This is a genomic window from Mesorhizobium sp. J8 (assembly GCF_016591715.1).
Lineage (GTDB): Bacteria > Pseudomonadota > Alphaproteobacteria > Rhizobiales > Rhizobiaceae > Mesorhizobium.
The window spans coordinates 731,109-844,358 of record NZ_AP024109.1 but is presented as its reverse complement, the minus strand read 5'-3'; the positions used below and the strand labels follow the sequence as shown (position 1 = coordinate 844,358).

Annotated in this window: 103 protein-coding genes, 1 tRNA gene and 1 other RNA gene (2 of these 105 running past the window's edge); 61 read left to right on the top strand and 44 right to left on the bottom strand. The window is 64.8% G+C overall.

Annotation, left to right across the window (positions count from 1 at the left end; all coding sequences use genetic code 11):
* A protein-coding gene (locus MJ8_RS04010; protein ID WP_201413196.1) for a 4-aminobutyrate--2-oxoglutarate transaminase crosses the window boundary here: on the bottom strand, positions 1 to 1,254 show its 5' portion. It extends 24 nt beyond the left edge of the window; the window shows 1,254 of its 1,278 coding nt (coding positions 1–1,254); its start codon is at positions 1,252 to 1,254; the stop codon falls past the left edge of the window.
* A 359-nt stretch (positions 1,255 to 1,613) separates the two neighbouring features.
* Between MJ8_RS04010 and MJ8_RS04005 the strand changes: the two genes are divergently transcribed.
* The 4 genes from MJ8_RS04005 (at position 1,614) to MJ8_RS03990 (ending at position 7,852) form a co-directional block, all read left to right on the top strand.
* Positions 1,614 to 2,645 carry an efflux RND transporter periplasmic adaptor subunit gene (locus MJ8_RS04005; RefSeq protein WP_225248118.1) on the top strand — a complete coding sequence of 344 codons (1,032 nt, stop codon included), beginning with the start codon at positions 1,614 to 1,616 and terminating at the stop codon, positions 2,643 to 2,645.
* Positions 2,642 to 3,715, top strand: a complete 1,074-nt coding sequence (locus MJ8_RS04000) for an efflux RND transporter periplasmic adaptor subunit (RefSeq protein ID WP_201413194.1) — start codon at positions 2,642 to 2,644, stop codon at positions 3,713 to 3,715. Before MJ8_RS04005 ends, MJ8_RS04000 begins: the two co-directional genes overlap by 4 nt.
* The gene (locus tag MJ8_RS03995) at positions 3,715 to 6,813 is read left to right on the top strand and encodes an efflux RND transporter permease subunit (protein ID WP_318528204.1); all 3,099 of its coding nucleotides are present in this window, start codon (positions 3,715 to 3,717) and stop codon (positions 6,811 to 6,813) included. Before MJ8_RS04000 ends, MJ8_RS03995 begins: the two co-directional genes overlap by 1 nt.
* A gap of 90 nt (positions 6,814 to 6,903) precedes the next feature.
* Positions 6,904 to 7,852, top strand: a protein-coding gene (locus MJ8_RS03990) for an IS630 family transposase (RefSeq protein WP_201410559.1) whose coding sequence is annotated in 2 segments (ribosomal slippage) — positions 6,904 to 7,239 and positions 7,241 to 7,852 — 948 coding nt in all. Because the reading frame shifts where the segments join, the coding sequence is not laid out codon by codon here.
* A 6-nt stretch (positions 7,853 to 7,858) separates the two neighbouring features.
* Here MJ8_RS03990 and MJ8_RS03985 read toward each other — a convergent pair.
* From MJ8_RS03985 to ffs, 12 genes are all read right to left on the bottom strand, one after another.
* The gene (locus tag MJ8_RS03985) at positions 7,859 to 8,218 is read right to left on the bottom strand and encodes a hypothetical protein (RefSeq protein ID WP_201413193.1); all 360 of its coding nucleotides are present in this window, start codon (positions 8,216 to 8,218) and stop codon (positions 7,859 to 7,861) included.
* A gap of 39 nt (positions 8,219 to 8,257) precedes the next feature.
* Positions 8,258 to 9,007, bottom strand: coding sequence for an ABC transporter ATP-binding protein (locus MJ8_RS03980; protein WP_201413192.1), 750 nt, complete (start codon positions 9,005 to 9,007; stop codon positions 8,258 to 8,260).
* Positions 9,004 to 9,840, bottom strand: coding sequence for an ABC transporter ATP-binding protein (locus MJ8_RS03975; protein WP_201413191.1), 837 nt, complete (start codon positions 9,838 to 9,840; stop codon positions 9,004 to 9,006). The genes MJ8_RS03980 and MJ8_RS03975 overlap by 4 nt, the downstream gene beginning before the upstream one ends.
* Positions 9,837 to 10,757, bottom strand: coding sequence for a nickel transporter permease (nikC, locus tag MJ8_RS03970; RefSeq protein WP_201413190.1), 921 nt, complete (start codon positions 10,755 to 10,757; stop codon positions 9,837 to 9,839). The genes MJ8_RS03975 and nikC overlap by 4 nt, the downstream gene beginning before the upstream one ends.
* The gene (locus MJ8_RS03965) at positions 10,754 to 11,821 is read right to left on the bottom strand and encodes an ABC transporter permease (protein ID WP_201413189.1); all 1,068 of its coding nucleotides are present in this window, start codon (positions 11,819 to 11,821) and stop codon (positions 10,754 to 10,756) included. Before MJ8_RS03965 ends, nikC begins: the two co-directional genes overlap by 4 nt.
* Positions 11,822 to 11,836: 15 nt before the next feature.
* On the bottom strand, positions 11,837 to 13,474 hold the full coding sequence (locus tag MJ8_RS03960) for an ABC transporter substrate-binding protein (protein ID WP_412177090.1): 1,638 nt from the start codon (positions 13,472 to 13,474) through the stop codon (positions 11,837 to 11,839).
* Positions 13,475 to 13,740: 266 nt separating this feature from the next.
* Complete coding sequence (locus tag MJ8_RS03955) at positions 13,741 to 15,018, bottom strand: lytic murein transglycosylase (protein WP_201413188.1); 1,278 nt, start codon at positions 15,016 to 15,018, stop codon at positions 13,741 to 13,743.
* A gap of 173 nt (positions 15,019 to 15,191) precedes the next feature.
* Positions 15,192 to 15,797 (bottom strand): recombination mediator RecR, encoded by a 606-nt coding sequence (gene recR / locus MJ8_RS03950; RefSeq protein WP_040985994.1) that lies wholly within the window; start codon positions 15,795 to 15,797, stop codon positions 15,192 to 15,194.
* 198 nt (positions 15,798 to 15,995) lie between these two features.
* Positions 15,996 to 16,985 carry a cell wall hydrolase gene (locus tag MJ8_RS03945; RefSeq protein WP_201413187.1) on the bottom strand — a complete coding sequence of 330 codons (990 nt, stop codon included), beginning with the start codon at positions 16,983 to 16,985 and terminating at the stop codon, positions 15,996 to 15,998.
* 216 nt (positions 16,986 to 17,201) lie between these two features.
* Positions 17,202 to 17,525 carry a YbaB/EbfC family nucleoid-associated protein gene (locus MJ8_RS03940; RefSeq protein WP_040993963.1) on the bottom strand — a complete coding sequence of 108 codons (324 nt, stop codon included), beginning with the start codon at positions 17,523 to 17,525 and terminating at the stop codon, positions 17,202 to 17,204.
* A gap of 22 nt (positions 17,526 to 17,547) precedes the next feature.
* On the bottom strand, positions 17,548 to 19,365 hold the full coding sequence (locus tag MJ8_RS03935) for a DNA polymerase III subunit gamma/tau (RefSeq protein ID WP_201413186.1): 1,818 nt from the start codon (positions 19,363 to 19,365) through the stop codon (positions 17,548 to 17,550).
* 106 nt (positions 19,366 to 19,471) lie between these two features.
* An RNA gene (ffs, locus tag MJ8_RS03930) (signal recognition particle sRNA small type) lies at positions 19,472 to 19,568 on the bottom strand.
* A 178-nt stretch (positions 19,569 to 19,746) separates the two neighbouring features.
* Here ffs and MJ8_RS03925 point away from each other — a divergent pair.
* The 3 genes from MJ8_RS03925 to MJ8_RS03915 are packed head-to-tail and all read left to right on the top strand — an operon-like array spanning position 19,747 to position 21,476.
* Positions 19,747 to 20,166 carry an HIT domain-containing protein gene (locus tag MJ8_RS03925; protein WP_201413185.1) on the top strand — a complete coding sequence of 140 codons (420 nt, stop codon included), beginning with the start codon at positions 19,747 to 19,749 and terminating at the stop codon, positions 20,164 to 20,166.
* A gap of 55 nt (positions 20,167 to 20,221) precedes the next feature.
* Positions 20,222 to 21,163 (top strand): NAD(+) diphosphatase, encoded by a 942-nt coding sequence (nudC, locus tag MJ8_RS03920; RefSeq protein ID WP_201413184.1) that lies wholly within the window; start codon positions 20,222 to 20,224, stop codon positions 21,161 to 21,163.
* A 10-nt stretch (positions 21,164 to 21,173) separates the two neighbouring features.
* Positions 21,174 to 21,476 carry a Dabb family protein gene (locus MJ8_RS03915; RefSeq protein ID WP_201413183.1) on the top strand — a complete coding sequence of 101 codons (303 nt, stop codon included), beginning with the start codon at positions 21,174 to 21,176 and terminating at the stop codon, positions 21,474 to 21,476.
* A gap of 253 nt (positions 21,477 to 21,729) precedes the next feature.
* Here the strand turns inward: MJ8_RS03915 and MJ8_RS03910 are convergent, their stop codons facing one another.
* Both MJ8_RS03910 and MJ8_RS03905 read right to left on the bottom strand, forming a co-directional pair.
* Entirely contained in the window at positions 21,730 to 22,593 is an 864-nt protein-coding gene (locus MJ8_RS03910) for a prephenate dehydratase (RefSeq protein WP_201413182.1), read from the bottom strand.
* Positions 22,594 to 22,603: 10 nt separating this feature from the next.
* Positions 22,604 to 23,332 (bottom strand): 3-deoxy-manno-octulosonate cytidylyltransferase, encoded by a 729-nt coding sequence (locus tag MJ8_RS03905; RefSeq protein ID WP_201413181.1) that lies wholly within the window; start codon positions 23,330 to 23,332, stop codon positions 22,604 to 22,606.
* 193 nt (positions 23,333 to 23,525) lie between these two features.
* On the opposite strand from MJ8_RS03905, the gene MJ8_RS03900 reads away from it, so the two are divergent.
* The 7 genes from MJ8_RS03900 (at position 23,526) to MJ8_RS03870 (ending at position 32,969) form a co-directional block, all read left to right on the top strand.
* The gene (locus tag MJ8_RS03900; protein WP_201413180.1) at positions 23,526 to 24,185 is read left to right on the top strand and encodes a c-type cytochrome; all 660 of its coding nucleotides are present in this window, start codon (positions 23,526 to 23,528) and stop codon (positions 24,183 to 24,185) included.
* 156 nt (positions 24,186 to 24,341) lie between these two features.
* Entirely contained in the window at positions 24,342 to 26,222 is a 1,881-nt protein-coding gene (locus MJ8_RS03895) for an extracellular solute-binding protein (RefSeq protein WP_201413179.1), read from the top strand.
* Positions 26,222 to 28,099 carry an extracellular solute-binding protein gene (locus MJ8_RS03890; RefSeq protein ID WP_201413178.1) on the top strand — a complete coding sequence of 626 codons (1,878 nt, stop codon included), beginning with the start codon at positions 26,222 to 26,224 and terminating at the stop codon, positions 28,097 to 28,099. The genes MJ8_RS03895 and MJ8_RS03890 overlap by 1 nt, the downstream gene beginning before the upstream one ends.
* Before the next feature lie 30 nt (positions 28,100 to 28,129).
* Positions 28,130 to 29,224: a microcin C ABC transporter permease YejB gene (locus MJ8_RS03885; protein WP_201413177.1), complete on the top strand. Its 1,095-nt coding sequence runs from the start codon at positions 28,130 to 28,132 to the stop codon at positions 29,222 to 29,224.
* The gene (locus MJ8_RS03880) at positions 29,224 to 30,363 is read left to right on the top strand and encodes an ABC transporter permease (protein WP_201413176.1); all 1,140 of its coding nucleotides are present in this window, start codon (positions 29,224 to 29,226) and stop codon (positions 30,361 to 30,363) included. Before MJ8_RS03885 ends, MJ8_RS03880 begins: the two co-directional genes overlap by 1 nt.
* Positions 30,360 to 31,988 (top strand): ABC transporter ATP-binding protein, encoded by a 1,629-nt coding sequence (locus tag MJ8_RS03875; protein ID WP_201413175.1) that lies wholly within the window; start codon positions 30,360 to 30,362, stop codon positions 31,986 to 31,988. The genes MJ8_RS03880 and MJ8_RS03875 overlap by 4 nt, the downstream gene beginning before the upstream one ends.
* A gap of 39 nt (positions 31,989 to 32,027) precedes the next feature.
* Entirely contained in the window at positions 32,028 to 32,969 is a 942-nt protein-coding gene (locus MJ8_RS03870; RefSeq protein WP_201413174.1) for a 2-hydroxyacid dehydrogenase, read from the top strand.
* Here MJ8_RS03870 and MJ8_RS03865 read toward each other — a convergent pair.
* From MJ8_RS03865 to MJ8_RS03855, 3 genes are all read right to left on the bottom strand, one after another.
* A complete protein-coding gene (locus tag MJ8_RS03865) occupies positions 32,966 to 33,496 on the bottom strand; it encodes a GTPase (RefSeq protein WP_201413173.1) in 531 nt (176 codons plus the stop codon). The two genes, MJ8_RS03870 and MJ8_RS03865, sit on opposite strands and share 4 nt — an antisense overlap.
* 74 nt (positions 33,497 to 33,570) lie before the next feature.
* Entirely contained in the window at positions 33,571 to 33,945 is a 375-nt protein-coding gene (locus MJ8_RS03860; protein WP_201413172.1) for a hypothetical protein, read from the bottom strand.
* 74 nt (positions 33,946 to 34,019) lie between these two features.
* Positions 34,020 to 34,955: a class I SAM-dependent DNA methyltransferase gene (locus tag MJ8_RS03855; RefSeq protein WP_201413171.1), complete on the bottom strand. Its 936-nt coding sequence runs from the start codon at positions 34,953 to 34,955 to the stop codon at positions 34,020 to 34,022.
* 99 nt (positions 34,956 to 35,054) lie between these two features.
* Between MJ8_RS03855 and MJ8_RS03850 the strand changes: the two genes are divergently transcribed.
* Together MJ8_RS03850 and MJ8_RS03845 are read left to right on the top strand one after the other, a co-directional pair.
* The gene (locus MJ8_RS03850; protein WP_201413170.1) at positions 35,055 to 36,065 is read left to right on the top strand and encodes a ligase-associated DNA damage response exonuclease; all 1,011 of its coding nucleotides are present in this window, start codon (positions 35,055 to 35,057) and stop codon (positions 36,063 to 36,065) included.
* A gap of 238 nt (positions 36,066 to 36,303) precedes the next feature.
* Complete coding sequence (locus MJ8_RS03845; protein ID WP_201413169.1) at positions 36,304 to 37,905, top strand: cisplatin damage response ATP-dependent DNA ligase; 1,602 nt, start codon at positions 36,304 to 36,306, stop codon at positions 37,903 to 37,905.
* 64 nt (positions 37,906 to 37,969) lie between these two features.
* Here the strand turns inward: MJ8_RS03845 and MJ8_RS03840 are convergent, their stop codons facing one another.
* Positions 37,970 to 39,166, bottom strand: a complete 1,197-nt coding sequence (locus MJ8_RS03840; RefSeq protein WP_201413168.1) for a hypothetical protein — start codon at positions 39,164 to 39,166, stop codon at positions 37,970 to 37,972.
* Between the two features lie 337 nt (positions 39,167 to 39,503).
* On the opposite strand from MJ8_RS03840, the gene MJ8_RS03835 reads away from it, so the two are divergent.
* The 10 genes from MJ8_RS03835 (at position 39,504) to MJ8_RS03790 (ending at position 45,826) form a co-directional block, all read left to right on the top strand.
* Positions 39,504 to 39,579: transfer RNA gene (locus MJ8_RS03835), tRNA-Thr, on the top strand.
* Between the two features lie 355 nt (positions 39,580 to 39,934).
* The gene (locus MJ8_RS03830) at positions 39,935 to 40,147 is read left to right on the top strand and encodes a hypothetical protein (RefSeq protein WP_201413167.1); all 213 of its coding nucleotides are present in this window, start codon (positions 39,935 to 39,937) and stop codon (positions 40,145 to 40,147) included.
* Between the two features lie 147 nt (positions 40,148 to 40,294).
* Positions 40,295 to 40,483, top strand: a complete 189-nt coding sequence (locus MJ8_RS03825; RefSeq protein ID WP_040986255.1) for a YodC family protein — start codon at positions 40,295 to 40,297, stop codon at positions 40,481 to 40,483.
* 153 nt (positions 40,484 to 40,636) lie between these two features.
* Positions 40,637 to 41,062 carry an EF-hand domain-containing protein gene (locus MJ8_RS03820; protein WP_201413166.1) on the top strand — a complete coding sequence of 142 codons (426 nt, stop codon included), beginning with the start codon at positions 40,637 to 40,639 and terminating at the stop codon, positions 41,060 to 41,062.
* Between the two features lie 45 nt (positions 41,063 to 41,107).
* Positions 41,108 to 41,647, top strand: coding sequence for an RNA polymerase sigma factor (locus MJ8_RS03815; RefSeq protein WP_201415290.1), 540 nt, complete (start codon positions 41,108 to 41,110; stop codon positions 41,645 to 41,647).
* Positions 41,648 to 41,721: 74 nt separating this feature from the next.
* A complete protein-coding gene (locus MJ8_RS03810) occupies positions 41,722 to 42,171 on the top strand; it encodes a hypothetical protein (RefSeq protein ID WP_201413165.1) in 450 nt (149 codons plus the stop codon).
* Complete coding sequence (locus tag MJ8_RS03805) at positions 42,168 to 42,611, top strand: periplasmic heavy metal sensor (protein ID WP_201413164.1); 444 nt, start codon at positions 42,168 to 42,170, stop codon at positions 42,609 to 42,611. The genes MJ8_RS03810 and MJ8_RS03805 overlap by 4 nt, the downstream gene beginning before the upstream one ends.
* A 112-nt stretch (positions 42,612 to 42,723) precedes the next feature.
* A complete protein-coding gene (locus MJ8_RS03800; RefSeq protein ID WP_201413163.1) occupies positions 42,724 to 43,011 on the top strand; it encodes a GCG_CRPN prefix-to-repeats domain-containing protein in 288 nt (95 codons plus the stop codon).
* A 105-nt stretch (positions 43,012 to 43,116) separates the two neighbouring features.
* Positions 43,117 to 44,574 carry a DUF1800 domain-containing protein gene (locus tag MJ8_RS03795; RefSeq protein ID WP_225248117.1) on the top strand — a complete coding sequence of 486 codons (1,458 nt, stop codon included), beginning with the start codon at positions 43,117 to 43,119 and terminating at the stop codon, positions 44,572 to 44,574.
* Positions 44,575 to 44,590: 16 nt separating this feature from the next.
* On the top strand, positions 44,591 to 45,826 hold the full coding sequence (locus tag MJ8_RS03790; RefSeq protein ID WP_201413162.1) for a DUF1501 domain-containing protein: 1,236 nt from the start codon (positions 44,591 to 44,593) through the stop codon (positions 45,824 to 45,826).
* Between the two features lie 201 nt (positions 45,827 to 46,027).
* Here MJ8_RS03790 and MJ8_RS03785 read toward each other — a convergent pair whose 3' ends face one another.
* The 6 genes from MJ8_RS03785 to MJ8_RS03760 form a co-directional block, all read right to left on the bottom strand.
* The gene (locus MJ8_RS03785) at positions 46,028 to 46,294 is read right to left on the bottom strand and encodes a GCG_CRPN prefix-to-repeats domain-containing protein (protein WP_201413161.1); all 267 of its coding nucleotides are present in this window, start codon (positions 46,292 to 46,294) and stop codon (positions 46,028 to 46,030) included.
* Between the two features lie 84 nt (positions 46,295 to 46,378).
* Positions 46,379 to 47,962: an indolepyruvate oxidoreductase subunit beta family protein gene (locus MJ8_RS03780; RefSeq protein ID WP_201413160.1), complete on the bottom strand. Its 1,584-nt coding sequence runs from the start codon at positions 47,960 to 47,962 to the stop codon at positions 46,379 to 46,381.
* On the bottom strand, positions 47,955 to 50,108 hold the full coding sequence (locus tag MJ8_RS03775) for an indolepyruvate ferredoxin oxidoreductase subunit alpha (protein ID WP_201413159.1): 2,154 nt from the start codon (positions 50,106 to 50,108) through the stop codon (positions 47,955 to 47,957). The genes MJ8_RS03780 and MJ8_RS03775 overlap by 8 nt, the downstream gene beginning before the upstream one ends.
* 61 nt (positions 50,109 to 50,169) lie before the next feature.
* Positions 50,170 to 50,652 carry a MarR family winged helix-turn-helix transcriptional regulator gene (locus tag MJ8_RS03770; protein ID WP_201413158.1) on the bottom strand — a complete coding sequence of 161 codons (483 nt, stop codon included), beginning with the start codon at positions 50,650 to 50,652 and terminating at the stop codon, positions 50,170 to 50,172.
* On the bottom strand, positions 50,652 to 52,223 hold the full coding sequence (locus MJ8_RS03765; RefSeq protein ID WP_201413157.1) for a phytoene desaturase family protein: 1,572 nt from the start codon (positions 52,221 to 52,223) through the stop codon (positions 50,652 to 50,654). The genes MJ8_RS03770 and MJ8_RS03765 overlap by 1 nt, the downstream gene beginning before the upstream one ends.
* 16 nt (positions 52,224 to 52,239) lie before the next feature.
* Entirely contained in the window at positions 52,240 to 53,031 is a 792-nt protein-coding gene (locus MJ8_RS03760; RefSeq protein ID WP_201413156.1) for a cyclase family protein, read from the bottom strand.
* Between the two features lie 119 nt (positions 53,032 to 53,150).
* On the opposite strand from MJ8_RS03760, the gene MJ8_RS03755 reads away from it, so the two are divergent.
* The 18 genes from MJ8_RS03755 (at position 53,151) to MJ8_RS03670 (ending at position 72,244) form a co-directional block, all read left to right on the top strand.
* Complete coding sequence (locus MJ8_RS03755; protein ID WP_201413155.1) at positions 53,151 to 54,725, top strand: phytoene desaturase family protein; 1,575 nt, start codon at positions 53,151 to 53,153, stop codon at positions 54,723 to 54,725.
* Between the two features lie 86 nt (positions 54,726 to 54,811).
* Entirely contained in the window at positions 54,812 to 56,341 is a 1,530-nt protein-coding gene (locus MJ8_RS03750) for an ABC transporter substrate-binding protein (RefSeq protein ID WP_201413154.1), read from the top strand.
* Positions 56,342 to 56,530: 189 nt separating this feature from the next.
* Positions 56,531 to 57,538, top strand: a complete 1,008-nt coding sequence (locus MJ8_RS03745; protein WP_201413153.1) for an ABC transporter permease — start codon at positions 56,531 to 56,533, stop codon at positions 57,536 to 57,538.
* Positions 57,531 to 58,379: an ABC transporter permease gene (locus MJ8_RS03740; RefSeq protein ID WP_201413152.1), complete on the top strand. Its 849-nt coding sequence runs from the start codon at positions 57,531 to 57,533 to the stop codon at positions 58,377 to 58,379. Before MJ8_RS03745 ends, MJ8_RS03740 begins: the two co-directional genes overlap by 8 nt.
* A complete protein-coding gene (locus MJ8_RS03735; RefSeq protein WP_201413151.1) occupies positions 58,376 to 59,254 on the top strand; it encodes an ABC transporter ATP-binding protein in 879 nt (292 codons plus the stop codon). The genes MJ8_RS03740 and MJ8_RS03735 overlap by 4 nt, the downstream gene beginning before the upstream one ends.
* Positions 59,247 to 60,071, top strand: coding sequence for an ATP-binding cassette domain-containing protein (locus MJ8_RS03730; protein WP_201413150.1), 825 nt, complete (start codon positions 59,247 to 59,249; stop codon positions 60,069 to 60,071). Before MJ8_RS03735 ends, MJ8_RS03730 begins: the two co-directional genes overlap by 8 nt.
* 80 nt (positions 60,072 to 60,151) lie before the next feature.
* On the top strand, positions 60,152 to 60,751 hold the full coding sequence (locus MJ8_RS03725) for a VOC family protein (RefSeq protein WP_201413149.1): 600 nt from the start codon (positions 60,152 to 60,154) through the stop codon (positions 60,749 to 60,751).
* Between the two features lie 195 nt (positions 60,752 to 60,946).
* On the top strand, positions 60,947 to 63,241 hold the full coding sequence (locus tag MJ8_RS03720; RefSeq protein ID WP_201413148.1) for a bifunctional salicylyl-CoA 5-hydroxylase/oxidoreductase: 2,295 nt from the start codon (positions 60,947 to 60,949) through the stop codon (positions 63,239 to 63,241).
* On the top strand, positions 63,238 to 64,011 hold the full coding sequence (locus tag MJ8_RS03715; RefSeq protein WP_201413147.1) for an SDR family NAD(P)-dependent oxidoreductase: 774 nt from the start codon (positions 63,238 to 63,240) through the stop codon (positions 64,009 to 64,011). The genes MJ8_RS03720 and MJ8_RS03715 overlap by 4 nt, the downstream gene beginning before the upstream one ends.
* Positions 64,005 to 64,466, top strand: coding sequence for a MarR family winged helix-turn-helix transcriptional regulator (locus MJ8_RS03710; protein ID WP_201413146.1), 462 nt, complete (start codon positions 64,005 to 64,007; stop codon positions 64,464 to 64,466). Before MJ8_RS03715 ends, MJ8_RS03710 begins: the two co-directional genes overlap by 7 nt.
* Positions 64,466 to 65,278, top strand: coding sequence for an enoyl-CoA hydratase family protein (locus MJ8_RS03705; RefSeq protein WP_201413145.1), 813 nt, complete (start codon positions 64,466 to 64,468; stop codon positions 65,276 to 65,278). Before MJ8_RS03710 ends, MJ8_RS03705 begins: the two co-directional genes overlap by 1 nt.
* 231 nt (positions 65,279 to 65,509) lie before the next feature.
* On the top strand, positions 65,510 to 66,658 hold the full coding sequence (locus MJ8_RS03700) for an acyl-CoA dehydrogenase family protein (RefSeq protein ID WP_201413144.1): 1,149 nt from the start codon (positions 65,510 to 65,512) through the stop codon (positions 66,656 to 66,658).
* Positions 66,659 to 66,693: 35 nt separating this feature from the next.
* Positions 66,694 to 67,089, top strand: coding sequence for a RidA family protein (locus MJ8_RS03695; RefSeq protein ID WP_201413143.1), 396 nt, complete (start codon positions 66,694 to 66,696; stop codon positions 67,087 to 67,089).
* A 141-nt stretch (positions 67,090 to 67,230) separates the two neighbouring features.
* On the top strand, positions 67,231 to 67,959 hold the full coding sequence (locus MJ8_RS03690) for a GntR family transcriptional regulator (RefSeq protein WP_201413142.1): 729 nt from the start codon (positions 67,231 to 67,233) through the stop codon (positions 67,957 to 67,959).
* Positions 67,960 to 68,122: 163 nt separating this feature from the next.
* Entirely contained in the window at positions 68,123 to 69,262 is a 1,140-nt protein-coding gene (locus MJ8_RS03685) for an aminotransferase class V-fold PLP-dependent enzyme (RefSeq protein ID WP_201413141.1), read from the top strand.
* Positions 69,263 to 69,344: 82 nt separating this feature from the next.
* Entirely contained in the window at positions 69,345 to 70,130 is a 786-nt protein-coding gene (locus MJ8_RS03680) for a substrate-binding periplasmic protein (protein ID WP_201413140.1), read from the top strand.
* Between the two features lie 105 nt (positions 70,131 to 70,235).
* Positions 70,236 to 70,910 carry an amino acid ABC transporter permease gene (locus MJ8_RS03675; protein ID WP_201413139.1) on the top strand — a complete coding sequence of 225 codons (675 nt, stop codon included), beginning with the start codon at positions 70,236 to 70,238 and terminating at the stop codon, positions 70,908 to 70,910.
* Between the two features lie 38 nt (positions 70,911 to 70,948).
* Entirely contained in the window at positions 70,949 to 72,244 is a 1,296-nt protein-coding gene (locus MJ8_RS03670) for a cysteine desulfurase-like protein (protein WP_201413138.1), read from the top strand.
* 167 nt (positions 72,245 to 72,411) lie between these two features.
* Here MJ8_RS03670 and MJ8_RS03665 read toward each other — a convergent pair whose 3' ends face one another.
* From MJ8_RS03665 to MJ8_RS03645, 5 genes are read right to left on the bottom strand one after another with little or no spacing between them, the layout of a single operon-like run.
* The gene (locus MJ8_RS03665) at positions 72,412 to 73,239 is read right to left on the bottom strand and encodes a dipeptide ABC transporter ATP-binding protein (RefSeq protein WP_127866396.1); all 828 of its coding nucleotides are present in this window, start codon (positions 73,237 to 73,239) and stop codon (positions 72,412 to 72,414) included.
* Positions 73,236 to 74,087: an ABC transporter ATP-binding protein gene (locus MJ8_RS03660; protein WP_201413137.1), complete on the bottom strand. Its 852-nt coding sequence runs from the start codon at positions 74,085 to 74,087 to the stop codon at positions 73,236 to 73,238. Before MJ8_RS03660 ends, MJ8_RS03665 begins: the two co-directional genes overlap by 4 nt.
* Entirely contained in the window at positions 74,087 to 74,971 is an 885-nt protein-coding gene (locus MJ8_RS03655; RefSeq protein WP_225248282.1) for an ABC transporter permease subunit, read from the bottom strand. The genes MJ8_RS03660 and MJ8_RS03655 overlap by 1 nt, the downstream gene beginning before the upstream one ends.
* 24 nt (positions 74,972 to 74,995) lie before the next feature.
* On the bottom strand, positions 74,996 to 76,003 hold the full coding sequence (locus MJ8_RS03650) for an ABC transporter permease subunit (RefSeq protein ID WP_040986058.1): 1,008 nt from the start codon (positions 76,001 to 76,003) through the stop codon (positions 74,996 to 74,998).
* Between the two features lie 51 nt (positions 76,004 to 76,054).
* Positions 76,055 to 77,653 carry an ABC transporter substrate-binding protein gene (locus tag MJ8_RS03645; RefSeq protein WP_201413135.1) on the bottom strand — a complete coding sequence of 533 codons (1,599 nt, stop codon included), beginning with the start codon at positions 77,651 to 77,653 and terminating at the stop codon, positions 76,055 to 76,057.
* A 458-nt stretch (positions 77,654 to 78,111) separates the two neighbouring features.
* On the opposite strand from MJ8_RS03645, the gene MJ8_RS03640 reads away from it, so the two are divergent.
* Entirely contained in the window at positions 78,112 to 80,070 is a 1,959-nt protein-coding gene (locus MJ8_RS03640) for a long-chain fatty acid--CoA ligase (RefSeq protein ID WP_201413134.1), read from the top strand.
* Positions 80,067 to 80,789: a class I SAM-dependent methyltransferase gene (locus MJ8_RS03635; protein WP_412177089.1), complete on the top strand. Its 723-nt coding sequence runs from the start codon at positions 80,067 to 80,069 to the stop codon at positions 80,787 to 80,789. The genes MJ8_RS03640 and MJ8_RS03635 overlap by 4 nt, the downstream gene beginning before the upstream one ends.
* A 46-nt stretch (positions 80,790 to 80,835) precedes the next feature.
* On the opposite strand, the gene MJ8_RS03630 is transcribed toward MJ8_RS03635, so the two are convergent.
* A complete protein-coding gene (locus tag MJ8_RS03630; RefSeq protein WP_201413133.1) occupies positions 80,836 to 81,561 on the bottom strand; it encodes an HAD family hydrolase in 726 nt (241 codons plus the stop codon).
* A gap of 5 nt (positions 81,562 to 81,566) precedes the next feature.
* Entirely contained in the window at positions 81,567 to 83,174 is a 1,608-nt protein-coding gene (pgi, locus tag MJ8_RS03625; protein WP_225248281.1) for a glucose-6-phosphate isomerase, read from the bottom strand.
* Positions 83,175 to 83,607: 433 nt separating this feature from the next.
* Here pgi and MJ8_RS03620 point away from each other — a divergent pair, with 433 nt between their 5' ends.
* Both MJ8_RS03620 and MJ8_RS03615 read left to right on the top strand, forming a co-directional pair.
* Complete coding sequence (locus MJ8_RS03620) at positions 83,608 to 85,101, top strand: PLP-dependent aminotransferase family protein (RefSeq protein ID WP_040986066.1); 1,494 nt, start codon at positions 83,608 to 83,610, stop codon at positions 85,099 to 85,101.
* Between the two features lie 219 nt (positions 85,102 to 85,320).
* A complete protein-coding gene (locus tag MJ8_RS03615; protein ID WP_201413131.1) occupies positions 85,321 to 86,910 on the top strand; it encodes a trimethylamine methyltransferase family protein in 1,590 nt (529 codons plus the stop codon).
* A 156-nt stretch (positions 86,911 to 87,066) separates the two neighbouring features.
* Here MJ8_RS03615 and MJ8_RS03610 read toward each other — a convergent pair whose 3' ends face one another.
* On the bottom strand, positions 87,067 to 87,465 hold the full coding sequence (locus tag MJ8_RS03610; protein ID WP_201413130.1) for a hypothetical protein: 399 nt from the start codon (positions 87,463 to 87,465) through the stop codon (positions 87,067 to 87,069).
* 128 nt (positions 87,466 to 87,593) lie between these two features.
* On the bottom strand, positions 87,594 to 89,399 hold the full coding sequence (locus MJ8_RS03605; RefSeq protein ID WP_201413129.1) for an IlvD/Edd family dehydratase: 1,806 nt from the start codon (positions 89,397 to 89,399) through the stop codon (positions 87,594 to 87,596).
* Between the two features lie 152 nt (positions 89,400 to 89,551).
* Between MJ8_RS03605 and MJ8_RS03600 the strand changes: the two genes are divergently transcribed.
* Positions 89,552 to 90,001, top strand: coding sequence for an SRPBCC family protein (locus MJ8_RS03600; RefSeq protein WP_201413128.1), 450 nt, complete (start codon positions 89,552 to 89,554; stop codon positions 89,999 to 90,001).
* A gap of 18 nt (positions 90,002 to 90,019) precedes the next feature.
* On the opposite strand, the gene MJ8_RS03595 is transcribed toward MJ8_RS03600, so the two are convergent.
* On the bottom strand, positions 90,020 to 91,195 hold the full coding sequence (locus MJ8_RS03595; protein ID WP_201413127.1) for an Mrp/NBP35 family ATP-binding protein: 1,176 nt from the start codon (positions 91,193 to 91,195) through the stop codon (positions 90,020 to 90,022).
* A gap of 245 nt (positions 91,196 to 91,440) precedes the next feature.
* Here MJ8_RS03595 and MJ8_RS03590 point away from each other — a divergent pair, with 245 nt between their 5' ends.
* A complete protein-coding gene (locus MJ8_RS03590) occupies positions 91,441 to 91,818 on the top strand; it encodes a VOC family protein (RefSeq protein ID WP_201413126.1) in 378 nt (125 codons plus the stop codon).
* A gap of 25 nt (positions 91,819 to 91,843) precedes the next feature.
* Here MJ8_RS03590 and MJ8_RS03585 read toward each other — a convergent pair whose 3' ends face one another.
* Positions 91,844 to 92,848 carry an inorganic phosphate transporter gene (locus MJ8_RS03585; protein ID WP_201413125.1) on the bottom strand — a complete coding sequence of 335 codons (1,005 nt, stop codon included), beginning with the start codon at positions 92,846 to 92,848 and terminating at the stop codon, positions 91,844 to 91,846.
* A 3-nt stretch (positions 92,849 to 92,851) separates the two neighbouring features.
* Positions 92,852 to 93,493, bottom strand: a complete 642-nt coding sequence (locus MJ8_RS03580) for a DUF47 domain-containing protein (RefSeq protein ID WP_201413124.1) — start codon at positions 93,491 to 93,493, stop codon at positions 92,852 to 92,854.
* Positions 93,494 to 93,651: 158 nt separating this feature from the next.
* Between MJ8_RS03580 and MJ8_RS03575 the strand changes: the two genes are divergently transcribed.
* From MJ8_RS03575 to MJ8_RS03525, 11 genes are all read left to right on the top strand, one after another.
* A complete protein-coding gene (locus tag MJ8_RS03575) occupies positions 93,652 to 94,551 on the top strand; it encodes a LysR family transcriptional regulator (RefSeq protein WP_201413123.1) in 900 nt (299 codons plus the stop codon).
* A 193-nt stretch (positions 94,552 to 94,744) separates the two neighbouring features.
* Positions 94,745 to 95,224 (top strand): formate dehydrogenase subunit gamma, encoded by a 480-nt coding sequence (locus tag MJ8_RS03570; RefSeq protein WP_201413122.1) that lies wholly within the window; start codon positions 94,745 to 94,747, stop codon positions 95,222 to 95,224.
* Positions 95,221 to 96,777, top strand: a complete 1,557-nt coding sequence (locus tag MJ8_RS03565; RefSeq protein WP_201413121.1) for a formate dehydrogenase beta subunit — start codon at positions 95,221 to 95,223, stop codon at positions 96,775 to 96,777. The genes MJ8_RS03570 and MJ8_RS03565 overlap by 4 nt, the downstream gene beginning before the upstream one ends.
* Positions 96,778 to 96,787: 10 nt before the next feature.
* Entirely contained in the window at positions 96,788 to 99,700 is a 2,913-nt protein-coding gene (gene fdhF / locus MJ8_RS03560; RefSeq protein WP_201413120.1) for a formate dehydrogenase subunit alpha, read from the top strand.
* 3 nt (positions 99,701 to 99,703) lie between these two features.
* The gene (gene fdhD, locus MJ8_RS03555; protein ID WP_201413119.1) at positions 99,704 to 100,534 is read left to right on the top strand and encodes a formate dehydrogenase accessory sulfurtransferase FdhD; all 831 of its coding nucleotides are present in this window, start codon (positions 99,704 to 99,706) and stop codon (positions 100,532 to 100,534) included.
* Positions 100,524 to 100,811 carry a formate dehydrogenase subunit delta gene (locus MJ8_RS03550; RefSeq protein ID WP_201413118.1) on the top strand — a complete coding sequence of 96 codons (288 nt, stop codon included), beginning with the start codon at positions 100,524 to 100,526 and terminating at the stop codon, positions 100,809 to 100,811. Before fdhD ends, MJ8_RS03550 begins: the two co-directional genes overlap by 11 nt.
* A gap of 292 nt (positions 100,812 to 101,103) precedes the next feature.
* Positions 101,104 to 102,618 (top strand): alpha/beta fold hydrolase, encoded by a 1,515-nt coding sequence (locus tag MJ8_RS03545; protein ID WP_225248116.1) that lies wholly within the window; start codon positions 101,104 to 101,106, stop codon positions 102,616 to 102,618.
* Positions 102,619 to 102,716: 98 nt separating this feature from the next.
* Positions 102,717 to 103,190, top strand: a complete 474-nt coding sequence (locus MJ8_RS03540; protein WP_201413116.1) for a carboxymuconolactone decarboxylase family protein — start codon at positions 102,717 to 102,719, stop codon at positions 103,188 to 103,190.
* An 80-nt stretch (positions 103,191 to 103,270) separates the two neighbouring features.
* Positions 103,271 to 103,633 (top strand): nuclear transport factor 2 family protein, encoded by a 363-nt coding sequence (locus MJ8_RS03535; protein ID WP_201413115.1) that lies wholly within the window; start codon positions 103,271 to 103,273, stop codon positions 103,631 to 103,633.
* A gap of 70 nt (positions 103,634 to 103,703) precedes the next feature.
* Positions 103,704 to 104,018 carry a hypothetical protein gene (locus tag MJ8_RS03530; RefSeq protein WP_127227745.1) on the top strand — a complete coding sequence of 105 codons (315 nt, stop codon included), beginning with the start codon at positions 103,704 to 103,706 and terminating at the stop codon, positions 104,016 to 104,018.
* A 330-nt stretch (positions 104,019 to 104,348) separates the two neighbouring features.
* Positions 104,349 to 105,758 (top strand): FAD-binding oxidoreductase, encoded by a 1,410-nt coding sequence (locus tag MJ8_RS03525; RefSeq protein ID WP_201413114.1) that lies wholly within the window; start codon positions 104,349 to 104,351, stop codon positions 105,756 to 105,758.
* A gap of 87 nt (positions 105,759 to 105,845) precedes the next feature.
* Here the strand turns inward: MJ8_RS03525 and MJ8_RS03520 are convergent, their stop codons facing one another.
* The 7 genes from MJ8_RS03520 to MJ8_RS03490 all read right to left on the bottom strand — a co-directional run.
* Positions 105,846 to 107,273: a gamma-aminobutyraldehyde dehydrogenase gene (locus MJ8_RS03520; RefSeq protein ID WP_201413113.1), complete on the bottom strand. Its 1,428-nt coding sequence runs from the start codon at positions 107,271 to 107,273 to the stop codon at positions 105,846 to 105,848.
* A 102-nt stretch (positions 107,274 to 107,375) separates the two neighbouring features.
* On the bottom strand, positions 107,376 to 108,191 hold the full coding sequence (locus tag MJ8_RS03515) for an ABC transporter permease (protein ID WP_201413112.1): 816 nt from the start codon (positions 108,189 to 108,191) through the stop codon (positions 107,376 to 107,378).
* Positions 108,181 to 109,086 carry an ABC transporter permease gene (locus MJ8_RS03510; RefSeq protein WP_201415287.1) on the bottom strand — a complete coding sequence of 302 codons (906 nt, stop codon included), beginning with the start codon at positions 109,084 to 109,086 and terminating at the stop codon, positions 108,181 to 108,183. Before MJ8_RS03510 ends, MJ8_RS03515 begins: the two co-directional genes overlap by 11 nt.
* A 59-nt stretch (positions 109,087 to 109,145) precedes the next feature.
* Positions 109,146 to 110,144, bottom strand: a complete 999-nt coding sequence (locus tag MJ8_RS03505; protein ID WP_201413111.1) for an ABC transporter ATP-binding protein — start codon at positions 110,142 to 110,144, stop codon at positions 109,146 to 109,148.
* Positions 110,145 to 110,324: 180 nt separating this feature from the next.
* The gene (locus MJ8_RS03500; RefSeq protein ID WP_201413110.1) at positions 110,325 to 111,479 is read right to left on the bottom strand and encodes an ABC transporter substrate-binding protein; all 1,155 of its coding nucleotides are present in this window, start codon (positions 111,477 to 111,479) and stop codon (positions 110,325 to 110,327) included.
* Between the two features lie 188 nt (positions 111,480 to 111,667).
* A complete protein-coding gene (locus MJ8_RS03495; protein ID WP_140750815.1) occupies positions 111,668 to 112,579 on the bottom strand; it encodes a LysR substrate-binding domain-containing protein in 912 nt (303 codons plus the stop codon).
* A 54-nt stretch (positions 112,580 to 112,633) separates the two neighbouring features.
* Positions 112,634 to 113,250: the 3' portion of a DedA family protein gene (locus MJ8_RS03490; RefSeq protein ID WP_201413109.1), read on the bottom strand. 7 nt of this gene lie beyond the right edge of the window; 617 of the gene's 624 nt are visible here — the last part of the coding sequence; its start codon lies off the right edge, out of view — the gene reads right to left on this strand; the stop codon is at positions 112,634 to 112,636.

The following is a 113,250-nucleotide window of genomic DNA, read 5'->3' as shown; positions in this document are numbered from 1 at the left end:
CGAGCTTTCCAGGATGTCCAGCGCCTCGGTCATGACGCCGTCCTGGATGGTGATCGGCGACAGGAAGCGGATGACGTTGCCGTAGACGCCGCAGGTGAGCAGGATGAGGCCTTTATCTAGCGCCTTCAGCCGCACCGCGTTGGCGAACTCCGCCGACGGCAGGCCCTTCTTCACGTCGTTGAACTCGACGGCGTTCATGAAGCCCGGGCCGCGGATATCGACGATCTCCGGCACCTCTTCGCGGAACGATTCCAACCGCTGCTTCAGCCTGGCGCCCAGCGCATTGGCGCGGTCGCAAAGCTTTTCCTCGTCGATGATGTCGAGCACGGCATGCGCCGCGGCCACGCCGATCGGGCTGCCGCCATAAGTGCCGCCGAGGCCGCCGGGGCCTGGCGCGTCCATGATCTCTGCGCGGCCGGTGACGGCCGACAGCGGGAAGCCGCCGGCGAGGCTCTTGGCCATGGTGGTGAGATCGGGCGCCACGTCGTGATGATTCATGGCGAACATCTTGCCGGTGCGGGCAAAGCCGGTCTGCACCTCGTCGGCGACGAGCAGGATGCCGTGCTGGTCGCAGATCTTGCGCAGTGCTGTCATGAAATCGCGCGGCGCTTCGTAGAAGCCGCCCTCGCCCTGCACCGGCTCGACGATGATGGCGGCAACGCGGTTCGGATCGACATCGGCCTTGAACAGCTTGTCGAGCGCGGCGAGCGAATCCGCGACCGAGACGCCATGCAGCGCGACCGGAAACGGCGCGTGGAAGACATCGCCCGGCATGGCGCCGAAGCCGACCTTGTAGGGCACGACCTTGCCGGTCAGCGCCATGCCCATGAAGGTACGGCCGTGGAAGCCGCCGGAAAAGGCGATGACCGCCTGGCGGCCGGTGGCGTTGCGGGCGATCTTGATGGCGTTCTCCACTGCCTCGGCGCCGGTGGTGACGAAAATCGTCTTCTTATCGAACTTGCCGGGCAGCATGCCGTTCAGCCGCTCGGCGAGATGCACATAGCTCTCGTAAGGCACGACCTGGTGGCAGGTGTGGGTGAAGCGGTCGAGTTGCGCCTTGACCGCCTCGATGACCTTCGGATGGCGGTGGCCGGTGTTCACCACGGCGATACCGGAAGAGAAGTCGATGTAGCGGCGGCCCTCGACGTCCCAGATTTCCGAATTCTCGGCGCGATCGGCATAGATCTGCGTCGTCATGCCGACGCCGCGCGAGATCGACTGGTTCTTGCGTTCGGAAATGGCTGAATTCTTCATATCGTCCCTCATCGGGCACCCCTCTTCGGGATCGCACCCGTTCCGTTGATCGAAACCCTTCTGACCTTATTTCATGTTTTCCTCAAGTTGGCACGTTGGCCCAGTCGATTGGACCTGCCTGGAGAACAGAAGGTTCTTAACCAGCCCGGCGATGCGCGCCCCGGAGACGGTTTCCTTTTCCAGCCGATCGATTAATCTCATTCTATCCGCGACGTGCCGCCGCCAGGAGCGGCTCCCACGGGTTGAGGGGAATCATGAGCAGGAACGCGACATCGTCCGCCTTGCCGTCTTCGCCACTCCGCCTTCTTTTTCGTCCAAAAATCTTTTTGCTGCTGGCCTGCTCCGGCGCGGCGATTTCGATGTCCGGCTGCCAGAAGCAACAGGCGGCGGAAAAGAAATTGCCGGTGATGGTGACGACGCAGACGGTCGCGGTCGCCGACTACGCGCCGCGAACCTCGCTGACTGGCGTCATCGCTGCCCGCACGCTCAACAATCTGTCGTTCCGCGTCGGCGGTCGCGTCGCCGAGCGTCTGGCCGATGTCGGCCAGCATGTCGACCAGGGCGCGGTGCTCGCCCGCATCGATCCTCAGGAACAGGAATCGGATCTGCGCTCGGCCCAGGCCGATCTCGACGCCGCGCAGGCGCAGCTCACCCAAGCTGCGGCCACCTATGAGCGGCAGAAGATCCTGCTGGCCCGGGGCTTCACCACAAGGCGGGAGTTCGATACCGCCAACCAGACGCTGAAGGTGTCGCAAGGCAGCGTCGATGCTGCGCAAAGCGCTTTGGCCAACGCCAAGGAGAACCTGTCCTACACCGAGCTCAAGGCCGGCGCCGCCGGCATCATCACGGCGCGCCAGGTCGAGGCCGGGCAGGTGGTGCAGGCGGCGCAGACCGTGTTCACCATCGCCGAGGATGGCGACCGCGACGCCGTCTTCAACGTGCACGAGACGCTGGTTGCCCAGACGCCGCCCTCGCCCGCGGTGACGATCACGCTGCTGTCGGACCCGCAGGTGCGCGCGGTCGGCAAGGTGCGCGAGATCTCGCCGGCGGTCGATACCCAGTCGGGATCGATCCGGGTCAAGGTCGGCATCCCCGATACGCCGGCCGGCATGCCACTGGGCGCGGCTGTGATCGGCACGGTCAGCGCCAAATCGGTCAAAGCCATATTGCTGCCCTGGCAGGCGCTGACCGCGATCGGCGGCAAGCCCGCCGTCTGGATCGTCGACCCGTCGAGCAAGGCCGTGGCGACGGCGCCGGTCGAGGTGCTCGCCTTCGATTCCGGCATCGTCGTCGTCGATAAGGGCCTGCAGGAAGGCCAGAGCGTCGTCACCGCCGGCGGGCAGTTGCTGAGCCCTGGACAGACGATCGAAGTGGCGGGGGCAAAGCAATGAACCGGTTGCCGCGCATCGCTCCCCTGCTCGTCCTTGCGGCGCTTGCCGCCTGCTCGCGCTCGGAAGAGAAGCCGCCGGAGGTGATCCGGCCGGTCCTGTCGGTGGTGGTCGAACCGAAGACCGTCGAGACCTTCGGCTTCGCCGGCTCGATCGAGCCGCAATACAGCGCCGATCTTGCCTTCCGTCTGCTCGGCCGCGTCGTCTCGCGCGACGTGAAGGTCGGCGACCTCGTCACCAAAGGCACGACGATCGCGGCGCTCGATCCGACGGCGCTGGAGCTTGCCGTCCAGGCCTCGAAAGCGGATCTGTCGAACGCGCAGGCGCAATTCATCAACGCCGCCGCCAGCGAGGATCGCCAGCGCCAGCTGCTTGCCTCGGCCAATACCTCGCAAGCCACATTCGATGCTGCGAAACAGGCGCGGCAGGCGGCGGAAGCCGCCGTGGAGCGGGCGAATGCCGCCTTGGCCAAGTCGCAGGAACAGCTCGGCTATGCCCGGCTGTTCTCCGATTTCGACGGGGTCGTCACAGCGGTCGGCGCCGAAGTCGGCCAGACGGTTTCGGCCGGACAGACCGTCGTCACCGTGGCGCGCACCGACCCGCGCGAGGCGGTGGTCGACATCCCCGACCAGTTGACCGGCGACCTCACCGTCGGCATGCCGTTCGAGATCGTCCTGCAATCGCTGCCGACCATCAAGACCGACGCAAAGCTGCGCGAGGTCGCGCCGCAGTCGGAAGGCGCCACCCGCACCCGCCGCGTGCGGCTGACACTGGTCAATCCGCCGTCGTCGTTCCGGCTGGGCTCGACGATCACGGCGACGCGCATGACCAAGGTGAACCCGACGATCGAACTGCCGATATCGGCTTTGCTGGAAAAGGACGGCTCCGACAAAGTCTGGGTCGTCGATCCGCAATCCTCCAGCGTGAGCGCGCGCGAGATCAAGGTCGCGTCGAAGAGCGGCGGCAGCTTCACGGTGGCGGAGGGACTTGAGGCCCGCATGCGCGTCGTCACCGCCGGCGTCCACAGTCTGAGCGAAGGCCAGAAGGTCAAAGTGCCGGAGGGCGGGGTCTGATGAAGGGCTTCAACCTCTCCGACTGGGCGCTCGGCCACCGTTCGATGGTCTGGTATTTCATGCTGGTCTTCGTGGTGGCCGGCATCTTCTCCTATCTCAATCTCGGCCGCGAGGAAGATCCCGCCTTCACCATCAAGACCATGATCATCCAGGCCAACTGGCCCGGCGCGTCGGTCAAGGAGACGGTGCAGCAGGTCACCGACCGCATCGAGAAAAAGCTCGAGGAACTGGACAGCCTCGACTTCACCCGGTCCGTCACCACCGCCGGCCAGACCGTGATCTTCGTCAACCTGAAGGACACCACCAAGGCGCGCGACGTCGTGCCGAACTGGCTTCAGGTGCGCAATATGGTCAACGACATCAAGGCCCAGTTCCCGCAAGGCGTGCAGGGGCCGTTCTTCAACGACCGCTTCGGCGATGTCTATGGCAACATCTACGCCTTCACCGCCGACGGGCTGACGCCGCGCCAATTGCGCGATTATGTCGAGGATGTGCGGACCAAGATCCTGACCGTGCCGAATGCCGGCAAGGTCGATCTGGTCGGCGCGCAGGACGAGGCGATCTATCTCGAATTCTCGACGCGACAGATCGCGGCGCTCGGCCTCAACCAGCAGGCGATCGTCGCCAGCCTGCAGGCGCAGAACGCCATCACGCCGTCGGGCGTCATCCAGTCCGGTCCGGAGCGCATCAGCGTGCGCGTCGGCGGCCAGTTCACCTCCGAGGAAAGCCTGCGCGCCATCAACCTGCGCGTCAACGATCGCTTCTTCCGGCTGAGCGACGTGGCGACGATCCGGCGCGGCTATACCGATCCGCCGACGGCGCCGTTCCGCTTCAACGGCCAGGACGCGATCGGCCTGGCCATCGGCATGAAGCCCAATGCCAATCTGCTCAAATTCGGCGAGGCGCTGCATGAGGAGATGCAGAAGGTGCTGGCCGATCTGCCGGTCGGCGTCGGCGTCCATCTGGTTGCCGATCAGCCGGTCATCGTCGAGGAAGCTGTCTCGGGCTTCACGCGGGCGCTCTTCGAGGCGGTCGCGATCGTGCTCGCCGTCTCCTTCATCAGCCTCGGCCTGCGTGCCGGCTTCGTCGTGGCGCTGTCGATACCCCTGGTGCTCGCAATCACCTTCACCGTCATGGAATATCTAGGGATATCGCTGCAGCGCATTTCGCTCGGCGCGCTGATCATCGCGCTCGGGCTGCTGGTCGACGACGCGATGATCGCGGTCGAGATGATGGTGGCGCGGCTGGAGGTCGGCGACAATCTGCGCAAGGCGGCGACCTATGTTTACACCTCGACCGCCTTCCCGATGCTGACGGGAACGCTGGTGACGGTCGCCGGCTTCATCCCGATCGGCCTCAACTCGAGCGCGGCCGGCGAATACACTTTCACGCTGTTCGTCGTCATCGCGGTGTCGCTGCTGGTGTCATGGATCGTGGCGGTGCTGTTCGCGCCGCTGCTCGGGGTCACCATCCTGCCGGCGACGATGAAGGAAAAGCACCACGACCAGCCCGGACGTTTCACCTCGCTGTTCCGGCGCGTGCTCGTGTTCTCTGTGCGCCGTCATTGGCTGACCATCATCGTGACGGTGCTTCTGTTCGCCGCCTCGGTCGCCGGTTTCGGCCTCGTCCAGCAGCAATTCTTCCCGCCCTCGGACCGGCCGGAGCTCATCGTCGACTGGAACCTGCCGCAGAATTCCTCGATCACCGAGACGCGCGACCAGATGGAGCGTTTCGAGCAACGCGCGCTCGTCGGCAATCCCGACATCGACCATTTCTCCTCCTATATCGGCCAGGGCGCCGTGCGCTTCGTGCTCGCCTATGACGTGCAGCCGGCCAATCCCTATTTCGGCCAGACGGTCATCGTCACCAAGAGCATCGAGGCGCGCAACCGGGTGAAGCCGGCGCTGGAGAAGCTGCTGCGCGAGGAGTTCGTCGGCACCGACGCCTTCGTCAAATTGCTGGAGCTGGGTCCGCCGGTGGGCAGGCCGGTGCAGTACCGCGTCGGCGGTCCAGACATCCAGACGGTGCGGGAACTGGCGCAGCAATTCGCCGGCGTGATCTCGGCCAATCCGAAGCTGGCGGCACCGACCTTCGACTGGAACGAGCCGCAGCGCGTGCTGAGGGTCGACGTGCTGCAGGACAAGGCGCGCCAGCTCGGCATCACCTCGTCCGACATCGCCAGCGCCCTGAACAGCACAGTGGGCGGCTCGACGATCACCCAAGTGCGCGACGCGACCTATCTCATCAATGTCGTGGCGCGGTCGCGCGAAGCCGAGCGCGGGTCGATCGAGACGCTGCAGAACATGCAGCTGCCGACCGGAAACGGCGAGTCGATCCCGCTCGCGGCGGTTGCCAACTTCCGCTACGACCTCGAACAGCCGACGGTCTGGCGGCGCGACCGCATCCCGACCATCACCGTGCGGGCCGGCCTGGTCGGCGACGTGCTGCCTGCCACCGTCGTCAACGAGCTGAAGCCTTCGGTCGACGCCTTCATCGCCAAGCTGCCGCCCGGCTATTCGGTCGAGACGGCGGGCTCCGTCGAGGAAAGCGCCAAGAGCCAGGGCCCCATCGCGGCCGTGGTGCCGTTGATGCTGTTCATCATGGCGACCATCCTGATGGTGCAGTTGCAGAGCTTCCAGCGCCTGTTCCTCGTGGTAGCGGTGGCGCCGCTCGGCCTGATCGGCGTGGTGGCGGCGCTGGTGCCCAGCGGCGCGCCGCTCGGCTTCGTCGCCATCCTCGGCGTGCTGGCGCTGATCGGCATCCTGATCCGCAACTCGGTCATCCTGATCGTGCAGATCGAGGACCTCGTCGCCGAAGGCAAAGACCGTTGGGCGGCCGTGATCGAAGCGACCGAGCACCGCATGCGGCCGATCGCGCTGACCGCCGCCGCCGCCAGCCTGGCGCTGATCCCGATCGCCCGCGAGGTGTTCTGGGGACCGATGGCCTACGCGATGATGGGCGGCATCATCGCCGGCACGGCGATCACGCTGCTCTTCCTGCCGGCGCTTTACGTGACGTGGTTCCGGATCAAGGAGCCGAAGGCAGGACAGAAGTCCCCTGTTTTGGATGCCAGCGAACCGTTACAAAGCTCAACTTAGAGCGTTTCATAGCTTGATTGAATCGTAGGGGATTCCCGCTCGGCCTGATTTGTGATTCAAGATGCTGGCTGGATAGGAGGCCAGCATCTGATGGTTCGACCTCTTTCCGATGATTTACGCGAGCGGGTTGTTGCGGCGGTTTTGAGTGGCGAGAGCCGCCGGTCGGCCGCCAAGCGGTTCGGTATCGCAAATTCGACAGCCGTGAAATTGTTGCAGCGTCATCAGGCAACCGGCTCGGTGGCGCCGGGCAAGATGGGTGGCCACCGTAAGCGGGTTCTGGAACCGCATCGAGCCTTCATCGTGGAGCGGATCAACCAGACCTCTGATCTGTCGCTACATCGGCTGAAGGACGAGTTGGCCGCGCGCGGGGTCAAGGTCTCGCACAATGCGGTGTGGCAGTTCCTGCGCCGCGAAGGGCTAAGCTTCAAAAAAAACGCTGTTCGCCCTTGAGCAGGCACGTGCCGATATTGCCCGTCGGCGCCAGCGATGGCGATCCTGGCAGGCCGGCCTCGATCCCCAATGCCTGGTCTTCATCGATGAGACCTGGATCAAGACCAACATGGCTCCCCTGCGCGGCTGGGGGCCGAAGGGCAAGCGGCTGCGCGGCCTGGCTCCACATGGTCATTGGCGCACGCTGACTTTCCTCGGCGCGCTGCGCTGTGATCGGCTCGCGGCACCTTGCGTCTTCGACGGACCGATCAACGGTCAATGCTTCCGCGCCTATGTCGAGCAGCAGCTCATCACCGTGCTGAAGCCCGGCGACATCGTCATCATGGACAACCTGGGCAGCCATAAGTCGGCGGCCATCAGGCAGATGATCAAAGCCGCTGGCGCCAGGCTCTGGTACCTGCCGCCCTACTCACCGGACCTCAATCCGATCGAGCAGGCCTTCGCCAAGATCAAGCACTGGATGCGCCAGGCGCAGAAACGCACCGTCGAGGACACTTGGCGACACATCGGCCACCTCGTCGAAGCCATCGAGGCAGCCGAATGCAAGAACTACTTCGAAAACGCCGGATACGCTTCCGTCAAAACATGAAAGACTCTAGCCTTTTTGGGCCGGTCCATCGTTGTCATTGAAGCCAACAGGCAGCGATTTCGCCCGCTGCCACGGCGATGCCTTCGAACTGCGCCAAGCGTGCCACCCCTTTGGCAAATCGGCCAATTCGAAGATGCTTTCATCCCGTTCAACCACCTCTCGCAGGCCAACGAGCATCATATCACTTTCATCCCGATCTCGGGTGTCGCTGCTGTAGAACTGCCAGCTGCCACCTTCATCATCATCGTCGTCGTAGTCATCGTCACTTTCATGCACAACGTATGCAATCCAGTCGCCGTGTCTGAATATGCCTCTGTCCGACAACACCGCGACGTTCGGCGGGTCTTCGAAGTCCCATCGTTCCATGCGAAATACTCCTAAATTGGCTGCGCTAGGAGGACAAACTCACGCCGTTCGCACAAACCCCTCGCTCGCCCTGAGCAGGTTGCGCGTATAGTCCTCGCTGACGCGATGGCCGATCAATTGGCTCGCGGTCAGCGTTTCCACCGCCTCGCCGTTCCGCATCACCATCAGCCGCTCGCACATGTGGGTGATGATGGCGAGGTCGTGGCTGACCATCAGGAAGGTGAGCTTGCGGCGGCGGCGGACCTCTTCCAGCAGGTTCAGCACCTCCGCCTGAACCGAGGCATCGAGCGCCGAGGTCGGCTCGTCGAGCAGAAGGATCGAGGGTTCGAGGATCAGCGCGCGGGCAATCGCCACGCGCTGGCGCTGGCCGCCGGAGAGCTGGTGCGCATAGCGGAAGCGGAAGCCCTTGCCGAGGCCGACCTCGTCCAGCGCGCGTTCGATGCGCTTCTCGCCATCGGCAATGCCATGGATCGCCAGCGGCTCCTGCAGCAGGCGGTCGACGGTCTGGCGCGGATGCAGCGAACCGTACGGATCCTGGAACACCATCTGCACGTCGCGGTAGAAGGCCTTGTCGCGGGTTTTGCCGAGCCTCTTGCCGTTGACGGTGATGGTGCCCGACGCGACAGGCGCAAGGCCAGTGATGGCCCTCAGCAGCGTCGACTTGCCGGAACCGCTCTCCCCGACGAGGCCATAGGATTCCCCTTCCCGCACTTCGAGGCTGACGCCCTTCAGGGCGCGAAACCGGTCGAAGACCACCTCCAGCCCTTCGACGGTGATGGAAGCCGTCATGCCGCCCACTCCGGCTTGCGGTCGAGCACCGGCAGCGGATGGCGCTCGAAGCCGATCCTCGGCATGCAATTGAGCAGGCCGCGCGTGTAGGGGTGTTGCGCATCGCGCAGTTCGGAAGCCTTGATCTGCTCGACCACCTTGCCGGCATACATGACGACGACCCGGTCGCAGAAGGAGGACACGAGGCGCAGATCGTGCGAGATGAAGATCAGCCCCATGCCGCGCTCGGCGACGAGCTTGTCGAGGATCTTGAGCACGTCGAGCTGCACGGTGACGTCGAGCGCCGAGGTCGGCTCGTCGGCGATCATCAGTTCGGGTCCGGTGACCAGCATCATGGCGATCATGGCGCGCTGGCCCATGCCGCCCGAGACCTCGTGCGGGTAAAGGTCGAAGACGCGCGCCGGGTCGCGGAGTTGCACGGCCTGCAGCATGGCGAGAGCGCGCTCGCGCGCCTCGGCCTTGGAGACCTTCTCGTGCGTGCGCAGCGTTTCGACGATCTGGCGGCCGATGGTCATCACCGGGTCGAGCGAATATTTCGGATCCTGCAGGATCATGGCGATGCGGTTTCCCCGCAGCGCCCGGCGCTCGCGCGGCGATATGGACAAAAGATCGATGCCGTCGAAGGTAAGCTTCTTCGCCGACACCTCGGCCTGCGGCGGGGTCAGCCCCATGATGGCGCGGCCGGTCTGCGATTTGCCGGAGCCGCTCTCGCCGACGATGCCCAACCGCTCGCGGCCAAGCGAGAAGGAAACACCGCGTACGGCCTGCACGAGGCCGGTGCGGGTCGGGAAGGTGACGCGCAGGTCGTCGACTTCGAGGAGCGTGTCGCTCATTGATCGCCACTCCGGGGGTCGAGCGCGTCGCGCAGGCCGTCCCCAAGCAGGTTGAAGCCGAGGCTTACGATGAGGATGGCGGCCCCGGGGGCCGCGGCAACCCACCACTGGTCGAGGATGAAGCGGCGGCCGGACGCGATCATCGCGCCCCATTCCGGCAGCGGCGGCTGCGCGCCGAGGCCGAGGAAGCCGAGGCCGGCGGCGGTGAGGATGATGCCGGCCATGTCGAGCGTCACGCGGATGATCAGCGAGGAGATGCAAAGCGGCATGATGTGGCGCAGCACTATGCGGAAGGGCGATGCGCCCATCAGTTGCACGGCCTTGATGTAGTCGGAATTGCGCACCGTCAGTGTCTCCGCGCGGGCAATGCGCGCGTAAGGCGGCCAAGAGGTGATGGCGATCGCCAGCACTGCGTTCTCGATGCCGGGGCCGAGCGCCGCGACGAAGGCGAGCGCCAGCACCAGCTTCGGGAAGGCGAGAAAGATGTCGGTAATGCGCATCAGGACCGTGTCGGTCCAGCCGCCGGCATAACCGGCGATGGCGCCGACCAGCAGGCCGATGGGCGCGGCGATGATGGCGACGAGGATCACCACGTAAAGCGTCCAGCGCGCGCCATAGACGATGCGCGAATAGATGTCGCGGCCGAGGTCGTCGGTGCCGAACCAGTGCGCCGCACCCGGCGGCAGCAGGCGGGCGTTTTTCAGATCGCCGACGGTCGGCGAATAGGGCGCCAGCACATCGGCAAAAGCGGCAACCACCAGCAGCGCGATGATGATCAGCATGCCGATCAGCGCCAGCCGATTGGCGGAGAAGCGGCGCCAGGCGACATAGGCGCGGCCGAGCCTTGCCTGCAGGCGCGACGCCGGCCGATCGCTGAGCAGCCACGCGCGCCTGGACTGGATCGTTTCAGCGCTCATCCTGTCTTCGTCCTCGGATCGAGCAGCTTGTAAAGGAGATCGGACAGAAGGTTGATGGCGATGAAGACCGAGCCGATGGCGATGGTGCCGCCGAGCACGGCGTTCATGTCGGCGTTCTGCAACGAGTTGGTGATATAGAGGCCGATGCCCGGCCAGGAGAAGACGGTCTCGGTCAGCACCGAGCCTTCGAGCAGGTTGGCGTAGGAAAGCGCGATCACCGTCACCATCGGCACGGCGGCGTTGCGCAGCGCATGGCCCCAGATGATGCGCCTTTCCGACAGCCCCTTTGCGCGCGCCGCGACGATATATTCCTGCGCCAACTCGTTCAGCATGAAGGAGCGAGTCATGCGGCTGATATAGGCGAGCGACAGATAGCCGAGCAGCGCGGCCGGCAGCACGATGTGGCGCCAGGCATCGTAGAAAACGTCCCACTGCCCCTGGATCGCGGCGTCCAGCAGATAGAAACCGGTGATCGGCGTGAAGGTGTATTCGTAGACGACGTCGAGGCGCGCCGGGAAGGCGATCCACTGGAGTTTGGCGTAGAACAGCACCAGCCCGAGCAGCCCCAGCCAGAAGATCGGCACCGAATAGCCGATAAGGCCGACGATGCGGGCGACCTGGTCGATCAGGCTGCCGCGCTTGACGGCGGCAAGCACGCCGAGCGGCACGCCGATGACGGCGCCGATGATCGTGCCCAGCGTCGCGAGCTCGATGGTCGCCGGAAAGACACGGCGGATATCGGACATGACCGGATTGGTGGTCAGCACCGAGGTGCCGAAATCGCCTCTCAGCGCGCTTTTGACGTAGATGTAGAACTGCTCGATCCAGGGCAGATCGAGGCCCATCTCGCGGCGAGTGCGCTCGACGACGGCGGTCGGGGCGCGATCGCCGAGAACGGCCAGCACCGGATCGATCGGGATGACGCGGCCGATGAAGAAGGTCACCGCGAGAAGACCGAGATAGGTCGTCACCGCGATGACCAGGAAACGACCGAGCGACGATAGGATGGCAACGGCGCGGGCGCTGCCGCGCCCCGCCACCGCCTGATTGTCAGTTAGGCTCACCCGTCGCGCCCGGGGTTACTGCTTCGAGACCGCCCAGACGAAGTTGGTGTCGAAGCTCGGGCCGAGCTTGAAGCCCTGGAGGTTCTTGCGCAGACCCGCCACTTCCAGCTGCTGGTGGATGATGACGAAGGGGCTGGTGTCGAGGATCTTCTGCTGCAGGTCCTTGTACATGTCGGCGCGCTTGGCCGAATCCTTTTCCAGGAGTGCCGCGTCGGTCTCCTTGGTCAGGTCCGGAATATCCCAGGCATTGCGCCAGGCCAGCGTCTTGATCTTAGCGTTGTCGGAATTGTCGGGATTGGAGGCGAAGGTCTGGGCGTTGGAGTTCGGATCGAAATAGTCCTGGCCCCATTGGCCGATATAGATGTCGTGGTTGCGGGCGCGGTATTTGGTCAGCGTCTGCTTACCATCGCCGGGGATGATCTCCAGCTTGATGCCGGCCTGGCCGAGCGTCTGCTGGATCGATTCCGCCATGCCGGTGGTCGGTTGTCCCGTGCGCACGTCCATCGTCACCTTGAAGCCGTCCGGCACGCCAGCCTTGGCCAGGAGTTCCTTGGCCTTGGCGACATCGAGCTTGAAGGGATTGTCGTCGACGGCGCCGAGGTCGCCCTTGGGCAGGAAGGACTGGTGGATTTCGCCGATGCCCTTGAGGATGGTCGCGCCCAGCGCATCATAGTCGACCAGATATTTGAACGCCTGCCGCACCTCGGGCTTGGCAAGCGTCGGGTTTTTCTGGTTGAGGCTGATATAGTAGACCGTGCCCTTCGGCGCGCTGGTGCTGGTGAGATCGGCATTCTTGGCGATGGCGTCGAGGTCGTTCGGCTCGAGGTTGCGGGCAACGTCGATATCGCCGGCTTCGAGCGCCAGGCGCTGCGCCGAGCTTTCCTTCATGTTGCGGTAGATGACGCGGGCGAGCTTGGCCTTCTCGCCATTGTAATTGTCGTTGCGTTCCAGCACGACGGCCTCGTTGGCGCGCCATTCGCGCAGCTTATACGGCCCCGAGCCGGCATAGCCAGTCTTCAGCCAGGCATTGCCGAAGTCGTTGTCCCATTTGTAGTCGGCGCTCGGCGTGACGGCGGCGACATGTTCCTTGACCAGCTTCGAGTCGACGACAGAGGCGACGGTGGCCGACAGGCAGTTCAGCACGAAGCTCGGCGCATAGGCCTTGTCGACCACGAACTGGAAGGTGGTGTCGTCGACGGCCTTGGCCTTTTCGGTGACATTGTCGCCGGTGATGCCGAACTGGTTGATGATGAAGGCGGGGCTCTTGTCGAGCTTGACGGCGCGTTCGAAGGAATAGGCTACATCGGCCGCGGTGATCGGATTGCCGGATGCGAATTTCATCCCGGGCTTGAGCTTGAAAGTATAGGTCAGGCCGTCGTCGGACACGGTCCAGCTCTCGGCAAGGTCACCCTTGACCTTGGAGGTGTCGCTGAGGTCCAGGCGGACCAGCAGATCATAGGTGTTGCCGGTGACTTCGGCCGTCGACAGCTCGAACGCTTCACCCGGATCCATCGAGATGATGTCGTCGATGGCAAAGCCCTCGACCAGCGTATCGGCGGGCGTGACCGCGAAGGCGGGCGCGACGAGCAGCGCGGACAGCGCGGCGCCCGCAAGCAAGGCGCGAGAGCGGAGAGCAAACTTTTCGAGCATCATGGTGATCGTTCCCTGTCTTGTTGACCTGAGTTCCCGGCTCAGGGCTCTATTGTTCTTGGCAAGGCCGGCTGCGGCTTTGACCGCTTACCGTCGTGTTTTTTGTCCAGTTGGTCAACACCCTATTCAGCGGCTCTCGAACCGGCAACGGGCATTTTGCCGGACGCCATATCGGACCGGACGGGCCGGCGGAAGTCGACCCATAGGCCGGCTAATTGCAGCCGCCGATCGAGAAAAATCTGCCGGTGTTTGAGACCTGAAAGTCGCCGCTATTTCAGCTGCGCGACCAAACCCGCATCGGGAAAGCAGGTGGCGGGCTTGCCGTTCTTGGACTGCCAGACACCGATCGAGCGGCGGGTCTTGAAGCCGGGCAGGCCGTCGGCGCTGCCGACATCGTAGCCCTTGGCCTCGAGCGCGCGCTGCAAAGCAGCGATGTCGGAGCGGTGCAGGTCGCCGACCGCGCCCCAGGCGCCGACAAAGGTGGCATCGCCTTTGGCGATACGGTCGGCGGCATGGCCGATGAACAGGCCGTAGAGATCGCTGTTGTTGTACTGCTTGATCACATAGAAATTCGGCGTGACGATGAAGGCCGGGCCGCTGCGCCCGGCCGGCATCAGCAGAAAACCCTCCGCCTTCAATTCGCTCGCCGCAAACGCCTTGCCGTCGACGCGCCGGATGCCCATCGCCACCCAATCGGAGATCTTCCTGCCCTGATCGGGTCCCTCGAGCGAGCAGGAGACGTTGGTCGGTACCGTCACCTCGGTCCCCCAGCCGCGCCCCCGCACCCAGCCATAATGGACGAGGTAATTGGCGATCGAGGCGAGCACGTCGGGCGTCGAATTCCAGATGTCGGGGCGGCCGTCGCCGTCGAAATCGACGGCGTGCTTGAGGAACGATGTCGGCATGAATTGCGGCTGGCCGAGCGCGCCGGCCCAGGACGATTTCATCGCATTGACCGGCGCCAGCCCGCGCTCGACGATTTCGAGCGCCGCCAGCACCTCGGTGCGGAAGAAATCCTTCTTCGTCGACATGAACGCCTTGGTGCCCAGCACCTCGAAGGCATCGTAAGGCATCTTGGCCGCGCCGAAGCCGGTCTCGCGGCCCCAGATCGCAAGCACGACGTCGCCTGGAACACCGTAGCGCTTCTCGATCAGCCCGAGCACCCGGGCATTGGCGCTTTCGCGTGTGCGCCCGCCCGTGGTGACGGCGCGGATGATCTTCTCGGCGAAATAATCGGCCGGCGGGCCGAACTCGGCCTGATGCTGCTTCTGCGGCGTGGTCGGCTTTTCGCCGGGCAGGACGAGATCCGGCAGCTTGAGGTTGGGCTTCACGCCAAGGAAGGCGGCGTCGAAGGTTTTTTTCGAAATGCCCTTGGACTTGGCTTCGGGCCAGAGGTCGGTTTGCAGCCAGGCCTGGAACTGGTCGTCGATGGGGGCGGCGTGTGAGGGTGTGGAGAGAATGAGGCTGAATATTGCAAGCAGAAGAAATACGAAGCTGAACTTAGAAAAGTCGCGTTCTGTCGCGCCTCCCTCTGTCCTGCCGGACATCTCCCCCACAAGGGGGGAGATCAGATGTCGCGTCGGCTTTCGCCAATCGCCAAAGTTGCCGGAAGAGCGCCGGGAGCGAAGCTGCCAATCTCCTCCCTTGTGGGGAAGATGTCCGGCAGGACAGAGGGGGGCACGAAGGAATGCCGTCATTTCCAGGTTGCCCCCCAGTCCCCTCAAAACGCCGTCCGCGACCGCAGCGCCGCAGCCAGCGTGCCTTCGTCGAGATAGTCGAGCTCGCCGCCGACCGGAACGCCATGCGCCAGCCTCGTCACCTTGACCTCGAAGCCGGACAGCTGGTCGGTCAGGTAATGCGCCGTCGTCTGCCCTTCGACCGTGGCGTTCACGGCAAGGATCACTTCCTTCACCTCGCCGCCGGCGACGCGGTCGACCAGCGAGCGGATGTTGAGCTGGTCGGGACCGATGCCGTCGAGCGGCGACAGCGTGCCGCCGAGCACGTGATAGCGCACGTTCATGGCCGCCGCGCGCTCCAGCGCCCAGAGATCGGAGACGTCCTCGACGACGATCAGCGTGCCGGCGTCGCGGCGCGGGTCGGTGCAGATCATGCAAGGGTCGGAGGTGTCCACATTGCCGCAGGTCGAGCAGATTCGCACCTTGTCGACCGCCTCGCCCATAGCAGCGGCCAAGGGCTCGAGCAGCTGCTCCTTCTTCTTGATGAGATGAAGCGCGGCGCGCCTGGCCGAACGCGGCCCAAGCCCCGGCACCTTGGCCAGGAGCTGGATCAGGCGTTCGATTTCCGGACCGGCGATTCTCTTCGACATCGCCTTGATCTAGAGCAATTCCAGGAAAAGTGCGAAGCGGTTTTCCGTCCGGAATTGCGTGAAAATGGAAGATGGATCAGTTCGTCGCTTCGTGAAACGGCGGACTGATCCAGGATTTTTCAGCGCGGTTTGGAACAGCCCCGACAGCACAGGGCCCACCATGCTGCCATGGCGGGCCTGCGTCAGATGCAATCGGGTTCAGTTGGTTTCGAGCGGCCGGTCCTGGCTGACGATCATCGCGCCGATGGCGTCGGTGTTCTCAGGCGTCGACTGGAAACCCATCGCCGCTTCCTGCGGCGCGTTGGGCACCGAAGTGACGTAGCGGCCCTTGAGCGTGCCGCCGAAACGCGAGGCGTCCGGCTCGGCCATCGGCTCCTGCATCGCCACGACCGTCGGCTTCTGCGCGAGGCGGCCGGATTTCTGCGACGAGGCAGAAGCGGCCGTCACATAGGTCTCTTCGGCCGGAACGACTGCCGCCTTGGCCGGAAGCGTCGGTTCGGCCGCGTTCATCGCGACCTGCTTGGCCGGATCCTGCCGAACGATCGTCTTGACCACCGGCTCGGCGGAAGCCACCAGCACGGGAGCGGTCGGGTCGACCTTCTGCTGCTTGTCGGAGGCCATGGCGACCATCGGCTCGTCCGGCAGCGGCTGCCAGTTGCGGCCGCGCTTCTCATAGAAGGCGTTGCCGCCGGCCACCATCGTGTAGTGCATATTCTTGTAAGGGAAGTGCAGGCCGGCGGTGTGGAAATACATCGTGTTCTTGAGCTTGGCCTTGCGCTCGCCCTTCAGCACCGCGTCCGCGGCCTCCTCGACATCGGGCAGCGCTCTGGAGTTCATCGGCCGCGTCAGCACGCCGGGCGCGAACTGGCCCCTTTCGCCCACGACCTCGCAGATGGTGTTGCCATGCTGGCCCGAGCGCAGCCGGTTCATCACGACCGTGCCGACGGCGATCATGCCGTCGCGGCTCGACCGGTTGGACTCGAAGAACATCGCCCTTTGCAGGCACTCCTTGTCCTTCATCGAGTATTTGTAGGAGCGCGAGCTGAGGAAGCTCGGCGTAAGGGCGTCGGTCAGACCCGACACCGACATGCCATGGGAGGAAGTGGTCTGGCTGCAACCGGCCAGGAGCAAGGGGGAAGTGACGATGCCGATAAGCAGCAGCGGCGTCTTCCATCGCGTCGCGATCACCAATAAAGCCTCATGTCCAGATGCCAGCCCGCCCCGAGATGTGGCAAGAATGAGACTCTTTCAGGCAAAAAGATGGCTAGAGGGTTAGCAACTTCTGGACTTGGGTAAAACTTTATGAATGTCGCGAAATGAGCCCGTGAGCATTGCCGGCAAAATGGTTAATATTGCGGTTCGGGCTCAATTTCCGTTCATAATCAATTAACTGTTGGAGCCGTCTCAGAACGGCAATTTCATTCCGGGCGGAATCGGCAGGCCCGCCGTCAACGCCTTGGTCTTCTCCTGCATCACCTGCTCGACCTTATTTTTGGCGTCATTGTGAGCGGCCAGGATAAGGTCTTCCAGGATTTCGGCTTCGTCCGCCTTGATGAGCGAGGGATCGATCTTCAGCGCCTTCATCTCGAACTTGCCGGTCAGCGTGATGCTGACCAGGCCGCCGCCCGCCTGGCCGGTCGCTTCGAGCGTCGCGATCTCGTCCTGCATGGCCTGGAACTTGGCCTGCATTTCCTTCGCCTTGCCCATCAGGCCGAGAAGATCTTTCATCGGATGGTCCTCTAAGGTTGTTTCAGATTTCGTCGTCGTCGGCCGCGGGCTCGACAGGCACTTCCGCCTCAGCCTCTTCCACGTCCGGCACGTCCGGAATGCGCACGTCGATGATCTTGGCGCCCGGGAAACGGGCGAGAATGGCCGCGACCGTCGGATCGGCCTTGGCGTCGGAGAAGGCGTTCTCGCGCTTGGTCGTCTCCATCTCGGCCAATGTCTGGCCGCCCTCTTCCTTCGACAGCGACACCAGCCAGTTGCGGCCGGTCCAGGCGCGCAGCTTGGAGGTCAGGTCGTTGAGCAGCATCTTCGGCGCATCGTCGGTCAAGGTGACATCAAGACGGCCGGGCTCGATGCGCACCGGCCGCACGCAGCGTTTCAGCAGCACCTTGAAGGCGATGTCGCGATTGGCGTCGGCAAGCGCGACGATGTCGGCCAGCGACTTCACCGGAACGACGGGGGTTTCGGCGACCGGCGCCGGCGCCGGGACAAAGGCGGCGGGCGCGGGCTGCGCTTCGACCAGACGCATGGTCTGGGCGCCGCCATTTGAACCGGGCATCCGCGCCTGCGCGACGGCACTTGCGTCGCCGCCATTGCCCGGATTTGCCGCCGCGCCATTGGCGCGCGGCGCGCCATTCGGCAGCGGTCCCGCGCCTTCCAGCGATTTCAGCGCCTCGTCCAGCGTCGGCAGGTCGGCGGCATGCGCCAGCCTGATCAGCACCATCTCGCCGGCGCTGACCGGTCGGTTGGAGGACTGAACCTCGGGAATGCCCTTGAGCAGCATCTGCCAGGTCCGCGACAGCACACGCACCGAAAGCCTCCCGGCGAATTCGGCGCCGCGCCGGCGCTCGTCCTCCGAGAGCGAGGCGTCGTCGGCCGCGGCCGGCACGAAACGAAGGCGGGTGACGAGGTGGTTGAACTCGGCAAGATCGGTGAGCACGGCCGCCGGATCGGCGCCGGTATCATATTGCGCTCGGAACTCGGCGAGCGCAGCCGCCACGTCGCCTTTCATGACATGCTCGAACAGGTCGATGATGCGGGCGCGGTCGGCGAGGCCGAGCATGGCGCGCACCGCGTCGGCGCTGACGGCGCCGCTGCCATGGGCGATCGCCTGGTCGAGGATGGAGAGCGAATCGCGCGCCGAGCCTTCGGCGGCCCGCGCGATCATCGCCAGCGCCTCGTCATCGACGGAAATTCCTTCCTTGGCGGCGATCGAGGACAGATGCCCGACCAGCGCGCCGGCATCGATGCGCCTCAAGTCGAAGCGCTGGCATCGCGACAGGACCGTGATCGGCACCTTGCGGATCTCGGTGGTGGCGAAGATGAACTTGACGTGCGGCGGCGGCTCTTCCAGCGTCTTCAACAGGCCGTTGAAGGCCTGAGTGGACAGCATGTGCACTTCGTCGATGATGTAGACTTTATAGCGGGCCGAGACCGGCGCGTAGCGCACGCGGTCGATGATGTCCCTGATGTCGTCGATGCCGGTGTGCGAGGCGGCGTCCATCTCGATGACGTCGACATGGCGGCCTTCCATGATCGCCTGGCAATGTTCGCCGGGGATCGACAGGTCGACGGAGGGCCGGTCGACGGTCGCCGTCTTGTAGTTCAGAGCCCGCGCGAGAATGCGCGCGGTCGTCGTCTTGCCGACACCTCGCACGCCGGTCAGCATCCAGGCCTGGGCGATGCGGCCGGTGGCGAACGCATTGGTCAGGGTGCGCACCATCGGCTCCTGGCCGATCAGCTCGGAAAAATTCGAAGGGCGGTATTTGCGCGCTAGGACGCGGTAGGCGCCGGCCTTGCCGGTCTCCAGGCTTTCCGTCCCCAAATTTCCGGCTTCGCTCATTCGCCGTCAAAAGCTCCCAGTACCGCGACGGAAGGCGGCCGTTTCCTGCGCATAGTCTCGCCCGCACGGCTTGGCGCCGTCAATGTCGCGGGAGAAAGGCGAAGAGGCGGGAGGCTGGAACAATGACCCGTTCCGGGCTCGTTAGGGCTGCTTCCTTCCGGACCTGACCCGGTTGGCGAGTGGATCGTCCACCACCAACCTCCCGCGCTCCATATCGGCAATTCGGCGACGAAATGCAAGGGCAGAGCCCGAACCCGCGCCATAGCGCGGCTGGAAAGTCCTTCAAAACGCCAATAGCGGCCAACGAATCGCTTGCAGGCACCTTGCCGCCGCTCTAGCGTCCCTTGGTTTGAAGAATGCTACAAAACAAAGGAAACGCCCATGCTGCCTGGCCTCAAGGCCGGTTTCACGCTGGACGCCCGATTGGAGGCGGACAGCGAGCAGCTTATGTGGCTTGGCCTTTGCGAGCTCAGATTGATGAACGACCGGCGCTGGCCATGGCTGGTGCTGGTGCCGCAACGGCCGGGCATCGAGGAAATCCACGACATGACGCCGCTCGACCAGGCCATGCTGACCTTTGAGACCAATATGGTGGCGCAGGCGCTGAAGCGGGTGACCGGCTGCACCAAGATCAATACCGGCGCCTTGGGCAACATCGTGCGCCAGCTGCATGTCCATGTCGTCGCCCGCTCCGAGGGCGATCCCGGCTGGCCGGGACCGGTCTGGGGGCACGGCATGCGCGAGCCCTATCAGCGCTCCGACATCAGACGGTTTGCCGAAACGATCAAGGCGGCGCTATAAGCTGACCAGTGTCCATTCAGCATCCGCCCTTGTCCCTCAGCCCGCCCGAGTCCCCATGAGCTTTCGTCTGTTTGACGCGCCCTTGCGCGAGCCGAGCCAATTCGTCGGTTTCGCCGGCAACCGGATCGACCGGCAGTCGGAGAACCGCGCCGACGATTCGGTCGAGAAGGCGCTGGCCGACCGAGCCGCGCGTCTGATGCTGATGCATGGCGGCCGGCTTTACCTCAAACTGGAGGACGGCACGTTCGACCCTTGGTTCAAGGCGGATGAAAGCCAGGCCTTCGCGGTTTCGCTCGACCAGGGCGTGCTGCTCGGCTTTTCCGAGGACGGCCCCGTGCTGGCGGTGCCCGCCGGCGTCGAGCCGGAACAACTGCCCGAGACGGTCAAGGCGATCGACTACCGCTCGGTCTACATGCAGGGGCTGATCGACGAGGCGGCCGCCGGCGCGCTGGCGCAAGGGGCGGCGCTGCTCGCCTGGCACGCCAGCCACGCCTTCTGCTCAAAATGCGGCAACCGCTCGGAAATGCGCGCGGGCGGGTACAGGCGCCATTGCCCTTCCTGCGGAACCGACCACTTTCCGCGCACCGACCCGGTGGCGATCATGCTGACGGTGACACATGAAAAATGCCTGCTGGGACGGGGCCGGCATTTCGCGCCAGGCATGTATTCAGCGCTCGCGGGCTTCATCGAGCCGGGCGAGACGATCGAGGCGGCGGTGCGGCGCGAGACGCTGGAAGAGGCGGGCATCAAGCTCGGCCGCGTCGTCTACCATGCCAGCCAGCCCTGGCCGTTCCCCTATTCGCTGATGATCGGCTGCTTCGGCGAGCCGCTCAACGAGGATATCCAGGCAGACCTCAACGAACTGGAGGACTGCCGCTGGTTTTTTCGCGACGAGGTGCGCACGATGCTGGACAGGGCGCACGCCGACGGCTTGATCACGCCGCCGAAGGGGGCGATCGCCCATCACCTCATCCGCGCCTGGGTCGACAGCGAATAGGAGCGCAAGAATGATCCGTCATACCGTGGTGTTCAGCTTGAAGCACGAGCCGCATTCGCTGGAGACGAAGCGCTTCCTGCACGACGCGAAGAAGATCCTGACCGGGATCAAGGGTGTGGCGCATTTCGAGCAGTTGCGGCAGGTGAGCCCGAAGAACGACTATCAGTTCGGCTTCTCGATGGAGTTCGCCGACCAGGCGGCCTACACGCGCTACAACGAGCACCCCGACCACGTCGCCTTCGTGCGCGACCGCTGGGTGCCCGAGGTCGAGAAGTTTTTGGAGATAGATTACGTGCCGTTAGGGTTCGGCTGAACAACAGCGCTGGCGTCTCAAACCGGCGCGGACCTTTGTGACGTCGTCATTCCAGGGCGGAGCGAAGCGGAGACCCTGGAATCCATGCCGTTACCTCGGCCGAAGGATGCAGCGGTGCGGAATTCTGCAACGTTGGGCAGTGCTTCGACGTAACGGAATGGATCCTCGGGTCTGCGCGCGTCGCTTCGCTCCTTGCTCCGCCCGTGGATGACGAAGCTCAAGCGTCTCGGCAAACCCCATAGGCACAGCTGCCTTAATCCGCCACCTTCCACTCATCGCGCGAAGCGCTCGCCGGATAGACGCCGAGGATGCGCATTTCGCGCGAGAAGAAGCGCAATTCGTCCAGCGCCAGCTTGACCAGCGGATCGTCAGGATGGCCTTCGATGTCGGCGTAGAACAGCGTCGCGGTGAAGGCGCCGAGCTGGTAGCTCTCGAGCTTCGTCATGTTGATGCCGTTGGTGGCGAAGCCGCCCATCGCCTTGTAGAGCGCGGCCGGCACGTTGCGGACGCGGAAGATGAAGGTGGTCATCATCTTGGCGTCCGGCGCGGGGCGCTCCACCCATTGCTTGTTCTTGGTCAGCACGACGAAGCGGGTGACGTTGGAATCGGTGTCCTCGACATTCTTCTCGATGATGTCGAGCCCATAAAGCTCCGCGGCCAAAGCCGGCGCCAGCGAGGCCATGGTGCGGTCCTTGACCTCAGAGACCATCTTGGCCGAACCCGCCGTGTCGCCGGCGATCACGGGTTTCCAGCCGTTCTTGCGGATGTATTTGCGGCACTGTCCCAACGCGTGGATGTGGCTGTGGACGGTCTTGATCTCCTCGCGCTTCACGCCCGGCAGCACCATGAGCTGGAAGTGGATCGGCAGGAAATATTCGCCGACGATGTGCAGCTTCGATTCAGGCAAGAGGTGATGGATGTCGGCGACGCGGCCGGCGATGGTATTCTCGATCGGGATCATCGCGAGATCGGCCTTGCCGGTCTCGACCGCGTTGAAGGCATCCTCAAAGGTCGGGCAGGGCAACGGTTCCATCGACGGGAACATGTTGCGGCAGGCGGTGTCGGAGTTGGCGCCGGGCTCGCCCTGGAAGGAGATTCTGTTGGTCTTTGCAGTCATGCGGACGATCTCAGCTTGAAAGGATCTGCCTGGCGCGTTCCAGGTCGTGCGGCGTGTCGACGCCGAGCGGCAGCGATTCGACGATCTCGGCGTCGATGCGCATGCCGGCTTCCAGCGCGCGCAACTGCTCCAGCCGCTCGCGCCGCTCCAGCGGCGATGGCTTGAGCGCCACGAAACGCTCCAGCGCCGCACGGCGATAGGCATAAAGGCCGATATGGTGGTAGAGCGGCCCCTCGCCCCAGGGCGCGGTGGCGCGGGTGAAATAGAGCGCTTTCAGACGCGTCGCCGACAGCGGCGAGCCGACGATCTTGACGACATTCGGATTGGTCTTTTCCTCGTCGCGCACGATCTCGACGCCGAGCGTGGCGATATCGACCGATTTGTCCTCGAACGGCCGCAGCGACGCGCCGATGATCTCGGGGTCGATGGTCGGCAGGTCCCCCTGGACGTTGACGATCGTTTCCACTTGGCTTTCGGGGTCGAGCGCCGTCAGCGCCTCGAAAATGCGGTCGGAGCCCGATTCGTGATCCGCGCGGGTCATGACCGCCTCGAAGCCATGCGCCTTCACGGCTTGCGCGACGGCTTCGGTGTCGGTCGCCACCACGACACGGCCAAGCCCGGCCTCGGCGGCGCGGCGGGCGACATGGACGATCATCGGCACGCCGGCAATGTCGGCCAGCGGCTTGCCCGGCAGGCGCGTCGAGGCCATGCGGGCGGGGATCAGGATCAAGGTCGACATCGGATTTTTGGGCGGTCGAAAAACGCGGATGGAAAAGTGGCAAAAGGTCTCACTGGAAGCGCCCTTATAGGTGTTGCAACGCCAGAGCAAAAGACCTAGTTTCCGCCCGATTTGACTGGCCTTTCAGGGCAGTTCGCGATACCGACGGACGGAGTGGACGGGACGGTCCGCCGGAAAAGGGAGCAAGGGGCGTATGGATTCCAACGAAGTCAACAAGCTGCTCGGCGGATTTCTGGGAACCTGCTTCATCGTCTTTTCGATAGGCCTCGTCTCGGACGGGCTGTTCGCCTCACCGGCGCCCGAAAAGCCCGGCTTCGCCATCGAGGCGCAGGAGCCGACCGAAGGCGGCCCGGCCGCGCCTGCCGCGGCTGAAAAGCCGATCGCCGACCTGCTTGCCAGCGCCAGCGCCGATGCGGGCGCCGCCATCTTCAAGAAGTGCCAGGCCTGCCATTCCGGCGAAAAAGGCGGCCCGAACAAGGTCGGTCCGGACCTCTGGGACATCGTCGACCGTCCTGTCGCCGAGCATGAGGGCTTCGCCTATTCGGCCGGCATGAAGGATTTCTCCAAGGGCGGCCAGGAGCATTGGACCTACGAGAACCTCAACCACTTCATCACCTCGCCGAAGAAGTTCGTGAAGGGCACCGCGATGGGCTTCGCCGGCCTGCCGAAGGAAGAAGACCGCGCCAATGTGATCGCCTATCTGCGCACGCTGTCGGACAATCCGAAGCCGCTGCCGCAGCCGGGTGCCGCCGCCGACGCTTCCAAGCCCGCCGACGCGACCAAGCCGGCTGACGGTGCGGCCAAGCCGGCCGAGGGAACCGCTCCGGCCAAGCCCGCGGCGCCCGCTCAATAAACAATTTGTCGCAGAGACTTCCTTGGAAAAGCCGGGTTCGTCCCGGCTTTTCTGTTAGGAAAGCTGCATGGGCGGCGACAAAGGCGGCACTTGCGGTTTCCACCGGCGTCAAATGATCTAGATTGCGGTGGGTAAATTCCGCGACGAGGAGAACGCATGAAGGTTGGCCGCTTCCGCACGCTTTTCGCATCGGCATTCGCGCTTGCCTTCGCCGCCAGCCTGCAGGCCGGCTTCGCCGACGAGTGGCGCACGACATCGTCGCTGATCGGACCTTCAAAATACGGCGACAATTTCCAGCATTACGACTACGTCAATCCGAATGCGCCGAAGGGCGGCACCTACAACTCCGTGGTCACCGGCACGTTCGACAGCTTCAACCCCTATATCGTGCAGGGATCGCCGGCCGCGGGGCTGGTTGGTTTCGGCGGCGGGCTGCTTTACGACACGCTGATGGAACAGGCGACCGACGAAGGCAGCGTCAGCCACCCGTTGGTCGCCGAAGCCTACAAATACCCTTCCGATTATTCGTCCGCGACCTACCGGCTCGATCCGCGGGCGAAATGGCATGACGGCCAGCCGATCACCGTCGACGACGTGATCTGGTCCTTCCAGGTGCTCAAGGCCAACAGCCCACAATACAACCGTTATTTCGAGAACGTCACCGAGGCGGTGGCAATCTCCGATCGGGAGGTCGAATTCCACTTCAACCAGAAGGGCAACCGCGAGCTGCCCAAGATCCTCGGCGATCTCGTCGTTTTGCCGAAGCACTGGTGGGAAGGCACGGACGCCAGCGGCAAGAAGCGCGACATCACCAGGCCGACCCTCGAGCCGCCGCTGGGCTCCGCAGCCTACAAGATCGTCAGCTTCAAGCCGGGCTCGGAGATCGTCTGGCAGCGCGTGCCGGACTATTGGGGCGCCAAGCTGCCGGTGAAGGTCGGCCGCGAGAATTTCGATACCCAGCGCTTCACCTACATCCTCGACGACAACGCCGCCTGGCAGGCCTTCACCAAGGGCGGGCTGGACGACATCAAGCCGGAAAACAGCTCGAGGCGATGGAATACGGCGTACAATTTTCCGGCGGTGAGCGCCGGCGACGTGGTCAAGCAGGTGTTCAAGACCACCTCGCCGGAACCCATGCAGGCCTTCGTACTCAATCAGCGACGGCCGCTCTTGCAAGACCGCCTCGTGCGCGAGGCTCTGACGCTTCCGTTCGATTTCGAAACGATGAACCGCACGCTGTTCTATAATTCGAACACGCGCACCCATAGCTATTTCCAGGGTACGGAACTGGCGTCGAGCGGGCTGCCGCAAGGCAAGGAGCTCGAAATCCTGGAAAAATACCGGGACAAGCTGCCGCCCGAATTGTTCACCCAGGAATTCAAGCTGCCGGTCTATGACTCGCCGCAGGCGGAACGGAAATACCTGAAGCAGGCGGTCGATCTCTTCGCCCAGGCGGGCTGGGTTATCAAAGGCGGCAAGATGGTGAACGCCAAGACCGGCGCGCCGTTCAAGTTCGAGATCCTCGGCTGGAACGACACCGATCAGGTCATCGCCAGCCCCTGGATAGCCAATCTGCGCAAGATCGGTGTCGATGCAACGCTACGCATCATTGACCAGACCCAGTACATAAACCGCGTCAACAATTTCGATTACGACGTCATCACCAGCCAGTTGCAGCAGTCGGAATCTCCCGGCAACGAGCAACGCGACTTCTGGAGTTCGAAGGCTGCCGATTCGCCCGGATCACGCAATTATTCCGGGATAAAGAATCCAGTGGTCGACGCCCTCGTGGATCGCATCATCTTCGCCACCGACCGGGACGACCTTGTCGCCGCCACTCATGCGCTCGACCGCGTCCTTCTGTGGAACTACTACGTCGTTCCGCAATATTATCGCGCGGTGATCTGGCTTGCCTATTGGAACAAGTTCGACATGCCTGAGAAGCAGCCCACCTACCGGGGCGCGGATATCGATTCCTGGTGGATCGACCCGGTGAAGGAAAAGGCGCTGGCCGCCAAATACAAGGGTCTCAATTGATGGAGCGGCGGACTTTGCTCCCTCGCCGCGACTTCCTGGCGCTCGGCGCCGCAGCCGCTGCCGCGGCGCTGCTGCCCGGCCGGGCCTTTGCCGAGACGCCTACCGGCGTCGAGCTGCACGGCCTGTCGGCCTTCGGCGACCTGAAATACAAGCCCGACTTCACGCATTTCGACTATGTCAATCCGAACGCCCCGCAAGGCGGCACCTTCAACTTCTCGCCGCCCAATTGGGGCGCCAACCAGAGCCCGCAGACCTTCAACACGCTGAATTCCTTCGTCCCCAAGGGCGATTCCCCGCAGCGCATGGAAATGTGCTTCGATTCGTTGATGGTGCGGGCGCTGGACGAGCCGGACGCGGTCTACGGGCTGATCGCCGAGAGTGTCACGCTCGCGGACGACCGCAACAGCTTCACCTTCTCGCTGCGCCCGCAGGCACGCTTCCATGACGGCACGCCGCTCACCGCCGACGATGTCGCCTTCACCTTCAAGCTGTTGAAGGACAAAGGGCATCCGGACTACGCGCTATCGCTGACGCATCTGGATGACGCTGCGGCGAAGGACACCCACACGGTCGAGCTCAAATTCTCCGGCAAGCAGTCGGCCCGCACGATCCTCAATGTGGTCGGGTTCCCGATCCTTTCGAAGGCCTTCTTCACGGCCAACCCGTTCGATTCCTCGCAGCTCAATCCGCCGCTCGGCTCAAGCGCCTATAAGGTCGGGCGCTGGTCGGCGGGCGCCTGGATCGAATATGAGCGCGTGCCCGACTATTGGGGCAATGACCTGCCGGTCAACCGCGGCCAGAACAATTTCGGGCGCATCCGTATCGAATTCTACCAGGATCGCACGGCCGGCTTCGAGGCCTTCAAGAAGGGAGAGATCCTCTACCGCGAGGAATTCACCTCGCGTGTCTGGGCAACGGCCTACGACTTTCCGGCCTTCACCGGCGGCAAGGTGATCAAACATGAATTCCCCGCCGAAACCACGCCTTCCATGCAGGCCACGGCGGTCAACCAGCGGCGGGAGCAATTCAAGGATCCGCGCGTGCGGCAGGCGATCGCGCTCTGCTTCGATTTCGAATGGACGCGGCGCAACTTCTTCTACGGTTCCTATGAGCGCTCGCAATCCTGCTTCGAGAAATCCGACTTCCGCGCCTCTGGCATGCCAACACCGCAGGAACTGGCGCTGCTTGAGCCGCTGCGCGACCAGTTGCCGCCGGAGACCTTTGGTGAGGCGGTGACGCAACCGCCATCGGACGGGTCCGGGCGTGACCGCAAGCAGTTGAGCGCTGCGCTGAAGCTGCTCGCCGAGGCCGGCTGGAAACGCTCCGGCGATTTCGTGCTCAACGACAAGGGCGGGCGGCTGACCGCCGAATTCCTGGTCGACGACGAGACCTTCGTGCAAGTCTATTCGCCCTGGGTCGCCAACATGAAGGCCATCGGCATCGATGCCTCGATCCGCCTGGTGGATTCAGCGCAGTACCAGCTCAGGCAATCGACATTCGATTTCGACCTTCTCTCGGCCGCCTTCAATTTCAGCGCCACGCCGACCCGCGACGATCTGGAAATCTTCTTCCATTCGCGCAGCGCCGCAGTGTCTGGCTCGCGCAACCTGTCGGGAGTCGCAAGCCCGGCGATCGATGCGTTGATCGATGCCGTCGGCACCGCCAAGGACCGCGAAAGCCTGACCACCGCCATGCGCGCGCTGGACCGGGCCTTGCGCGCGCGGCGCGATTGGATTCCAAGTTGGTATCTGGCGAATCACCGAAGCGCCTATTGGGACATGTTCGGCTTCCCCGAACGGAAACCCGATTTCGGCTTTCCGGTCGAGGCGCTGTGGTGGGTCGACAAGGGCAAGGCGGCAAAGATTGGCAAAGCCTGACATGAACCTTTGCGCGGGGTCGGACGCCTGATGGGCGCCTATATCCTGCGCCGCATTCTTCTGATGATCCCGACGCTGTTCGGCATCATGGCGATCTCCTTCGCGGTCATCCAGTTCGCGCCGGGCGGCCCGGTCGAGCAGGTGATCGCCAAGCTGACCAACCAGGGCGGCAACGATCGCCTCGGCAGCGGTGGCGGCGACGCCGGCGGTGGCAATTTCGACGTTGCCGGCGATGTCAGCTCGAAATATCGCGGGGCGCAGGGGCTCGATCCCGAATTCATCAAGAAACTGGAAAAGCAGTTCGGCTTCGACAAGCCGCCGCTCGAGCGCTTCGGCATGATGCTGTGGAACTATATCCGCTTCGATTTCGGCGACAGCTATTTCCGCGATATCTCGGTGCTGAACCTGATCCTGGAGAAGATGCCGGTCTCCATCTCCATCGGCCTGTGGATCACGCTCTTGTCCTACCTGATCTCGATCCCGCTCGGCATCCGCAAGGCGGTGAAGGACGGCTCGACCTTCGACGTGTGGACCAGCGGCGTCGTCATCGTCGGCTATGCCATTCCCGGCTTCCTGTTCGGCATCATGCTCATGGTGCTGTTCGCGGGCGGGTCGTTCTGGGACTGGTTTCCGCTTCGCGGCATTGTTTCGGACAATTGGGACCAACTGTCCTGGCCCGCCAAGATCGCCGACTATGTCTGGCACATGACCCTGCCGCTGACGGCGCTCGTGCTCTCGGCTTTCGCAACGACCACCCTGCTCACCAAGAACTCTTTCCTCGAGGAAATCCGCAAGCAATATGTCGTGACGGCGCGCGCCAAGGGCCTGTCGGAGCGCAAGGTGCTCTACGGCCACGTCTTCCGCAACGCCATGCTGATCGTCATCGCCGGCTTTCCAGGCGCCTTCATCTCGGCCTTCTTCACCGGCTCGCTGCTGATCGAGAACATCTTCTCGCTCGACGGCCTCGGCTTGCTTGGCTTCAAGTCGGTGATCGACCGCGACTATCCGGTGGTGTTCGCCACCCTCTACATCTTCTCGCTGCTTGGCCTGTTCGTCGGCCTTCTCTCCGACCTGATCTACACTTGGGTCGATCCGCGCATCGACTTCGAGCGGAGAGATATCTGATGGCCGAGGCTGCGATCGAAAGCGCCCCGGCGCGGCCCCGCAGGCCATTTCTTTCGCCGCTCAACCAGAGGCGGCTGCAGAATTTCAAGGCGAACCGGCGGGGCTACTGGTCGCTCTGGATCTTCCTGTTCCTGTTCGTGCTGTCACTGTTTTCCGAGCTGATTGCCAACGACAAGCCGATCATCGCCTCCTACAAGGGCGAGATCCTGTTTCCGGTCCTGGTCGCCTACCCGGAAGAGAAGTTCGGCGGTTTCTATGCCGTCACCGACTATCGCGATCCGGTGATCCAGGACGAGATCAACTCCAATGGCTGGATGATCTGGCCGCCGATCCGCTACTCCTATCAGACGGTCAACAACGCGATTCCGGAACCGGCGCCGGCAAAGCCGTCCTGGCTTTACGACAAGACGAAGCGCTGCAGCCAGTATCCGAAGGGCGAGGCCGACGAGAACTGCACCCTCGGCAACTGGAACTGGCTGGGCACGGACGACCAGGCACGCGACGTGCTGGCGCGCGTGCTCTATGGCTTCCGCATCTCGGTTCTGTTCGGCCTGATCCTGACCCTCGGCTCGTCGCTGATCGGCGTCGCGGCCGGCGCGGTGCAGGGCTATTTCGGCGGCTGGACCGATCTTCTCTTCCAGCGTTTCATCGAGATCTGGTCGGCGATCCCGGTGCTCTACCTGCTGCTTATCGTCTCGGCCATCCTGCCGCCCGGCTTCTTCATCCTGCTCGGCCTGATGTTGTTGTTCTCGTGGGTGGCGCTGGTCGGCGTGGTGCGGGCCGAATTCCTGCGCGCCCGCAACTTCGAATATGTCAACGCGGCGCGGGCGCTCGGCGTGCCGAACCTCACCATCATGTTCCGGCATCTGTTGCCGAACGCCATGGTGGCGACGCTGACCTTCCTGCCCTTCCTGCTCTCTGGCTCCATTTCGACGCTGACCTCGCTCGACTATCTCGGCTTCGGCCTGCCGCCCGGCTCGGCCTCGCTCGGCGAGTTGCTGAAGCAGGCGCAGCGCAACCTCAACGCCCCCTGGCTCGGCATCTCCGGCTTCATCGTCATCTCGGTGATGCTGTCCCTGCTGGTCTTCATCGGCGAGGCGACGCGCGACGCCTTCGATCCGCGCAAGACGTTCAAATGAGCGAAGCCCTGCTGTCCGTCCAAGATCTGAGCGTCGCCTTCGCGCAGGGCGGCAAGCAATCGATCGCCGTAGACCATGTCTCCTTCGACATAGCCAAGGGCGAGACGGTTGCCCTGGTCGGCGAATCCGGCTCGGGCAAATCGGTGTCGGCGCTGTCGGTGCTGAAGCTCCTGCCCTATCCCGCCGCCAGCCACCCCTCGGGCAGGATCCTGTTCGGCGGCGCCGACCTGCTCGCCATGGACGAGAAGGCGTTGCGCGGAGTGCGCGGCAACAAGATCACCATGATCTTCCAGGAGCCGATGACCTCGCTCAACCCGCTGCACACGATCGAGCAGCAGATCGTCGAGGTGCTGCAGCTCCATCAGGGTATGCGCGATCAGGCCGCCCGCGCGCGCACGCTGGAGCTGCTCACCGAGGTCGGCATCCGCGATCCGCAAAAGCGCCTCGACGCCTATCCGCATCAGCTCTCCGGCGGCCAGCGCCAGCGCGTCATGATCGCCATGGCGCTCGCCAACGAGCCCGAGCTTCTGATCGCGGACGAGCCGACGACCGCGCTCGACGTCACCGTGCAGGCGCAGATCCTCGAATTGCTGGCGGCGTTGAAAAGCCGCAAGGGCATGTCGATGCTGTTCATCACCCACGACCTCGGCATCGTCAGAAAGATCGCCGATCGCGTCTGCGTGATGACCAAGGGCAAGATCGTCGAGACCGGGCCGACCAGGGAGATCTTCGCCAACCCGCAACATCCTTATACGAAGCATCTGCTGGCGGCCGAGCCGAAGGGCAAGCCGCCCGCGGCCGACCCGGGTGCCAAATCCGTCATGACGGGCCAGGACATCAAGGTCTGGTTCCCGATCAAAAAGGGTTTCTTCCGCAAGACCGTCGACCATGTGAAGGCGGTGGACGGGATCGACGTCACTGTGCGGGCCGGCCAGACGCTGGGCGTGGTCGGCGAATCCGGCTCCGGCAAGACGACGCTGGGCCTGGCGCTCGCCCGCATGATCTCCTCGACGGGGACGATCACTTTCAACGGACGCGACATCGACCAGCTCTCCTTCAGCGCCATGCGGCCGCTCAGGCGCGAATTGCAGATCGTCTTCCAGGATCCGTTCGGCTCGCTCAGCCCGCGCCTCTCGGTCTCCGAGATCATCGAGGAAGGTCTGAAGATCCACGAGCCGAACCTCTCGGCCGACCAGCGCGACGACAAGGTGGTCGCCGTGCTGAAAGAGGTTGGCCTCGATCCCGAAACGCGCCACCGCTACCCGCATGAGTTTTCCGGGGGCCAGCGCCAGCGCGTCGCCATCGCCCGCGCCATGGTGCTCAACCCGCGCTTCGTGATGCTCGACGAGCCGACCTCGGCGCTCGACATGAGCGTGCAGGCGCAGGTGGTCGACCTTCTGCGCAGCCTCCAGGCCAAGCACAACCTCGCCTATCTCTTCATCAGCCACGACCTCAAGGTCGTTCGCGCCCTTGCCAACGACGTCATCGTCATGCGCAATGGCCAGATCGTCGAGGCAGGACCTTCCGAGCAGATTTTCAGCAGCCCGCAAACCGATTATACGCGAGCGCTGATGGCGGCGGCCTTCAAGATCGAGACGGCGCCCACCGGCGTGGTCAGCGAGTAGCCGGCCCGCACCGGCGAAACAGGGAAGAAAAATCCGAGAATGGAAAAAGGCAAAATCCTGCTTGCCCTCACCGGCATCCACCCGCAGCGCTGGCACGAGCTGCTCTCGGCCGAGCGCGAGGTCGTGCTGGAGCCGAACGGCGCCGACGACCCGTCGATCACCTATGCGGTGGTGTGGAAGCAGAAGCCCAACCTTCTTAAGTCGCTGCCCAATCTGCGCGCCATCTTTTCGATCGGCGCCGGCGTCGACCATGTCTTTGCCGATCCCGGCCTGCCCGACGTGCCGATCGTCAAGATCGTTGCCGACAATCTTACCCAGCACATGGTCGAATATGTCGTCTGGCGCGTGCTCGACCACCATCGCCAGGCCTCGCTTTACCGGGCCCAGCAGCAGAAGAAGATCTGGCACGAGCCGCCGCAACGGGTGGCCGGCGACATCTCCGTCGGCATTATGGGGCTCGGCAGCCTTGGCCGCGCCGCGGCTTCGGCGCTCAAGTCGCTCGGCTTCGCCGTCAATGGCTGGTCGCGCAGCGAGCGGCCGATGCAAGGCGTTTCGACCTATTCCGGCGACGCGGGGCTGATCCCGTTCCTCAACGCCACCGATATCCTGGTGGTGCTGTTGCCGCTGACGCCGCAAACCCAAGGCATCGTCAATTACGGGCTGCTCAAGGAACTGCGCCGGCGCAATGGCCTCGGCGGCGCCGTGCTGATCAATGCCGGGCGCGGCCGCCTGCAGAAGGACGCCGACATCGTGCGCGCGCTGGACGACGGCACGCTGAAGGAAGCGAGCCTAGACGTGTTCGAAGTCGAGCCGCTGCCGAAGACCAGCCGGCTGTGGAGCCATCCGAAAGTGTTCGTCACGCCGCATGCGGCGGCGACCTCGGACCCGGCCCACCTGGTACCGATCATGCTTCGCCAGATGGCGGCCTTCGAGCGCGGCGAAAGGCTCGACAATTTGGTCGACCGCGAAGCGGGGTATTAGTTCAGGGTCAAACCCCAGGCGTGAAAGCATCGCTTGATCGCTTTTATGGAGGCGAGCCGCAGTTTCGGCAGGTCGAGTTCCTCGAACATCGTCCGGTATCGCTGGCGATTTCGCGGCGTGACCACTGCGATGTGGCGGATCATATCCCATTTGACGCTATCGCGTCCGCCTTCGAGAGCGCCCAGCCTCCCGGTTTCGAACAGCGTTCGCCGAAAGTAACGCAGCAGACTGGCAGGGGTGGAGATGTCGAGCAGGATCAAGCCTGTCGCCCGCGCAAAGCGCTGCGGCATGCAGACCGAATAGTTTCCGTCCATCACCCAGCGCTCGCCGGCGATGGCGGCATCGTGCAGGGCAATGAATTCGCTCTGTGAACGCGGCTCCCAGTCCGTGTTGGGCAAATGAAAAAGCACGTCGAGGTGCACGGGCTCCAGGGCGCGCTTGCGCGCGATCGCGTTGGCGAGCGTGGACTTGCCGCTGTTGGACGGTCCCAGAATGCAGATGCGGTCGCCGAGGTCCATGAGGTTCATCGGTTGGTCTTTCAAGCGCGATCAAACGCTCGTCGATCCAGCGGAGCGTTAACGGAATATCGAGTATCGAACGCTCAGGACGGCTTCGAGCCGGGCAGCCCGAACGTCTCCTTCTTCTTCGGCTTGCCGCAGTCGCGGCGCTCGATCGAGCGGTTCATCGCATCGATCTCGCCGCTCGCCTTGTTGCTGGCGCGCTGCGCCTTGGAGCGCGTGTCAGGTATGAACGGGCCGAAGCCCATCGCCGGATTGGAGAAGCTCGGCTTGGCCGTGACGGGCAGATTGTTCTGCCGCGCCAGTTGATTGCGCTGCGCCAGCAATTGGTCGCAAGGCACATCGTCATATTGCAATGAGGATTGGACATCCTCGTCCTGACGCTCGGCCATCGACGTGCCGCCGACGCATCCGGCAACAGTCAGGCAAGACGCCAACGCAACCATGGTCCAGCGCATGGATTTCTCCTCGTGATGTCTGCCCCGCGCCACCCCGACCATGCCATTCAGGCTTTTTCGCAGCAAGAACGGGCTCATCGGTTAGCCGGATTCCTCCCCGAAGCCGGGAAGCCGGCCACGATCGCCAGGCCTTCGACCGGATCACGCCGGTCGTACCGGATGACCATGCTCTCCAGCGACAGGACCGCAAGTCCGTTCGCCGCAAGCAATTGCCGCGCATAGGCCTCGGAGTGGGCATAACGCCGCGACGGCAAAAGGGCGAAATCGCCGCCGCCGGCAAGCGTCTCGAGCGAAAAGGCGAACAGACCGCCCTCGGCAAGCATGCCGGCAATGGCGCCGACTATGCGGTCGAGGGCGCCGAGATAGATGAACACGTCGGCCGCGACCACGAGATCGGCCCTGTCGCCGGCATGGGAGAAATGTTGAAGGTCGGCCTTTGTCAGCCGATCGTAGATGTCCTTGGCTTTCGCCTTCCTCAGCATGCCGGCCGAGATGTCGTAGCCTTCCAGCCGGTCAACGAACGGCCGCAGCCTCTCACCCATCAAGCCGGTGCCGCAGCCGAGGTCAAGGGCCAGCCGGAACCGGCCAGGCCTTGCCCTGGCGAGGGCGCGCGCGAGAAAATCCGGCAGCCCGTAGCCGAGCTTCTTGACAAGCGAGTCCTCGAAACTGTCGGCATAGTGATCGAACAAGGTCTCGACAAAGGCGCTGGGCGGCGCCTCGGCGGCGGGCGCCTTGCCGATCAGTTGAAGCTTCAGCGCGGCGCCAAGTCGGTCCGCGGGCTCCAGCTTCAGCGCCATGGCCCAGGCCTGCGCGGCCTGGTCGAGCAGGCCTGCCGCCTCCTGCATCTCGCCGAGGCGAAACCAGCCCGCGGCCCATCGCGGCGCGAGTTCCAGCGCGCCGAGCAGAAGCTCGGCCGCCTGCGCTGGCTGGCCCGAGGCGAGCAGCATCTCGGCGAAATCGGCGCGACGGTCGGCATTCAAATCGCCCGACGAGGCCTGGAGCGGTTTCATGCGTGAAGGATCCCCCGGCGAGGCGGGCCGGTTTAAGACGAGTCAGCAGTCTCTTGCAACAGGCTTCCCGCGGTAAATTTAGCCACTATGTTCAATGCCATGCGCGCCAGCGACCTGCTCAAATCCCGGCCGGAGGGGCTCTACTGCCCGCCCGGCGATTTCTTCATCGATCCGGTGCGGCCCGTCGGGCGGGCGCTGATCACGCATGGCCATTCCGACCATGCGCGCTCCGGCCATCGCTCGGTGCTTGCGACGCAACAGACGCTCGACATCATGGGGCTCCGCTATGGCGAGGATTTTGCAGGCACGACGCAGGCGGCCGCGCTTGGCAAAACGCTCGACATCAACGGCGTCGCCGTCACCTTCCATCCGGCCGGCCATGTGCTTGGCTCGGCGCAGATCTGCGTCGAACACCAGGGCATGCGCATCGTCGCCTCCGGCGACTACAAGCGGCAGAAGGACGCCACCTGCCTGCCGTTCGAACCCATCCAATGCGATGTCTTCATCACCGAAGCCACCTTCGGCCTGCCGGTGTTCCGCCATCCGCCGGACCATGAGGAGATCGCGCGCGTGCTCAAATCGGCGGCGCAATTCCCCGAACGCTCGCATCTGATCGGCGCCTATGCGCTCGGCAAGGCGCAACGCGTGATGCGGCTTTTGCGCGACGCCGGCTACGACAGGCCGATCTATATCCATGGCGCGCTGGCCAAGCTCAGCGAATATTATCAAAACCAGGGCATCGATCTCGGCCAGCTCGAGCCGGCGACGGTGGAAAGCGGCAGCAAGGCCGATTTCGCCGGTGCCATCGTCGTCGGCCCGCCGTCCGCCTTCGCCGACCGCTGGGCGCGGCGTTTCCCCGATCCGATCTCCTGCTTCGCCTCGGGCTGGATGCGTATCCGCCAACGCGCCAAGCAGGGCGGCGTCGAGCTGCCGCTGATCATTTCCGACCACGCCGACTGGGACGAGCTGATCATCACGATCAAGGAGACCGGCGCGGAAGAAATCTGGGTCACGCATGGCCGCGAGGAGGCGCTGGTGCGCTGGTGCGAGCTGGAGGGCATCACGGCGAGGCCGCTGCATCTCGTGGGATATGAGGACGAGGGCGATTGATGGATCATAGTTCGCCAACCGCCGTCGCAGCGCTCTATGGCGCCCCCCTCTGGCCTGCCGGCCATCTCCCCCTCAAGGGGGGAGATTGGCAGTTTCAACGCCGGCGCATCTCCTGCGGCGTCGGAGATTGGCGAAAGCCGGCGCGCTATCCGATCTCCCCCCTAGAGGGGGAGATGGCCGGCAGGCCAGAGGGGGGCGCCTCGCGCCGGCCCTCGCCATTGGCCTGGTCCTCATCCCCATGAACCGCTTCGCCGAGCTCCTTGACCGTCTCGTGCTGACGCCGTCGCGCAACGGCAAGCTGACGCTGCTGACCGACTATTTCCGCACTGTTGAAGACCCCGATCGCGGGCTGGCGCTGGCGGCGATCACCGGCGATCTCAACATCGCGGCGGTGAAGCCGGCGATGCTGCGGGCGCTGGTGGTCGAGCGCATGGACCCGGTGTTGTTCGGCTATTCCTATGACTATGTCGGCGACCTCGCCGAGACCGTGTCGCTGGTCTGGCCGCAACCGCAAGGGCATATTCCCAACCAGGTGCCGACGCTGGCCGAAGTGGTCGGCAGGCTGCAGGCGGCAAGCCGCTCCGACGGGCCAAGGGTGTTGGCGCGGCTCCTCGACGACGCCAGCATCTCGGCGCGCTTTGCCATCATCAAGCTGGTCACGGGCGGCCTGCGCATCGGCGTGTCGGCGCGACTCGCCAAGCAGGCGCTGGCCGATCTCGGCCAGGTCGACGTCGCCGAGATCGAGGAGCTCTGGCACGGGTTGGCGCCGCCCTACAGCGAACTCTTCGCCTGGCTGGAGGGCCGGGCGGAAAAGCCGAGGAGTGCTGCGCTTGCGCTGTTTCGGCCGGTGATGCTCTCCAATGCCGTCGATGACAAGGACCTCGAAAAGCTCGACCCGGCCGACTATGCGGCGGAATGGAAGTGGGACGGCATCCGTGTGCAGGCAGTGTGCGAAGGCGGCGTGCGCCGGCTTTACTCGCGCACCGGCGACGATGTTTCGGGCGCCTTCCCGGATCTTGCCGCGGCCATGAATTTCGAAGCGGCGCTTGATGGCGAGCTTTTGGTCGGCGACCCGCGCGAGGCGACCGGAACCTTCTCCGACCTGCAGCAGCGACTGAACCGCAAGAGCGTGTCGCCAAAGATCCAGCAACAATATCCGGCCTTCATGCGCTGCTACGACGCGCTGCAGATCGACGGCGAGGATCTGCGCGCGCTGCCCTTCGCCGAGCGCCGCAAGCGGCTCGAAGCTTTCGTCGGGACGCTTGATCCCGGCCGCTTCGATCTCTCGCCGCTGGTCGCGTTCGCCGACTGGGAGACGCTTGAGCGGCTGCGCCAGGCGCCGCCGCATCCGATCATCGAAGGGGTGATGCTGAAGCGCTGGGATTCGCCCTACCTCGCCGGCCGGCCGAAGGGCCCGTGGTTCAAGTGGAAGCGCGATCCGCACACAATCGACGCGGTGCTGATGTATGCGCAGCGCGGCCACGGCAAGCGCTCCAGCTTCTATTCAGACTACACGTTCGGCGTCTGGTCCGGCCCCGAGGGATCCGAGGAACTGGTCCCTGTCGGCAAGGCCTATTTCGGCTTCACCGACGAGGAGCTGAGAGAGATCGACAAATATGTGCGCGACAACACGATAGAGCGTTTCGGGCCGGTGCGTTCGGTGCGCGCCGACCGCAGGAACGGCCTGGTGCTGGAGGTGGCGTTCGAAGGCCTCAACCGCTCGACCCGCCACAAATCTGGCGTTGCCATGCGTTTTCCGCGTATCTCGCGGCTGCGCTGGGACAAGCCGGCTGCCGAGGCCGACCGCATCGAGACGCTGCAGGCGCTGCTGGATCGTTAAGAATCACGCTGGCGAACCGCCGGGTGGGGTGCGGCGCCAACGTTGATAGACAGAGCGCCACGGGTCACTGCGCGATCGAAACGCGTATCTCGTAAATGTCGACCGACTTGCCCTTCTGGTCGAAGTCGGAATTGACCGCGATGGTGCCGGCGGCGCCCGGATGCTTGTCGGGGAACTGCACGTCGAACAGATATTCGTTGCGCTCATGGCCGACGGCGTAGCGCTTGCGGCCGCAATCGCCGAAATCGCCGAAATTGCAATCTACCGATATCTGCGTCTCCTTGCCCTCTTCCGAGCGGGCGACGATATCGAACATGGCATGCTTGCCGGCAAGCTTCTCCAGCACGCCCTGGCCGACATCGAAGGCGATGGCCGAACCCGACGCGCCGGAGCGTATGCGCAGGAATTGCCCTGTGTCGTCCTTCATCACTTCGGCATTGGCATCTGACGGCGTGCTGACACGGGTCGGATCGGCGGGCGAGAAGACGTTGATCCAGTTCTTCGACTGCTCCGCCTCGCCCTGCTTCTGCGGCGAGCCAGGCTCGGCCGGCTGCGAGGAATCCTCGTCGTCCAGCGTCGGCGCCGGTTCCGGCGGGCCGGTGTCGAGCTCGGCCGCCGTCTTGAAGACCCCGTTCTGCTTGGCGAAATAGAGGCCGATGCCGGCGGCCGCGACCAGCGTCACGACGACGAAGATAGCGGTCAGCGGCAGGCGCCGGCCCCTGATCCGCCGCTCGTCGCGGTCGGGCGCGACCTGCGCGCCGTTGCCGACGGGAGCGCCCGGCGAATCATCGAGCGAGGGCGCATCGGGAAGCGCCGCCTCATCCGGCATGATGTCGGGCACGCGCGGCAGCACGCGTGAGCGCGGCTGGTCCGAAGCATCGGGCTGCACCGGGCCGTCGACGGTGATCGAGGGCGAAGGCGCTGATTGCGACGGCGGCCGCGGCGCGTCGACCGGGGGCGCGGCCGATTCGGCCGGCGCTTCGACGCGGGGATCGGCGGCGCGATTGCCGGCCGGCGCGACGCTCTCCGGCGGCAGCGTCACCTCGGGGACGGCCGGCAGGAACTCCGATTCGATCTCGGTGATCTTGGCCTGCACCGCCTTGCGGCGGCTGATTGCGGCCTCGACCGTGACGTTCGGATTGGCCTGGAGGACGCGGTCGAGCGCGGCAAAGGCCGATCGATAGACCTTCTCGCGGAACGCCCGGTCCTCGGCATTGCCTTTCTCGAAGGCATTGCGGATCGCTTTCTCGATGGGGTCCAAGCGAGCTCCCTCTGCGCGTTCGCTCCCGGTTGTCTGACCGTTAGCCGCGGGCGGCCAATCAATCAACGGCGAGCGGCTGCCTTGCCGGCCAAAGCCATTTCGGCATTTTTTGTTGAAGAATCAACATTTTTCGTCACCACCGGCACGGCCGCGCCGGCCAGCCGACCGCAAGAGACGGGCAGCCCGCACGCCGCCACGGGCCGCGCATGCGCCCGTCGCGTGGTAACCGTAGATCGTAATTGCCGCCGGCGAGGCCGGAATTCACCGCTGCCCATCTTGAATTAGCGAGCGGTTGAGTCTATCACCCAGCCCATTCTGGAAGCCTGACGCTTCCCGGGCCGCTTTAGCTCAGTTGGTAGAGCACATCATTCGTAATGATGGGGTCGCGTGTTCGAGTCACGCAAGCGGCACCAAATTTCTCCACGAGAACCAAGCTGTTGACGGAAGCCGAGCGCCGGGCGGTCCACCCGTGAGCCATGGACAATAGGCAAGCGACAAAAGATCGCCGGCGGACGCAATCTGCCCCAACGGAATAAGGGGCTATATCTTTGGTTCTTTCGGACCAATGCGTCCAGCAGCATGGACCTCGGTCGATTGTGGGCCAGCGGGCAAATCAGACAGTCTTGCGATCGCGCCGGCTGATAACCCCAAGCCCCCCGCCCATCGGTCGGCGCATGCCCGGCTTGCGGATCTCAAAATCCTGACCACAAAGCGAGCCGGGCTTCCCATTCGTGTGCCCGTGCCGAGACGCAGATTGTCTGAAATGCTATGAGGAGTTGGACAGTCTATCACGTCGATTTCGAAGCAGGAGGCAACAACCCGATTCTGACTGAGATCGGAAGCGTCGAAGCCGACAATCTTTTGGCGGCGGTGATCAAGGCACAGGCATTGTGGCCTGATGAAATGTCCATGACCGTCCGCCCGGCAGGAGACGACAGCCGGTCGGCGCAGCCGCCGGCTCCTCAGCGCGACACGGATTGAACCCAAGGAGCGATCGGGCCGCTCGCTTCGGCTGTCGGCATGGTCCGGCACAGCTTCCCAGCCCTGTACCACGTCATCGGCGAATCTCGGCCATTGTCGGGAGTAGATGTTGGTGGGAAACTCCCGTTGTCAGCATGGGAGGTCGAAATGCCCAATAGTTTCAAGACCGGAGACGTCGTCAGGCTGAAATCCGGAGGCCCGGAAATGACCGTCAGCGACGGTGCGGCTTCCGGCACGTATCTGTGCCACTGGTTCAACCGCGAGGGCGACGTCTGGACGCCGCAGCATGCAGGCTTCAAGCCGGACCAGTTGGTGGTCGTCGACCAGCCAAGATAGTCGCCTCCTTCCCCTGGAAAAGCCTCCGGTTCGGCAGTGCCGGATCCCGGGGATTTTTGTCCGGTCGAAAATGGACCGACGGATTTTGCTCCTCGCCGCGTTCAACGGCTGAAGCGTGGCCGCCAATGGCCGCGCCCAACCGGAGACGAGAGCATGATCCGCCCCGCCCTATTCGCCCTTGCCCTTGGCTTGCAGACCGCCGTGGCGACCGCCCAGGCGACGACCCTTGCCCCCGCGCCCGCCCAGACGACGCCGGACAGCTCGGCTGCCGCCAAATCCGGCCTGACGCTGGAAAAGTTCGAGGCGCGTCGGGAAAAGGCGTTCATGCGGGCCGACACCGACAATGACGGCAAGGTCAGCCTCGCCGAATGGACCGCTTTCCAGACCGCGCGCAAGGCCAAGGGCGATCCGGCCAAATCCTTCGCGCGCATCGACACCAACAAGGACGGCTTCGTCGACAAGGGCGAGCTCGACGCCCTGCTGGCCAAGCGCTTCGCCAAGCTGGACAAGAACGGCGACGGCGTGCTTGGCGCCGACGAGAGGCCGGGCCACAAATCCGCTCCCAACGAGGAGCAATGACCAAGAGGTTATGCCGCGCAATGATACATGCGAGCGCCCAGATTGATGGGTGCCGATCCGGACGAGGAACTGGTACGACGCATCGGCGCCGGCGACGCCGCCGCCGTGCAGGCGATGGTGGCGCGCAAGCTGCCGCGCATCCTGGCCCTGGCCGCCCGGATGCTCGGCGACGCGGCGGAGGCCGAGGACGTCGCCCAGGAGACGTTCATGCGCATCTGGCGCCACGCCTCCGGCTGGCGCCAGGGACACGCGCGGTTCGACACCTGGATCCACCGGGTGGCGCTCAATCTCTGCTACGACCGGCTGCGGCGCCGGCGCGAATGGACGACGGACGAGTTGCCGGAGGTTGCGGATGAAACGCCGCTGCCCGACGCCATGCCGGGCGACGAAGAGCGCAGGGTCAACCAGGCGCTGCAGCGCATCGCGCCGCGCCAGCGCGAGGCGATCGTGCTGGTCTACTATCAGGAGCTGTCCAACATCGAGGCCGCCGGCGCCATGCAGGTCAGCGTCGATGCGCTGGAAAGTTTGCTCGCGCGAGGTCGTCGCTCGTTGCAGGCCATGCTCGTTGGAGATGGCGATGATTGAGACCGTGAGGGGACTGCGAATTCCGAGAACGGCGGCGGGGGGGGGCACGCCGGAACGGCGGAAGGGGGAACGACATGGCTGAGAAACCTTCGGACGGGCCTATGGATGCCGGGCGCTTCGCCGCGCTGGCGGATGCCTATGGCAGCGCCTTGCACCGCTGGCCGCCGGCCGAGCAGGCCGCCGCGATGCTGTTTGCCGAGACCGACGAGGGCCGCGCCGTCCTGCGGCGCGCCGGCAGGCTCGACGCCATGCTCGACCGCCATCGGGTCGAAGCCCCCGGGCCGGCGCTGCATCGCACGATCGTCGCCCGCGCGGCCACCCAGGTCAGGCAGGAGCGCCGGCGGCGGTTCTGGTGGCTGGGCTTCGGACTTGCCGGCGTCGGGCTCGCCGGCGCCGTGGCCGGGCTGGCGCTGGTGACCGTCGTCAGCCCGGATATCCAGCCCGACCACTATGTGATGGACGCCAATGCGACGTCCTTCGGCGATGCCGGCCCCGATGCCGACCAAATTGAGGAGGATCTATGAGCCCCCGTCTCGTCGCGGCATCCCTGGTGCTCAACGTCTTTCTGATCGGCGCGCTCGCGGGCGGGGCGGGCTGGCTGATCGGCAAGTCCAATCCGGGCTTTTCGCTGGAATCCGCCGGCGGCAGGTTGCCGGCCGCCGACCGCAAGGTCTTCCGCCAGGCACTGCGCGACGTGCGCCGCGAATCCCGCGACGTGATCCTCGACGGTCAGGCCGCGCGGCGCGAAGCGGCGAACCTGCTGCGGCAACCCACCCTCGACAGCAACGCGCTTGCCGCCGCCCTGGAGCGGGCGCGCAACGCCGATGTCACGATCCGCACGCGGCTGGAACAGCGCATCATCGAATTCGCCGCATCGGGATCGGCGGAGGATCGTCAATTGCTGGCGGACGCACTGCTTCGGCGCGCCGGCCGGCAGCCGCCGCCTGCAAAAAAATCGCCATAGGCAGCGACGGAAAGGACGGGCGCGCTCCGTTCAAGGGAAAGAGGGACAGGCCTGTGACCGCCTTCAGCGGCGGGCAGGTTCTCTTCAAGCTCGAAACCTTCGGGAGTATGCCATGAACAGTCTGACGAAGTATTCGCTCGCGGCAGCGCTTGCCATCGGCGGCACGGCCGCCGCAACCGCCGCCTCGGCGACGCCGATCGCACCGGTCGCACCCACGCCGGCAATGATAGAGCACGTCGCCTGGGGCTGCGGTCCGGGCTGGCATCCCAACTACTGGGGCCGCTGCGTGCCCAACCGCCGCGTCATCTATCCCGGTTATTATTACTGGGGCGGACCGAGCGTCTATATCGGCCCGGTCTGGCATCCTTACCATCGCTGGCACCACTGGCGCCGTTGGTGACGGCCCGCTCGTGGCGCCGGTGCTGCGGCCGGCGCCGTGAGCGCTCTTGCGATCATGGAACATGTCGACCGGCGCGGTCTGCGTCGGCTTCGGACGGAGGCTTCGTTGGCCGCACCCGTTTCCAATTCCGTCCCGCCTGATCCGGCGCTGGTGGCGCTCCACCGCTTCGGCCTCGGCGCAAGGCCCGGCGACGATTTCGGCAAGATCGCCGCCGATCCGCGTGGCTACCTCAAGGCCGAGCTCAAGCAGCAGGACATCGCGCTCATCCCTTCCGACGATCCGCGGAATGCCGGGCTGCTGGACAGCACCGCGGCGATCCAGGCCAGCATGGCGGCCGCCATGGAACGCAAGGCGGCGCGGGATGAGAAGACGGCGGCCGCCATGCAGCCGATGGCAGCGGATGATCCAGCCGGCCCGGCCGTGACAAAAGCCAAGCCGTCAGTCCCGCGCGTCGAGGCCGACATCTATCGCGACGAGGCGCAGGCCCGCTTCGACAAGGCGCTCGCCGCGGCGCCGGGCTTCGTGGAGCGGCTGATCGGCTTCTGGTCGAACCATTTCTGCGTTTCCGTCGCCAAGGCGCCGGTCGTGCGCGCCTGCGCGGGCGCCTTCGAACGCGAGGCGATCCGCCCCTTTGTGCTCGGCCGCTTCGCCGATATGCTATTGGCCGTCGAGCATCATCCCGCGATGCTGTTCTATCTCGACAACCAGCAGTCCATCGGCCCCGATTCCCGCGCCGGCAAACGGCGCGGCCGCGGCCTGAACGAGAACCTCGCCCGCGAGATCCTGGAGCTGCATACGCTGGGCGTCGGCAGCGGCTATACCCAGGCCGACGTCACCAGTTTCGCCGCCATGCTGACCGGCTGGACGATGGCCGGCCGCGAGGGCCGGCTGGGAGAGCCGGGGACCTTCGTCTTCAACGCCAACGCGCACCAGCCGGGCAAGGCGATGCTGCTCGGCAAGACCTATCCCGACGGCGGCATGGGCCAGGCGGAGGCCGCGCTCAACGACATTGCCCGCCACCCGGCCACCGCGCGGCACATCGCCACCAAGCTTGCCCGCCATTTCATCGCGGACGATCCCCCGCCGGCGGCGGTCGCGCGCCTAGCCACGGTCTTCACCAAGACCGATGGCGACCTGCGCTCGATCGCCTTGACGCTGATCGACATGCCCGAAGCCTGGTCAACGCCGCTGACCAAGCTGCGCTCGCCCTTGGACTTTGTCGTGGCGCTGCGGCGGGCGGCCGGTGCGACGGCCGGCAACGAACCGCAACGGTCGCTTCGCTGGCTAAGCGTGCTCGGCGAGCCGCTGTGGCGACCGCCGGGGCCGAACGGCTTTCCCGACCGGACGGACGCATGGGCCTCAGCCGAGGGTCTCAAGACGCGGCTCGACATCGCCTGGCAGGCCGCGAAACAGGCGAACGACATTGGCGATCCCGACGCGACGCTGGCGTCGCTGATCGGCCCGTCCGCCTCGGCCGAGACGCGGCAGGCGATTGCACGCGCCGAGTCCAAGCAGCAGGGCCTGGCGCTTCTGTTGATGGCGCCGGAGTTCCAGCGACGGTAGCAATGGAGATGCGGCCATGAGCCTTCTTTGCGAAACCCCGAACCTCTCCCGCCGCGCCGTCCTGATGACCGGAGGCGCGCTGTTCGCCTGGGCCTACCTGCCGCGCTTCGTGCGCGCCGCCGATAGCCGCGACCCGCGCCTGATCGTCATCGTGCTGCGCGGCGCGCTGGACGGCCTGTCGACGGTCGGGCCGGTCGGCGATCCGGACTATGCTGGCCTGCATGGCGACATCGCGCTTTCGCTCTCAGGTGCCAACCCGGCATTGCCGCTCGACGGTTTCTTCGCCGTCAACCCGGCAATGCCGGTGTTTGCGCGCCTGTTCAAGGCGGGCCAGGCGGCGGCGGTGCACGCCGCCGCGACCGGCTATCGCGACCGCTCGCATTTTGACGGCCAGGACGTGCTGGAGAGCGGCCTGCCGGGACCCGGCAACGCCACGACCGGCTGGCTCAACCGAGCCCTGGCCAGCCTGCCGCCGGGCGAGCGCGTGGCTAAGCTCGGCGGGCTGGCCGTGGGGCCGTCGACGCCGCTGGTGATCCGCGGCGGCGCGCCCGTGCTCGGCTGGGCGCCGCAGGCCCTGCCGGCGCCCGGCGATGCCTTGGCCGAGCGCGTGCTCGACCTCTACAACCATCGCGACCCGGTATTGGCCGCAGCACTTCAGAAAGGACTCGACGCCGACCGCATGGCGACGGGCGACCAGTTCGACAAGACGATCAAGCCGAAAGGCGGCCTCGACAATGCCGCCGGAATGCGCCAGTCGGCGCAAGGCGCGGCGAGGCTGATGGCGGCCGATGACGGGCCGCGTGTCGCAGCACTCGCCTTCGACGGCTGGGACACGCATGTCAACGAAGGCGGCGCCACCGGCCGGCTCGCTAACCTGCTCGGCGGCCTCGACGGCGCTTTCGAGGAGTTCGAGAAAGGGCTCGGCGCGCGCTGGAAGGACACGGCGGTCGTCGCGATCACCGAGTTCGGCCGCACGGCGCGCATCAACGGCACTGTCGGCACCGATCACGGCACCGGCACGGTGGTGCTGCTCGCCGGCGGCGCGATCAAGGGCGGTCGCGTCATCGCCGACTGGCCGGGCCTGAAGCCGGCGCAGCTCTACGAAGGCCGCGACCTCGCGCCGACCAGCGATGTGCGCGCGGTGCTGAAGGGGTTGCTGGCCGACCAGTTCGGGCTGTCGGCTGCGGTGCTCGGTGAGCAGGTGTTTCCGGAGTCGGCAGCGGTGAAGCCGATGCGGGATCTGGTGGCGTGAACGCAGGGTTCAGCGATAGCGCCGGCGGCTGTCAGTTCGTCATCCTCCGTTCTACGCCGCGTCGCTCCGCTCCTTGCTTCGCCCGTGGATGACGAGGCTGAGGGGTCTCGGCCAATCACAATTGCTGGCGCGAAGGCCCACCGATTCCTTGGAAAAAGCCCGCGCCGTTGCCGCCGCGGGCGTCGATCCCTCGACGGATCATCAGCTCCAGAAACCGGGATGCCAGCGGCCGTGAAACCAGAAGCCGGGATGCCAGTGGCGCACATGCATCGGGCGGATGATCACCCGGCGGTTCGGCACGCATCTGCCCCAGCGGTTCATGTGCCAGCCAGGGCCGCAGCGCCAGCCGACACTTTCAATCGGCAGCGGCGCGGCGCTCGGCTTGACAAGCGGCATAGCCTCGGAGCCGGCGGCGGACATCAAGGTGCCGGCGGCCAGAGCGATAGGCAGAAAGTATTTTGCGAACATGCGTTGTCTCCGTAATTCGTCCCTACCTCCGTGAAACGGAGGATGGGGCCGGATTCCGTCGGAGCGAGATCGATCACATACTCGTTATCGGGCGGCGCCTTCATTGAGCGTCGCCACCGTCTTCAGCGCGCCGTCGAGCATGTCGCCCTTCTCGTCCTTCAGCGCCGCTTCGCGCAGGCGGCGGATCCAGTCGGCGGCGTCGTCGCGGCCTTCGAGCATCGGCAGCGCCGAGAGCACGCGGTCGAACTTCGACTGGGCGCGGGCATGGGTGTCGCTATAGCCCTTGATCAGCCGGCGGCAATTCAGGACCTCGGTGGCCAAAGCGTACTCCTGGCGGGCGTGGCTAAGCGCCAGGCTATACCAACGCTCAAGATGCTCGAGCTCTACTTTGTGGCGCAACAGTTGGCGGCGCCAGCGGCGCAGGCCGCCGATGAACCACAGCATCGCAAAACCGGTGAAACTGTCGGTGCGGATGTGGCGGCCGCGATTGATGCGGCGGTCGAGGAAGGCAGAGAGTTTCGGGCGGTTCTCGATATAGCTGCCGAGCCCCGCCGGCAGCGTGCCGCAGAACTCCTCGATGCGCGGGTGGAAATATTCAGTGACCTGCAGAACCGCGCCTTGCTTGACGCCGACCTCCCTGCGCACGCGCTTGTCGCGGGTCGAACGCGTCTTGAGATCGGCGACGCGGATCATGTCGTCGTAGCACATGGCATTGGCAAGATGCTTTGCCGCGGCGATCGACAACGCGTAGCCGCGCTCCGTATTGTCGAGCGCGACGGCCTTGTCCAGCCGGCCGAGATATTCGGCGCCGTAGGCGATATCCTGATAGTCGACCACCTTCTTCAGCCCGCGCTCGGCCATGTCGCGCACAGGCTCCGGCAACGCCGCGACGCGGGCGGCAAGCTCCTGCCAGCCTTTCAACAAGGTTTCGGGGCCGCTGACCTTCGCCGCCGACTTGGGTTCGGCAGCGGCAGGCTTCGCTGCCTGCTCGGCCGGCGGGGCGGCCGCGATGCCACGCGCGCGGTCACAAGCCGCGCCGAAGGCGGCGAGGCTGGCTTTCACGCCACGGCCGCCGGCACCGATCGCCTGCTCATAGCTTTCACGGGTGAAGGGGAGCGCATCGGAACCGGCCAGCGCGCCGAGCAGGCTGGCCGAAATCATCGTGCCATTGTCGGCAGCGATCTTTTCCATGTCGAAAGCGATGAAGCGCTTGGCCGCAGCCTGCGCCGTCGCATGCACCTTTTCCGGCGAGGCGCGGCCGTCGCCCGGCTCGATCTTTTCCGAGACGGCGGCGATCCGATGCGAAGAGGTGATCAGCGTCGTGCGCTCGGGCGTGACGAAACCGCGGATGATGGCGCGGCCGGCTTCCATCAGCTCGGCCGCGATCAATATGTCGACGTCGCCTTGCGAGGGGGACAGCGCGAAGACCGGAAGCCGGCCGGTGTCGCGGGCCATCTCGATGTAATAGATCGTGGCGCCGGTGCGCTGCGCGACGCCGGCCACCGAGGTCGACTGCGCGATATAGCCGTTGCGCTCGGCGACGTCGGTGATCCAGTCGGCCAGCACGCCGCCGCCCTGGCCGCCGACGGCAAGCACGGCGAGCTTTATCACCCGCTCGTCGTCTAAAGAGCCCGATTTCGGGCGCAGCGCTGAGTTATGGTCAAGCATCGGCGAACATCAAACGGCGGCTCTCGCGGCGGCGCTGCAGCAAGCCGATCACGGCGCGGCGCGCGCTTTCGAGGAAACGGTCCCAGCGGCCGGGATTGTGGACGACATCGGCGCGGTAGAAGGACGGGCAGAGCACAGCCGCATCCGCCACCTCGCCGCAATTGCCGCAGCCGACGCAGTTCTGGTCGATCGAGGCGACCGGATCGTCGCGCAACGGATCGTCGAGCGACTTGACCGACAGCGACGGACAGCCGGAGAGCCGCATGCAGGCGTGGTCGCCGGTGCAGATGTCCTCGTCGACGCCGAATTTCGGCTTCACGATGCGCTCGCCGCCCTTGATCGCCTTGTCGACCAGCGGCTTCTCGCGGCGCTGCCGGTTGAGCATGCATTCCGACGAGGCGACGATGACCTTCGGCCCCTTCTCCTCGGTGGTCAGCGCGTCGCGCAGCGCCGCGCGCATCTTGCCGACATCATAGGTGCGGTCGATGTGGCGCAGCCATTTGACCCCCATGCCCTTCACCGCCTCGTCGATAGGATGCTTTGTGGACTTGGTGCGGTTGTTGGCGCGCGACGACAGGATGTCCTGCCCGCCGGTGGCGGCCGAGTAGAAATTGTCGACGATGACGATGACGCCGTCATTCCGGTTGAAGACGGCGTTGCCGATCGAGGAGGTCAGGCCGTTGTGCCAGAAGCCGCCATCGCCGACGAAGGAGATCGAGCGGCGTTTGGCGTCCGGCGAATTGAAGGCGGAGGCCGAGGCCGGCCCCAGGCCGTAGCCCATGGTGGTGGCGCCGAGCTCGAAGGGCGGCATGATCGAGAACAGATGGCAGCCGATGTCGGAGGCGATGTGGTGCTTGCCGAGCTCCTGCTCGACCAGTTTGGTCGCGGCGAAGATAGGCCGCTCCGGGCAGCCGACGCAGAAGCCCGGCGGCCGGCCAGGAACGACATTGACGAGGTCGGCGGTGTCGACGCCTTCGCCCAGCTTGTTTGGAGCACGGACCTCGCCGGGCAGAAGATGCGGAGCGTTGGCGCGCAGGAAGGAGCCGATACCGTCGAGCATCACCTGTCCGGTGTATTCGCCGGCCATCGGCAGATGCTCCTTGCCGACCAGCTTGGTGCCGCGCCCAGCCTTGTGCAGCATCGCGGCAAAGGCCTGCTCGATATAGTTGGGCTGGCCTTCCTCGACGACCAGCACCGCCTGCTTGCCTTCGCAGAAGGCGAGGAACTCGTCATCGACCAGCGGATAGACGGCGTTCAGCACGTAAAGCGGCACGTCGGTGTCGCCATAGGTATCGGCAAGGCCGAGCCGCTGCAGCGCGCGGATGACGGAATTGTACATGCCGCCCTGCATGACGATGCCGATGGAGCCGTGGTCCGGCCCGAAGATCTCATTGATCTTACGGCTCTTGATGAAATCCACCGCGGCCGGCCAGCGCTTGGCAACCTTCTCCTTCTCATGCAGGAAGGAGGCGGGCGGCAGAACGATGCGGCCGGTGTCGCGGCGCGGCGCCGACAGCGCGTCGGCAACCGACATCGGCGGGCGCTTGTTATCCTTGGCGATGAAGTGTCCATGCACATGGCAGCAGCGGATGCGCACCTGCAGCATCACCGGCGTGTTCGACGCCTCGGACAGCTCGAAGCCGTCCTCCACCGCCTTGACGATCGACGGCAGGTTCGGCCGCGGGTCGAGCAGCCAGACCTGGCTCTTCATGGCAAAGGCGTGGCTGCGCTCCTGCATGATGGAAGAGCCCTCGCCATAGTCCTCGCCGACGATGATCAGCGCGCCGCCGGTGACCCCGCCGGACGCCAGGTTCGCCAGCGCGTCGGATGCGACATTGGTGCCGACCGTCGACTTGAAGGTGGCCGCACCCCGAATCGGATAATGCACGGAGGCGGCAAGCATTGCCGTGGCGGTCGCTTCCGAGGCGCTCGCCTCGAAATGCACGCCGAGCTCGCCCAGGATGTCCTGCGCGTCGGCCAGCACGTCCATCAGATGGCTGATCGGTGCGCCTTGATAGCCGCCGACATAGCCGACGCCGCATTGCAGGAGCGCCTTGGTGATGGCGAGGATGCCTTCGCCGGCGAATTCCTGGCCGGCCCCTAACCTCAGCTTTTCGACTTCCTTGGCAAAAGACCGTTCGGCCATCTCTGCCTCCTTCCGTTGCCGTCTTCCCGTTGCCTTTGGGCAGGCGGCGCGTGCGTCAAACTCAGATGTCGTGCTTGCGGATGTTTTTCAGCATCTTCTGCAGGATCGCGATCAGCGCGGCATATTCGGCATCGTCGACACCGTCGAACATCGCCTCGAAGGCGTCGTGCATCGCCGGCCAGGCGCGGGTGAACAGCGCGCGGCCCTCATCGGTCAGGAACACGTGGCGGATGCGGCTGTCGGTGACGCCCTGCTCGCGCCGCACCAGGCCTTGGCCCTCCAGCGTGTCGAGCGTGCGGCTCAAGGTCGACTGCTCGATCACCGTGTAGACCGAGAGGTCGTTGACGGTGACACCGTCGGTGACCGAGAGCACGGCGAGTGTCCGCACCTGCGGAATGGTCAGGCCCTGCTTGCGGAAGTCGTCACGCAAGGTGGCATTGTAGCGGCCCATGATGCGGTTCATCAGATAGGGCGCGAATTGCTGAAGGCCGATCTGGCCGAGGGTCGAGATGCGCTGGCGCTTTTCCGGGAGCTTCTGTTCCATCAGAGCCTCCCCGCCAGAAGGAAGCCGGAGCCGCCGCCGAGGCCGGCGCCCGGATGGGTCGAGGCGCCGATATGGTAGAGGCCCTTGATGCCGGTCTCGTGGTTGCGGCTTGCCTTGAACGGCCGCCACAGGAAGGACTGGTCGATGGTCGACGAGCCGCCATAGGGATCGCCACCGACCAGGTTGATGTTCATCACCTCGAGATCGGCCGGCGAATAGGCGCGACGCGCAATCACCGTGTCGCGAAAACCCTCGATGTGGTTGGCAAGGATTGCCTCGACGCGATCGGCATAGGCCTCGCGCAGCGCTTCGGTCCAGCGGCCGTCGGCCGGGGCTTCGAGCTTGCCGGCGGCATCGCCTTTGATGTGGCGCGGCGCCTCCGGCAACTGCAGCCAGAGAATCGCCTTGCCGTCCGGACAGCGCGACGGGTCGAGCGCGTGCGGCTGGCCGACGCAGATGGTCGGCACTTCCGGCAGCAGGCCCCGCACCGCCTCGTTGCAGGCTTTCGAAACGCCATCCAAACCCGGCGTCAGATGCAGCAGCGCCACCTTGTCAAGGCCCTCGCCCCGCCAGGCCGGCGGCTTATCCAGCGCGTAGTGGATCTGGAAGTTGCCTTTGCCGTAGCGATAGGCCTGCGTGGCTTTGGTTGCCGCCTCCGGCGCCTCCTTGCCGAGCAGACGGCCATAGAGCTGTGTCGGCGTGACCGAGCAGATGACGCTCTTCGCGGCGCTCACCGTTTCGCCGGAAGAGAGCCGCACGCCGGAGGCGCGGCCGCCGGTCTGGACGACCGAGGCGACATCGGCGTTGACGCGGATCTCGCCGCCACGCTCCTTGATCAGCGCCTCGAAGGCGGCGAGCAGGTTTTTCGCGCCGCCCTTGACGATCGGCGCGCCTGCCGCCTCCAGCGCGAAGGCGATGACCTTGGCGATCTGGCCGGAGAAGGCGTCTTCCGGGCCGAGCCCGGCATGCAGCACCCAAGGCGCCCAGAGCGCGCGGACGAGGTCGGAACTGTAAGTCGTTTCCAGCCAGCCGCGTGCGGGCACCAGCGCCTCGCCCATGAAGGCGGCGAGGTCGCGCGGACCGCGCCGCCAGGCTTCGCCAGCCAACAGCTTCGTCGTTGGATAGGACCAGAGCGCACCCCCGAGCAGGCCGAACAGCAGGCCGGCATTGCGCTCGATGCCGCCGACATCGCCGCCGTGGCGATCGCCATCACCGGGCGCAATCCGGTTCAGCGCCGCGATGTTGGCGGCGCGCTCGGTGGTGAGCACGGCATGGCTGCCGTCGGGCCGAAGCACGCCGGTCGGCATCGCGGTATGGCAGAATTCCAGCCCATGTCGCGCGAGGTCCTTGCCGAGCGCGGCGAAGGCCGGAGACGTGATGAACAGCACGAAAGTCGTGGCCATCACGTCATGGACGAAGCCTGGCGCCGTCGCCTCCTCGGTGCGCATGCAGCCGCCGATGCGGTCGTTGCGCTCGAGTACGAGCACCTTGGCGCCCTTGGCGCCAAGCATCGCCGCACAAACCAGGGCGTTGATGCCGCTGCCGACGATGATGTGATCGACGTCGCTCATCGTCGTGGCCTTGGCTTTAACCCCGCGGCACCAGCGCCAGGGCGCGGATCGGGCTGCCGGTACCGCGCTCGATCTTGAGCGGAGCGGCGATCAGGATCGCACCTTTCGGCGGCAGCTGGTCGAGATTGCAGAGGCTGGCGAGGCCGTAACGGTTGGCCTTGTGCATCAGCGTGTGGGCCGGGAATGGCGGCTCCATGCCGCCGGCCTTGCCGGCGTCGGTGCCGATCGTCTCCGAGCCCCAGCCCTTGATGTCCTTGCTGATCAGGAACTGGATGGCTTCCGCAGTCGGGCCGGGCGTGTGCGGCCCGGTCTCGTTGGCGTTGAGGAACTCCGCTTCCGAGCCGTTGCGCTTGTACCAGTCGGTGCGCATCACCACCCATTCGCCGGGATTGATGGCGCCGTGCTTGGCTTCCCAGGCCTTGATGTGGTCGACGGTGAGCAAGAAGTCATGGTCTGCCGCCGCTTCCGCCGAGCAGTCGATGACGTTGACCGGGCCGATGAAATTCTGCGCCGGAATGGTGTCGGTGGCGCCGTCTGGATAATCCTTGCCGGTGATCCAGTGCTGCGGCGCGTCGAAATGCGTGCCCGAATGCTCGCCGAGCTTCAGCCAGTTCCAGGCCCACCACGGACCGTTCTTGTCGTATTTGGAGATCTCGTGGATCTCGACCTTCGGCGTGTCGACGGCGAGTTCCGGCGGCAGCTTGATGAGCGGGGTGTTCGGTCCAAGCGGCGCCGTCAGGTCGACCACCTTGATTTCTCCCGAAAGCAGCTGGCTGGCGACCTCGCCGAGGAGTTTTTGCGTGTCCATGGTCTTTGTTCCCTCTTGTCCGTGATCATCAAGGCTCGTTGCGGCCCTTAATATACCTACTAGACGAAAACATATGCATCTGCAATTATCTTTAAGCATAAAGCATTTTGGGGCGGGGCGTGAGCGAGTTCGACGCCATCTTTGTCGGGGCGGGCCACAACAGTCTGGCATGCGCCGCGCATTTGGCGCTCAAAGGTTGGAAAATAGCGGTTTTCGAGCGCAGCCAGACAATTGGCGGCGCGGTGCGCACCGCCGAATATACGCTTCCCGGTTTCCGGCACGATTTCGGCGCGATGAATTTGAGCCTCTTCGCCGGCTCGGCTTTCCACCGGAAATATGCAAATGAATTGAAAAGCCACGGGCTGGAATTCGCGCCGGCGGCCGATTGTTTCGCCAGCGCCTTTCCGGACGGCAAATGGTTCGGCGTCAGCAACGACCTCGAAAAGACCGCATCGCGGCTGGCCGCCTTCTCCGCGGCGGACGCGGTCACATGGCGGAAACTGGTCACTGCCTTCCCCGGTGAGGCCGAGCATCTGTTCCGCCTGCTGGGGTCGCCGATGAGCGCAAGGGCGCTGGCCGGCACGGGCTGGAATCTCTGGCGCAAGAAGGGTTTTTCCGGCGCGCTTGATACGGCCCGATTGCTTTTGTCGTCACCGCGCGCGTGGCTCGATGAAAATTTCGAGACGCCGCATGTGCGCACGACGCTCGCGGCCTGGGGCATGCATCTCGACTTCGCGCCCGACATCGCGGGGGGTGCCGTGTTCCCTTACCTGGAATCGATGGCCAACCAGAGTTTCGGCATGGTGCTGGGCAAAGGCGGCGCCGATACGATCATCCGCGCGCTGGCCGGCATGGTGAAGGCAGCCGGTGGCCGGATCACGACCGGCGCGGATGTCGCCGAGATCACCGTTTCCGCCGGCAAGGCGACCGGGGTGCGGTTGGCATCCGGCGAAACGCATGTCGCGACCAAGGCCGTCGTCGCCGGTGTCGCGCCGAAGGCCTTGCCGGGCAAGCTGCTGCCCAACGGCTCGGGCGACGCCGGCTTCGATGCGGCGATGCAGAAGTTCCGTCATGCGCCGGGCACGATGATGATCCATCTGGCGCTGGACGACCTGCCGGACTGGAGCGCCGGTTCAGAGCTTCGCCAGTTCGCCTATGTGCATCTGGCGCCGTCGCTCGACGCCATGTCGCGCGTCTACCAGCAGGCGATCGCCGGGCTGCTTCCCGACCAACCCGTGCTGGTCGTCGGGCAGCCGACGACCGTCGACCCGTCGCGCGCGCCGCAAGGCAAGCATGTGCTGTGGGTGCAGGTGCGCATGCTGCCGGCCGAGATCCTCGGCGATGCCGCGGGTAAGATCGCGCCGGCGCACTGGGACGCGGTCAAGGAGGCCTATGCCGAGCGTGTGCTCGACATCATCGAGAGCTATGCGCCGGGCCTTCGGCAAAAAATCCTTGGCCGCGCAATCTTCTCGCCGCTCGACCTCGAACGCGAGAATCCGAACCTCGTCGGCGGCGACCAGATCTGCGGCAGCCATCATCTGGCGCAGAACTTCCTCTTCCGCCCGGCGCGCGGCTTCCCGCGCTGGAACACGCCGGTCGCGAACCTCTATCTCACCGGCGCGGCGACATGGCCGGGCGCCGGCACGGGCGCGGGCTCCGGCTACATGCTCGCCCAACAGCTCGGAGGAGGTTGAGCCAGAGATTCCGGGATGGACAAGGCGCGGTTGCCCACCACCGAATGAAAACGCCGCGCGGACACATGACAACAAGGGGAACGACAATGACCATCAACAGACGTGACTTGCTTGGATATGGCGCAGCGGCAATCGGCGCCGCGACGCTCGGCTTGCCGAGGGCTGCCAGGGCGGCGGGCGAGCTCACCATCGCCTACAACGTCAACCTGCCCTCCTGGGACCCGACCACCGGACCTTCGGCCGTCAACCCGACGATCCAGGGGCTCTACCAGTCGGTGTTCGACCAGATCATCGGCCAGAAGCCGGACCTTTCCTTCACGCCCGGACTGCTCACCGAATGGGGCTGGAACGACGACCGTACCAAGGTGATGATGACGGTTCGCGACGGCGTGAAATGGCATGACGGCTCGCCCTTCACGGCGGAGGACGTGGTGTGGTCGCTGCAGCGGGCCGGCGACGAGAAGACCGGCAACCCGATCCAGTTCGTCTGGAAGAACGTCAACAATTTCAGGATCGACGGCAACAAGATCACCGGCGACGTCGTGCAGTTCGACCCGGTCTATTTCAAATGGATGTCGTTCCTGACCGGCTACATCCTGCCCAAGGCCTATTACGAGAAGGTCGGCGCCGAAGGCTTCGAGAAGGCGCCGATCGGCACCGGGCCGTATATGGTCGACAAATTCGAGCGCAACGCCTTCCTGCGGCTGAAAGCCAATCCGCATTATTGGGGCACCAAGCCAGCCTTCGAGAATGTGACGATCAAATTCGTCACCGACGCGGCGAGCCGCGTTGCCGAGATCGAGTCCGGCTCCTCGCAGGTGACGCTCGAAATCCCCTATGAGGAATATGACCGGCTGATCGCCAAGGACGGGCTCGCCGGCTCGATCAAGAACGTCTCCGACATCGGCATGATTTTCTTCAACGACATCGAGGCGATGCTGGACAAGAATGTCCGTCAGGCGGCGGTGATGGCGGTGGACAAGGAGCTTCTGGTCAAGCGCCTGCTGCGCGGCTACGGCCTGCCGATCGCAACGCTGGAGACGCCGGAATACGCGGCCTTCGATCCGTCGATCAAGGTCGAGCACAATCCGGACAAGGCCAAGGAACTGCTCGCCGCATCCGGCTACTCGCCGGAAAAGCCGGTCAAGTTCACCATCCAGACGACCAAGGGCTTCAAGCCCAAGGACTATGAGATGATCCAGGCGATCGTCGGCATGTGGCGCAAGGTCGGCATCGAGGCCAAAATCGAGGTCTACGAGATCGCCAAGCACTACGAGCTGCGCGCCGCCGACAAGTTGGCGCCGGCCGCCTTCTACAATTGGGGCAACTCGATCGGCGACCCGACCACCTCGACGGGCTTTGCCATGTACGGCCCGAGCCCGCATTCGGTGTGGGACAGCCAGGATCTGATCGACATGATCAACCCGCTATGGGGCGAGAAGGACGAGGCCAAGCGCATCGCCGGCTGGAAGGCGGTCGACAAGTACATCGCCGAGCAGGCCTATGTGCTGCCGCTGATGCAGTATGCGCAGCCGATCGTGCACTCGAAGAAGGTCAATGTCGTGCAGCACGTGTCCGGCGCGCTGTTGCCGGCGCTGATGACGCCGGCCGCCTGATCGAAATGAGGAGGCGCGGTAGCGTGTCTCCTTCAACGACGCAGCCCCCTCATCCGGCCCTCCGGGCCACCCTCTCCCCCAGGGGAGAAGAGGTCGCCGACGGCTGAGCCAGTCTCTTCTCCCCACCGGGGAGAAGGTGGCCGCGAAGCGGCCGGATGAGGGGGAGTCGGTTCAGAGTGATGGGCACGCATGCTGTTGCAGAGATTCCTCGTACGTCTGTTGACGATGCTGGTGACGCTTTTCGGCGTCGCCATCGTCGTCTTCGTCGTCATCCGCGTCGCGCCCGGCGACCCCATCGCCATGATGCTGCCGCCCGGCGCCAGCAATGACGACATTGCGCGGCTGCGTGCGCTCTACGGGCTCGACAAGTCGATCGTGCAGCAGTTCTTCATCTGGCTCGCCGGCGTGCTGCATGGGAATTTCGGCACATCGATATCATTGCGCCAGGACGTGCTCGGCCTGGTCTTCAACCGGCTGCCGGCGACGCTGGAGCTGGCGACCGTGGCATTGCTGATGGCGATCGCGCTCGGCACGAGCGCCGCGATCCTCGGCGCGCGCTCGCGCGGCACGGCGGTTGAAGCCGGCATCGACATCGTGAGCGGCGCGACGCTCTCCATCCCCGATTTCCTGTGGGGCCTGGTGCTCATCCTGCTGTTCGGTGTGCTCGTGCCCGTCTTCGACATTTCCGGCCGGGTGTCGCCGCAGCTCGACCTGCCTTTCGTCACCCAGTTCTATCTGGTCGAGAGCATCGTCAGGCTTCGTTTCGACCTCACCTGGGACCTCATCAAGCATATGCTGATGCCGGCCGTTGCCTTGGCGCTGCCGCTGGCGGCGATCATCGCACAGCTCTTGAAACAATCGCTGAAGGAAGTGCTCGATCTCGACTATGTCGTCTTGGCGCGCGTCAAAGGGTTTTCCGAGACGCAGGTCATCCTGCGCGAGGCGCTGAAGAACGCGGCGCTGCCGACGCTGACGCTGGTCGGCGTGCAGTTCACCTTCCTCATCGGCGGCACCGTCATCGTCGAGCGGCTGTTCTCCTATGAGGGGCTCGGCAACATGGCGATCGACGCCGTCATCAACCGCGACCTGCCGCTGATACAGGGCATCGTGCTGGTGTTCGCGCTGCTCTTCGTGCTGATCAACCTCTCCGTCGACATGATGTATGCGCTGCTCAATCCGAGGCTGCGCCATGGATGAGGCGCGCATCGCCCGACATGGCTCGAGCCCGCGGCTGTGGCTGGCCGGCGGCTGGCTGCTTTTGGCGCTGCTCGCGGCCATCTTCGCGCCGCTGGTCGCGCCGCAGGATCCCTTGGCGCAGGACCTGATGCTGGAGCGCCTGCCGCCCTTCTGGCTGGACGGCGCCGAGCCCGGTTACTGGCTGGGCACCGACAGCCTCGGACGCGATCTGCTGTCGCGCCTGATCTTCGGCGGGCGCATCGCCTTCATCGTTGCCTTCGCCGCGGCGACGTCCGCCTGCCTTCTCGGTTCGGCGCTCGGGCTTATCGCCGGCTATTTCGGCGGCTGGGCCGACCGCATCATCTCGCGCATCGTCGATGTGTGGATGGCGTTCCCGCCGGTGCTGTTCGCGATCCTGCTGGTCGCGGTGCTGGGCACCGGTTTGAGCTCCGTCATCCTTGCGATCGCCATCATCGACTGGACGCGCTTCTGCCGGGTGATCCGCGCCGAGGCGATGAGCCAAGCGCGCATGGATTATGTCGAGAGCGCGCGCATCGCCGGCTATGGCCGCATCGGTATCATGCTGCGCGAGGTGCTGCCCAATGTGCTGCCTTCGGTGGTGGCGCTGCTGTCGCTGGAGATGGGTATCGCCGTGATCGTCGAGGCGATCCTGTCCTTCGTCAACCTGTCGATCTCGACCGACGACCCGACCTGGGGCAGCATCATCGCGGAGGGCCGACTGTCGATCCATCAGGCCTGGTGGGTGCTGGTGTTCCCGCTGATCACGCTGATCCTCACGGTGCTCTCCTTCAGCCAGTTCGGCGAAGCGCTGAAGGCGCGCTTCGATCCGGTGCTGCGATGAGCGCGTGCCTCGACATTCGTTCCTTGAGCGCCGTGCTGCCCAACGGTCAGCGCGTGCTGCGCTCGGTGTCGCTCAGCGTGCAGCCGGGCGAGGTGCGCGCGCTGGTTGGCGAGAGCGGCGCCGGCAAGACGATGATCGGCAAGGCGGTGCTCGGCGTGCTGCCGAAAAGCGTAAGCATCGTCGAAGGGGAAATGCTGATCGAGGGCGAGGATCTCGGCCGTCTCGATGCCAAGGCGCGGCGGACCCTGATCGGCGCCCGCACGGCGCTGATCCCGCAGGACCCGCTGACCGCGCTCAACCCGTCGCGCCGCATCGGCGCGCAGTTGACCGACCGGCTGGTGCGCATCCTCGGCTGGAACGGCGAGAAAGCCGACAAGCGTATCCGGCAGTTGCTCGACGAGGTGCAGATCCGCGATCCCGAGCGTGTGCTGAAGAGCTATCCGCATGAATTGTCCGGCGGCATGCGGCAGCGCGTGCTGATCGCCGCGGCCTTCGCGGCAGAGCCCAGGCTGATCGTCGCCGACGAGCCGACGACGGCGCTGGACGTGACGGTGCAGAAACAGATCCTGCGGCTGATCGCGCAGCTGCAGCGCGACCATGGCACCGCGATCCTGTTCGTCACCCACGATCTCGGCGTCGTCGCCAAGATCAGCCAGAAAGTGTCGGTGCTCTATGCCGGCAAGGTGGTGGAAGAGGCCGAGACACCGGCCCTTTTCGAGGCACCGCAACATCCCTACACGCGGGCGCTGATCGCCGCGACGCCGCGCTACACCGATCCATACGCATCGCTGAAGCCGGTGGACGAGAGCGTGCTTGCCGGGCTCACGGCCGAGATCGCAGCCGCCGACAAGGACTGGAGGCCCGGCCATGGCTGAGCCGCTGTTTTCCGTGCGCGGCCTGAAGGTGGCGCTGCCCGACATGACGCGCAAGCCGATGATCGGCCGCGCGCCGCTGGCCGAAATCCTCAGAGGGCTCGACTTCGACCTGCCCAAGGGATCGGTCACCGGCATCGTCGGCGAATCCGGCTCCGGCAAGTCGACGCTCGGCCGTGCGCTGGTCAGGTTGCTCGAGCCGAGCACAGGCGCGATCACCTTCGAAGGGCGCGATATCGCCCATCTTTCGGAAGCCGAGCTTCGGCCGCTGCGCCGCGACCTGCAGATGATCTTCCAAGACCCGATGTCGTCGCTCAATCCCAGGCACACGATCTTCAACATCATCGCAGCTCCCTTGAGGCAGAACGGCCTCGGCGACCGGCTGAAGGAACGCGTGGCGGAAGCGCTGCAGCGCGTCGGCCTGCCGCAGAGTTTCGCCGCTCGCTACCGCCACGAGCTGTCGGGCGGGCAACGCCAGCGCGTCGGCATCGCACGCGCGCTGGCGCTGTCGCCGAAATTCGTGCTGGCCGACGAGATCGTCTCCGGCCTCGATGTTTCGACGCAAGCGCAGATCCTTACGCTGCTGGAGAAGCTGGCGGCAGAGATGGGGCTGACGGTCGCTTTCATCAGCCACGACCTGTCGGTGATCCGGCGGCTCTGCCAGCAGGTCATCGTCATGCGGGAAGGCAGGATCGTCGAGGCCAGCGCCACCGACGCCCTGTTCGACAATCCGAAGGAGGCCTACACGCGCGACCTGCTCGCCGCCATTCCGCTGCCGGAGATCGATCCGGACTGGCTGCGGCCGAAGGCGCCGGCATGAACTGAGCTTCGATATCCGCACGCCGACCAGCGGGCCTCGGATGTGCGCAAGGATAAGTCAGCCCGCCAACGGAGGGTGACATGAAATACGCAGTCCAGGCGGCGATCCTCGCGGCCTCCTTGTCCGGCGCAGCGGGAGCGGCTTCCGCGGATGCAATTCCGGGCATGCGAGGCCACGACCACACCGGCATTACCGTGCCCGACATGAAGCAGGCCGTCGATTTCTTCACCAATGTCGTCGGCTGCAAGAAGGCAATGTCCTTCGGGCCGTTCGCCGACGACAAGGGCACCTTCATGCAGGACCTGCTCGGGGTCGATCCGAAGGCGGTGATCGAGGAGATCACCATGGTCCGCTGCGGCTATGGCTCGAACATCGAGCTGTTCAAATACACGGCACCCGACCAGAAGGATTTGACGCCGAAGAACAGCGACATCGGCGGCTTCCACATTGCCTTCTATGTCGACGATGTTGCCGCCGCGAAAGCCTATCTCGAGGCCAAGGGTGTCAAGACCAGGATGGGGCCGCTGCCGGTCAAGGAAGGCCCGGCCGCGGGCCAGACCATCCTCTATTTCCAGGCGCCGTGGGGGCTGCAGCTGGAGGCGATCAGCTACCCCCAAGGCATGGCCTATGAGAAGGGCGCCGAGACGGTGCTTTGGAGCCCGAAGGATCCCACCAAGTGAGGAATCAAACGCGCCGACAGGCGATCATTCAATTATGAAACTTCAAGCTTGAAATAATTGTCGCGCGGCGCGATACTGACAATCGGGATCGCCGGCCTTGCCGGCGACCTCCGACACCTTATGGAGTTTACGCAATTCCGGACGGAAAACCGCTACGCACTTTTCCTGGAATTGCTCTAGAGGAGATCGCAAGACATGAAGGTTGCGGTTCTCGGCGGCGGTCCGGCCGGACTCTACTTTGCCATCTCGCTGAAGCTGCGCGACGCCGCGCATGAGGTGACGGTCTACGAACGAAACCGCCCGGACGACACGTTCGGCTGGGGGGTGGTGCTGTCGGCGGAGACGCTGGAGAACCTGACCAGGAACGACCCGGTCAGCGCGGTCTGGATCAAGAAGCATTTCGCCTATTGGGACGACATCGCCGTCATCCATGACGGCGTGCGCACCGTCTCCTCGGGCCATGGTTTCTGCGGGATCGGGCGCAAGCGGCTGTTGATCCTGCTGCAGCGCAGGGCGCGCGAGCTCGGCATCAAGATGATGTTCGAGACCGAGATTTCCGATCCGAAACCCTACATGGAAACGCACGACCTGGTGGTCGCCGCGGACGGGTTGAACTCGAAGTCGCGCGCGGCCTTCGCCGATGTCTTCAAGCCGGATATCGACACCCGCAAATGCAAGTTCGTGTGGCTCGGCACCACGCAGAAATTCGACGACGCCTTCACCTTCATCTTCGAGAAGACGGAGCATGGCTGGGTGTGGGCGCATGCCTACCAGTTCGACAGCGAGACCGCGACCTTCATCGTCGAATGCAGCGAGCAAACCTGGCAAGCGTTCGGCTTCGGCCAGATGACGCAGCAGGAATCGATCACGGTCTGCGAGCGCATCTTCGCAAAGCATCTCGGCGGCCATCCGTTGATGACCAACGCCAACCACATCCGCGGGTCCGCCTGGATCAACTTCCCGCGCGTGCTTTGCGAGCGCTGGTCGTACAAGAACCTGGCGCTGATGGGCGACGCCGCGGCATCGGCGCATTTCTCGATAGGCTCCGGCACCAAGCTGGCGCTGGAAAGCGCGGTGGCGCTTGCCGACTATGTCGAATCGGAGCCGGACCTCGCGGCGGCTTTCCGCAAATATGAGGATGCGCGGCGCACCGAGGTGCTCAAGCTGCAGTCGGCGGCGCGCAACTCTCTCGAATGGTTCGAGGAAGTCGAACGATATCTCGGGCTTGATCCAGTCCAGTTCAACTATTCGCTGCTCACCCGCTCGCAGCGCATCAGCCACGAGAACCTTCGCCTGCGCGACGCCGAATGGCTGGCGAACGCCGAGGAATGGTTCCAGCGCAAGGCCGGCGCCGGCGCCAACATGCTGCGCCGCGCGCCGATGTTCGCGCCGTTCAAGCTGCGCGACATGAGGCTCATCAACCGCATCGTCGTTTCGCCGATGGCGCAGTACAAGGCGGTCGACGGCTGCCCGACCGACTGGCATTTCGCCCACTATGCCGAGCGCGCCAAGGGCGGTGCGGGGCTGGTCTATATCGAGATGACCTGCGTCAGCCCTGAGGGGCGCATCACGCCCGGATGCCCGGGCTTCTACAAGCCGGAGCACGAAGTCGCCTGGAAGCGGCTGGTCGATTTCGTCCATGCCGAGACCGAGGCAAAAATCTGCGCGCAGATCGGCCATTCCGGCGCCAAGGGCTCGACGCGGCTCGGCTGGGAAGGAACGGACGAGCCGCTGCCTTCCGGCAACTGGCCGGTGATGGCGCCCTCGGCCGTGCCGTGGTCGCCGCAGAACCAGGTGCCGAAAGCGATGGACCGCGCCGATATGGATCTGGTGCGCGACCAGTTCGTCGCGTCGGCCCAGATGGCCGAGCGATGCGGCTTCGACATGCTGGAGATCCATGCCGCGCATGGGTACCTGCTGTCGGCCTTCATCACGCCGCTGACCAACCGCCGCACCGACCAATATGGCGGCTCGCTGGAAAACCGCATGCGCTATCCGCTGGAGATCTTCCATGCGGTGCGTGCCGTGTGGCCGGCCGAAAAGCCGATCTCGATGCGCATCTCCGCCAATGACTGGGTGGGTATCGAAGGCGTCACCCCGGCCGACGCCGTCGAGATCGCCAGGCTGCTGCACCAAGCCGGCGTCGATCTTTGCGACGTCTCGGCCGGGCAGACCACCATCGCCGCCAAACCGGTCTATGGCCGCATGTTCCAGACGCCGTTCTCCGACCGCATCCGCAACGAGGTCGGCATTGCGACGATGGCGGTCGGCAACATCTATGAGCCCGACCATGCCAATTCGATCCTGATGGCCGGCCGCGCCGACCTGGTGGCGCTGGCCAGGCCGCATCTCACCGATCCCTACTGGACATTGCATGCGGCGGTGACGCTGGGCGACCGCGGCGTCAAATGGCCCGACCCCTATCTGCGGGGACGCGACCAGATCTACCGGCTGGCCGAGCGTGAGGCAGCGGCGGGGCTCAAAGTATGACCGCAGCTCAAGCAATCCTTGGCAAGCATGCGCTGGTCACCGGCGGCGGCTCCGGCGTCGGCAAGGCTATCGCGCTGGCGCTGGCGGAAGCCGGCGTCGCCATCACCATTTGCGGGCGCCGTGAAGCGGCGCTGGCCGAGGTCGCGAAGGAAAGCGACCGGATCTTTGCTGTCGCCGCCGATGTCACCAACGAAGCCGAGATGGCTGCCCTTCACGAGAAGGCTGAAGCGGCACGCGGACCTCTCGACATCGTCATTGCCAATGCCGGCATGGCGGCAAGCGCACCGGCTCCCAAGACCGCGCTGGCCGACTGGCAGCGCACGCTCGACGTCAATTTGACCGGCGCCTTCCTGACGGTGAAGCCGGCGCTGGCCGGCATGCTGGCGCGGAAGACGGGCCGCATCGTCTTCGTCGCATCGACCGCCGGCCTGAAGGGTTATGCCTATGTCGCGCCCTATGTGGCCGCCAAGCATGGCGTCGTCGGGTTGATGCGGGCCTTGGCCGCCGAGACCGCCAAGTCAGGCGTGACGGTCAACGCCGTCTGCCCCGGCTTCGTCGAAACCGGCATGCTTGAGGAGTCCATCGCGCGCATCGTCGAGAAAACCGGCCGGTCGGCGGAGGACGCTCGCGCAAGTCTTGCAACGACAAACCCGCAGGGCCGTTTCATCCAGCCCGAAGAGGTCGCCTCGGCGGTGCTTTGGCTGTGCAGCGATGCCGCGCGATCGATCACCGGACAGGCGATCTCGGTTTCGGGAGGCGAGACATGGTAGCGGGACCGACCTCGACCGGGCCGGGCAAGGAGAGGCTGCGGCTGTGGATCCGCCTGCTGCGCGCCTCGCGCACCATCGAGGCGGAGCTGCGCGAGCGGCTGAAGAAGGAATTCGACACCACGTTGCCGCGCTTCGACGTGATGGCGGCGCTCTACCGCTCGCCCGAAGGTATGCTGATGAGCGACCTGTCACGCTTCCTTCTGGTGTCGAACGGCAACGTCACCGGCATCGTCGACCGGCTGGTTTCCGAAGGGCTGGTGACGCGGGCGCGGCGCAACGGCGATCGCCGCACCTCGATGGTGCGCCTGACCGAGGAAGGTTCGAAATCTTTCGCCGCGATCGCCGCCGCGCATGAGAATTGGGTCGGCGAGCTTCTCGGCACCGTCAGCGAGGACGAGGCGCGGCGGCTGACCGGCATGCTGAAATCGTTCCGCAGCAATTGGGAGGGACGCTAATGAGCGCCATGGCCAGGTTTAAGCCGAAGCATTTCCTCTGGGAGGTCGAAGGCAAGGTCGCGAAGATCCGGCTCGACCGTCCCGAGCGGAAGAACCCCCTGACCTTCGACAGCTATGCGGAACTCCGCGACACGTTTCGCGACCTCGTCTATGCCGACGATGTCGACGCGGTCGTGTTCCTGCCCAATGGCGGCAATTTCTGCTCGGGCGGCGATGTGCATGACATCATCGGGCCGCTGGTCAAGATGGACATGAAGCAGTTGCTCGCCTTCACGCGCATGACCGGCGACTTCGTCAAGGCGATGCTCAACTGCGGCAAGCCGATCATCTCGGCGGTCGATGGCGTGGCGGTCGGCGCCGGCGCGATCATCGCCATGGCCTCCGACATCCGCATCGCGACGCGGGAGGCAAAAACCGCCTTCCTGTTCACCCGCGTCGGCCTTGCCGGCTGCGACATGGGCGCCTGCGCGATCCTGCCGCGCATCATCGGCCAGGGCCGCGCCGCCGAGTTGCTCTACACCGGCCGCACCATGAGCGCCACCGAAGGCGAGCGCTGGGGTTTCTACAACCGGCTGGTCGAACCGGCGGCGCTGGAGGCCGACGCGCTCGATATGGCGGTGCGGATCGTTTCCGGCCCGACCTTCGCGCATGGCATCACCAAGACGCAGCTCAACCAGGAATGGTCGATGGGCCTCGACCAGGCGATCGAGGCGGAAGCGCAGGCGCAGGCGATCTGCATGCAGACCGGCGATTTCGAACGCGCCTACAAGGCGTTCGTGGCGAAGGAAAAGCCGGTGTTCGAGGGGAATTGAGGATGGACGCGTTATTGGCAACGCTGGCGGGACAGCGCCCCCCTCTGTCCTGCCGGACATCTCCCCCACTTGGGGGGAGATTGGCAGTTGCGGCGCCGGCTCCAACCTTGCAAGGCCGGCAATTGGCGAAACCGTGGGCGACGTCTGATCTCCCCCCTTGTGGGGGAGATGTCCGGCAGGACAGAGGGGGGCGCCGTAGAGCGCAAACTTCGCAGAACTGCGGAGGCAAGCATGCCTGACCGCACCTTCCTCACCTGGCCGTTCTTCGAAGACCGCCACCGCCAACTCGCCGATCGCCTCGAGACCTGGTGCGCGAAAAACCTGCCCGTCGAGCACCACGATGTCGACGACGCCTGCCGCGAGCTCGTGGCGAAACTCGGCCGTGACGGCTGGCTGAAGCCGACGGCGCTCGACCCCGCCAATCCCGCGCCGCTCGATGTGCGCACGCTCTGCATCACACGCGAGACGCTGGCACGGCATGACGGGCTCGCCGACTTCGCCCTCGCGATGCAGGGCCTGGGCACCGGCGCGATCACCCTGTTCGGGACGCCGGACCAACAGCGCTGGCTCGCGAAGACGCGGGCGGGCGAGGCAATTTCCGCCTTTGCACTGTCGGAGCCGCGCTCGGGGTCGGACGTCGCCAACATGGAGATGTCGGCCGTCCGCGACGGCGGCGATTATGTGCTGTCGGGCGAAAAGACCTGGATCTCCAATGGCGGCATCGCCGACCTCTATGTCGTCTTTGCCCGCACCGGCGAGGCGCCGGGCGCCAAGGGGATCTCCGCTTTCATCGTGCCCGGCGACGCCAAGGGCCTTGGCATCGCCGAACGGCTCCAGGTGATCGCGCCGCATCCGCTGGCCAGATTGTCCTTCGACAATGTGCGCGTGCCCGCTTCCGCGCTGATCGGCAAGCCCGGCGAGGGTTTCCGCATCGCCATGTCGGTGCTCGACGTGTTCCGCTCCACGGTGGGCGCGGCGGCACTCGGCTTTGCGCGGCGTGCGCTGGACGAGAGCGTCAGCAGAGCTGCGGAGCGCAAACTCTTCGGCGCGCCGATGGCCGAGTTGCAGATGGTGCAGGGCCATATCGCCGACATGGCGCTCGACGTCGACGCCGCCGCGCTCCTCATCTACCGCGCCGCCTGGACCAAGGACATGGGTGCCGCGCGAGTGACGCGCGAGGCAGCGATGGCCAAGCTGTTCGCCACCGACAAGGCGCAAGAGGTGATCGACAAGGCCGTGCAGCTGCATGGCGGCGACGGCGTGCGCAAGGGCCACATCGTCGAGAGCCTCTATCGTGAAATCCGGGCGCTGCGCATCTATGAAGGCGCTTCGGACGTACAGAAGGTGGTCATCGCGAGACAGGTGATGGGCGGAGCGTGAAACCTTTGCCGATCGCATCTGAAATAGGGGGAGACATGCACACCATCCTGCAGCCCGAGGGCTGGGCCAAGCCGGTCGGCTACGCCAATGGCGTGGCCGCGCGCGGCCGGCTTGTCTTTATCGGCGGCCAGGTCGGCTGGAACGCCGAATGCAAATTCGAGACCGATGATTTCGTCGGCCAGGTGCGCCAGACGCTCGCCAATGTCGTCGCGGTTCTTGCCGAAGCCGGCGGCGAGCCGCGGCACATCACCTCGATGACGTGGTATTTCACCGACAAGGCCGAATATCTCGCCAACCTGAAGGGGATCGGCGAGGCTTACCGCGCCGTCATCGGCCGGCATTTTCCGGCCATGGCCGCCATGCAGGTGGTGGCGCTGGTCGAGGACCGCGCCAAGGTGGAGATCCAGGCAATGGCGGTCATTCCGGAGTGAGATAGCGGATATCGATTGAATGCTCGAGACCAAGCCGTACCCGCTTGGCTACCGCCGTAATCTGTGATCAGATGATCACGCCCGCTTCGGTGGGCCTATTTTCGCACATAGACTTTGCCGGCGTCCAAGGAAAGCAAAAGCGTGGCTCTGGGCTTCGAACCCGTATCGGGACGCATCACCGTCCAGGATGGCGTCTATCAACAGCTTCGCCATGCCTTGATGGTCGGCAGTTTCGATCCGGGGCAGGTGCTGACGATCGCCTCGCTGGCCGAGGCTTTCGGCACCTCGAACATGCCGGTGCGCGAGGCCCTGCGGCGGCTCGCGGCGGAGAACGCGCTGGAGATCTCGCAGAATGGCTCGGCCTGCGTGCCGGTGGTGACGCGGGCGCGGCTCGACGATCTCTGCCGCGCCCGGCTCGCCGTCGAAGGGCTGGCCGCCGAGCTCGGCGCGCCGCGCCTGACGGCGTCCGACCTCGCGTCCCTGCAGAGGGTCACCGAAGAGCAGCAGGCGATCGGCCGCGACGGCAGCATCTACGAACTGATCGCCAAGAACCAGCAGTTCCACTTCACGATCTATCGCGCTTCCGGATCCGACGTGCTGTTCCAGTTGATCGAGACGCTGTGGCTGCGCTTCGGCCCTTATATGCGGCTGTTGTCCAACCATGTCGCGCCGCTGATGCGCGCCGGCGTCATGGAACCCTCGGGCCGTCACGCCGCGATCATCGCGGCGCTCAACGACAAGGATTTCCCCCGCGCCCGCGACGAGGTCGTGGCCGACATTACGGCGACGCAGGAAACGCTGCGCACGATCTGCCCCGACGTGCCCGAGCCCAAGGCAGTCGATTTCGCCGCTTTCGGCAAAGCATCCTGATTTTTCTCAACGCCGGTGACCGAAGTCGAAGACGGTCCGATCGCAGCCGCGCTGGCCCACGCAATCACCTTTTTGACCACTCCTGCGCGCTTTCTTTAGTCTTGAAGGATTGCTCCCTGGCCGGTTTTGTGATCACATGATCACAAGGAGCGAGAGACAGCAAATGTCGGGCTATTTTCTCTATCATTCGATCGGCACTTTCCCCGGCAAGGCCGAGGCGATGGCCGCCGCGCTGGCGGAATTTTCCGCTATCTGGTCGGCGGAGGACGACGGCCAGTGGCCGGCCGCGCTGGCCGCGCGGCAACGCTTCATCGACGCCTGGACGCGGCTGATCGCGGCGCCGAAAGGCACTCTGACCACAGCCGAGAATGTCACTGCCGCGCTCTACAGCCTGATCGGCGGCCTTCCGGCGGAGCGGCTGGCGGGAAAACGCCTGCTGGTTGCCGGCGACTGTTTTCCGAGCCTGCATTTCCTGCTTGCAGGGCTTGCCGAGCGTTTCGGCTTCACGCTCGATACCGTGCCGCTGCGGCCGGGCGAAAGCTGGGTGCGCGACGAGGATTTCATCGCCCGCTGGCAGGAGGATGTCGGACTGGCGCTCATAACCTTCGTGACCTCGACGGCCTCGCATCGCTGCGATGTCGAGCGGTTCGCCGCGCATGGCCGTGCCATGGGCAGCCTTGTCGGCGTCGATGTCACGCAGGGCATTGGTGTGGCGCCGTTTTCCGTTGCCGCGACGCCGGTCGATTTCGTCGTCTCGACCTCTCTGAAATGGCTGTGCGGTTCCTCCGGCGCCGGCATATTGCAGGTCGCGCCGGAATTGCTTGCGACCTGCCGGCCGGAACTGCGCGGCTGGTTCAGCCAGCCGAACCCGTTCTCCTGGGACCTCGACGCCTTCAGCTATGCCGACGATGCGCGCCGTTTCGATCATGGCACGCCGGCGATCCTGGCCAGCGTCGCTTCGCTGCCCGGCCTGGAATGGGTGGAAAAGACCGGCATCGATGCCATCCGCGCACAGAACGCCGTGCTCGTCGAGCGCATCATCGGCGCGGCGCTCGACAATGGCTGGACTCTGCGTTCGCCGCTCGACGCCAAGGCGCGCGGCGGCAGCGTGATGCTCGGCCTGCCGCAAGGCGTCGAGGCGCCGAAAATTATCGCTTCGCTGCGCAACGAGCGGCTCTACTGCGACGCGCGCGGCACGACGCTCAGGCTGTCGCCCGGCATGGTCACCACCGAAGCGGCGGTCGATGCGCTGATCGCCAGACTGCAGGACCATATCGGTTCGCGGCGCCGCCGCGCATCCTGATTGCAGGCACCGCCTCGCCTGCGGCGCCTGGGAGTTGGGCGCTGGAAGGGGCGGATGTGGAACCGAACCAGAGGGAAACACAATGTTGAAACGTTTAGGACTGATTGGGGTGGTGATTGCCGCGGGTGTGGCCTTCGCGGCGCCCGCCTTTGCCGACAAGATCATGGTCGGCGCCTACCCGGCCAACCCGCCGTGGGAATACAAGACCGATTCGGGCGGCTTCGAGGGTTTTGAGATCGATGTCGCCAACGACGTCGCCAAGCGTATCGGCGCCGATATCGAGTTCCAGGATTTGGGCTTCCAGGCGCTGTTTGCGGCGACTGCTTCCGGCCGCATCGACTTTGCGGTGTCCTCGATCTCCGTTACCAAGGAGCGGCTGCAGAACCAGGGCTTCACCCAGCCCTATTACGACAGCGACGGCACGATCGTCGGCAAGGCGGATTCCGCCATCAAGTCGCTCGATGACCTCAAGGGCAAGACCATCGGCGTCATCGCTGGCTCGACCGGCGAGGCCTATATGAAGGAGAACGCCGCCAAGCTCGGCGTTGCCGAGACCAAGAGCTACAACGCCCAGCAGGACCTTCTGCTCGACGTGCAGAACGGCCGCATCGACGGCGGCGCCGGCGAGCTCGCCGGTTTCCTGTTCGCCATAAAGCAGATGCCGGCGTTGAAGATCCTGGTGCGCATCCCGACCGGCGAGCGCTTCGCGATGATGACCAAGAAAGGCCATCCGCTGCTCGAGAAGGTGAACGACGCGATCACCGCCATGAAGAAGGACGGCACCATGGCCGCGATCCACAAGAAGTGGTTCGGCGTCGATCCGGAAGCCGGCACCAGCACCGTGACGCCGGGTCCGATCCCGCAATAATCGGGCTGAAAATCGCCGCGGGAGCGCCGGCCAGACCAGCGCTCCCGCTTCCACCCTTCAGGCCCGCGAAGGCGGTGGGCTTGGCATTGCCTTCATGGTGAGCCGATGGAACTGATCGACACCTTCTTCAATTGGGGCATTCTGGTCCGATCCTTTCCGATCCTGATCCGCGGACTGGGAAACACCATCCTGCTTGGTTTGGCGGCCATCGTCTTCGGCACCATTGCCGGCCTGGCAATCTGCCTGGTGCGGCTCTACGCGCCGAAGCCGTTGAGGCGGCTGGCGACGCTCTATATCGACATCTTCCGCGCGCTGCCGATCCTGGTGGTGCTGATCCTGATTTATTACGCCCTGCCCTTCGTCGGCATCCGCCTGTCGTCCTTTGTCTCGGCCGCGCTCGCGCTGTCGCTGGTGCTCGCCGCCTTCACCGCGGAAGTGTGCCGCGCCGGCATCCAGAACATTCCGAAGGGCCAGTTCGAGGCCGCGGCCGCGCTTGGCCTGCCCTTCTGGGTCGCCATGCGCAAGGTGGTGCTGCCGCAGGCGATCCGCGTCGTCATCCCGCCGCTGACCAGCAATTGCGTTTCGGTGTTCAAGGACACCGCGCTCGCTTCGGTGGTGGCGATGCCCGACCTCTTGAAGCAGGCGACCGATGCGCAGGCGCTGATGGCCAACCCGACGCCGCTGATCGGCGCCGCGATCATCTACCTTGCCTTCCTGTGGCCGCTGGTGCGGCTGGTCGGCTACCTCGAAGAGCGCGGCAAGGCCCGGTCCGCGCACTGATCCCTCACTTGAAATCGATGACCTGAAGGAGACGCCTCGTGAACCAGCACCATGTTTCGAAAGCGCAGGAGGGCGCCGCCTCGTTCCCGGTCGAGAAGATCCGCGCCATGTTCCCGGCGCTCAGCCAAGCCGGCGACTTCATCTTCATGGACAATGCGGCCGGCGCGCAGATCCCGCAAAGCGTGCTCGATGCGGTGACGAACCATCTGGTGGGACACAATGTGCAGCGCGGCGGCCGCTATGGCCGCAGCGTGACGGTCGACCAGTCGGTCGCGGACGCACGCGAGAGCGTGGCGCTTCTCATTAACGCTTACAGCCCGTCCGAAATCTGCTTCGGCATGAACGCTACCTCGTTCATCCGCCTGGTCAGCCTCGGCATCGGCCAGATGCTTGCCAAGGATAGAGATGGTGGGCGCGACGAGATCATCGTCACCGACATGGACCACGACGCCAACATCGCCACCTGGCTGGCGCTGGAGCCGGCCGGCGCCAAGTTCAAATGGTGGCGCATGCGCGAGGACGGCAATCTTCATGTCGACGACCTCAAGCCGCTGGTTTCGGAGCGCACGCGCCTCGTCGCTTGCACGGTGACGGCGCATTCGATCGGCTCGATCGTCGACGTCGCCTCGGTGGCCAGGATCGCGCATGCGGCGGACGCGGAAGTGTTCCTCGACTGCGTGCACTACGGACCGCACGGACTGATCGACGTGCAGGCCTGGGATTGCGATTACCTCGTCTGCTCCGGCTACAAGAACTTCTCGCCGCATATGGGCTTCCTGTGGGGCCGCTTCGAAACGCTGAAGCGGCTGCCGACCTTCCGCGAGGATTTCATTCCCGACGAACCGCCCTACAAGGTCGAGGCCGGCACCTTCATCTACGAGAACGTGTCGGGCATGGATGCGGCGGTGCGCTACCTGGAATCCATCGGCCGCAATTTCCTGCCCGAGAACAACCGCTCGCGCCGCGACAACATCGTCGCCGGCATGGGCGCCATCCGCGACTACGAGCTGGTGCTGGCCCGCGAGATGCTGAAGGTGCTGAAGGACTGCAATGCCACCATCTACGGCGTCGCCGACGAGGCCCGCATAAACGAGCGCGTGCCAACCTTCTGCTTCAACATCGGCAAGCTCTCGCCGCAAAGGATCGTCGAGGAGATGGCGGCGATGCAGATCGGCATCCGCGACGGGCATATGTATGCGCCGCGGCTGATGAAGCGGCTGAACCTGTCGATGGACAGCGGCGCGATCCGCGCCTCGCTGGTGCATTACAACACGGTCGAGGAAGTGCGCCGCTTTGGGGAAGCCCTGCGGGCGATTGTTGCGAAGTTGTCGTGATCGCCTTGACCACGACGGTGTTAGGGAGTGTCGAGATTCAGGTCAGGCCGAGTCGAGAATGGTAGCTTCCGAGAACCGGAGCGGAGCGTACTTAAAGTACGTGAGCACCGGAAGCGCAGGAAGCTGCCATTCGCAGGCCGGCCTCACCTGAATATCGGCACTCCCGGTCAGGCCGCCTTCTTCTTCGCCAACCTCGCCTTGATGCTCGCTATGTCGGCGCGCGGCGTCGCGGCGAACAGCGTCTTGGTGTAGGCGTGCTTGGGGTTGGAGAAGACCTCGTCGCGCGGGCCGTATTCGACCGCTTCGCCGAAATACATCACCATCACGTCGTCGGCGATGTAGCGCACCACCGAGAGGTCGTGGCTGATGAAGACATAGGTCAGTTGGAACTCGTCCTGCAGGTCGGCGAGCAGGTTCAGCACCTGCGCCTGCACCGAGAGGTCGAGCGCCGAGACCGGTTCGTCCAGCACCAGGAGGCTCGGATTCAGCATCAGCGCGCGTGCAATGGCGATGCGCTGGCGCTGGCCGCCCGAGAACATATGCGGGTAGCGGTTGTAGTGCTCCGGTCCGAGGCCGACCTTCTTCAGCATCTTCATCGCCAGGTCGCGGCGCTCTTCGGCCGGCTTGTCGGTGTTGATGAGCAACGGCTCGCCCAGCACATCGCCGATCTTCTGGCGCGGGTTGAGGGAGCCGTAAGGGTTCTGGAAGACGATCTGCACCTTGCGGCGCATTTCCTTGGTGAGCCCGTCCCTGGCGATGTCGACCTTGTTGCCGTCGATGAAGAGTTCGCCGGAGGTGGCCGGGTCGATCAGCGTGATGATGCGGGCGAGCGTGGACTTGCCGCAGCCCGATTCACCCACGATCGCCAGCGTCTTGCCCTTCTCGACGCTGAAGGATACGCCCTTCACCGCATGCACGGTGCGCGCGCCGCGGAACAGACCGCCGCCGACATGGTAGTCGCGCTTGATGTCCTTGCCTTCGACGACCTTGGTCATGCGCCGGCTCCCGAAGGGGCGGCCTCGAACAGCATGTCCGTGACGGTCGGCAGCCGGTCGCCGACGGCGTTTTCCGGCAGCGCCGAGAGCAGCGCGCGCGTGTAGTTGCTCTTCGGCGATTCAAAGAGCGACAGCACGTCGGCCTCTTCCATCTTGCGGCCCTTGTACTGGACGATGACGCGGTCGGCGGTTTCGGCCACCACGCCCATATTGTGGGTGATCATGATCAGGCCCATGCCGTATTTGGCCTGCAGCGAGACAAGCAGATCGAGGATCTGCTTCTGGATGGTGACGTCGAGCGCGGTGGTCGGCTCGTCGGCGATCAAAAGCTTCGGGTTGCAGGCAATCGCCATCGCGATCATGACGCGCTGGCACTGGCCGCCCGACATCTGGTGCGGGAAGGAGTTCAGCCGGTCAGCCGGGTCGGGAATGCCGACCTGCTTGAAGAGCTCGATGGCGCGCGCACGGCGCTCGGCCTTGTCCATGCCCATGTGGAAGCGCAGCACTTCCTCGATCTGGAAGCCTACGGTGAAGCACGGGTTGAGACTGGCGATCGGCTCCTGGAAGATCATGGCGATGTCCTTGCCAATGATCTTGCGGCGATCGGCCGGGCTGATCTTCAACAGGTCGCGGCCGTTGAAGGTCATGCGGTCGGCAGTGACGGTGGCCGTCCACGGCAGCAAGCCCATCACGGCCAGCATCGACACCGATTTGCCGGAGCCGGATTCGCCGACGATGGCGAGCACCTCGCGCTCATCGACATGAAGCGAGACGCCGTCGACGGCGCGGAACGGGCCGGACGCGGTCTGGAACTCGACGACGAGGTTCTGGATGTCGAGCAGCGCCATCACGACCTCCTGAGTTTGGGATCGAGCGCGTCGCGCAAGCCGTCGCCGATCAGGTTGATGGCAAGCACGGTGATGAGGATGGCGAGGCCGGGGAAGGTCACCACCCACCAGGCGCGCAGGATGAACTCGCGCGCCGACGCAAGCATCGTTCCCCATTCCGGCGTCGGCGGCTGGGCACCGAGGCCGAGGAAGCCGAGTGCGGCGGCTTCGAGAATGGCGTTGGAGAAGGACAGCGTGCCTTGGACGATGAGCGGCGCCAGGCAGTTGGGCAGGATGGTGGCGAGCATCAGCCTGAGATGTCCGGCGCCCGCGACCTTCGCCGCCACGACATATTCGCGGCTCTTCTCGGCCATGACGGCGGCGCGCACCAGGCGGGCGAAATGCGGCTGCAGCACAAGCGCGATCGCCAGCATCGCGTTGAACAAGCCAGGGCCGAGGATGGTGACCAGCACGAGCGCCAAGAGCAGCGACGGGAAGGCCAGGATCAGGTCCATGACGCGCATGATCGCGACGTCGACCCAGCCGCGGAAATAGCCTGCCAAAAGGCCGAGCGTGATGCCGCCGGTGAGCGCCAGCGTGACGACGACCGCGCCGATCAGCAGCGAGAAGCGCGCGCCATAGAGCAGGCGCGAGAGGATGTCGCGGCCGACCGGGTCGGTGCCGAGCAGATATTGCGTCGAGCCGCCCTCCTGCCAAGCCGGCGGCCTGAGGAACGCGGCCTTGTCCTGGATGTCGGGCGCGTAAGGCGCGAGCAGCGGCGCGAAGAGTGCGGCGAGCACCAAAAGGATGAAGACGACCAGGCCGATGACGGCGCCGCGATTCACCGAGAAATAATGCCAGAAGGTCCTGAGGCCGGTGAGACGATCCGGGCTGCCGGCGGCCATCGGGGCGATTTCGGTCTGGGTCATTTATGCCGCCCTGATGCGCGGGTTGATGACGGCGTAGAGCACATCGACGATCAGATTCACCGCCATGACGATGAGCGCGATCAAAAGCAGACCCGACTGCACGACGACATAGTCGCGCTTGAAGATGGAATCGACCATCCATTTGCCGATGCCCGGCCAGGCGAAGATGGTCTCGGTGAGGATGGCGCCCGCGAGCAGCGTGCCGACCTGCAGGCCGATGGTGGTGACGACCGGGATCAGCGCGTTGCGCAGCGCATGCACGCCGATGACGCGCGCCGCCGAAAGACCCTTGGCGCGCGCGGTGCGGACATAGTCCTCGCCCAGCACTTCGAGCATGGCCGAGCGCGTCTGGCGCGCGATCACCGCCAGCGGAATGGTGCCGAGCACGATCGAAGGCAGCACAAGGTGGCTGAGCGCGGAGCGGAACGCATCCCACTTGCCGTAAAGCAGGCTGTCGATAGTCATGAAGCCGGTGATCGGCTTGAAGAAGAACTGCAGGCCGATGCGGCCCGACACCGGCGTCCAGCCGAGATAGCCGGAAAAGAAGATGATGAGCAGCAGGCCCCACCAGAAGATCGGCATCGAATAGCCGACAAGGGCGGTGCCCATCAGCGACTGGTCGAACCATGAGCCGCGCTTGACGGCGGCGAAGATGCCGGCCGGAATGCCGATGACCATGGCGAAGACCATGGCGAAGAAGGACAGTTCCAGCGTCGCCGGGAAGAGTGTCTTGAACTCCTCGAGGACCGGCCGCTTGGACGAGATGGAAACGCCGAAATCGCCGGTGGCGACCTCACCGACATAGCGCGCATACTGCTGCCAGATCGGCAGATTGTAGCCGAACTGTTCCTTGAGCTCTTCGTAGCGGGCGGGGGCGACGCCATGCTCGCCGGCCATGGCGAGGATCGGATCGCCGGGCAGCAGTCGGACAAAGGCGAAGGCGCAGATGGTGATGCCGACCAGGGTCGGGATCAGAAGGGCGATTTTGTTGAGAAGATATCGGAGCATCGTCAAGTCGAAACGGGGCGGCGCGAATTCGCGCCGCCCCGTTCGCAAATATTACTCGGACTTGTCAACACCGTCGAAACGGTGAATGCCGAGCGGGTCCATCTTGAAGCCGGTGACGTTGTTGCGAACGACCGCGTAGACCTGGCTGTGGGCCAGCAGGAAGGCGGGCGCTTCCTTCGCGAAGATCACCTGCGCCTGCTCATAGAGCTTGGTGCGCTCGGCCTGGTCGCTGGTCTTCTTGGCCTTCTGGATCAGGTCCTCGAAGTCCTTGTCGCACCAGCTCGAATAGTTCGAGACGCCGATGGCCGAGCAGGCGAAGAGGGTGGCGAAGAAATTGTCCGGGTCGCCATTGTCGCCGGTCCAGCCGACCTGGAAGGCGCCGGGGCGGTCCTTCTTCTTGCCTTCCTCGCGGTACTTCGTCCACTCGTAGTTGACGATGTTGGCCTTGACGCCGACCTTGGCCCAGTCGGCCTGGATCAGCTCGGCGGCGCGCTGGAAGTTAGGATTGTAGGGACGGGCGCGGTCCGAGGCCCAGAGCTGGATCTCCTTCAGCCCGGCAGCCTCGAGCACCTTCTTGGCCGCTTCCGGATTGTAGGCGTCGGTCTTCACGTCCTTGTTCCACGACCACATGGTCGGCGGGATCAGGTTTTCGGCCGGCGTCGCGCCGGCATCCTGGAACAGCGACTTGATCAGCGCATCCCGGTCGATCGCCTGGTTGAGCGCATGGCGCACTTCCGGCTTATCGAGCGGCGGGATCGTGGTGTTGTAGCTCATATAGCCGATGTTCAGGCCGGCCTGGTCCATCAGGGTCACGTCCTTGTTGGCCTTGATGGTCGCGATGTCGGCGGGGTTCGGATAGACCGTCACGTCGCACTCGCCGGCCAGCACCTTCTGGATGCGGGCGGTCGCGTCAGGCGTGATGGCGAAGACCAGATCGTCGATCTTTTCCTTGCCCTTGAAGTAGTCGGGATTGGCCGCATAGCGGATGACCGAATCCAGCTGATAGTCGACGAACTGGAACGGACCGGTGCCGACCGGCTTGGTCGAGAAGTCGGCCATCTTGCCTTCCTTCTCGAGCTGGTCGGCATATTCCTTCGACACGATCGAAGCGAAGTCCATGCCGAGATTGGCGAGCATCGGCGCGTTCGGCTCGGTCAGCGTCAGCTTGACGGTGAGGTCGTCGACCTTCTCCCACTTGGCGACGTATTTCGGCATGTCCATGCCGGTGTAATAGTCCCAGGTGAGGTTCGGCAGGTACTTGTCGCCGTTCCACGGATTCTGCTTGTTGAACTGGCGATCGAAGGAGAAGACGACGTCATCGGCGTTGAGGTCGCGCGTCGGCTTGAAATAGTCGGTGGTCTGGAACTTCACGCCCGGATGCAGATGGAAAGTATAGACCAGGCCATCGTCGGAAATTTCCCACTTGTCGGCAAGACCAGGCTCGATCTCGGTGCCACCGTGCTTGAATTCAACCAGTCGCGAATAGACGGTGCGCGAAGACGCGTCGAAGTCGTTACCGCCGGTCGTCGTACCGGGATCGAAATTGGCCGGCGACGCTTCCGAGCAATAAACGAGCGTCTTGGCACTGGCCATGCCGCTGAGGACGCTTGCAGCCAGCAACGCGGCTGCAAAAGCCATTGTCTTTTTCATTGAGCACTCCCTGATGTTCTCTCAAGCCCCTCTATCAGGCTCGCGAAGGGCGCATATAAGCACCGTTTCTTCGCCTTTGGAACACCTCGTGTGCATACCCCACGGGAAGCAGGAAAAGAATCTACCCTTTGCTCAAATATCAGAAAAAACGAGCAATTTATTCCGCTCACGACATTATTAACGATAGCAGTTTTTTATTGATCGGCCGCCTTTCGAAATGGCGATGCGCGGCATGCCTGCCCCGGATCGCCCCGCCGCCCAGGCAGGTGCGGGAGGCCATCGAAGCGCGGGATTTCGATGGCAATCTTTCCCCGCATTGCCGCTGGGGCAAGGCTTGCACGGTCGCGGATAGAGGCAATACATAGACGATGGGCGGGATTTCCCGGAAAATCCGAACCGGCGTGGAGGACGCTTCTTTCGGAGGCGGCGCCAGACAAGAAGGCGACAGGGAGAGACAGGTGGCAAAAGCAGCCAAGACGACAGCCCCGGCGAAAGCAAAGGCCAAGGCCGCCGCCGAAAGCGATGCGCCCAAGGCTGTGAAGGCGGCCGCCGCGTCGAAGACGAAGACGGCCGCCAAGGAAGCGCCTGCCAAGGCAGCCGCAAAACCCGCGGCGGCAAAGACCAAGGCCGCGGCAGCCAAAAAGGACAAGCCGGCAACCGCACAAGCGGCGGCCGCCAAGCCGGCCACCCCGCCTGCCACTAAGGGTCTGCCGAAGGCGATAACCGAGCTCACCGCCGGCCTGCCGGAAAAGCCGTGGCTGAAAAGCTATCCCAAGAACATGCCGGCCGAGATCGGCGCCCTGCCCTATAAGTCCATCGGCGAGTTTCTCGTCGCCGCCTGCAAGCAATTCGCCGGACGGCCTGCCTTCGTGTGCATGGGCAAGTCGATCACCTATGCCGAGCTCGAGCGGCTGTCGGCCGCGTTCGGCGCCTATCTGCAGGCGAGAGGCCTCGAGAAGGGCGCGCGCGTGGCGCTGATGATGCCGAACGTGCTGCAATATCCGGTGGCGATGATGGGGATCCTGCGCGCCGGCTACACGGTGGTGAACGTCAACCCGCTCTACACACCGCGCGAACTGGAACACCAGTTGAAGGATTCCGGCGCGCAGGCCATCGTCATCCTCGAGAACTTCGCCGGCACGCTGCAGGCGGTGATCGCCAGGACGCCCGTCAAGCATGTCATCGTCGCCGCCATGGGCGACATGCTGGGCGGCCTCAAGGGCGCCATCGTCAACCTCGTCGTGCGGCGGGTGAAGAAGATGGTTCCGGCATGGTCGCTGCCCGGCCATGTCAAGTTCAACGCCGTGCTCAAGACCGGCGCGACCATCGCCTTCAAGCCGCCCACGGTCTCCGCCGACGACATCGCCTTCCTGCAATATACGGGCGGCACCACCGGCGTCTCGAAGGGCGCCGTGCTGCTGCATCGCAACGTGCTTTCGAACGTCGCGCAGAATTCGCTGTGGGTGGAGGACGCCTATACGGTGAAGCCGAAGCCCGCGCATCTCAACTTCATATGCGCGCTGCCGCTCTACCACATCTTCGCGCTGACGGTGAACGCGCTGATGGGCATGCAGCAGGGCGCGCAAAACGTGCTGATCCCCAACCCGCGTGATATCCCGGGCTTCGTCAAGGAACTGGCAAAATACCCGATGCACATCTTCCCGGGCCTCAACACGCTGTTCAACGCGCTGCTCAACAATGAGGAATTCCGCAAGCTCGACTTCAAGCCGCTGATCCTGACACTGGGCGGCGGCATGGCGGTGCAGAAGGGCGTCGCCGAACGCTGGAAGGCGCTGACCGGCTGCCCGGTGAGCGAAGGCTACGGACTGTCCGAAACCTCGCCGGTGGCGACGGCCAACAAGTTCAGCTCGGCCGATTTCACGGGCACGATCGGCCTGCCGCTGCCTTCGACGGAAATCGCCATCCGCGACGACGACGGCAACAACGTGCCGCTCGGCGAAGTGGGCGAGATCTGCATCCGCGGCCCGCAGGTGATGGCCGGCTACTGGAACCGTCCCGACGAGACCGCCAAGGTGATGACCAAGGACGGCTTCTTCAAATCCGGCGACATGGGCTTCATGGACGAGCGCGGCTACACCAAGATCGTCGACCGCAAGAAGGACATGATCCTGGTCTCCGGCTTCAACGTGTATCCGAACGAACTGGAGGAGGTGGTGGCGCATCACCCGGGCGTGCTGGAAGTCGCGGCCATCGGCGTGCCGGACGAGCATTCCGGCGAAGTGCCCAAATTGTTCGTGGTCAGGAAGGACCCGGGGCTCACTATCGAAGCCCTGATGGCTTACTGCCGCGAGAACCTGACCGGCTACAAGCGGCCGCGATATATCGAGTTCCGCACCGAGCTGCCGAAGACCCCGGTCGGCAAGATCCTGCGGCGCGCGTTGCGGGACCAGGCTTGAGCGATTCCACAGCCGGCTTGGGGCGACACCGGACGAAGGCGCTCGATCCGGCGGACTTCATCAAAGCAAACATGCGGCTGACGCCGGTGTCGTCAGTGCCGGAGGTCCGGCTCTATCAGGCGCATCCCGGCAGCGGCCTGCGGCGGCTGCTGGAACCGGACGACGACGGCGACGGAAGCCAGCCTGAGCCGCAGCCGCCCTACTGGGCCTATGCCTGGGCCGGCGGCGCCGTGCTGGCGCGCTATATCCTCGACAGGCCATCGATCGTCGCCGGCAAGCGGGTGCTCGACCTCGGCGCCGGCTCGGGGCTGGTCGGCATCGCCGCGGCAAAAGCCGGGGCGCGTGCGGTAATCGCGGCGGAGATCGACCGCAACGGCGTGGCGGCGCTCCGTCTCAACGCGCAAGCCAACGGCGTCGCCATCCAAATCCGTGACGAGGACCTCACCGTCGGTGCGCCACCGGCGGTCGACCTGGTGCTCGCGGGCGACGTCTTTTACGCGCAGGATGTCGGACAGCGGATGATGCCGTTCCTCGATCGCTGCCTCGCCGCCGGCATCGACGTGCTGGTCGGCGATCCGGGTCGCGCCTGGCTGCCGAGGCCGCGGCTTTGCCCGCTCGGCGAATATCATGTGCCGGATGTCGGCGGAAACGGCGGCAGCGAGCCTAAGCCCAGCGCGGTGTTCGCTTTGATGGCGGAACCCTCTATCTGCCTGTTTTGAGGCAATTCCGGACGGAAAACCGCTTCACACTTTTCCTGGAATTGCTCTAGCCCGCCGGCACGTTCACCCGCGCGGCGAGGAAATCCGGCAGGTCAGCGACCGAGTCCAGCACGACGTCCGCCATCGGCGCCAGCGAATCGCGCGTGCCGGTGCCGGAGAGCACGCCCACCGCCAGACCACAGCCGCCGGCGCGCGCCATTTCGAGATCGTGGCGATTGTCGCCGACCATGGCGACCTCGCCGGGCTTCAACCCGGTCAGGTCGCAGAAAGCGACGACGGTGTCGGGCGCGGGCTTGGAATTGGCAACGGCGTCGTAGCCGAAGGCGGCATCGAAAAGCTGCGCGATGCCGAGGGTGGCGAGCGTCTTTTCGGCGCCGCTGGTGGAATCGTTGGTGGCAACGCCCATCCGATAGGACCGGCTGTGCAAGGTCCGCAGCGAGTCGACAATTCCGGGCAGCGCCACGGCCATGGCCGAGCCTTGCGCCGAGGTGATCTCGTTGAATCGGGAAACCGCACGCATCTGGTCCTCATCGGACAGACGCGGGAACCAGAGCTCGACGACGTCCATGTTCGAGCCGGAGGCGAAGATCGAATCGGGCTTGAAGCGCTTGGTGACGAAGTCGAAGCCGGCCGCGGCAAGCAGCCGGTCGGCTTTCCAGCGGTCGCCCTCGGCGGCGTCCATCGCCATGAAGTCGGCTATGCCGAGCCAGGTTGCGTTGAAGTCGACAAGCGTGCCGTCCTTGTCGAACAATATACCCTTGATATCCGCCAATCCTTTTACTCCACGCCACGCAATTGGTGGATATGAGCCACCAGTCCGGCAGTCGAGGCGTCGCGGTTTGCGGCAGTCTCCTTGCCTTCAACGACAGGCAGCAGGCCCGTCGCCAGTTCCTTGCCGAGTTCGACACCCCATTGGTCGAAGGAATTGATGTTGAACAGCGTGCCTTCGACGAAGACGCGATGCTCATAGAGCGCGATTATGCGGCCCAATGTGCGCGGATCGAGCTTGCGGTAGAGAATGGTGAGCGACGGGCGGTTGCCGGAGAAGACACGGTGCGGCGCGATGCGGTCGACATCGGCCGGCTTCATGCCCTTGGCCAGCATCTGAGCGCGCGCCTCTTCCAGCGTGCGCCCCTTCATGAAGGCCTCCGACTGAGCCAGACAGTTGGCGAGCAGGAGATCATGCTGGTGCTTCAATTCGGGCTCGTGACCGACCGCGGCGGCGAGAAACTCGACGGGGATGAAGTCGGTGCCCTGGTGCAGGAGCTGGAAGAAGGCATGCTGGCCGTTGGTGCCGGGCTCGCCCCAGACCAGCGGGCCGGTGGGCGTGGCGGCGGCGGTGCCGTCCAGCGTGACGCTCTTGCCGTTCGATTCCATGTCGAGCTGCTGCAGATAGGCCGGTAGGCGCGACAGGCGCTGGTCGTAAGGGATGACGGCGCGGGCCGGATAGTTGCAGACGACCCGGTGCCACCAGCCGATCAGCCCCAGAAGCACCGGCAGGTTCTTCTGCATGGGCGCCGAGCGGAAATGCTCGTCCATCTCATGCGCGCCGTCGAGGAAGGCACGGAAATTGCGCGGGCCGACGGAAATCATCACCGGCAGGCCGATGGCGCTCCAGACCGAATAGCGGCCGCCGACCCAATCCCAGAAGCCGAAGACGCGGTCCTGCTCGATGCCGAACTTCGCCACCAGGTCGAGGGCGGTCGAGACGGCGGCGAAATGCTTGCCGACCGCTTCCTTGCCCAGCGCCTTCTGCACCCAGTCGCGCGCCGTCTCGGCATTCGTCATCGTCTCGACTGTGGTGAAGGTCTTGGAGGCGATGATGAAGAGGGTCGTTTCCGCGGACAGGCTCTTCAGCGTGTCATGGATATGCGCGCCGTCGACATTGGAGACGTAGTGCGCGCGCGGCCCGTCATGATAGGGGGCCAGCGCCAGCGTCACCATTGCCGGGCCGAGGTCCGAACCGCCGATGCCGATGTTGACGATGTCGGTGATCTTCTTGCCGGTGGCACCCAGCGCCTTGCCGGACCGGATGGCGTCGGCGAAAGCGCCCATGGCGTCGAGCACGGCGATCACATCGGCCTTGGTGTCCTGGCCGTCGACGATGACGCTTTTTCCCGTCAGGTTGCGCAGTGCGGTATGCAGCACGGCGCGGTTCTCGGTGATGTTGATCTTCTTGCCTTCGAACATCGCGTTGCGGCGCCCCGCGAGATCGGCCGCCCCCGCCAGCTTTTCCAGCATCGTCATCGTGTCTGCGTCGACGGCGCATTTCGACCAGTCGAGCAGAAGGTCGCCATCGGTGGCGGAAAATGTCTCGAAGCGCTTGGGATCGGCGGCGAAGGCCTCGCGCATCGAACCCTTGGCCGCCGCGCGCTGATCGCGCAAGGCGGCAAGTTGCTTGTCGAAGGATGACTGGTCCACTGGCGGGCTCCTGGCGGGTTTTTAGACCATTTTAACAGGCCGGATGTTTCCGGCGCGTGTCGGCGCGTCATTCTATCGAGCCGAATTCCATTTCGTTCAAGCGCGGCTTTGCCGCACTGCATCACGCTTTGATGAGGGCGGTATTGGGCGGTGAGGGTGGGAGAATTTGGCATAACGAGGCTGCGCGTCATGGGCGACGACGTTTCGCATCGCGCCTTAAACGCGCCGGCGACAACGCTTCGCGTCGCGAGGCGACGATGCTGCTCATCGCGACTGATAGATCACTGGCATAAATCCCAGCGATCAGAAAAATTGATTGGCGCAACCCCTTATGCCACCCATACACTCCACTGGTCCAGCCAAGTGAAAACAGCTGGCCATCCGAGGAAGATTTCCCATGCCACAGCGCAATGACACGGCCATATGGTCCGGCCTGTTCCGGATTTCGGCTGAATCCGGCCAAACCCTCCAGGCGCAGATCCGCCAGGCGATCGTCGCGGCCATTCTAGACCGACAGATCGCCGCCTCGATGCCGCTGCCGTCGTGCCGAATTCTCGCGGAAAAACTTGGGGTTGCCCGCGGCACGGTGGTGCTCGCCTTCCAGCAACTGGTCGACCAAGGCTTCCTGGTGGCGCGCGAGCGGCGCGGCCATTTTGTCAACCCTGACGTGCTGGCCACCCCCGCCAAGCCGCATCAGAAGGCGCCCGACCAGCAGAACGAGATCGACTGGAAGGCGCGCCGGCAGATCGCCGCAAGCGACATGCCGCCGCCGGCCAAGCACGACAACTGGATCAAGTCCTCCTATCCGTTCGTCTACGGCCAGTTCGATCCGGCGCTGTTCCCGACCGCCGAATGGCGTGAATGCAACCGCATGGCGCTGGCTGTGCTGGAGATCCGCAACTGGGCATCCGACATGGTGGATCGCGACGATCCGCTGCTGATCGAGCAGATCCAGGCAAGGCTCCTGCCGCGCCGCGGCATCTTCGCCAATCCGGACGAGATCATCGTGACGCTGGGCGCCCAGAACGCGCTCTATATGCTCGCCTCGCTCTTGATGACCAAGGGCTCGAAAGTGGCGATGGAGGATCCCGGCTATCCGGATGCGCGTTCGATCTTCCGGCTGGCCGGCGCCGACATCCAGCCGGTTCCGGTCGACCAGTCGGGCATCGTGACTTCGTCGATCCCGAGCGATTCCGGCTTCGTCTTCGTCACGCCGAGCCACCACTGCCCGACCATGGTGCCGTTGTCGGCGGAACGTCGGCAGGATCTTCTGGCGCGCGCCAACCGCAACAACCAGATCATCATCGAGGACGGCTATGACAGCCAATTGCTCGACGAGGCGCCGCAGCAGGCGCTGAAGAGCCTCGACCGCTCCGGCCGCGTCATCTATGTCGGCTCGATGTCGAAGACGCTGGCTCCGGGCCTGAGGCTTGGCTACATCGTGGCTTCTGCGGGGCTGATCGCCGAGCTTCGCGCGCTGCGCCGCTTCATGTTGAGGCACCCGCCGGCGAACAACCAGCGCGCCGTCGCGCTGTTCCTTTCGCTCGGCCACCACGAGGCCCTGGTGCGCAGGCTTTCCGCCGCCTTCGACGAGCGGCGCAAGCGTCTGGTCCATGCGATTTCCGCCTTCTTGCCAGAGTGGCGTTCGACCGACTCGGCGGGCGGCACATCGCTCTGGCTGGAAGGGCCGCGCGGCACTGATTCACGCGGCCTGGCGGAAGCGGCCGCTTCGCGCAGCGTCATCATCGAACCCGGCGACCGGTTCTTCGATCGAAGCGAAAAGCCCTCTCGTTTCATGCGCTTGGGCATCTCCTCGATCTCGCTGCAGCACATCGAGCCGGGCATCCGCGAACTCGCCACCGCCGCCGGGCGCAGGCCCGCAGCCGCCTGATCGCCACAACGTCCTGAAAAGAGCCGGCGCTGCGCCGGCTCTTTTTATTTGGGCGCATGCTTGCCGCTTTAGCACTCTGGCATATTCGACGGAATCGCTTGGCCCATAGGCTGTACCAATGCCGGCGGCATAGTCGGGGCCAGAAGGGGACGAGGCAAGCCGATGGTGGACCAACCGCCGCGTGCCGCCTCGCAGACAAGACAAAGGTGGAGTGCTTCCATGTCAGTGGCTCTCGAGAAGCAGGAATCGTCGTCGGACCAGCGTTCGCGGCGGTCCGGCGGGCGCGAAGCGCGCCGCGCGATGCGGGCGGCGCCCTTGGCCGACGATATCCGTCCGGTGCGGCCGGGGCTTGAAGGCGGCAGCTATGGCCCATTGAGCCAGAACGACCAGGAACGCATCCACGAAGCGGTGCTGACCCTTTTGGAGACGGTCGGCTTCGCCAACGCCATCCCGTCCTGCATCGAGGCGCTGACCCGGGTCGGCGGCACCTATGGCGACGACGGCCGCATCCGGTTGCCCCGTGCGCTCGTGCTGGACACGATCAAGAAGGCGGCGCGCAATTTCACCCTCTACGGCCAGGATCCGAAGCACGACATGCTGATCCAGGGCAAACGCGTGCATTACGGCACGGCGGGCGCGGCGGTGCATCTGGTCGATGTCGAGAAGCGCGAATATCGCGAATCGCTGCTGCAGGATCTCTACGACGCCGCCCGTCTCGTCGATGGGCTGGACAACATCCATTTCTTCCAGCGCACCATGGTGCCGCGCGACATTCCCGATCCGCTCGATATGGATTTCAACACGCTCTATGCCTGCGTGATGGGGACGTCAAAGCATGTCGGCACCTCGTTTACCGTGCGCGAGAACGTCAAGCCGGCGCTGGAAATGCTCTATGCGATCGCCGGCGGCGAGGAGAATTTCCGCGCGCGGCCATTCGTGTCGAATTCGAACTGCTTCGTGGTGCCGCCGATGAAGTTCGCCGAGGACGCCTGCGGCGTTCTGGAGGCCTGCGTCGAAGGCGGCATTCCGATCCTGCTGCTCTCCGCCGGCCAGGCCGGCGCCACCGCGCCGGCGGCGATTGCCGGCGCCGTCGTGCAGGCGGTGGCGGAAGTGCTGATGGGCCTGGTCTATGTCAACGCCATCAAGCCCGGGCATCCGGCGATCTTCGGCACCTGGCCGTTCGTCTCCGACCTCAGGACAGGCGCCATGTCCGGCGGTTCGGCCGAGCAGGCGGTGCTGACAGCGGCCTGCGCGCAGATGGCGCAATATTACGACCTGCCCGGCGGGTCGGCCGCCGGCATGTCGGACTCCAAGCTGCCCGACATCCAGGCCGGCTACGAGAAGGGCATCACCAATGTCATGGCGGGTCTCTCCGGCCTGAACCTGGTCTACGAATCGGCGGGCATGCATGCCTCGCTGCTCGGCTTCTGCCTCGAAAGCCTGATCATCGACAACGACATGCTCGGGCATTGCCTGCGATGCGTGCGCGGCATCGAGGTGACCGACGACGCGCTGTCGATCGACACCATCGCCGATGTCTGCCTCAAGGGTCCCGGGCATTATCTCGGCAACGACCAGACGCTGAAGCTGATGCAGACCGAGTATTTCTATCCTGCCGTCGGCGACCGGTTCTCGCCCAAGGAATGGAACGAAAAGGGCCGGCCCGATATCCTGTCGCGAGCGATCGCGGAGAAGAAGCGCGTGCTTGCCGAGCGTTTCCCGCGCCATGTCTCGCGCCTGCTCGACGACAAATTGCGCGCCCGCTTCGGCGAGATGATCAAACTGCCGCGCAGCAAGATGGGCGGCTGATATTCAAGTGAGGCCGGCCTGCAAATGGCGGTCTCCTGCGCTTCCGGTGCTCACGTACTTAAGTACGCTCCGCTCCGGTTATCGGAGACCACCTTGTTTGGTCGCTTCGCGCCCGTCTTCGACTCCGACCCGGCCTCAACGTCTCCTACCTGCCGGTCAATCGGCCCTCAACTCGTAGCGCTCGACCACTTCCGGATTGATCAGCTTGGCGTGCAGCGTCATCAGCACGATCCGCGCGTCGAAACTGTCGCCGGCCTCCACCGCTGCCTCGATGCGGCGCTCGACCGCCAGGGTCGGTTCACGGCCATTGGCCTGCTCGAATACCTGCGGCCCGGCGACGCAATAGCCGCAGAGCTGTGCCACGGATCGATAGGCGTCCGCCGGCGGCTCGTCGGGCCAGCGGTCGTTCATCAGATTGACGATGGTGAGCTTGACGCCTTCCGGCACCAGGGCCGGATGCAGATCGGCCGCGCGTAGCGCCTCGTCGAGCTGGCGCAGATCGCTGGAGCGGCCGAACATGCCGAGGAAGCCAAGGGAAGAACGCCGTTTCGCCAAAATAGTCCCCGCCCTGCGCAGCCTGCCTGGACGACCTTATCTGTGGGCTGAGCGTGACCGAAACAAGGGCGCAAAAAAGGACGGCCCGCCGGTGGCGAGCCGCCTTCGTTATTTAGCCAGTTACACGATCAGTGATTGTCGCGCGGCACGCCGCTGGTGTGGGCGACGTCCTGGTACTTCACCGCCGGCTTCAGCACCATGCCGGCCGAGAACTGGTCGACCATGCCGCGCTGGATCTCCTGCCAGGGCGTCTGGTGCTTGGGGTAGTGGTAGCCGCCATTGCTTTCGAGCTCTGCGCGCCGCCTGGCGAGTTCCTCATCGCTGATCAGAATGTTGGCCGTGGCCTTCTTCAGGTCGATGCGGACGCGGTCGCCGGTCTTGAGCAGCGCCAAGCCGCCGCCGACGGCCGCTTCCGGCGAGGCGTTGAGGATCGACGGAGAGCCGGATGTGCCGGACTGTCGGCCGTCGCCGATGCAGGGCAGCGAATGGATGCCCTTCTTGATCAGGTAGGCCGGCGGCTGCATGTTGACCACCTCGGCGCCGCCCGGATAGCCGACCGGGCCGGCGCCGCGCATGAACAGGATCGTGTGCTCGTCGATGCCCTGCGCCGGATCGTCGATGCGGGCGTGGTAATCTTCCGGACCGTCGAAGACGATAGCCTTGCCTTCGAAGGCTTCGGGATCGTTCGGGTTGGAGAGGTAGCGCTCGCGGAATTCCGTCGAGATGCCGCTGGTCTTCATGATCGCCGAATCGAACAGGTTGCCCTTGAGATTGATGAAGCCGGCATTGGCCTTGAGCGGCTTGTCGGCGCCGCGGATGACGTCGTGGTTCTCGTTGACGGCATCCTTGCAATTGTCGCCCATCGTCTTGCCGTTGGCGGTGATTGCACCGGGGTGCGGCAGCAGTCCGGCCTTCATCAGTTCCGCGACCACTGCCGGCACGCCGCCGGCATGGTGGTAGTCCTCGCCGAGATACTCGCCCGTCGGCTGCAGATTGACGAGGAGTGGAATGTTGAGGCCGATCTTCTGCCAATCGTCGTTGTCGAGCGGCACGCCAAGATGGCGAGCAATCGCGTTGAGATGGATCGGCGCGTTGGTGGAGCCGCCGATCGCCGAATTGACGACGATGGCGTTCTCGAAGGCCTGGCGCGTCATGATGTCGGACGGCTTCAGGTCCTCATGCACCATGTCGACGATGCGCTTGCCCGTCTCGTAGGCGATCTGGCCGCGCTCGCGATAGGGTGCTGGGATGGCGGCCGAGCCCGGCAGTTGCATGCCGAGCGCCTCGGCAAGCGAGTTCATCGTGGTGGCGGTGCCCATGGTGTTGCAATAGCCGGTCGACGGCGCCGAGGAGGCGACGATGTCCATGAACTCGTCGTAGTTGATCTCGCCGGCGGACAGCCGCTGGCGCGATTCCCACACGATGGTGCCCGAGCCGGTGCGCTTGCCCTTGTGCCAGCCGTTGAGCATCGGGCCGACCGACAGCGCGATCGCCGGAATGTTGACGGTGGCGGCCGCCATCAGCAGCGCCGGCGTGGTCTTGTCGCAGCCGATGGTGAGCACGACGCCGTCTATCGGATAGCCGTAGAGCACCTCGACGAGGCTGAGATAGGCAAGGTTGCGGTCGAGCGCGGCGGTCGGGCGCTTGCCGGTCTCCTGGATCGGATGGCATGGGAACTCGAACGGAATGCCGCCCATCGAGACGATGCCTTCGCGTACGCGCTTGGCGAGCTCGAGGTGATGCCGGTTGCAGGGCGAAAGATCGGAACCGGTCTGCGCGATGCCGATCAGCGGCTTGCCCGACATCAGCTCGGCGCGTGTCAGGCCGTAATTGAGGTAGCGCTCGAGATAGAGCGCCGTCATCCCCGGATTGTCGGGATTGTCGAACCACTCCTGCGAGCGAAATTTCTTCTTCTTGGTGGGGGCGCCTGCCATGGGTGGTCTCCGTATTTGTATGACAAATCGATAGGACAACGCGCGAGCGCAAGCAAGAGGCAGCCGCTGCCCGAACCCGGACTTTGGTGCGATAGACTTGTTTCGGCCCGCGCGCTACGACCAATCGACATCAGCAAATCGGGGAGGTCTTGATGGCTTTGGTGATCGAAGGCGAGGAGCGGATCGCCGCGCCCGTCGAGAAAGTGTGGGAAGCCCTCAACGACCCCGAAATCCTGAAAGAGGCCATTCCCGGCTGCCAGAGCCTGGAAAAGAACTCGGACACCGAGATGGCGGCGACCGTGGTGCTCAAGATCGGGCCGATCAAGGCAACCTTCAACGGCGAAGTGACGCTGAAGAATCTCAAGCCGCCGCATTCCTATACCATACAGGGCGAAGGCAAGGGCGGCATCGCCGGTTTCGCCAAGGGCGGCGCCGACGTGACGCTGACCGAGGACGGACCCGATGCGACAGTCCTCAAATACGCCGCCAAGGCCGAGGTCGGCGGCAAGATCGCGCAACTCGGCAGCCGGCTGATCCAGTCGACATCGAAGAAGCTCGCCGGGCAGTTCTTCTCCACCTTCGGCGAGAAAGTCGGCGCCTGACCCTTCAGGCGAAAGGGATTACTCGAACACGATGCTCGGCACCGCGGCTTCGGCCGCGCCTCGCTCTTCCTGGACCCGGTGCCAGACCTTCGAGGCGATGTCGCGGTAGATTTTCGCCTCCGCGCCCTCCGGCTTGGAGGCGACGACCGGCGCGCCGGCATCCGAGCTTTCGCGAATGCCCATTTCCAGCGGCACCTCGCCAAGGAAGGTGACGCCGAGGCGCTCGGCCTCGCGACGCGCGCCGCCATGGCCGAAAATGTCATAGCGCTTGCCAGTATCGGGGGCGAGGAAATAGCTCATATTCTCGACGATGCCGAGCAGCGGCACGTCGACCTTCTTGAACATGTTGAGGCCCTTGCGGGCGTCGATCAGCGCCAGGTCCTGCGGCGTCGAAACGATGACGGCGCCGGCGAGCGGCACCTGCTGGGCCATGGTGAGCTGGGCGTCGCCGGTACCGGGCGGCATATCGACCACCAGCACGTCGAGCGGGCCCCACTCGACCTCGCGCAGCATCTGGGTCAGCGCCGACATCACCATCGGGCCGCGCCAGATCATCGGGGTCTCCTCGTCGACGAGGAAGCCCATCGACATCACCTTGAGGCCGTAATTCTGCATCGGCTTCAGCACCTTGCCGTCGACGGTCTGCGGCCGGCCATGGATGTTGAGCAGCCTAGGCATCGATGGGCCGTAGATGTCGGCATCGAGCACGCCGACCTTCAGCCCGTTGGCGGCAAGGCCGAGCGCCAGGTTGACCGCGGTGGTCGACTTGCCGACGCCCCCCTTGCCGGAAGCGACGGCGATGATGGCGTCGATGCCGGGCACGCCGCGCTTGCCATGGCTCTGCGAGGCGGGAGCCTGCGGCGCGGGACGCTGCGGCGCAGGCTGCGAAGCGGCGGGCCGCGGAGCAGCCGCGCGCGCCGGAACCGGCGCTTCCATGCCGCCGCCCTTCTTCTCCGCCGTCAGCGCGACCACGGCGCTGGCGACGCCGGGAATGGCTTTCACCGCGCGCTCGGCGGCGGCGCGCAGCGGCTCCAGTTCCTGGGCGCGCGCGGCGGGAACGGTGATCGAGAAGAAGACTTTGGAATCGGCGATGAAAATCTCCGAGACCATGCCGAGATCGACGATATTGCCGGTGAAGTCCGGCCCGTTCACCGTCTTCAGGCGCTCGATGACGGATTCCTTGGTAATGGACATGAGCTTTTTCCCAGGCGTTTGCCGGGTCAGATAATGCAGTTCCCGGAGAGAACCAAGCTTCGCAACGGCATGTGCGGCTACATGCCTTCAAAAACTTGCGCGCGCCTGTCGGTTTCTCGCGGGCGCCTTTCGTCTTCCAGACAGAAGCATCCAGGCCGCGGTCGCCGGAAGACGGCGCAACCCTATCTTCCCGGTTTTCAAGCACGGCGGCCAAAATGGAGCAGCCGACAAGAAAGGAGAAACTCATGCTCGCAGACAGCAACGCCACTGCCAATCTCGCGGTCAAGGACTTGGAGAAGGCCAAGGCTTTCTATGCTGGAACGCTGGGTCTCAGCCAGGTGGACGACATGGGCGGCGAACTGGTCGTGTATAAGAGCGGAAACACGCTCATCAACGTTTACCATTCGCAATTCGCCGGCACCAACAAGGCGACGGCCGTAACCTGGGCGGTCGGCGACCGGATCGGCGCAATCGTCAAATCGTTGAAGTCGAAAGGCGTCACTTTCGAGCACTACGACATGCCCGGCCTGACGCTCGAAGGCGACATCCATGTCGGCTACGGCATGAAGGTCGCCTGGTTCAAGGATCCCGACGGCAATATCCTGAACCTCGCGGGCGAATAGCGACGCGGCCCGGATCCGGGCCGCGTCATGCGGCCAATCGCGTCGCGAGGTAGGTCAGCGCGGAGATCGCCGCCGTCGCCGGCAAGGTGACCACCCAGGCGACGACGATGTTGCCCGCGATGCCCCACCGCACGGCCGAGACACGGCGGGCGGCACCCACGCCGATGATGGCGCCGGTAATGGTGTGCGTCGTCGAGACCGGGACACCGAGCCATGTGGCGGCGAAAAGCGTTATGGCGCCGCCGGTCTCGGCGCAGAACCCCTGCATGGGGTTGAGCCGCGTGATCTTCGATCCCATGGTGTGAACGATGCGCCAGCCGCCGAGCAGCGTGCCCAGGGCCAGCGCCGACTGGCAGGTGAGGACCACCCATAGCGGCACATGGAAGGTCGGGCCGAGCACGCCTTGCGAATAGAGCAGCACGGCGATGATGCCCATGGTCTTCTGCGCGTCGTTGCCGCCATGCCCAAGCGAATAGAGCGAGGCGGAAAAGAACTGCAGCACGCGAAACGTATTGTCGACGGCGAACGGCGTCTGGCGCACGAACAGCCAGGAGACGACGAGAACCAGGACGAGCGCCAGCACGAATCCGGTCGCCGGCGAGAAAACGATGGCCGCGACCGTCTTGCCGAGTCCGGACCAGACGATGGCGCCGGTTCCGGCCTTGGCGACGCCCGCGCCGACCAGTCCGCCGATCAGCGCATGCGAGCTGCTCGACGGAATGCCGGCGACCCAGGTGACGATGTTCCAGACGATGGCCCCGACAAGCGCCGAGAAAATCACCGCCGGCGTCACGATGCTGGCGTCCACGATGCCTTTTCCCACCGTCTCGGCGACATGCAGGCCGAAGAACAGGAAAGCGACGAAATTGAAGAACGCAGCCCAGAACACCGCGTAATGCGGCCTCAGCACCCGGGTGGAGACGATGGTCGCGATCGAATTGGCGGCATCATGCAGGCCATTGAGGAAATCGAAGAACAGCGCCACGGCAACGAGGCCGACCAGCAGGGGAAAAGCGATCGTTGCTTCCATCGCCTAGACGTTCTCGATGACGATGCCGCTGATCTCGTTGGCGACATCCTCGAAGCGGTCGACCACCTTCTCCAGCTGGCCATAGATCTCCGAGCCGATCAGATAGGCCATGGCGTCGCCGCGACCGTGCCGCCTGAACAGGTCCTTCAGGCCCTGCTCGTGCAGGTCGTCGGCGCGGCCCTCGACGCGCATCACCTCCTCGGCGACGGCGTTGAGGCGCGCCGCGTTGGCGCCGACCTTGCCGAGCAGCGGGATCGCCTCCGCGACCAACCGGGCAGCCTGGACGATGATCCCGCCCATTTCCCGCATCAGCGGGTCGAACTCCTTCACCTCGAACAATTTCACCGTCTTGACGGTCTTGTGCATCATGTCGATGGCGTCATCCATCGACTGGATCAGGTCCTTGATGTCGCCGCGGTCGAAGGGCGTGATGAAGGAGCGCCGAACGGCAAGCAGGACCTCGGCTGTGACGCCGTCGGCCTCGTTTTCCAGATCGACGATCTTCTGGCACCAGCGGTCGATGTCCTTGCCGCTGAGAAGCTGCTCGAGGGCCTCGGCGCCGCCGACCACGGTGCGCGAATGCCGCTCGAACAGATCGAAGAAGCGATCCTCGCGCGGCAACAGCTTGCGAAACCAGCCCAGCATATTGTTCTCCTCAATCCGCCCTACCCCACATAGCGCCCGGCGCCGCGCGGGAAAACAGATAGCCGGCTCAAAAATGTGGACGAGGCCGGATTGCGTATGCGTCTTGCGAAGCAAGGCGATTTCCCCGACCTTGGGCCGAACGCCGCGGATCGGATGGCATGATCGACAAGCTGGAATTCTTTATCGCTTTGGCCAAGGAGGAGCATTTCGGCCGGGCCGCGGAAGTCTGCGGCGTCACCCAGCCGACGCTGTCGGCCGGCATCAAGCAGCTCGAGGAGCAACTCGGCGTCATGCTGGTGCTGCGCGGCTCGCGTTTCCAGGGCCTGACGCCGGAAGGCAAGCAGGTGCTGGGCTGGGCACGCCGCATCGTCGGCGACTCAAGGACCATGCGTGAGGAGATGCGGGCGGCGCGCCACGGCCTGTCCGGCCGCATCCGCATCGCGGCAATCCCGACGGCGCTCGCCATGGTGGCGCGGCTGACGACGCCGTTTCGCGAAAAGCATCCCGGCGTCACCTTTTCGGTGCTGTCGCGCACCTCGATCGAGGTGCTGTCGCTGCTCGGCAATTTCGACATCGATGCCGGCATCACCTATCTCGACAACGAACCGCTGGGGCGCGTCACCAGCGTGCCGCTCTACGACGAGCGCTACCAGTTGATCACGGCGGTCGGGAACCCCTATTCCGACCGCGACAAAGTGACGTGGGCCGAGATCAGCCAGCTGCCGCTCTGCCTTTTGACGCCGGACATGCAGAACCGGCGCATCATCGACCAGCATCTCGCGGAAGCCGGCGTGCAGGTGCGGCCGACGCTGGAATCGAATTCGATGATCGTCCTGTTCTCGCATATCAGGACCGGCAAATGGTCGTCGATCATGCCGCTCAACCTCGCGGAAACATTCGGCTTTTCCGAGCCCATCCGGGCGATCCCGATCGTCGAGCCGGACGCCAGCCATACGGTCGGGCTGGTGGCGGCGCCGCGCGAGCCGCACACGCCGCTGGTGCAGGCGCTTCTGGACGAGGCGATGGCGCTGGCGGACGATTTCCGCGCCCACCGCTAGGCTAGACAGTGCGAGCCGCCGGGTCTTGATAGAAAATTTCTATCAAGCGACGGAAGCGCTTTATTGATTTCGGAGGTTTCCTCTGATTTCGTAAGGACTTAGCGATATTGCGCCCTATGCATGTCGTTGCCCCGAAACCGCTCTATATGCTGGGGTGACATACATTGGCCGCCACGACCAGGGAGGGCGCTGCGTGACCATGCAGGCCGCAAGTACCGAGATCGCGTCGCGCACGGCGGCGATCATTGACGAGATGAAGGGTCTCGAAGGCCCGTTGCTGCCGATCCTGCACAGCATACAGGAAGAGTTCGGGCACGTTCCGAAGGACGCCCTGCCGGTGATCGCCGAGGGGCTGAACCTTTCGCGGGCCGAGGTGCACGGCGTCGTCAGCTTCTATCATGATTTCCGCGCCAAGCCGGCCGGACGGCATGTGCTGAAGCTCTGCCAGGCGGAAGCCTGCCAGTCGATGGGATCGGAGGCGGTCGCGGCCAAGGTCAAGCAGTTGCTCGGCATCGATTTCCACGAGACCGCGCGGGATGGATCGGTTACACTGGAGCCGGTCTACTGCCTCGGGCTTTGCGCCTGCTCGCCGTCGGCGATGCTCGACGGCGAAGTCATCGGCCGGCTCGACGACGAGAAGATCGACGAGATCGTCGCGGAGGTGCGTTCATGATCCCGCGCATCTATATCCCGGCAGACTCCGGCGCGCTGGCGCTCGGCGCCGAAAAGGTCGCCAAGGCGATCGAGAAGGAGCTCAAGGAGCGCGGCGTCGAAGCCAAGATCGTGCGCAACGGCTCGCGCGGCGCCTATTTCCTGGAGCCGATGGTCGAGGTGGCCACGGCCGAAGGCCGCGTCGCTTACGGACCGGTCAAGCCGTCCGACGTCAAGAGCCTGTTCGACAGCGGCTTCCTCAAGGGCGGCCACCACAAGCGCTGGCTGGGCGCGCCCGACAAGATCCCCTTTTTCGCCAGGCAAACCCGGCTGACCTTCGCGCGCTGCGGCATCAACGATCCGCTTTCGCTCGATGCCTATAAATCGCTGGGCGGCCTGCGCGGCCTGCAGAACGCGGTCGCCATGGCACCGGCCGATGTCGTCAAGCAGGTCACCGAATCCGGCCTGCGCGGCCGCGGCGGCGCCGGCTTCCCGACCGGCATCAAGTGGAAGACGGTGCTGGATACGGCGGGCGCGCAAAAATACATCGTCTGCAACGCCGACGAGGGCGACAGCGCCACTTTCGCCGACCGCATGATCATGGAAGGCGATCCCTTCGTGCTGATCGAAGGCATGGCGATCGCCGGCATCGCTACCGGCGCGACCAAGGGTTTCGTCTATATCCGCTCGGAATATCCGCATGCGGTGGCGACGATGAACAAGGCCGTGGCGATCGCGCGCAAGGCGGGTGTGCTCGGGCTCAACGTGCTGGGCTCGCCCAACGCCTTCGACATGGAGATCCGCGTCGGCGCCGGCGCCTATGTCTGCGGCGAGGAAACCTCGCTCCTGAACAGCCTCGAAGGCAAGCGCGGCGTGGTGCGCGCCAAGCCGCCGCTGCCGGCCATTCAGGGGTTGTTCGGTAAGCCGACGGTGATCAACAACGTCATCAGCCTGGCCTCGGTGCCGATCATCATGGACAAGGGCGCCGCCTACTATAAGGACTTCGGCATGGGCCGCTCGCGCGGCACGATCCCGATCCAGATCGCCGGCAACGTCCGGAATGGCGGGCTGTTCGAGACGGCCTTCGGCCTGACGCTGGGCGAGATCGTCGACGAGATCGGCGGCGGCACGGCTTCGGGCCGCCCGGTGAAGGCGGTGCAGGTCGGCGGCCCGCTCGGCGCCTATTTCCCGCGCGCTTTGTTCGACACGCCCTTCGACTACGAGGAATTCGCCAAGCGCGACGGACTGATCGGTCATGCCGGCATCACCGTGTTCGACGATACGGCCGACATGATGAAGCAGGCGCGCTTCGCCATGGAGTTCTGCGCCATCGAGAGCTGCGGCAAGTGCACGCCTTGCCGCATCGGCTCGACGCGTGGCGTGGAGGTCCTGGACAAGGTCGCCGCCGGCATCGAGGCGGAGAAGAACCTCGCTCTGGTCACCGACCTCTGCAACACGATGAAGTTCGGATCGCTCTGCGCGCTGGGCGGCTTCACGCCGTACCCGGTGATGAGCTCGATCACCCATTTCCCCGACGATTTCAAGCCCGCGCCGGCGCGTGTGGCGGCTGAATAGGAGCTGGCAGATGAACATCAAGGCCGACTTCCCGACACTCATCGAAGAGATCGACTACGGAACACCGGAGTCGAAAGCGACCAAGCGCGTCACGCTGACCATCGACGGACAAAGCATCACCGTGCCGGAAGGCACCTCGATCATGCGCGCGGCCATGGAAGGCGGCGTCGAGATCCCGAAGCTTTGCGCCACCGACATGCTGGACTCCTTCGGCTCCTGCCGCGTTTGCCTGGTGGAGATCGAAGGGCGCGGCGGCACGCCGGCCTCATGCACGACGCCCGTTGCCGAGGGCATCGTGGTGCGCACGCAGTCGGACCGGCTCGACGCGATCCGCCGCGGCGTCATGGAGCTCTATGTCTCCGACCATCCGACCGGCTGGAACGAGAAGGCCGGCACCGGCGCCAGCGAGTTCGACGCGGTGGCGAAGTCCGTGGGCCTCACCGAGAACCGTTACGGCGTCGAAGGCCGCAACCACGTCAAGCAGGAAGGCGGCGTCGCGCCCGGCCATGGCTCGCTGGCTGTCGACTACATCGCCCGCGACGAATCCAATCCCTATTTCACCTACGACCCGGCGCAGTGCATCGTCTGCTCGCGCTGCGTGCGCGCCTGCGAAGAGGTGCAGGGCACCTTCGCGCTGACCATCGAGGGCCGCGGCTTCGAGTCGCGGATGGTCGCCGGCATGCATGAGGACTTCATCGCTTCCGAATGCGTCTCCTGCGGCGCCTGCGTGCAGGCCTGCCCGACCGACGCATTGCGCGAGAAGTCCGTGCTCGAGAAGGGCATGCCGGAGCGCTCGGCCGTCACCACTTGCGCCTATTGCGGCGTCGGCTGCTCGTTCAAGGCCGAAGTCAAAGGCGACGAAGTCATCCGCATGATGCCCTACAAGGACGGCAAGGCCAATCACGGCCATTCCTGCGTGAAGGGCCGTTTCGCCTATGGCTACGCCACGCACAAGGACCGCATCCTTTCGCCGATGATCCGCGAGAAGATCACCGATCCCTGGCGCGAGGTGAGCTGGGAAGAGGCTATCGCCCACACGGCGAAGGAATTCCGCCGCATCCAGTATCAGTACGGGCGTACGGCGATCGGCGGCATCACTTCCTCGCGCTGCACTAACGAGGAGACGTATCTCGTCCAGAAGCTGGTTCGCCAGGGCTTCCGCAACAACAATGTCGACACCTGCGCGCGTGTCTGCCATTCGCCGACCGGCTACGGTCTCGGCCAGACCTACGGCACCTCGGCCGGCACGCAGGATTTCGATTCGGTCGAGTTCACCGACGTCGCCATGATCATCGGCGCCAATCCGGCTTCCGCCCATCCGGTGTTCGCCTCGCGGCTGAAGAAGCGGCTGCGCCAGGGCGCCAAGCTGATCGTGCTCGATCCGCGCCGGACCGAGATGGTGAAATCGCCGCATGTCGAGGCGGACTATCACCTGCCGCTGAAGCCCGGCACCAATGTGGCGGTGCTGACGGCGCTGGCGCATGTCATCGTCACCGAGGGTCTGTTCGACGAAGCCTTCATCCGCGAACGCTGCGACTGGGCGGAATTCCAGGACTGGGCGTCCTTCGTCGCCCTGCCGGAAAACAGCCCGGAGACGGTCGGCAAGTTGTCCGGCGTCGATCCGGAAGCCATCCGTGGCGCCGCGCGCCTCTATGCCAAGGGCGGCAATGGCGCGATCTATTACGGCCTCGGCGTCACCGAACACAGCCAGGGCTCAACCACGGTGATGGCGATCGCCAACCTCGCTATGGCCACCGGCAATATCGGCCGTCCGGGCGTCGGCGTGAACCCGCTGCGCGGCCAGAACAACGTGCAGGGCTCGTGCGACATGGGTTCCTTCCCGCATGAGCTGCCGGGCTACCGCCATATCTCCGGCGACGCGGTGCGCGACATCTATGAGAGCCTGTGGGGTGTGAAGCTCGACGACGAGCCGGGGCTCCGCATCCCCAACATGCTGGACGCCGCCGTCGACGGCTCGTTCAAGGGCATCTACATCCAGGGCGAGGACATCCTGCAGTCCGATCCCGACACCAAGCATGTCGCCGGCGGCCTCGCCGCGATGGAATGCGTGGTGGTGCACGACCTCTTCCTCAACGAGACGGCGAATTACGCGCATGTCTTCCTGCCGGGCTCGACCTTCCTCGAGAAGGACGGCACCTTCACCAATGCCGAGCGCCGCATCAACATGGTGCGCAAGGTGATCGAGCCGAAGGCGCGCTACGCCGATTGGGAAGCGACGCAGGAGCTTGCCCGCGCCATCGGGCTCGACTGGAACTATACCCATCCCTCGCAGATCATGGACGAGATCGCCAAGACGACGCCAAGCTTCGCCGGCGTCTCCTTCGAACTGCTCGACCGCGTCGGCTCGGTGCAGTGGCCCTGCAACGAGAAGGCGCCACTCGGCACGCCGATCATGCATGTCGACGGCTTCGTGCGCGGCAAGGGCAAGTTCATCCGCACCGAATATGTAGCGACGGACGAGCGGACCGGCCCGCGTTATCCGCTGCTGCTCACCACCGGCCGTATCCTGTCGCAGTACAATGTCGGCGCGCAGACCAGGCGCACCGAAAACGTCACGTGGCATGCCGAGGACCGGCTGGAGATCCACCCGCACGATGCCGAAGTCCGGGGCATCCGCGACGGCGACTGGGTGCGGCTGGCGAGCCGTTCCGGCGAAACCACGCTGCGCGCGCTGATCACCGACCGCGTCTCGCCCGGTGTCGTCTACACGACCTTCCACCATCCGGACACGCAGGCCAACGTGATCACCACCGACTTTTCGGACTGGGCGACCAACTGTCCGGAATACAAGGTCACCGCAGTGCAGGTGGCGCCGTCCAACGGCCCGACCGACTGGCAGAAGGACTATAACGAGCAGGCCAGGCAGAGCCGGCGCATCGCACCGCTGGAAGCGGCGGAGTAGTTCTTGGCCGCGCGCCGCAAAGCCACGACGCAAATCTCTCGTCTCGCGCATCGCGCCGGCGGTACCGCGGCCGCGAGCCGCATGGTGCCGGAAGAGACGCCGGTGGCGTTCTCCTATGCCGGCACCACGCATGCGGTGATGATGGCTAGCCCCGCCGACTTCGGGGACTTCGCGCTCGGCTTCTCGCTGACGGAGGGCATCGTCACCGACCCGGCGGAGATCGAGGCGATCGAGATCGAGGATCTCGGCGCCGGCATCGACATCCAGATCAGGCTGAAGGACAAGGCCAACACACGCTTTCAGGCGCGGCGGCGCCGGCTGGCCGGGCCGGTCGGGTGCGGCTTGTGCGGCATCGAATCGATCGAGGAAGCAATGCGCTCGGTCGACGCCGTCGGTGCGTCGCGACTTACGCTTCAGGCGGAGGACGTCACCAGCGCCGTTCGCCTGCTGTCGAAGCAACAGCCGCTGCACACGGAGACCGGCGCGGTGCATGCTGCCGGCTTCTACGTTCCCGGCAAGGGCATCGTGATGGCGCGCGAGGATGTCGGCCGGCACAACGCGCTGGACAAGCTCGCCGGCGCGCTGGCCAAGGCCGGCATCGACGGCGCCAGCGGCGCCGTCGTGGTGACCTCGCGCGTCTCAGTCGAGATGGTGCAGAAGACGGCCGCCATCGGCGCTCCGATCATCATGGCCGTCTCCGCGCCGACCGCGCTTGCCATCCGCACGGCCGAGGCCGCCGGCATGACGCTGGTGGCGCTGGTGCGCGGCGACGATTTCGATATTTTCACCCACCCCGAACGGGTGGCTTCCGGAGTTGCCAAGCATGTCGCATGACGAAGACCACATCGCCAGCACCAAGGAAAAACTGGTGCGCATGGCCAACCAGATCGCCACCTTCTTCCATTCGAAGCCGCGCGAGGAAGGCATTACGGGGCTGGCCGAGCACATCAACAAATTCTGGGAGCCCAGGATGCGGCGCCAGCTCTTCGAGATGCTCGACGGCGATGCGGAGGATTTCGATGAACTGGTCATCGCCGCCTCGGCCAAGATCAAGCGGCCACTGGCGCCGGAGCAGGCCGACAAGAGCCTTGGCTACGCCAGGCCGGCCTAAAGCATTTCACCGTTTCACGGAAACGGTGAAATGCTCTACCTCCTTGTTTTTACGCAATTCCGGACGGAAAAACCGCTGACACTTTTCCTGGAATTGCTCTAGGCTGGAGGCCGTTTCGCGCTGGTGGTGCGAGCGCGGTTCCGGCGGCGCCAAGGATACTTACATTCCAACTCTCTAAAGTTTGTCTGCCGCAAGCGGCCTGCCTCTGCTATGCTTGATGCCAGGAAGTCGTCTGGCCGGCGGGGTAGTTTGCGTGAGGCCGATCGAGACCAGATACGCTCGAAGCGGGGATGTGCGGATCGCCTATCAGGTGGTCGGCCAGGGATCGTTCGATCTGGTCTTCGTACCGGGCTTCATCTCCAATCTCGACCTGCATTGGGAAGACGAAGGCTACAGCCGCCTGTTGAAGCGGCTCTCGGCCTTCTCGCGACTGATCCTGTTCGACAAGCGCGGCACCGGGCTCTCCGACAGAGTCGACAGCCAACACCTGCCCAGCCTCGAAACACGCATGGACGACGTGCGCGCGGTGATGGACGCCGCCGGCAGCGGCCGGGCGGCGATCCTCGGCGCCTCGGAGGGCGCGCCGATGGCAATGCTGTTCGCCGCGACCTATCCGCAGCGGACACGGGCGCTGGTGCTTTATGGCGGCTATGCGCATTTCCATCGATGGGTGATGCCGCCGGAGCGGCTGGAAGCTTTCATCGAAACGGCGGAAACATCCTGGGGAACCGGCGCGACTCTGCCGAATTTCGCGCCCGGCCGAGTGGATGATAGCCATTTCACTCAATGGTGGGCCCGGTTCGAGCGGCTGTCGGCCAGCCCGACGGCCGCGGCGGCGCTTGCCCGCATGAATGCCGGCATAGACGTGCGCGACATGCTCGGGACGATCAGCGTGCCGACATACCTGATCCATCGCCGCAACGACGCCCGCGTCGATCCTGACGCCAGCCGCTTCCTGGCCAGGAAGATCCCCGGCGCCCGCCTGGTCGAGATTTCGGGGCGAGACCATCCGATCTGGACCGGCGACGTCGACCGCGTAGCCGACCTGATCGAGGAATTCCTGACCGGAGAACCGGCAGTGGCCGATGTGGAACGCGTGCTCGCGGCACTTCTGGTGACACGCATCTACGACACCGCGCGGCTTGGCGACCGCTTGTGGAGCGAACGCAGCCTGCGCTTCCAGGAGAACTGGCGCATGCTGGTCGGCCGCCATGGCGGGCGCGTCGCCGGCACGCATGGCGAACTGATGATCGCGCGCTTCGACGGCCCGGCCCGCGCCGTGCGCTGCGCGGCGCTGTTGCGGGAGGCAGCCCAGGAGATCGGCGTGGCGAGTGCGCAAGGAGCGCATGTCGGCGAGATCGAGGTGCGGGGACCGCCGACGGGGCTGACGGCGCGCGTGGCCATGCAGCTTGCCGCCCATGCCGAACGCGGCCACATCCTCTGCTCACGGTTGGTCGCGGATCTGGCCGCGGGATCCGGGCTGCATTTCACCGATGCCGGGCGCATCAGCCTCGACGAATTGGACGAGCCGCTGGCGCTGGTGCAGGTGACGGCCGAACAGCATCTGGAACCGGCCTGCCGTCCCAAGCCCAAGCCGACTGAGCCGACGACGCTGACGGCCCGCGAAAGCGAGGTGGTGAGCCTGATTGCCGACGGCAAGAGCAATGCCGCGATCGCCGCTGAACTTGAACTCAGCGAGCACACGGTCAAGCGGCACGTCGCCAACATCTTGCTCAAGCTCGACCTGCCGTCGCGCGCGGCGGCGGCTGCATTCTCGGCCAGACATGCTGGCCCGGACGGGCCATGAGAGCCATGGCGCTTTCGGGCGAAGCGGTGGCAGGGCCATAGGAGGTATCAATTCTCCCCATGCAGGCAGCCAGAAAGGCACTGCGAATGGAGGATGAAATGCTGAAACTCAGTCGCAAGATCGGATTGCTGGCATTTGCCGCGGGCGCGTTGCTGGCCATCCCCCCGGCGATGGCCGAAGACGCTTCCGCCACCGCCGCCTTCAAGGACATCCAGGCGACGCTCGGCACGGTGCCGGACATGTTCAAGACCTTGCCCGATGTGGCGGTGGCCGGCGCCTGGGCCGAAATCAAGGGCGTGCAGCTCAATCCGAACACGGCCCTCAACGGCAAGACCAAGGAGCTGATGGGTCTCGCGGTCGCCTCGCAGATCCCCTGCCAGTACTGCATCTACTTCCACACGCTGGCGGCCAAGGCCAACGGCGCGAGCGACGAGGAGATCAAGGAGGCCATCGCGATGGCCGCGATCGTGCGCCACTGGTCAACGATGCTCAATGGCAGCCAGGTCGATCTGGCGACCTTCAAGAAGCAGACCGACGACCTGTTCGCGGCAGTCAAAGCCAAGTCGCAATGAGCAATCCCTGCGCGGCGATAAGCGCCGAGCGGCACTTTCGCGCATCAACCGCCCAAGACGATGGGCATATGGAGGATGACATGCTGACCAAGACAGGAAAGGTGGACGGCGCCGCGATCAAGAAGGCGATCGAGGGCCGTGACGGCAAGCTCTTGTCGAGCTTCTACAATGACGATGCGCTGGTGCGGGTAATCGATCGCAACAATCCGCCGAGCAAGCCGCGCGAGATCCGCGGCCGCGCGGCGATCAGCACCTTCTGGGACGACATCTGCAGCCGGGCGATGACTCACAAGGTGGATACCACCGTCGCCGAGGGGGACAATCTCGCCTTCATGCAGGCCTGCGCCTATCCGGACGGCACGAAAGTGTACTGCGCGGCAATGGTGGAGCTGAAGAACGGTCGGATCGCGCGGCAGACCGTCGTGCAGGCCTGGGACGAATAGCAAGTCGCGGACAAATCAACAGCGGCCAATCAACAGCGGACTTGGGCCGCGATGATGAGGGAGAGCAAACATGTTCAGCGCCAGATGGCAGATCGACGCCCGATTCGGGCACAAGCAGACCGCACTTGAGCTGATGCGGAAATGGGAGCGAGAGATCGGCTCGCAGGTCGGGCTCGCTGACTTGAATTTCCGGCTCATGACCGGCTCGATCGGCGCACGCGAAGCGACGATCGAATCCCATCACGAGGTCGAAAGCCTGGCCCAGTTGGAGGCGTTCTTCGCCAAGATCGCCAAGATCGACGCGCACGCCAAATGGGGCAAGGAGTTGGAGCCCTATGTGGTGTCGGGCACCAGCCAGTGGCAGATCTTCCGGATCGTGGAATAGCCGCACGGTCGAAGAGCCGAGGCTGAGAGACCTGCCGGCGAGCACCGTGGCACGAGTGGCTGCGACGCCTGTGGCCACTCGTTGGGAGGTCGATGAGACCAGGGACCGAGCGTCCCAGCGCTGGCAGCCCAGCGGCGGCCCTGGCTGCCGTGTCATGGCTCTCCCGGGCCATGCGCTGCTGGTCCTTTCGGGCGAAGCGGCGCACGCCGGATTGGTGCACTGTGCGCTTCCTGCACCATCCAACGCACCGCCCGCCGAGGCGGCATAACGAAGCAACAAATGCGTCGCGCCGACGCCGCATGGCGTTGGGCGCAATCAAGGAGCAAACCGATGACCGACGAAGCCCATGCAAAACTGCGTGAAAGCCTGCGCGGAGAGGTGATCCTGCGTGACGATGCCGGCTATGACGAGGCCCGCAGGGTCTATAACGGCATGATCGAAAAGCGGCCGCTTCTGATTGCGCGCTGCGCCGACGTCGCCGACGTGATCGCCGCCGTTAAATACGCGCGCGACAACGACCTGCTGATCGCCGTGCGCGGCGGTGGGCACAACGGCGCCGGGCTGGGGATTTGCGACAACGGCCTCGTCATCGACCTGTCGATGATGAAGGGAGTCCATGTCGATGCGAAAACGCGCACCGTGAGGGTCGGGCCCGGCTGCAATTCGGGCGACGTGGACCATGCCACCCATCCTTTCGGGCTCGCTGTTCCGGCCGGCATCGTCTCGACCACGGGCATTGCCGGCCTGACGCTCGGCGGCGGAACAGGCTATCTCACGCGCAGATTCGGCCTCACCATCGACAATCTGGTCGAAGCCGATCTGGTGCTGGCCGACGGCAGCGTGGTGACGGCGAGCAAGGCCGAGAACCCCGACCTGTTCTGGGCGCTTCGGGGCGGCGGCGGCAATTTCGGCATCGTGACGAGCTTCCTGTTCCAGGCCCATCCCGTGAACATGATCTTCGGCGGCCCGGTGTTCTGGGAGGCCAAGGATGCCTTGGCGGTCATGCAGACCTATCGCGACTACCTCCCGGAAGCGCCGGAAGATCTCGGCGCCTTTGTCGGCCTGAAGACGGTTCCCTCGACCGATCCCTTCCCGCGCGAATACTGGGGCAAGCGCGCCTGCGCCATCATTTCCTGCTACAACGGCACCGAGGAGGATGGCCGCAAGGCCATGGCGCCGCTGCTCGACAACCTGCCGCCGCCGATCTTCAACTGGATGGGCGTGATGCCGTTTCCGGCCTTGCAGGCCATGTTCGACCCGCTGCTTCCGAAAGGCCTGCAATGGTACTGGAAGGGCGATTTCGTCAGGTCACTCCCTGACGAAGCCATCGCCACCCATATCGCGCAGGCGGCCGAGGCGCCGAGCGAATTGTCGCTCATGCATCTCTACCCGATCGACGGCGCCGTTCGCCGCGTCGGCAAGCACGAGACGGCATGGAATGCGCGCGACGCAACCTGGTCGATGGTCATTGCCGGGATCGATCCCGACCCGGCCAAGGCCGCCGACCTCACCAAATGGGCCAGGAACTACTGGGCGAGCGTCCATCCGCACAATGGCGAGGGCGGCTACGTGAATTTCATGATGGAGGACGAAGGAGAAGCACGCGTGCAGGCGAGCTACGGCGCGAACTACGAGCGGCTGAGCCAGGTGAAGCGCATCTACGACCCCTTGAACATCTTCAGGGTCAACCAGAACATCAAGCCCGCGGCATCGGAGGTGCAGGGCAGGACTGCTGCTTAGTTTTTACGCCGACACGGGTTAGAGGTCGGATTGCCAACCGATCAGCTAAGGGCAAATCGGGCAATTCGACCCGTCCCACAAGGTGCTCTAGCCGTGCGCCACCATCACGTGGCGAACGGCGGTGTAGTCTTCCAGCGCGTAGAGCGACATGTCCTTGCCATAACCGGACTGTTTCAATCCGCCATGCGGCATCTCGTTGGTCAGCATGAAGTGGGTGTTGATCCAGGTGCAGCCATATTGCAGGCGGGCGGCGGTCGCCATGGCGCGCGAGACGTCTTTCGTCCACACCGACGAAGCAAGGCCATAGTCGCTGTCATTCGCCCAGTTCACCGCCTCGTCGACATCCGAGAAACGGGTGACCGAGACGACCGGACCGAACACCTCGCGGCGCACGATCTCGTCTTCCTGCAGCGCACCGGCGACAACCGTCGGCTGGTAGTAGAAGCCCGAGCCCTCGCCCGGCTTGCCGCCGGTGGTGATCTCGATGTGCTTCAACTCCGAGGCGCGCTCGACGAAGCTCGATACGCGGTCGCGCTGACGGCGCGAGATCAGCGGGCCGATCTCGTTCTCGGTGTCGTCGGGCTGGTTGTATTTGATGGTCGAGACGGCGGAGGAGAGGTCCGCGACCAGCTTGTCGTAGATCTTGCTGCCGGCATAGATGCGGCAGGCGGCGGTGCAGTCCTGGCCGGCATTGTAGTAGCCGAAGGCGCGCAGGCCGTTGACCACGGCGCCGAGGTCGGCATCGTCGAACACAATCACCGGCGCCTTGCCGCCGAGTTCCAGATGCGTACGCTTGACCGACTTGGCGGCCGCCTGCAGCACCTTTTTGCCGGTGGCGACATCGCCAGTGATCGAGATCATGTTGACCTTGGCATGGTTGATCAGCGTGTTGCCGACGCTGTCGCCACGGCCAAGCACGACGTTGACGACGCCTTCGGGCAGTATCTCGGCAAGGACCTTTGCCAGCTTCAGGGCGGTCAACGGCGTCTGCTCCGACGGCTTGAAGACGACCGTGTTGCCGCCGCCGATCGCCGGCGCCAGCTTCCAGGCCATCATCATCAGCGGATAGTTCCAAGGCGCGATGGAAGCGACGATGCCGACGGGATCACGCCTGACCATGGAGGTGTGCCCCGGAAGATATTCGCCAGCGACCTGGCCGGGCATCGAGCGCACCGCCCCGGCAAAGAAACGATAGCAATCGACGATCGCCGGGATCTCGTCATTGAGCACGGCGTTGATCGGCTTGCCACAGTTCAGCGCTTCGAGCGCGGCGAACTCCTTCGCCTCGGACTCGATGCGATCCGCGATCTTGAGCAGGTAGCCCGAGCGCTGCGCCGGCGTGGTGCGCGACCAACCGACGAACGCCCTCCCGGCCGCCGCCACCGCGGCTTCGATCTGCGCCGGGCTTGCTTCCGGCAGGTTGAGGATGGTCGCGCCGGTCTTCGGATTGAGGATCGGCTCCTCGGTTTCGGTGCCCTTCTCGAATTTCGAGCCGATCAGCATCTGGGTGTCCATCGGGGTTCTCCCTGGTTAGGAGCGGATAGGGAGTAGCGAATAGCGAATAGGGAGATCGACGGCCGAACCCTATTCGCTACTCGCTATTCGCTACCGCTGTTTTCATTTTCCACTGCCGGCGATCTGGTCGCCGTCGCGGGTCAGGTAATAGGCAAGCAAGATCGGCAGCAGCGTCACCAGCACGACGACCATGGCCACGACATTGGTGACCGGGCGCTGGCGCGGGCGGATCAGCTCCTCAAGCATCCAGATCGGCACGGTCTGCTGCTGGCCGGCGGTGAAGGTGGTGACGATGACCTCGTCGAAGGACAGCGCGAAGGCGAGCATGCCACCGGCAAGCAATGCGGTCGCGATGTTCGGCAGCACCACATGCCGGAAGGTCTGAAAACCATCGGCACCGAGGTCCATCGAGGCCTCGATCATCGAGCCCGAGGTGCGGCGGAAGCGGGCGACGGCGTTGTTGTAGACGACGACCACGCAGAAGGTGGCGTGGCCGAGCACGATCGTCCAGAACGAAAAGGGAATATCGGCCAGCGCGAAGGCCGAGCGCAGCGCGATGCCGGTAATGATGCCGGGCAGCGCGATGGGCAGGATAACCAAGAGCGAGATAGCCTCGCGGCCGAAGAAGCGGGTTTGCGAGACGGCGGCGGCGCAGAGCGTGCCCAGCACCAGCGCGATCGCCGTGGAGATGGCAGCGACGCGCACCGAGAGCGACAGCGCATCCCAGACGTCGGGCCGGTTCCAGGTGACGGCGAACCACTGCGTGGTGAGCCCCGGCGGGGGCCACACAAAGCTCTTCTCTTCGGTCGTGAAGGCGTAGACGAAGATCAGCAAGATCGGCAGATGCAGGAAGAGCAGGCCGCAGGCGGCGGCGATCTTCAGGCCGAGCGGAGCGGATTGGCCACGGTCAGAGCGCATCGAAAGCCCCCATGCGCTTGGCGCCCCAGAGATAGAAGCCCATGATGACGATGGGCACCACGGTGAAGGCGGCGGCCAAAGGAATGTTGCCGGCGGTGCCCTGCTGCGAATAGACGGCCTGGCCGATGAAGAGCCGCGAGGTGCCGATGATCTGCGGGATGATGTAGTCGCCGAGCGTCAGCGAGAAGGTGAAGATCGAGCCGGCGACGATGCCCGGCAGCGCCAGCGGGAACAGCACGTTGCGGAAGGTCTGCCCGGGCGAGGCGCCCAGATCGGATGAGGCCTCGACCAGATTGCCGGGCACGCGCTCCAGCGCCGCCTGAACCGGCAGGATCATGAAGGGCAGCCAGACATAGACGAAGACGATGAAGGTGCCGGTGAAGGAGACCGACAGCGAGTTGCCGCCGACGATCGGCAGCGACAGCCAGCCGTCGAGCAGCCACAAGAGGTTCAGCTTGGCTAGCAGCCAGGTGAGGATGCCTTCCTTGGCGAGGATCAGCTTCCAGGCGTAGATCTTGACCAGATAGCTCGACCACAGCGGCAGCATGACGCCGAGGTAGAACAGCGCCTTCCAGCGGCCGCGCGCATAGCGCGCCGCGTAATAGGCGATGGGGAAGGCGATGACCGCCGAAGCGAGGGTGACGAGCGCCGCCATCGTCACGGTGCGCAGGATGATGTCGAGATTGGCTGCCTGGAACAGGTCGCCATAGGTTTTCAGCGTGAACTGGCGGTTGATGAGGCCGGAGAACTCGTCGATCGAGAAGAAGCTCTGCGCCAGAAGGGCAAAGAGCGAGCCGATATAGACGATGCCCAGCCACAGAAGCGGCGGCGCGAGCATCAGGGTGAGCAGGAATTTCGGCCGTCGCCAGAAGAGGTCGGAGAGCGCTCCGCGCATGCCGCCGCTGCCGGGCAGGATGGCGGGGGTGGGCGCGCGCGAGACGACGGCGTCGAGGCTCATGCCGGCTCATCCATCAGATGCAGGCTGTCGCGGTTGAAGGTGAGCATCACCGCTTCGCCTTCCGCCGGCAGCGTCGTTCCCGCCGGCACGACCGCATGCAGCCTCAACCCCTCGGCATCGAGCGCCAGCCTTGTGGTGGCGCCGAGATAGTTGGTGCCGACAAGGCGCGCGGCAACGCCGTCGCCGCTGGTCGCGCTGGCGACGCGGATGGACTCCGGTCGCAGGCTTCCCCAGCGGCGCTGGCCGGAATAACGCTGGACGAAATCCGGCGGCAACACGTTGGACGAGCCGACGAAATCGGCGACGAAGCGCGTGTTCGGGCGCTGGTAGATATCCTCCGGCGTGCCGACCTGCATGATCCTGCCGTCGTTGAAGACGGCGACGCGGTCGGCCATGGACAGCGCCTCACCCTGATCGTGGGTGACGAAGATGAAGGTGATGCCGAGCGCCTTCTGCAGCGACTTCAATTCCTCCTGCATGTTCTCGCGCAGCTTGAGGTCGAGCGCGCCGAGCGGCTCGTCGAGCAAAAGCACCTTGGGCTGGTTGACCAGCGCGCGGGCGAGCGCGACGCGCTGGCGCTGGCCGCCGGAGAGCTGGCCGGGGCGGCGCGCGCCATAGCCCGGCAGGCGCACCAGCGACAGCGCCTCTTCCGCCGCCTTCAAGCGCTCGGCCTTGCCGACGCCCTTGACCATCAGGCCATAGGCGACGTTGTCGAGCACGTTGAGATGCGGGAACAGCGCATAGTCCTGGAAGACGGTGTTGACGTTGCGGCGATAGGGCGGAACGCCTTCGGCGCGCTCGCCGAAGATGGAAATCGAGCCCGCCGTCGGCTGCTCGAAGCCAGCGATCAGGCGCAGGCAGGTCGTCTTGCCGGAACCGGACGGCCCGAGCATGGCGAAGAACTCACCCGGCGCGATCTCCAGATCCACCGCGTCGACGGCGCGCACGCTGCCGAAATGGCGAGAGACTTTTTTGAAGGAAACGGCAGAGGTCATGGGCCCCGTCAGTTCAGTTCCGGTTGAACGAAGGCGAGTTCGCGCGGCATCATACCTCCCCCTTGATGGGGGAGGTCGCGGCGAAGCCGCGGGTGGGGTGGCTAGCGCGAACCTATCAGACAGTCCCCACCCCGACGCTTGCGCGTCGGCCCCTCCCCACAAGGAGGAGGGTAAAGAGCGTTACCGCCCGCCGATGACGCCGATGTAATCCGACACCCAGCGATAGTAGGGCACGCACTGGTCGTTCTGGCTGGCGCATTTCGACACCGGCGTCTTCCAGAACTTGATCTTGTCGAAATTCTCGTAGCCGTTGGTCTTGCAGCCCTCGTCGCCGAGCAGCTCGTTGCCTTTGCAGGCAGCGGGCACCACCGGCAGCGAGCCGAACCAGGCCGAGACGTCGCCTTGGACCTTCGGCGAGAGGGAATGCTCGAGCCACATATAGGCGCAGTTCGGATGGGCGGCGTCGGCCTCCATCATGGTGGTGTCGGCCCAGCCGGTGACGCCCTCCTCCGGCACGGTCGAGGCGACCGGCTTCTTGGCGGCGACCAGCGTGTTGACCTGGTAGGGCCATGAGCCGGAGGCGACCACGCCTTCATTCTGGAAGTCGTCGACCTGGATCGCGGCATCGTGCCAGTAGCGGCCGACCAGCGTGCGCTGCGTGCGCAACAGGTCGAGCGCCGCCTTGTACTGGTCCTCGTTGAGCTCGTATGGGTCCTTGATGCCGAGCTCGGGCTTGTGGAACATCAGGTAATTGGCGGCATCCGCAATGTGGATCGGACCGTCATAGGCCTGGACGCGGCCCTTGTTCGACTTGCCGTCGGGCAGCTTCATCTCTTCGAAGACGACGTTCCAGCTCTTGGGCGCTTCCTTGAAGACGTCGGTGTTGTACATCAGGATGTTCGGGCCCCACTGGTAGGGAACGCCGTAATGCACCTTGTCGACGGTGAACCAGGGCGCGTCCTTCAGCCGGTCGTCGACGGTCTTCCAGCTCTTGATGAGGTCGGTGTTGATGGGCTGCACGCGCTTGCCGGCGACGAGGCGCAGCGAGGCATCCCCCGAAGCGGTGACGAGGTCGAAACCGCCCTCGTTCATCAGCGAGACCATCTCGTCGGAGGTGTTGGCGGTCTTGACGTTGACCTTACAGCCGCTTTCCTTTTCGAAAGCCGTCACCCAGTCATAGTTCTTGTCGGTTTCGCCGCGCTCGATATAGCCCGGCCAGGCAACGATGTTGACCTGCCCCTCGCCCTTGCCGAGTTCCTTGACCTGAGCCATCGCCTGACCGGAAAAAGTCAGCGCGACGGTCAGCGCGGTGCACGACTTCAGGAATGCATTCATCGTCGATCTCCCATTGCTAGGGGCAGCGCTCTCAGGGCGCAGCTATGTTCCCTGGGCAAAAAAGTGCTGTGAAAAATCCGGTTTCGCAAATTCATTTATCAGAAAGCCGATATCGGTTTTTCCGATACTTGTGCTTGACGCAATTCCGGCCGGAAAGCCGCTTCACACTTTTCCTGGAATCGCTTTGATCAAAGCCGTTGCCGCGCCATCCGCTGCGACTGCGCAAGGCCGATGAAGTCGCGCGCGGCCTGCGGCAGGCCGGAGCCGCGGCGCCAGACGGTGCCGACCTGGACGACAGGCAACGAGCCGGAAATGTCGCGCGATTCGATGCGGTCGCCTTCCAGCGACCAGGGCCGGTAGACGAGGTCGGGCAGCAGCGCCACGCCGGCGCCGGTGGCGACCAGGCTGCGCACCGCCTCGACCGAGCGGGTGCGGAAGGCGACATGCGGCCGGGCGCCGATCGCCGACAGCAGCTTGCCGGTGTTTTCCTCGATCTCGTCGACGGTGAGCATGATCAGCGGCTCCGACGCGATATCGCCGATCGAGATGATGTCGGCGCTGGCGAGCCTGTGGCTGAGCGGGATCCACAGCCGGTAGGCCGAGACTTCCAGGATTTCGGACTGCAGCGCCGTGCGGTCGCGCAGGTTGGACGTCACCATGACGGCGATATCGAGCTTGCCGCCGACCAGAAGGTGCTCGAGATAGTCGCCATTGTCCTCGATGGCCGAGACCTCGACACCGGGATAGGCGCGGCGGTAGCGGGCAAGCAGATCCGACAGAACATAGCCGGCGACCAGCGAGGTGACGCCGAGTTGCAGGCGACCGCTTGCAGTGGCCTGCTCGCTGGAGAAGGAACGGCGCGCGTCAGAGACATCGGCCAGGATCTTGGTGGCGTGGCGCAGGAACTGGTGGCCCTTATGGGTGATGTTCAAGCCGCGCGGATGGCGTTCGAACAGCTCGACGCCGAGATCGCTCTCCAATTCCTTGATCGCCTCGGTGACCGAGGACTGGGAAATCGACAGATTCTGCGCGGCGCCCGAGACGGTGCCCTGCTCGGCGACGGCGACGAAGAACTGCAATTGGCGGATGGTGAAGGCCATGGCCGGACTAAACACCGGCGCGCGCGGGAAGGAAAGCCGGCACAAGCCTTTGTTTTACGCCGGTGAATTCCAGCCTCTTGCGGGTCTGGCTCGGCGCCAGTGGGAGCGCAGTCCGATGAGCAACGCGACTTCCAGCGCGAGCACGACCGCCATGATGCGGAACGCCACCGCACGCAGATCGTGGACGCTGTCGCGCATCGCGTAGCCGGCAACAAGGAAGCCGGCGTTCCACAGCATAGCGCCAAGCATGGTGGCCAAGGCGAAGGGCAGAGCCGGCAGGCGCAGCGCGCCGGCGGCGATCGGCAGATAATTGCGCACCGTCGGCACGAACTGCGCCAGCAGCGAGGCCCGCATGTGGTTGCGGCGGTAGGCGGCGGAGAAACGCAGATAGGTTTCGCGGCGCAGGAAGATGTAGCGGCCGAAACGCCCGAGCAGGGCGCCGGCGCGCACCGGCCCGAGCCGGCCGCCCAGAGCGTACCAGAACAGGCAGCCAACCGTCGAAGCCAGGGTCGTCACCGCCAGCAGGGAACCGAGCGCCGCCAAGTCACGAGCCCTGGTCATGCCGAGAAACAACAGCAGCACATGCGACGGCGGCGCCGGCAGGATCTTTTCGGTGAAGGCCAGGCAGGCGGCGCCGAACAGGCCAAGCCCCAATGCCGCGGACAGGAGAT

What these genes read in the sequence shown, in the direction of transcription:
- MJ8_RS04005 (WP_225248118.1), top strand. Translation starts at nt 1,614, where the DNA reads ATGTCCGGCTGCCAGAAGCAACAGGCGGCGGAAAAGAAATTGCCGGTG.
- MJ8_RS04000 (WP_201413194.1), top strand. Translation starts at nt 2,642, where the DNA reads ATGAACCGGTTGCCGCGCATCGCTCCCCTGCTCGTCCTTGCGGCGCTT.
- MJ8_RS03995 (WP_318528204.1), top strand. Translation starts at nt 3,715, where the DNA reads ATGAAGGGCTTCAACCTCTCCGACTGGGCGCTCGGCCACCGTTCGATG.
- MJ8_RS03985 (WP_201413193.1), bottom strand. Translation starts at nt 8,218, where the DNA reads ATGGAACGATGGGACTTCGAAGACCCGCCGAACGTCGCGGTGTTGTCG.
- MJ8_RS03980 (WP_201413192.1), bottom strand. Translation starts at nt 9,007, where the DNA reads ATGACGGCTTCCATCACCGTCGAAGGGCTGGAGGTGGTCTTCGACCGG.
- MJ8_RS03975 (WP_201413191.1), bottom strand. Translation starts at nt 9,840, where the DNA reads ATGAGCGACACGCTCCTCGAAGTCGACGACCTGCGCGTCACCTTCCCG.
- nikC (WP_201413190.1), bottom strand. Translation starts at nt 10,757, where the DNA reads ATGAGCGCTGAAACGATCCAGTCCAGGCGCGCGTGGCTGCTCAGCGAT.
- MJ8_RS03960 (WP_412177090.1), bottom strand. Translation starts at nt 13,474, where the DNA reads ATGATGCTCGAAAAGTTTGCTCTCCGCTCTCGCGCCTTGCTTGCGGGC.
- MJ8_RS03955 (WP_201413188.1), bottom strand. Translation starts at nt 15,018, where the DNA reads ATGTCCGGCAGGACAGAGGGAGGCGCGACAGAACGCGACTTTTCTAAG.
- recR (WP_040985994.1), bottom strand. Translation starts at nt 15,797, where the DNA reads ATGTCGAAGAGAATCGCCGGTCCGGAAATCGAACGCCTGATCCAGCTC.
- MJ8_RS03940 (WP_040993963.1), bottom strand. Translation starts at nt 17,525, where the DNA reads ATGAAAGATCTTCTCGGCCTGATGGGCAAGGCGAAGGAAATGCAGGCC.
- MJ8_RS03935 (WP_201413186.1), bottom strand. Translation starts at nt 19,365, where the DNA reads ATGAGCGAAGCCGGAAATTTGGGGACGGAAAGCCTGGAGACCGGCAAG.
- MJ8_RS03925 (WP_201413185.1), top strand. Translation starts at nt 19,747, where the DNA reads ATGCTGCCTGGCCTCAAGGCCGGTTTCACGCTGGACGCCCGATTGGAG.
- nudC (WP_201413184.1), top strand. Translation starts at nt 20,222, where the DNA reads ATGAGCTTTCGTCTGTTTGACGCGCCCTTGCGCGAGCCGAGCCAATTC.
- MJ8_RS03915 (WP_201413183.1), top strand. Translation starts at nt 21,174, where the DNA reads ATGATCCGTCATACCGTGGTGTTCAGCTTGAAGCACGAGCCGCATTCG.
- MJ8_RS03910 (WP_201413182.1), bottom strand. Translation starts at nt 22,593, where the DNA reads ATGACTGCAAAGACCAACAGAATCTCCTTCCAGGGCGAGCCCGGCGCC.
- MJ8_RS03905 (WP_201413181.1), bottom strand. Translation starts at nt 23,332, where the DNA reads ATGTCGACCTTGATCCTGATCCCCGCCCGCATGGCCTCGACGCGCCTG.
- MJ8_RS03900 (WP_201413180.1), top strand. Translation starts at nt 23,526, where the DNA reads ATGGATTCCAACGAAGTCAACAAGCTGCTCGGCGGATTTCTGGGAACC.
- MJ8_RS03895 (WP_201413179.1), top strand. Translation starts at nt 24,342, where the DNA reads ATGAAGGTTGGCCGCTTCCGCACGCTTTTCGCATCGGCATTCGCGCTT.
- MJ8_RS03890 (WP_201413178.1), top strand. Translation starts at nt 26,222, where the DNA reads ATGGAGCGGCGGACTTTGCTCCCTCGCCGCGACTTCCTGGCGCTCGGC.
- MJ8_RS03885 (WP_201413177.1), top strand. Translation starts at nt 28,130, where the DNA reads ATGGGCGCCTATATCCTGCGCCGCATTCTTCTGATGATCCCGACGCTG.
- MJ8_RS03880 (WP_201413176.1), top strand. Translation starts at nt 29,224, where the DNA reads ATGGCCGAGGCTGCGATCGAAAGCGCCCCGGCGCGGCCCCGCAGGCCA.
- MJ8_RS03875 (WP_201413175.1), top strand. Translation starts at nt 30,360, where the DNA reads ATGAGCGAAGCCCTGCTGTCCGTCCAAGATCTGAGCGTCGCCTTCGCG.
- MJ8_RS03870 (WP_201413174.1), top strand. Translation starts at nt 32,028, where the DNA reads ATGGAAAAAGGCAAAATCCTGCTTGCCCTCACCGGCATCCACCCGCAG.
- MJ8_RS03865 (WP_201413173.1), bottom strand. Translation starts at nt 33,496, where the DNA reads ATGAACCTCATGGACCTCGGCGACCGCATCTGCATTCTGGGACCGTCC.
- MJ8_RS03860 (WP_201413172.1), bottom strand. Translation starts at nt 33,945, where the DNA reads ATGCGCTGGACCATGGTTGCGTTGGCGTCTTGCCTGACTGTTGCCGGA.
- MJ8_RS03855 (WP_201413171.1), bottom strand. Translation starts at nt 34,955, where the DNA reads ATGAAACCGCTCCAGGCCTCGTCGGGCGATTTGAATGCCGACCGTCGC.
- MJ8_RS03850 (WP_201413170.1), top strand. Translation starts at nt 35,055, where the DNA reads ATGCGCGCCAGCGACCTGCTCAAATCCCGGCCGGAGGGGCTCTACTGC.
- MJ8_RS03845 (WP_201413169.1), top strand. Translation starts at nt 36,304, where the DNA reads ATGAACCGCTTCGCCGAGCTCCTTGACCGTCTCGTGCTGACGCCGTCG.
- MJ8_RS03830 (WP_201413167.1), top strand. Translation starts at nt 39,935, where the DNA reads ATGAGGAGTTGGACAGTCTATCACGTCGATTTCGAAGCAGGAGGCAAC.
- MJ8_RS03825 (WP_040986255.1), top strand. Translation starts at nt 40,295, where the DNA reads ATGCCCAATAGTTTCAAGACCGGAGACGTCGTCAGGCTGAAATCCGGA.
- MJ8_RS03820 (WP_201413166.1), top strand. Translation starts at nt 40,637, where the DNA reads ATGATCCGCCCCGCCCTATTCGCCCTTGCCCTTGGCTTGCAGACCGCC.
- MJ8_RS03815 (WP_201415290.1), top strand. Translation starts at nt 41,108, where the DNA reads ATGGGTGCCGATCCGGACGAGGAACTGGTACGACGCATCGGCGCCGGC.
- MJ8_RS03810 (WP_201413165.1), top strand. Translation starts at nt 41,722, where the DNA reads ATGGCTGAGAAACCTTCGGACGGGCCTATGGATGCCGGGCGCTTCGCC.
- MJ8_RS03805 (WP_201413164.1), top strand. Translation starts at nt 42,168, where the DNA reads ATGAGCCCCCGTCTCGTCGCGGCATCCCTGGTGCTCAACGTCTTTCTG.
- MJ8_RS03800 (WP_201413163.1), top strand. Translation starts at nt 42,724, where the DNA reads ATGAACAGTCTGACGAAGTATTCGCTCGCGGCAGCGCTTGCCATCGGC.
- MJ8_RS03790 (WP_201413162.1), top strand. Translation starts at nt 44,591, where the DNA reads ATGAGCCTTCTTTGCGAAACCCCGAACCTCTCCCGCCGCGCCGTCCTG.
- MJ8_RS03785 (WP_201413161.1), bottom strand. Translation starts at nt 46,294, where the DNA reads ATGTTCGCAAAATACTTTCTGCCTATCGCTCTGGCCGCCGGCACCTTG.
- MJ8_RS03780 (WP_201413160.1), bottom strand. Translation starts at nt 47,962, where the DNA reads ATGCTTGACCATAACTCAGCGCTGCGCCCGAAATCGGGCTCTTTAGAC.
- MJ8_RS03775 (WP_201413159.1), bottom strand. Translation starts at nt 50,108, where the DNA reads ATGGCCGAACGGTCTTTTGCCAAGGAAGTCGAAAAGCTGAGGTTAGGG.
- MJ8_RS03770 (WP_201413158.1), bottom strand. Translation starts at nt 50,652, where the DNA reads ATGGAACAGAAGCTCCCGGAAAAGCGCCAGCGCATCTCGACCCTCGGC.
- MJ8_RS03765 (WP_201413157.1), bottom strand. Translation starts at nt 52,223, where the DNA reads ATGAGCGACGTCGATCACATCATCGTCGGCAGCGGCATCAACGCCCTG.
- MJ8_RS03760 (WP_201413156.1), bottom strand. Translation starts at nt 53,031, where the DNA reads ATGGACACGCAAAAACTCCTCGGCGAGGTCGCCAGCCAGCTGCTTTCG.
- MJ8_RS03750 (WP_201413154.1), top strand. Translation starts at nt 54,812, where the DNA reads ATGACCATCAACAGACGTGACTTGCTTGGATATGGCGCAGCGGCAATC.
- MJ8_RS03745 (WP_201413153.1), top strand. Translation starts at nt 56,531, where the DNA reads ATGCTGTTGCAGAGATTCCTCGTACGTCTGTTGACGATGCTGGTGACG.
- MJ8_RS03740 (WP_201413152.1), top strand. Translation starts at nt 57,531, where the DNA reads ATGGATGAGGCGCGCATCGCCCGACATGGCTCGAGCCCGCGGCTGTGG.
- MJ8_RS03735 (WP_201413151.1), top strand. Translation starts at nt 58,376, where the DNA reads ATGAGCGCGTGCCTCGACATTCGTTCCTTGAGCGCCGTGCTGCCCAAC.
- MJ8_RS03730 (WP_201413150.1), top strand. Translation starts at nt 59,247, where the DNA reads ATGGCTGAGCCGCTGTTTTCCGTGCGCGGCCTGAAGGTGGCGCTGCCC.
- MJ8_RS03725 (WP_201413149.1), top strand. Translation starts at nt 60,152, where the DNA reads ATGAAATACGCAGTCCAGGCGGCGATCCTCGCGGCCTCCTTGTCCGGC.
- MJ8_RS03720 (WP_201413148.1), top strand. Translation starts at nt 60,947, where the DNA reads ATGAAGGTTGCGGTTCTCGGCGGCGGTCCGGCCGGACTCTACTTTGCC.
- MJ8_RS03715 (WP_201413147.1), top strand. Translation starts at nt 63,238, where the DNA reads ATGACCGCAGCTCAAGCAATCCTTGGCAAGCATGCGCTGGTCACCGGC.
- MJ8_RS03710 (WP_201413146.1), top strand. Translation starts at nt 64,005, where the DNA reads ATGGTAGCGGGACCGACCTCGACCGGGCCGGGCAAGGAGAGGCTGCGG.
- MJ8_RS03705 (WP_201413145.1), top strand. Translation starts at nt 64,466, where the DNA reads ATGAGCGCCATGGCCAGGTTTAAGCCGAAGCATTTCCTCTGGGAGGTC.
- MJ8_RS03700 (WP_201413144.1), top strand. Translation starts at nt 65,510, where the DNA reads ATGCCTGACCGCACCTTCCTCACCTGGCCGTTCTTCGAAGACCGCCAC.
- MJ8_RS03695 (WP_201413143.1), top strand. Translation starts at nt 66,694, where the DNA reads ATGCACACCATCCTGCAGCCCGAGGGCTGGGCCAAGCCGGTCGGCTAC.
- MJ8_RS03685 (WP_201413141.1), top strand. Translation starts at nt 68,123, where the DNA reads ATGTCGGGCTATTTTCTCTATCATTCGATCGGCACTTTCCCCGGCAAG.
- MJ8_RS03680 (WP_201413140.1), top strand. Translation starts at nt 69,345, where the DNA reads ATGTTGAAACGTTTAGGACTGATTGGGGTGGTGATTGCCGCGGGTGTG.
- MJ8_RS03675 (WP_201413139.1), top strand. Translation starts at nt 70,236, where the DNA reads ATGGAACTGATCGACACCTTCTTCAATTGGGGCATTCTGGTCCGATCC.
- MJ8_RS03665 (WP_127866396.1), bottom strand. Translation starts at nt 73,239, where the DNA reads ATGACCAAGGTCGTCGAAGGCAAGGACATCAAGCGCGACTACCATGTC.
- MJ8_RS03660 (WP_201413137.1), bottom strand. Translation starts at nt 74,087, where the DNA reads ATGGCGCTGCTCGACATCCAGAACCTCGTCGTCGAGTTCCAGACCGCG.
- MJ8_RS03655 (WP_225248282.1), bottom strand. Translation starts at nt 74,971, where the DNA reads ATGGCCGCCGGCAGCCCGGATCGTCTCACCGGCCTCAGGACCTTCTGG.
- MJ8_RS03650 (WP_040986058.1), bottom strand. Translation starts at nt 76,003, where the DNA reads ATGCTCCGATATCTTCTCAACAAAATCGCCCTTCTGATCCCGACCCTG.
- MJ8_RS03645 (WP_201413135.1), bottom strand. Translation starts at nt 77,653, where the DNA reads ATGAAAAAGACAATGGCTTTTGCAGCCGCGTTGCTGGCTGCAAGCGTC.
- MJ8_RS03620 (WP_040986066.1), top strand. Translation starts at nt 83,608, where the DNA reads ATGCCACAGCGCAATGACACGGCCATATGGTCCGGCCTGTTCCGGATT.
- MJ8_RS03615 (WP_201413131.1), top strand. Translation starts at nt 85,321, where the DNA reads ATGTCAGTGGCTCTCGAGAAGCAGGAATCGTCGTCGGACCAGCGTTCG.
- MJ8_RS03605 (WP_201413129.1), bottom strand. Translation starts at nt 89,399, where the DNA reads ATGGCAGGCGCCCCCACCAAGAAGAAGAAATTTCGCTCGCAGGAGTGG.
- MJ8_RS03600 (WP_201413128.1), top strand. Translation starts at nt 89,552, where the DNA reads ATGGCTTTGGTGATCGAAGGCGAGGAGCGGATCGCCGCGCCCGTCGAG.
- MJ8_RS03595 (WP_201413127.1), bottom strand. Translation starts at nt 91,195, where the DNA reads ATGTCCATTACCAAGGAATCCGTCATCGAGCGCCTGAAGACGGTGAAC.
- MJ8_RS03590 (WP_201413126.1), top strand. Translation starts at nt 91,441, where the DNA reads ATGCTCGCAGACAGCAACGCCACTGCCAATCTCGCGGTCAAGGACTTG.
- MJ8_RS03585 (WP_201413125.1), bottom strand. Translation starts at nt 92,848, where the DNA reads ATGGAAGCAACGATCGCTTTTCCCCTGCTGGTCGGCCTCGTTGCCGTG.
- MJ8_RS03580 (WP_201413124.1), bottom strand. Translation starts at nt 93,493, where the DNA reads ATGCTGGGCTGGTTTCGCAAGCTGTTGCCGCGCGAGGATCGCTTCTTC.
- MJ8_RS03575 (WP_201413123.1), top strand. Translation starts at nt 93,652, where the DNA reads ATGATCGACAAGCTGGAATTCTTTATCGCTTTGGCCAAGGAGGAGCAT.
- MJ8_RS03565 (WP_201413121.1), top strand. Translation starts at nt 95,221, where the DNA reads ATGATCCCGCGCATCTATATCCCGGCAGACTCCGGCGCGCTGGCGCTC.
- fdhF (WP_201413120.1), top strand. Translation starts at nt 96,788, where the DNA reads ATGAACATCAAGGCCGACTTCCCGACACTCATCGAAGAGATCGACTAC.
- MJ8_RS03550 (WP_201413118.1), top strand. Translation starts at nt 100,524, where the DNA reads ATGTCGCATGACGAAGACCACATCGCCAGCACCAAGGAAAAACTGGTG.
- MJ8_RS03540 (WP_201413116.1), top strand. Translation starts at nt 102,717, where the DNA reads ATGCTGAAACTCAGTCGCAAGATCGGATTGCTGGCATTTGCCGCGGGC.
- MJ8_RS03535 (WP_201413115.1), top strand. Translation starts at nt 103,271, where the DNA reads ATGCTGACCAAGACAGGAAAGGTGGACGGCGCCGCGATCAAGAAGGCG.
- MJ8_RS03530 (WP_127227745.1), top strand. Translation starts at nt 103,704, where the DNA reads ATGTTCAGCGCCAGATGGCAGATCGACGCCCGATTCGGGCACAAGCAG.
- MJ8_RS03525 (WP_201413114.1), top strand. Translation starts at nt 104,349, where the DNA reads ATGACCGACGAAGCCCATGCAAAACTGCGTGAAAGCCTGCGCGGAGAG.
- MJ8_RS03520 (WP_201413113.1), bottom strand. Translation starts at nt 107,273, where the DNA reads ATGGACACCCAGATGCTGATCGGCTCGAAATTCGAGAAGGGCACCGAA.
- MJ8_RS03515 (WP_201413112.1), bottom strand. Translation starts at nt 108,191, where the DNA reads ATGCGCTCTGACCGTGGCCAATCCGCTCCGCTCGGCCTGAAGATCGCC.
- MJ8_RS03510 (WP_201415287.1), bottom strand. Translation starts at nt 109,086, where the DNA reads ATGCGCGGAGCGCTCTCCGACCTCTTCTGGCGACGGCCGAAATTCCTG.
- MJ8_RS03505 (WP_201413111.1), bottom strand. Translation starts at nt 110,144, where the DNA reads ATGACCTCTGCCGTTTCCTTCAAAAAAGTCTCTCGCCATTTCGGCAGC.
- MJ8_RS03500 (WP_201413110.1), bottom strand. Translation starts at nt 111,479, where the DNA reads ATGAATGCATTCCTGAAGTCGTGCACCGCGCTGACCGTCGCGCTGACT.
- MJ8_RS03495 (WP_140750815.1), bottom strand. Translation starts at nt 112,579, where the DNA reads ATGGCCTTCACCATCCGCCAATTGCAGTTCTTCGTCGCCGTCGCCGAG.